Raw genomic sequence first — 115,343 nt, forward strand, 5'->3', positions numbered from 1 at the left:
TACAAATCCCGGATTCTGAGTTGTGAAATACTGCTCTCCGTTAATATCCATCCAATCTTTCTCCAGATCAGATTTAAACTGCCCATTATGCTTTAGGCGTACATAGCTGATATACGTTTGTCCTTCCGGCAAAACCAACCGGAAATACCGTTGTACTGGTGCTGGCAATCCCTCCAGTTGCTGGTACGAAAATCGTTTATGAGAAATTTGGCCTGAACTGGCGAACAGACCGCTTACTTCATCCCGGAATTGGTTTGCTGAGATTTTCCGGCTTAACAATAACCCGAGTCCTAGAGCGCCAAAAGCTGTGGGAATTAGAAATTTCAATTTCATGTGAAAGACGAAATTAAATCATTCAACACTTTTTACCATTCCATTTTTTCGCGGAGGTTTTTAACCTGGGTGCAGTGATGTTTTCCGTGCCAGGCGTATACATGGGCAGCCATTGCTAAAGGCGTTACGCCCGATTCCGGGTGATTGAACGTGCGTTTCCATTGCTCCGGCGTAAGGTTATCCAGCAAAAGTACCCAGCGCAGGTGCAAGGCATCCAGCAGATCCAGCGAAATCTCTACGTCGCCTTGTGCATCGGGCAGTTCGGCCCAGCGGGCTTCTTCGTAAGGTTTAATGGTCGGGTTTTCTTCGGTCAGCGCCAGTTTCATACGGATATAGGCATTCATGTGGCTGTCGGCCAGGTGGTGAATGACCTGGCGTAAACTCCAGCCGCCGGGCCGGTAAGGCATATCGAGTTGTTCATCCGAAAGCGTAACCACGGCAGCGCGTAATTCACCCGGCATTCCGGCAATCGCATCGATCGCCTCACGGAGACTGGCTTCGGTTAAAGGCTGGCTGCGGTCGTATTTGCCAATGGGGTAGCGCAGTTTTTCCTGTTCTTCAGGCGTTATATTTCCGGTGCTGTTCATCGTTTCAGGAACTTAGGTTAGCAGTTTATGACAGGAGGGAAGTTAGGGTTTTTGTACTTGAAAAGATACCGTTTTTCCGGGAAAATTTTAATTAAAAAAAGCCCTCCGCTTTTTTAGCAGAGGGCTTTCGTTCTGGGGTTTCTGTTAAGATTAATGTACGCCTTTATCTTTTTTGCAGCAATCGTCGAGCTTGTTATAAGCTTTTTCATTGGCAACCGCTTCATCTGCATCGTAGCCGAGTTGGTTTACGGCAGTGCGCAGCGTTTCTACATTGGTTTTGTCGGCGCGGTATTGTACTGTTAACATCTGCGAAGCAACATCAAGCTCAGCTTTCTGCACGCCTTTTTCGTAGGCCATGCCCTTTTCGATGGTTGCTTTACACATGTTGCATACCGCGGATGTTTTGATCTTGATCGATTCCGTTTTCTTACCTTGTGCCTGCGCGTTCAATCCAAAAATCAGGAGGGTAAAAGCGGTAAAAAGTACTTTAAACGTTTTCATTTCTTTTAATGGTTAATGATTAATGAATATTGATTAATTTTTTCAGTCATTCCGGGCTTGCAAGGAATCTGTTACAGCAAATTCTGATCTGATAATTCCTGCTGTTTTTTCCAGGATGACGCAATATGTGAATTTTTCTATATTATCAAACAATCGAACATTCCTAGCCCGAACATACGAATATCGTGCCTTATTTCAGTTTGTAACGCAGGCCGGCATAAATTACCCGGCCTGAAATCGGCCCCCAGACCATGCTGGCATCAAATCCATGGCTGAAAGGCTGGTCGGCGTTCATGATCGGGTCTTTTTGTTTGAAATTCAGCAGGTTTTCACCGCCCACATAAATATCCCAATGCTTGAAGCTGCGCGTTACCTGGCTGTTTAACACCGAAAAAGGGTCGGCAGTTCGGTTTGTTTCCACGTTTCCGGCATGATCGGCAATGGTGGGTAAACTGCGGTTGCCAAACCATTGCACCGTAGCGTCAAAACGCCATTTATCGAAAGCGGTCGCGTAGCCGGCGTTCACAAAGAACCGGTTTTTCGGGTTCATCGGCCGGTCCATGAGTTTGCCTTCATAGCTGCTTTTAACATCGAAATATTTGTAAGCCGCTTTTACATCCAGCCCTTTGGCCAGTTCATACTGCACTTCTGCCTGGAAACTGTTAGAAAAAGAGCGGCCCTCTAGGTTCGTGAAAATTACGGCTTCCGGTACGCTGTACATATCGGCAACTACCTGGTTTTGGAACGTGGTGTAGTAATAATCGGCAATGAAAGTACCCGGTTTGCCGCCCAGCGTAAAGTATCTCGTGAAACTTCCGCCTGTATTCCAGGCTTCTTCGGGTTGCAGTTTTTCCTGGAAAATAAAGCGCCGGGAGCTCACCAGCGCGCCGCTGTTCTCCGCGATCGGGTTGGCTACTCTAAAGCCTTTGCCGCCGGAAATCCGGAAAATGTTGTTCGGGTTCAGGTCGTATTTTACGTGCAAACGGGGCGTGAAAACCGTGCCGTACAGGTTGTGAAAATCAGTGCGGGCGCCGGCTACTACCGTTAAATTATGCGCGTTATTGTACGTGTATTCGCCGAAAATTCCCGGAATATATTCCTTGCGCGTCATTAGCGTATCTTCAAAATTCTCGCGCAGGTTTTCGTGGCCAAAGCTTGCGCCTAACTTATAGGTATGCGCCGTAGTGCCAATAGCCGATTGGAAAATGAAGCGGGCCAGCGCCGATTGCTGTTCGCCGTCGTAATTCCGGAAGCCGTATTCAGAATCGAATTTATGGTTGCTGCCCGAAAGGATCAGGCCCAGGCTTTCATAGGGTTTGTTTTTGGAAGTAAGCGAAAGTTTGGTATATCCGGAAACGCGGTCAGTCAGGCTTTCGGTGCCGTAATTACCGGAAGCTGCCCCGCTGCCTTCTTTATAGGAAGTTTGCCCGCCAATGCGGTTTTCTCTTAACGCATTCAAGCCAACTTCACTTACAAACCGGCCGGAAGTGTATTTCCACTTGTTGTATACGTTGTATTGCGTGCCAAGCGGCTGGTCCATAAAACCATCGTCGTTTCGATCTACGCGGTTGTGCAATTGCGCGGTGTGCAGCATTAAAACGGTACTTAATTTCTCCGAAAAACTGTGGCCTACGTTCAGGTTCGCATCCCATTTGCCCAGGTCGTTGCCGTAAAGGTTCACAAACACGCGGTCGGCTTTTTCGGGGTCTTTCAGTTTCACGTTCACCTGCCCGGAAATAGATTCGTAGCCGTTCAGAACTGAGCCGGTACCTTTAATAATATCGATGTTATCAATATAGGTTCCGGAAAGATAATTGAGGCGGAAAGGGGTGGCCAGACCTTGCAGCGCGGGCACGTTATCGGTGGTTAAAAGCGTGTACGCACCATCCAGGCCCAGCATCTGTATCTGCTTCGCGCCGGAAACGGCATCGGTGGTACTTACTTCTACAGAAGCATTGGTTTCGAAGCTTTCAGCCAGGTTGCAGCAGGCCGATTTTTCGAGGTCGCGGCTGGTGATGATCTCGGTTTTGATCGGCGTTTTAGCATCGAAACGGTCTTGTTTGGCGGTAATCTCCACTTCCTGCAAACTGCCGCTTTCTTCCAGGTAAACCCTGAGGAATAACTCTTTTGGTTTTACGGTTATGGTATCGGGTTTATAGCCGATAAAGCTGATAACCAGTTTGTTGGTTTGGGTGGAAAAGGGTAAGGTAAAAGTCCCTTTGCTATCGGATAAAGTACCGGACGTGGTGCCGGCCCATACCAGGCTCGCGCCCGGCAGAACCGTGTTTTTATCGCTTCTGTCAAAAACCTGACCGTTCAGGTTCTGGGTAAAAGCAACGGCGGGAAATAATAATATTAAAAGCAAGCCGAAAAGCGTTTTCCGACTTTTTAGAGCTAAAATCATAGCGTTTTGAAATTTAAAATTCAGAAATAAAATTTTGGCAGATCCGGTTTTCCGGAAAGGCATTTTTATTCAGAATTTTAAACTAAACGCGCAGAATATGCAGGGAATAAAGCAGGTTTTTGCCGTAAAGCGGCGGACTGGAATTGGCGTAGGTTAGTACTTCCTGCTGGGTAACTAAAACGGTAGGGAAAACCGGTAAAAAAGTGGCTTCCGGCGCGATCCAGACAAAGGCGAACTGGGTTAATTTTTGCTGGGCCGCCTGCTCTAACTTGTGCTGGTCTAATTTAAATTCGCAGCATTTCTTTTTGGCGACCGGTTTTTCGGAAGGTTTTTCGCAGTCAGTTTCGCCGTGCGAAGCGCAAGGGTCTTGTTTGTGTTCGTAGCTCAGCATTACCTTGCCGCTGATCAGGCAGATATGCTCGCTCATCGTCAGGCCCACGGAACCCAGAAGCACCGCGAGGCTAAGCCACAAACTAACCGATCTTTTAAGCAAGGTTTTCATTTCTACAAATATACGATTTTTCCGGCAGAATATTTTATGGCCGCTTTGTTAATTGGTTTACGTTACAAAGGTAGTTTCGGGTGAAAGAGATACGTTACAGATTTCGCAGTTTGTTTTACAGAATTTCCTTTATCCGGATTCTTCCTAGGTTCAGGCTTATTGTAAAACCGCCATTCGATATCTTTGGTACAAAATGGTAGTAACCGCCTAAAGTTAGTCCGGCAAAACGCAAAGGTAAAAACATAGCTTCTGCCTGAAGGATAATGCCGGGTTTGTGATGAGTTTTAACCTCATAACCGAGAACCTGATAAGTTCCGAAGAAACCAAAGTCTGCGGTTCGCTGGTGAACGGAAATTGGTTCTTCATATTTAGTATAACTTAAACCGGCAAAGGCCTGAAACTGCAAAAATTTATCAAATTGTTTACGTTTCCCTGCGGTTAAAAAATATGATCCAATAAAATGCTCCGGCACCATATTGATCCGGTGGTTATCTTCTTTCCATTTTTGCGAAGCGGGCTGTGTATCGGCGAAAGAGCTACTAAATAATCCGCCCCGGACCAATTTGTTTTTAGGTAATGCGGCTGTAAGATGTAACGAAGCATTTGCTCCTGTTGAAGCCATGTTGGTGCTATTTATAAAAGAGCCTCCAACACCTAAACTCAAATACAACTGCTGCAGTTTTCGCTCCTGCTTCATTACCGTTTCAGTTTGGGATTTCGCCGAAAAGCTTAGCAGCGAAAGTAAAAGCAGGGCAAGCGGACGCAGTATTCTCATAGCCTGACATTTTTATTACAGAAGCAGCTAATTTAATATTTGTTATTGAAAGCGCTACTATTTTTTTTGCTTTTGTTACAAATCGCTGCTTTCCCCACTTTTCCCCACCGCCGGATTTTTCCTCCACTTTACCCCACTTTTTAAGTCGTTTTTGATAGTGTTTTGTCATTTTATTTGCTAATATATTGAAAAACAAATAGTTGTAAATAAAACGCTATGCTTTTTAGCGATAAAACTAAAAGAGTTTGCTTCCGGATTTTAAAAACCTAACCTCTGTAAATGTGGATAACGTGGATAAGTGGGGTGGATAACCATAATTTATCCACAAAGTGGTAAAAAGTGGGGAAAAGTGATGCTTCGTTTTTAGCGATTGTGTACTTTTGTTTACCTCTTAAACTAAGGGGTGAAGTGTGTAGTTACTGTATGAATTTTTTATCCGGCGAATACGAGTGCAAGCTTGACCCTAAGGGCCGGTTGGTTTTACCTGCGAAGATAAAAGCTAACCTGCCGGAGGCGTCGGGTAACCAGGTGGTGCTGACCCGCGGGTTTGAGCCATGCCTGGTACTGTACCCGAAGCAGGAATGGAAAACCATTTACGACCGGGTAGCCGCTTTAAACGAATTCAACGAAGAGTACCGCCAATTTCAGCGGAATTTCTTTCGGGGCAATACCGAACTCGAGCTCGATAATACCGGTCGATTTGTTTTGCCACGTACCATGCAGCGCTACGCCGACATAGAAAAAGAAGTAATTATTGTGGGTTTAGGCAACCGCGTGGAGATCTGGAACCCGGAGAAATACGAGGACTTTTTAATTAAAGACCAGCAGCAGTTCTCCAACCTGGCCCAGAAATTCCTCGGCGACCAGCCGGCCCCGCAACAACCTGTTATATAAGTATGGCTTACCACAATCCTGTTATGCTCAGCGAGTCGGTGGAAGCCCTCGCTATTCACCCCGCCGGCATTTATGTAGACGTAACGTTTGGCGGCGGCGGGCATTCGGCCGAAATTCTGAAACACCTGGAAACCGGTAAACTCTACAGTTTCGACCAGGATTCGGATGCCGAAGCGCAAAGCGAAAAACTGGAAGGTCCGAATTTTCAGTTCGTGAAAGCCAACTTCCGCCACTTAAAGAAATTTTTGCGGCTTTACGGCGTGAAACAAGTGGACGGGATTCTGGCGGATCTCGGCGTTTCTTCGCACCAGTTCAACACCGCCGAAAGGGGTTTTTCTACCCGTTTCGAAGGCCCGCTGGATATGCGCATGGATACCGACGCGCCGCTTTCTGCTAAGGAAATTATTGCTACCTATTCCGAAGAGCAGCTGCACAAAATTTTTGGCATGTACGGCGAAGTGAAAAACGCCAAAACCTTAGCCCAGAATATTGTAGCCGCCCGCAACGGTCAGGAAATAAATACCATTGCCGAATTTAAAAAAGCCATTGCCGGCTGCACGCCCAAAGGCAAAGAAAATAAATACCTGGCCCAGGTTTTTCAGGCGCTCAGAATAGAAGCCAACGACGAAATGAAAGCCCTGGAAGAAATGCTGCTGCAGGCTGCCGAAGTATTAAAACCGGGCGGACGTTTGGTAGTGATCTCCTATCATTCGCTGGAAGACCGCCTGGTGAAGAACTTTATTCAGAAAGGCAAATTTCACGGCGACGTGGAGAAAGACTTTTTTGGCAACGAAATAAAACCGCTGGAAGCCGTGGTGCGCAAAGCCTTAACGCCCAGTGCCGAAGAGCTGCTGGAAAACAACCGTTCGCGCAGCGCCAAACTCCGGATTGCCACTAAAACCGGCGAGCTGAAATTTGACGAGAAAAGCAAAAAACGCTAGGGTTTCCGGGTGAAAAACTAAAAAAAAAGCAAGCGGGAAACCCCCGCTTTTTTAGGCGATAAGAATTTTAGAAGAAGAAGAGAGATGACTTTTTAAGCTGAAAACACTACCATTTTTCCTGTAAATAAAGGCGGAGAATTGTCCGTTTCCGGTGGGGGTAGGAGCTCCCGGAAAAAGAAACGCTCCGGCTTTGGTTCCTGAAATATCTGTTCAGGATGCTGCGCGGAAATAAAAAGCCCTTCCCGGTTTACCGGGAGGGGTTCAGGTAGAAAAGCTGGCAAAAACGCTATGGTTTTAGCCCTAAAAAGTAAACAAGTTTGAATAGATTTTAACCTGAAATGGCTGTAAACACCTTAAAACCGAAACAAAAAGCTGCCCCGCGCGCCAATACCATGCGCCCGCAGCCCAAGCCGAAGGTAGAGGAAACTCCACGGTCTAAGGGTACCAGTATTTTCCACCTGCTCGAGCGCTACACTAACATGGATGCCATCTTCCGCGATGGCCTTCCGGTAAAATATTTGCCGCAGGTTTTGTTTAGCATGGGCGTAGCGCTTTTTTACATCGGCAATACCCATTATGCCGAAAAAAGCATCCGGAAAATAGATAAATTAAAAATTGAGACCGAAGACCTTCGCGCCGATTACACCACCCTGAAATCGGATTATATGGAAGCCAGCAAGCAAAGCGAAGTGGCTCGTAACGTGTTGCCTTTGGGTCTGGAAGAAAGTAAAACGCCCCCTTACCAGGTAATTGTAAAAAAAGATGAATATTAAGAAATCCATTCTCACGCGGGTGCGGGTGGCCTTTTTGCTCATCGCCCTTTTTGCCTTTGCCATTGTTGTAAAGGTTGGCCGCATTCAGTTTGCCGACGGCAACAAATGGAAAGCCATAGAACGCGAACGCCGGTTCGTGTACCAGCCGGTTTACGCCACGCGCGGCAATATCTTTTCCGATAACGAAAGCATCCTGGCTACATCCTTACCTTTTTACCGCGTAGCCTTCGATCCAAGCATTGCCGATAAAAAGATATTCGACGAAAAAATAGATTCGCTGGCGTTGTTGCTCTCGCGGTTCTACCAGGATAAATCGGCGGAAGAATACAAGCGCAAGATCAAGAATGCCCGCCTGAAAGACCGCCGATACGTGCGTTTGAATAACCGCCAGATCAATTACCAGGAGAAAAAAATGATGGCCAAATGGCCCATTTTCCGCAACGGTAAAAATAAAGGCGGCGTGATCTTCGAGAAAGTAGACAAGCGTTTCCGGCCTTTTGGCATGCTCGCGCAGCGTACTATTGGCTTTATAAATGAAGATAAGAACGGGGCCGGCCTGGAATATACTTACAACAACAAGCTGGCCGGGAAAGATGGCGAAGCGCTGTTTGAACGCATGGCCGGCGGCAGCAAACAGGTTTACGACGGCACCGAAGTAAAACCGCTTCCGGGCTACGACATTAAAACCACCATCGATATCAACCTCCAGGACGTAGCTGAAAATGCCCTGGAAAAAGCCTTGGTTGCCCACGATGCCGAATACGGTTGCGTGATTTTGATGGAAGTAAAAACCGGGGAAATTAAAGCCATTGCCAACTTAGGCCGTATTGCCGAAGATGTGTACATGGAAAACTACAACTACGCCGTTGCGAATCAGGGGCTTACCGAGCCGGGTTCTACCTTTAAGCTGGCCTCCATGATGGCTTTACTCGAAGATTCCAACATGCAGTTAACTGATTCGGTAGAAACCGGTAAAGGAAAGCAGAAATTCGGGGGCGTGCTCATGACCGATTCCAAAGAAGGCGGTTACGGTACCATTACCGTGGAAGATGTTTTTGCGAAATCTTCGAACGTGGGTATCGCCAAGCTGATAGAAGAGCAATTTGGCAACCAGCCGCAGAAATACATAGATTATCTGCAAAAATTCGGTTTGAACAGCACGCTGGGTTTTCAGTTGGCCGGCGAAGCCAGACCATATATTAAAAAGCCTACGGACAGAAGCTGGAGCCGCACCACCCTTTCGCGGATGAGCATTGGTTACGAACTGAAAATTTCGCCGCTGCAGACTTTAACCTTATATAATGCCATTGCCAATAACGGGGTAAAAGTGCAGCCGATCATTGTAAAAGAAACGCGCAAAGCCGATAAAACCATAGAGCGCTACCAGGCAAAGGTGCTCAACGAAAAGATTTGTTCCGACGAAACCCTGAAAAAACTGCGTCAGATGATGGAATCGGTAGTGGAACATGGCACCGGTCGGCACGTGAAAAGTCCTGATTACAAGGTAGCCGGCAAAACCGGTACCGCCCGTAAGATTAAGAACGGAAAATATATTAAAACGTATTCTACGTCCTTTGCCGGCTATTTCCCCGCCGAAAACCCGAAATACAGCTGCATTGTGATCATTGATAGTCCGCAGCGCGCCGCCCAATACGGAGGAGATGTGGCCGCACCGGTTTTCCGCGAACTTGCTGATAAGGCTTACGCCCGCGACCTGACCAGCCACAAACCGATGAGTGCCCGCATTACGCCGGACACCAGGTCGTTGCCGGTGGTAAAAGCCGGTAGTCAGGATGAACTAAGCCTGATCTGCAACCGCCTGGGAATCAGTAATCACCCGGTAGGCAGCAACATGGAAGACGAATGGGTGAAAGCCGATTCGCAGAACCGCTCTTATAACTGGAAACCCAATAAAGTGATAACCAACCGCGTGCCCGACGTAACCGGCATGACCATTCGCGACGCACTTTATTTACTAGGAAACCAGGGACTGAAGATCCGCAAACTCGGAAATTCGGGCCGGGTGCAAAGCCAGTCGATACCGGCGGGTTCGCCTATTCAAAAAGGAAGTATCATTACCATAACTGTAAGCTAATGCCCAACCTGCAGGTTCTCTTAGAGGGAAATCCGGAAGTCATTCAGGTGCTCGGCAATGCCGGAACCGAAATTCAAAGCCTCACCATGGATTCGCGCCAGGCCGCTCCGGGTGTGGCTTTCTTCGCTTTGCGCGGCGTGCAAGCCGACGGCCATAATTTTATTCCGCAAGCCGTAGCTGCCGGCGCTTCAGCCATTATCTGCGAAACGCTTCCTGATAACGCTGAAAAACTGGCCGAAAACGCTACCATAATTCAGGTGAAAAGTGCGGCTGCGGCCCTGGGTTTTATGGCCTCTGCTTTCTATGGCGAACCATCCAAAAAACTGAAACTGGTTGGGGTAACCGGCACGAACGGTAAAACCACTTGCGTAACGCTTTTGCACAAACTTTTCCGCGAACTCGGTTATTCGGTTGGCCTGCTTTCAACGGTCCAGAACCAGATAAACGAAACCGTAATTCCGGCTACGCACACCACGCCCGATGCCATTACGCTGAATAAATTGCTGGCCGATATGGTAAAAGCCGGTTGCACGCATTGCTTCATGGAAGTAAGTTCGCACGCCTTAATTCAGCACCGCGTTACCGGCCTGGAATTCAAAGGCGCCGTTTTTACCAACATTACCCACGATCATTTAGATTACCATGGCACGTTCGACGAATACATCAAAGCCAAGAAATTATTCTTCGATCACCTGAATAAAAAAGCCTTCGCGCTGGTTAACGCCGATGATAAACGCGGCGCGGTAATGCTGCAAAACACCAAAGCCGAAACCCACGAATATTCCTTACGGAAAGCCACCGAATTCAAAGCGCGTCTGCTCGATAATTCCATTCAGGGTTTGCACCTGGAAATTGACGGCCACGAAATTCTGTTCCGTTTGATTGGCACGTTCAACGCCTATAATATTCTGGCGGTGTATGGCGCAGCCGTTTTACTAGGCGAAGATAAAATCGAAGTGCTGACCGTGCTTTCCAATTTAACTTCCGCCGCCGGCCGTTTCGATTACCTGATTTCCGATTCGCAGATCACCGGTATTGTAGATTACGCGCACACGCCCGATGCTTTGGAAAACGTGTTGAGTACCATTCAGCAAATAAGAAAACCGGAGCAGAAAATTATTACGGTAGTAGGTTGTGGCGGAAACCGCGACGCGGCCAAACGCCCGGTAATGGCCGAAATTGCCTGCAAATTCAGCGATAAAGTGTTGCTCACTTCCGATAATCCGCGCGACGAAGAGCCGCAGGAAATTCTGAACCAGATGCAGGCCGGCGTAAAACCAACCGAACTCAGAAAAACGCTATCGATTATTGACCGAAAAGAGGCTATAAAAACCGCCGTTGCTTTGGCCGATGCGAACGACATTATTCTGGTTGCCGGCAAAGGCCACGAAACCTACCAGGAAGTAAAAGGCCAGCGCTCGCCCTTCGATGACAAGCAGGTGCTGCGCGAGCTGTTTACCTTGCTTGGAAAATAAATTGTTAAATGGTTTAATTGTTGAATGGTTGTTTTTGAAGTTTTTACTAACAATTTAACCATGCAACAATGCAACAATTAAAATAAAAATGCTCTACTACCTATTCGACTATTTAGACAAAACTTACGACATTCCGGGTTTAGGGGTGTTTCAATATATTTCCTTCCGGGCAGGGGCAGCTGTGTTGGTGTCGTTGCTTATTGCCATGATCTTAGGTGGTAAATTAATAGAAATGCTCCGCCGCATGCAGGTAGGCGAAAGCATCCGCGACCTGGGTCTGGAAGGGCAGCTGGAAAAAAAGGGCACGCCAACCATGGGCGGTTTTATTATTCTGGCGGCCATCGTGATTCCAACGTTGTTGTTTGCCAAACTTCATAATACCTATATCATCCTGATGCTGGTTTCTACGATCTGGCTGGGTATTATTGGTTTCCTGGATGATTACATTAAAGTTTTCAGAAAAAATAAAGAAGGTCTGGCCGGTCGCTTTAAAATTATCGGGCAGGTTGGTTTGGGGTTGATTGTGGGTTGTACGCTGTTCTTTTCCGAAGACGTTACCGTACGGCAATACATTACCGCGAAAGGCGCCGCTGCGGCCGATGCCGTTTCTTCGGTTTCCTACCAGGATGTGCGCAAAATGGTAACCACTATTCCGTTTGCCAAAAACAACGAACTCGACTACCACAAATTCTTCAGCTTTGCCTCGCCGGTTCTGGGTTCTTTTGCCCGTTTTCTCTACATTCCCCTCGTAATTCTTATCATAACGGCGGTTTCGAACGGCGCGAATATTACCGATGGCATCGATGGATTAGCCGCCGGAACTTCCGCAATCATTGGTACCACGCTGGCAATTTTCGCCTGGGTTTCGGGTAACGCCATTTTTGCCGATTACCTCAATATCATGTTCATTCCGAATACCGGCGAGCTCGTTATTTTCTGTACCGCCTTTGTGGGGGCCTGCGTGGGCTTTTTGTGGTACAATTCTTATCCGGCGCAGGTTTTTATGGGCGATACCGGCAGTTTATCGATCGGCGGTATTATTGCGGTGCTGGCTTTAATTCTGCGGAAAGAACTTTTAATTCCGGTGCTTTGCGGCATTTTTCTCATCGAAAATTTATCGGTAATGCTGCAGGTGAGCTACTTTAAATACACGAAGAAAAAATACGGCGAAGGCAGAAGAATTTTCAAAATGAGCCCGCTGCACCATCATTACCAGAAACTGGGTTACCACGAAGCAAAGATCGTTTCCCGCTTCTGGACCGTGGGTATTATGCTGGCCGTTTTAACGCTGGTAACTTTAAAGCTTCAGTAAGAGAAATTGTTGATTGCTAATTGCTGATTGTTAATTGAAAAAATGATCGGCAAATTCAGGAATCAGATTTAAACCACGATTTTGGTTAAATGAAATCAATCAACAATTAACAATCAACAATTAGCAATTAAAATGAAAATAGCAGTTTTAGGTTCGGGGGAGAGTGGGGTAGGCGCGGCGCTGTTAGCGAAGGCGAAAGGCTACGACGTTTTTGTTTCGGATATGGGCCCGATCAAGCCGGAATACCGGGTGCAACTGAAGCAGGCCGGCATCTCCTTTGAAGAAGGCATGCATACGGAAAGCCTGATCCTGGACGCAACCGAAATTGTGAAAAGCCCGGGCATTCCGGAAAAAGCGCCTTTAATTAAAAAAGCGTACGAAAAGCAGATCCCGGTACTTTCCGAAATTGAATTTGCGGCGCGGTACTCCAAAGCGAAATTCGTTTGCATTACCGGTACCAACGGCAAAACTACCACCACGCTTTTAACTTACCATTTGCTGAAAAGCGCCGGTTTAAACGTAGGCCTGGCCGGAAACATCGGAACAAGTTTAGCCAAGCAGGTGATTGAAGATGCCTTCGATTATTACGTGCTGGAACTGAGCAGTTTTCAGCTCGATAATATGTACCGTTTCCGCGCGCACATTGCAGTATTGCTCAACATCACGCCCGACCACCTGGACCGTTACGAGTACAAAATGGAAAGCTACGCGGCCTCCAAACTGCGCATCACCCAGAACCAGCTCGAAGGCGATTATTTCATTTACAACCAGGAAGATCCGCTTATATTTCAGTTCTTCAAGCCCGCAGTTTTTGCCGGCCAAACCATACCGTTTTCGCTCGAGAAAAACGCGCACAGCAAAGCCTGGTTCGAAGGAAAAAATATCGTTTTGGGTTTTGCGGCCCAAAGCCCTACCGTTTCCACTGAAAACTCACCTTTAATCGGTAAGCATAACCAATACAATTCCCTGGCAGCTATTTCAGTGGCGAAGCTTTTAGGAATTTCGGTAAACCAGATCGAAACGGCGCTGGCTACTTTTAAAAATGCCGAACACCGCTTGCAAAAGATCGGCGAAAAAAACGGCGTGCTTTGGATCAACGATTCGAAAGCCACGAACGTGGAAGCCGTTTGGTTTGCGCTCGAAGGCATGAAACAACCCATTGTCTGGATCGCGGGCGGCGTAGATAAAGGTAACGATTACGAAACACTGAAGCCTTTTGCTCAGGAAAAAATCAAAGCGCTGATCTGTTTAGGTAAAGAAAACGAAAAACTGAAAACGTCTTTCGGCGGCATTGTTCCGGAAATTAAAGAAACCCAAAGCGTGGAAGAAGCCGTGGAAATGGCGCAGAATTTAGCCCAAACCGGCGATGTGGTTTTGCTTTCCCCGGCCTGCGCGAGCTTCGATCTTTTTAATAATTATGAACACCGCGGCCACCGCTTTATGGAAGCGGTACGGGAAATAGCCTTGAAAAATTAGTTTAGAATTAAGCGTTGGCGTGAAGAACTGAATTTTAAACGCATAACGAAATAAAAAACGGTAGCAAAACAGGAGGGAAAAGTATGAACGAATTGAAATTGTGGCTCCGCGACAACCTGAAAGGCGACCCGATCCTTTGGGGGATTGTGATCGCTTTTGGATTGATCAGTATACTGGTGGTTTATTCGGCTACCGGTACGCTGGCGTATAAAAAAATGGGCGGCAATACGGAATATTTTCTGTTCAAGCACACCGGTCTTATCTTCGTAGGGCTGGCATTTATGTGGTTTGCCCATAAGCTCAACTACAAGTATTATTCCCGCATTTCGTTGCTGGCGCTTATTTTATCGGTGCCCTTGCTGCTTTTTACCTGGAAATTCGGTTCTAACCTGAACGAAGCTTCCCGCTGGATCATGATCCCGGTAATTAACCAGACCTTTCAGCCTTCCGATTTAGCCAAGCTGGCGCTTATCTCGCACCTGGCTAGTATGTTAAGCAAACGGCAGATGAATATTACGGCCATTAAAGAAACCCTGATCCCGCTTTTACTATGGTGCGGCGGCATCTGCGGGCTTATTATGCTTTCCAACATTTCTACGGGCTTACTTTTATTTGCTACCTGTATGCTACTCATGTTCATCGGTCGCGTGCCTATGAAATACATTCTGATGCTGGTGGTGGTAGGCGCAATTTTTGGCAGCGTGGCTTTGGCCGTTGGTCAGCGGATGGATACGGCCATTAGCCGGATCGAGAAATTCATGGATAAGGACAAGCCGGTATTTCAGCTGGAGCAATCTTATATTGCCATTGCAACCGGCGGCGTGGTGGGCAAAGGTCCGGGCAATTCCGATCAGCGTAACTTTCTGCCGCACCCTTATTCCGACTTTATTTACGCCATTATTATTGAAGAATACGGTATTGTGGGCGGCGCGGTAATTCTGTTTTTATACCTGGCGCTGCTGTATCGTGGCATGATTGTGGTAGCCCGGAGTTCCGGCGCTTTCGGAGGCCTGCTTTCGGCGGGGCTCAGTTTCAGTCTCGTTATTCAGGCCATGGTAAACATGGGGGTTGCGGTTGGTTTAGGTCCGGTTACGGGTTTACCATTGCCGCTGCTGAGTATGGGGGGAACTTCCCTGATCTTTACCGGTATTTCCATGGGAATTATTCTCTCGGTAAGCCGCAACGAAATGGAAGGGAATCTGCCGAAAGAAAATTCGCTGCCAAAATCTAAACCTCAAGCAGAAAACGTATTGGTACATGCCTGATCCGATAAAAACTTACCGATTGATCATTAGTGGCGGTGGCACCGGCGGGCATATTTTTCCGGCCATAGCCATTGCCAACCGGTTCAAACACGTTTTTCCGAACGCCGAAATTCTTTTTGTAGGCGCTAACGGCCGCATGGAAATGACGCGCGTGCCCGAAGCGGGTTATAAAATTGCCGGCCTCAATATTGCCGGTCTGCAGCGCAGCCTTACGCTTAAAAACCTGAGTTTTCCTTTCAAGGTGATCAACAGTGTTTTAGCGGCCAAAAAAATAATTAAAGATTTTAAGCCCGATGCCGTGGTGGGCGTAGGTGGGTATGCGAGCGCGCCGGTTCTGTTTGCAGCCACTTCGCAGAAAATTCCGGCCCTGATCCAGGAGCAGAATTCGCACGCGGGTATTACGAATAAATTGCTGGCCAAACGGGTTCATAAGATCTGTGTGGCATACGAAGGCATGGAAAAGTATTTCCCTTCCGAAAAAATTGTTTTAGCCGGCAACCCGGTGCGGCAGGATATTATCGGTTGTGCCGCAAAGCGCGCCGAAGCAATCCAGTTTTTCAGCCTTGACCCGCATAAAAAAACGGTGCTGGTTATTGGCGGAAGTTTAGGCGCACGCACTTTGAACGAAAGTACGATCCAGAGCCTTAACAAACTGATCAACGCCGGCTACCAGCTCATCTGGCAAACCGGCAAAACGTATTACCACACTGCCGTTGGCCAAACCACGCATTTAACCGATAAAGGTATCCGCGTTTTCGAGTTCATTAAAAACATGGACCTGGCTTATGCTGCCTCCGATCTGGTGATTTCCCGAGCCGGTGCTTTGTCAATTTCGGAACTTTGCCTGGCCGGAAAACCAAGCATTTTAGTGCCGTCGCCGAACGTAGCCGAAGACCACCAGACAAAAAACGCTATGGCTTTGGTGCAAAAAAGTGCTGCCGTAATAGTGAAAGATGCCGAAGCCAGCCACATACTTTACGAAGTTGCTTTGGAACTGATGCAGGACAGTAAAAAACTCCAGGAACTCAGCGCAAATATTGAAAAACTGGGGAAGCCCAACGCCGCCGAAGAAATAGTAAACGAACTGGTCAGGCTGCTTTAAGTTCGTGTTTTCGAATGTTCGAGGTTCGAATTTTCGATTTTAATATTAAAGCTCAGCGGAAAAACTTCGGGAAAAACGCTATGGTTTGAGCTCGAAAAACTGCTTACGGAATGCACGTTTCGAAAATTCGAACCTCCAAAATTCGAACACTCGAAACAAAACGCTATAATTTTTAACCTGAAAAGTACCTGGTAAAGCTGCACATCGAACAATCGAAAATTCGAGCTATCGAAATACGAAAAGTAGAACAACCGGCCAACTGAAAAAAAACTATGGAACCAACAACCAACAACCAACAACCAGCAACCAATTATAAATACATCTATTTCCTGGGAATTGGCGGAATTGGTATGAGCGCTATTGCGCGCTGGTTCAAAGCGAACGGCAAGCCGGTTTGGGGTTACGATAAAACCGAAACCGTGCTCACGCAAAACCTGAAGAACGAAGGCATCGAGATCCATTTTGAAGATAACGTTGCACTGATCCCGAGGGAAGTACTGGAAAATAAAACGGAAACGCTGGTAGTGCTTACACCCGCCGTGCCGCAAGACCATACCGAACTCAATTTCTTCCGCCGCGAAGGCTACACCATAAAAAAACGCTCCGAAGTGTTGGGCATTATTACCGCCAGCGCTTACACCATTGCCGTTGCCGGCACCCACGGAAAAACCAGCACCAGCAGCATGGTGGCGCATTTGTTGCACGCAGCGGGCGTAGATTGTTCGGCGTTTTTAGGCGGCATTTCCGTGAACCTGAATTCGAACCTGGCCATTGGCAAAGCCGAAAAAGACGGAAAACCAATAGTGGTAGTGGAAGCCGACGAATATGATCGCTCTTTTTTAACCCTGCACCCGGATATTGCCATTGTAACTTCTTCCGACGCCGACCACCTCGATATTTACGGCGACAAAGACCAGCTTATTCATTCGTTCCAAGATTTTATCAGCCAGGTTAAACCCGGCGGAACGCTTATTCTAAATAAAAACACCGATCCGCGCCTGACCGAAAAAATGCAGCCGGGCGTAAACCTGATCACGTATGCTTTAACGCAAGGCGACCTGAAAGCTTCAGAAATTAAAGTAAGCGGCCGCACTTTTGGGTTCGATCTGGAAAGTGTGGATAAAAATATTCCGGATCTGGCCTTAAATGTGCCCGGTTTTCACAACGTAGAGAATATGTTAGCCGCTATACAGGCTTGTCTCATCCTGAATGTGCCGGAAAACGCTATCCAAAACGGGGTAAAAACCTACAAGGGCGTAAAACGGCGCTTCGAATACGTTTTTGAAAATGAAAGTAAAGTTTACATCGACGATTACGCCCATCATCCCACTGAAATTGAAGCCTTTGTCCGTTCGGTTAAAGCGCTTTATCCCGGCAAAAAACTGAAGCTTATTTTCCAGCCGCATTTGTTTACCCGCACCCGCGATTTTGCCAATGGTTTTGCTCAAACTCTGAGCCAGGCCGACGAAGTGGTGCTGCTGGAAATATATCCGGCCCGCGAAAAACCCATTCCAGGAATTACTTCAAAAATTCTGCTCGAAAAAATCAATTCTTCGCAAAAAACATTGCTGACCAAAGAAGAAGTCTTGCTAAATTTGCAGTCCGATAAAAGCTGGGATGTACTGGCCACCGTGGGTGCCGGCGATATCGACACCTTGGTGCAGCCGATTAAAAATATTTTAGAAAAACTTTAAAAAAAACCTTGGCAATGCCATTGAACCGTAAAATAAAATCGCTAATTTTTGCCTTCTGTTGCGTGGCGGTTTTTGGAGCCTTGGTAGTTTTTGCCGGCGAACGCCAACAACAGAAAAACTGCGAAAAAGTGAATATTGCTATTGAAAATGAGTACAATAATTACTTTATTAGCGAAAAGGAAGTTTCCGAACTTTTAACCAAAGACGGAGCTGAAAAAATTGCCGGCCTGAACCGCAGCGAGATAAATCTGAAAAATCTTGAAATGCGGATCAAAGCCCATAAATTTGTAAAAGATGCCCAGGTATCGCGCGATCTGAAAGGAAATTTAAAAGTTAGCATTAAGCAGAACAGGCCTATAGCAAGACTCATACACGAAAACTCCGACAACGATGTTTACATCGACGATGAAGGAAACATTCTGCCGTTATCGGAACGCTTTACCGCCCGCGTAATTCCTATTACCAAATCGGTGCAATCTCCCGCGCTTAACAACGCATTTTTTCAGGACTCCGTAGGCCAGGCTTACCTGTCCCTTTTGCAGTTTATAGACCACGATGCGTTCTGGAAAGCGCAGCTTGCCCAGATGCACATTGAGGCCGACGGGAAAGTAACTTTTCAGCCTCAGGTCGGCGACCAGAAAATTGAATTCGGCATGCCGGAAGACATTGAACGGAAGTTTAAAAAACTGATGATCGTTTATAAACAGGTGCTGCCGCAAATGGGCTGGGCCAGATATAAACGGGTTAATATAGAATTCAATGATCAGATCATTTGTGAATAAAATACAGCTATGCAAAACGATAAAATAGTAGTAGGCTTAGATATAGGAACAACCAAAATTTGTGCACTGGTTGGCCGCAAGAACGAATACGGGAAACTGGAGATTCTTGGGATGGGAAAAGCCGTTTCGGAAGGTGTAGTAAGAGGAATTGTTAGCAACATCGATAAAACCGTAGATGCCATTAAAAAAGCGATCCGCCAGGCGGAAGAGCAAAGCGGCATTAACATTGGCGTAGTGAACGTAGGCATTGCCGGGCAACACATAAAAAGTTTGCAGCACAACGGCAGCATTACCCGCGCCACGGTAGATAATGAAATTACCCTGGAAGACGTGAACCGTCTGACCAACGACATGTACCGGCTGGTAACTCCGCCGGGCTCGGAGATCATTCACGTAATGCCGCAGGATTATAAAGTGGATTACGAAGAAGGCATTATGGATCCTGTTGGCATGAGCGGCGTGCGCCTGGAAGGGAACTTCCACATCATTACTGCGCAGTCTAATGCCATCAACAACATCAATAAATGCGTAACCCGCGCCGGCCTCGAGATCGATAACCTGATCCTGGAGCCGCTGGCTTCTTCTATGTCGGTTTTGAGCGATGAAGAAAAAGAAGCTGGCGTGGCACTGGTAGATATTGGTGGTGGTACCACAGATTTAGCTATCTTTAAAGATAATATTATCCGTCACGCAGCGGTGCTTCCGTTTGGCGGCAACATCATTACTTCCGATATTAAGCAAGGCTGCATGGTGATGCAAAACCAGGCCGAAGCTTTAAAAGTGAAGTTTGGTAAAGCCATAGCCGAGGAAGCCTCTGAGAATGAGATAGTTTCCATTCCGGGCCTGCGCGACCGGACTCCGAAAGAAATTTCTTTGAAAAATCTTGCTTTTATTATAGAAGCTAGAATGGAAGAAATTATTGAACTAGTTTATTCAGAAATTGTTCGGTCTGGGTACGCCAATAACTTAGCGGCAGGAATCGTGATCACGGGTGGTGGCGCGCAATTGCAGAATCTGGTGCAGCTTACCGAGTACCTTACCGGTATGGATGCCCGCATCGGGTACCCGAACGAGCACCTGGGCAAAAGCAAGATCGATGCGGTGAAAAGCCCAACGTATGCAACATCTGTCGGGCTGGTTCTGGCAGGTTACCAATCGCTGGACGACCGCATGAACCGGTACCTGGAAAACCGCAACGATGAGGGCGTACGACGTGAAGAACCGCGCAGCAATGCGAAAGCCAGCAGCACTAACAGCGGCGGCGGCGGTGATTTCTTCAAAAAGATCATCGACCGAACCAAAGGTTTGCTGATCGACGATTTCGACGATAAACAACAGAATTACTAATTTACTTTTTTAAGCGGCAATCATTATGAGTTTTTCTCCTTCTTACAAATTTGACGTTCCTTCCCAGTCAAAGTCAATCATTAAAGTGATCGGCGTGGGCGGCGGTGGCAGCAATGCTGTGAATCACATGTTCGGGCAAGGCATTAAAGATGTGGAATTTGTAGTCTGCAATACCGATGCTCAGGCTTTAAAAAGCAGCTCGGTTCCAAACAAACTGCAGATCGGCATAGACCTTACCGAAGGTTTGGGAGCAGGCGCAAATCCGGAGAGAGGCAAACAAGCTGCTATTGAAAGCAAAGAACAGATCCGCGAATTACTGGGCACCGATACCAAAATGGTGTTCATTACGGCGGGTATGGGCGGTGGTACCGGAACCGGCGCTGCTCCGGTAATTGCCAAAGTTGCCAAAGATCTTGATATCCTGACCGTGGGCATCGTAACTGCGCCGTTCATGTTCGAAGGCCGCAAAAAACGCCAGGCTGCCGATAACGGGATCAAAGAACTTTCTGACAGCTGCGATACCGTACTTGTAATTCTGAACGATAAGCTGCGTGAAATTTTTGGCAACCTGCCTATCCGTTCGGCTTTTGCCAAAGCGGATAACGTATTAACCACGGCTGCAAAAAGTATTGCCGAAATTATTACGGTAACTTCCGAAGTAAACGTAGACTTTGAAGACGTGAAAACGGTAATGAAAGACTCAGGCGCCGCCGTGATGGGTTCTGCCATTACCGAAGGTGAAAATCGTGCTCTTCGTGCCGCCGAAGAAGCACTTTCATCGCCGTTACTCAACAATACCGATATTCACGGGGCGCAGAAAATTCTCCTTTCTATTATGTCTGGCGACCAGGCGGAACTGGAAATGGACGAACTGACCGAAATTACTGAATATATCCAGGAGCAGGCTGGGGAAGAAGCCGAAGTTATTTTCGGCCACGGCATCGATCCGGAACTGGGCCAGAGCATCCGCGTAACGGTAATTGCTACCGGTTTTGCCCGCGAAGGCAACAGCATTGTACAAATGCCGGCTATTAAAAAGATCATGGAAAAGGAAGCAGCAGCTCCGGCCCCGCAGAACGATATTTTTAATACCGATTACAACATGGCCGCCGAAGCGCCGGTAAAACCAGTTACGCCGCCACAACCAACTTATACGCCTCCGGCACCGCAATATCAGGCACCAGAACCGGTACGTGCGCCGCAACCACAGTATGTGCCACCTGTACAGCAGCACCAGCCTCAGCAAGTGCAGCCGCAACAGCCAATGCCACAGCAGCCACAAGGCCCGGTTTCGCAGCCAGATAACATTTTTGCAGAACCTGTTCCAAACCGCGTGATCTATGATTTAGGCGTAAGCCAGGATGTAGTGAATCACGATATGCCGAACCTGGGACATCCGCAGCCGCAGTATCAGCCACAAAATGCGCCGATAGCGCAAACCGTAGATATTTACGAAACGCAGGAGCGTATTCCAAGCCTCGATGAGCGCCGCCGCCGCCTGCGCCAGTTAAGCAGCGAGATCTCCAGCGATGCGATCAAGGAAAAACTGGAAGTGCCTGCTTATCAGCGCCGGAACGTAGTTTTAGAAAACGTGGTGCCTTCTGCCGAACGCAATATTTCCCGCTTCAGCCTGAACGATGACAACGAAATTTTAGGCGATAACCGCTTTCTGCACGATAATGTAGACTAAAACGGTATCGTTTTAAACATAAAAAGTAAAGCCTTCCGCATTTGTGCGGAAGGCTTTTTTTTGTTCATATTTCACCTGAAAATCAGGTAAAGGGTACGAATGCTTAACCCGATAATTACAAGACCAACCACGATCATGAGTTTTTGCGCCGGAATCCTTTTGCAGAGGTAGGCCGAAAAGGGAGCCGCAATTACGCCGCCGCCTATTAATCCTAAGATCACGTTCCAATCTGGTATGCCCATAAAAATGGTGAAAACACTGGAGCTGGATAAGGCTACGAAAAACTCGGCTAAATTCACAGAGCCTATAGCGAAGCGCGGGTGTTGTCCTTTTCCTAATAACGTGGAAGTAACCACCGGGCCCCAGCCACCACCGCCAATAGCGTCGATAAAACCACCGGCCAGACCCAGTATGGATACATTCCTGATCCCGCTTTCTGGTTTAATAATGCCAAACGCCTTTTTAATAATGAGCAATCCAACTACGATCAGGTACATGGCAACAAATGGTTTGATAATTTTCATATCGACCGTACTTAAAAGTAAAGATCCGGCAACAGCCCCAACTACGCCCGGTAAAACCAGCTTTTTGAAAAGGTCGCGGCGAATATTGCCGAATTTAATGTGCGAAAGACCTGAAACACCCGTAGTGAAAACTTCGGCTAAATGCACGCTGGCACTGGTTATAGCCGGCGATACTCCAAAACTCATTAAAAAGCTGGCTGCACTCACGCCATAAGCCATACCCAGAGCGCCATCAATTGTCTGGGCCAGAAATCCGATCAGCAGAAATTTGAGAAACTCTTTTTCCAGCAAATTCGCAAAGGCAATGTGAAAAGACCATTCGCCGTAGATCTTTCGAAAGTCGTGGAAAAGCAGGATCAGGAGCGTGAAAAAGAGCAGACATACCAGGGTTAAAACCAGCCATTTTATAAAAGGCGGCAAGCGGTAAAGGTCTGGTTTCGTTATCATCGGATTTTCAGGCGCCGCAAGTGGCTTCGTAAGTTCATTTAACGATTAATTCCGGAATATGGTAAGGCGTTTATATTCAAATGGTTGAACCTGGTTGGTTTTTATTTTTGACTTTATGTTGTGGAAGCGCGGCAAAACGCTATAGTTTCGGACTTAAAAAGTAAGGCTTGCAGCTGGTATGTAATTTTTGAAACTCGTTTGATAATTCAGTCCAAATTTTTCCCTTAAACCTCCGTAAATCCGTATGGGTGCTTTAAGTTTAACCTATTTTGACTTTTCCTGCTTCTAAGCCTGGATTTAATATGAGCAACAACAAGAATTTTGTTTCCGAGCCCCGCGTGATTTTAATTGGTGCGGGCATTATGAGTGCTACCCTGGGGGTGATGATGAAAGAACTGGTGCCAGACCTGACCATCGAGATCTTTGAGCGCCTGGACCGGGCTGCTGCCGAAAGCTCCGATGCCTGGAATAATGCCGGCACCGGCCATTCCGCTTTTTGCGAACTGAATTACACCCCTGAACTTCCTGACGGCACCATTGAAATAAGCAAAGCCGTTAAAATTGCCGAAGCATTTGAGATCTCCAAGCAATTCTGGGCTTACCTGATCAACAATAATAAACTCTCCCTGCCCGATGCCTTTATCCGGAGTGTGCCGCACATGAGTTTTGTGAAAGGCGAAAAAGACGTTCATTTTCTGCGCAAACGTTACGATGCCCTTACCCGCTGCCATTTGTTTAACGGCATGCAGTATTCCGAAGACCCGGTTATGCTGGCCAAATGGGTGCCGCTTATTATGGAGGGCCGCAGCAATGCCGAGCCGGTAGCCGCCACTTGCATGGAACTCGGCACCGACGTAAATTTTGGGGCCCTTACGCGTTGCATGTTCGATTACCTGATAAAGGCCGGGGGCGTGAATGTCCATTTCGGGCAGGAAGTGAGAAGATTGGATCAGGAAAGCGATGGCCGGTGGCGGGTGCGGTTAAAAGACATGGAAACCGGCGAGCGTAGAGAAGTGAAGAGTAATTTTGTGTTTATCGGCGCCGGCGGCGGAGCTTTAGGTTTGCTCAAAAAATCGGGTATTCCGGAAGGAAAAGGTTTTGGGGGTTTCCCGGTAAGCGGGCAGTGGCTGGTCTGCAATAACCCGGAAATAATCGAAAGGCATCATGCCAAAGTGTACGGCAAAGCTTCGGTAGGTGCCCCGCCCATGAGCGTACCCCACCTGGATACGCGCATTATTAACAATCAAAAAGCCTTGCTTTTCGGGCCCTATGCAGGGTTTTCTACTAAATTCCTGAAACAAGGCTCTTACTTCGATCTGCCAAAATCCATTCACTTAAGCAACTTGAAGCCCATGCTTTATGCCGGGGCCCGCAACCTGGAACTTACCAAATACCTGATCGACCAGGTGCGCCAGTCGCCGGAAGATCGGCTGGAGGCTTTGCAGGAATATTACCCGAATGCGCACCTGGAAGACTGGGATCTGGAAATTGCCGGTCAGCGGGTGCAGATCATTAAAAAAGATGTAGCTTTGGGCGGAATTCTGGAATTCGGAACGGAAGTGGTAAGTGCTGCAGATGGTACCATTGCGGCTTTGCTTGGAGCCTCGCCGGGCGCATCTACCGCCGTTTCCATCATGATCACCTTGCTTTCGCGCTGCTTTCCGGATCGTTTTCATTCTGAAGCAACCCAGACCCGGATCAGGCAAATGATCCCGTCATACGGCCGGTCGCTGGCAGAAAATGAACAGTTGCTGGAAGAAATAAGAACGTTTACCAGCAGCGTTTTAGGTTTGCAAAGCGTGGAATCGAAACTTTAAGGTTCGTTTGAAAACGCTATGCTTTCAGGCTGAAAAAGTGAAAAGCTTCCGGCAGAAACCGGAAGCTTTTTTTATTTGGTTAAAAGAAACTGTAAGCAGTTTGCTGCGCTAAAACGCTACCGTTTTCTGCCTTAAAACCCGAAGCCCGAATAAGGAATGATCTTTCGGAAGCCAAAGGAGGCGGTTAAAAATCAGTTTCGCAAAGACCTGAATCCCGGGAATTAGCTTCAGGAAAATTCCTGAAAAGCCTGTTTGGGAAGGTTAATGAATAGTTGGCACGCCTTTACCCAACCTGCGGAACCCGATCTTCGGATAGGGCCAACCGCCAGCATAAAATCGCCAGGATAAAAGTTAAAGGCGTGGCAATGAGCGTTTCCAGGGTAGTTTCGGCCGCTAAATTGCCCAACGTGTTCAGCGCGAAAACGGCTACAAACGCCCAAAGCAAAACGTTTATCAGTTTTATTGGCACGGGCGCTGCCAGCAACCTGCCTTTCAGCAGCACCAGACCGATCAGCAGCAAATTGATGGCAATGGAAACGCTTTCGAAAACGTACATTTCTTCAGCAGTTTGCAGCTTGCCGCCCCAGACGTATTCGAAAGGCACGAACCCCAGCAGTACGGCGGCATGGAATAAAATGATCAGGCTGTTGATTACCAGTACAATAATAAGTGCAAAATGAAACGGTATGTATCTTTTCAGGTAACGGTTCATGCTTGAGAATTAAGAAGGCCTGAATTTAGCTGGAATATAGGAAGAAGCAAGCAGAAGCGGTTTTCTTTTTAATATCAGATTGCAATCCTGGTAATTATTTGGGGCTGTTTAATGGCCGGCGGCGTTTCATTCAGGAATTTGAATGCTCTAAAAGCAAGAGGATGAAGCTCTGAGGATGTTTTTACTGCGTTTTGCCGGGGAATTGTGTAAATTCAAGGTTGTAAGGCTGATCTTGTATGAAATTTTTTATCTTCTTATTAATTCTTTTTCCGGCGTTTTTTCCAGCCATTGCCCAGCAACTGATTCCTTACAACAAAGCCGGGAACTGGGGCGTGGTAAATGCGCAGCGGGAAACTATAATTCCGCTACAATACCAGGAAATAGAGCTGCGTGGCGATTTTATTATGGCCCGGAAAAATACCGGCACCGATGTTTTTAATACCCAGGGCAAACAAATAGCGGTTATTCCGGGAAAGTACGTTTACCTCGCCACTGTAAAAGGTAAGCAAGCAGCTATTATGCCCATGCCCCAGGGCGTAGAAGTCCGGTATCTGGATGGGGAAGTGGTGGTGCCTATTGGAACCTACGAATACATCCGGGCGGTACCGGGCGGCTTCGAGATCATGAAAAACGGCAAATACGGTATGGTAGACCACAATCTGAACGAAGTGCTGCCGCCGGTTTACAAGGAAATCCAGAACTACGAAGGTTGGATCGTGCCGTTTAACGGTAATACCACCCAAACCATACTGAGTGCCAGAACCCTGAAAAAAGTGCCTTGTAAGTTTACGGTAAACCGGATGGATTTCTGGGAACGCGGCTACTTTGTGACCGATAAGCTGGGGCTGAAAGGTCTCACCGATACGCTTTGCAACGAAATTGTACCGAATAAATACAAGTACCTTTACGTAGGCGACCATATTATTCATGCCCAGAAGCTAAACGACCGGCACGACCTGTATAAGAAAAACGGCAAAAAGCTGCTGAAAGATGAAGTGCTGAAGTTTGAGAATACACCAGCGTATTACCTGGTCAGCACCAAAAAGAAAACCTACTTCTTCAGTAAAAGCCTGAAACTGCTGCGGGAAACCACTTTCGACCACGTAAAGCCTGGCGATGTTCAAGGCTTGTTCTACGCCAAAAAGGGCAATCAGACCGCCGTGATCGATTCTACGGCCAAAATCATTTACCCTTTCCGGAAAGAAGGTTACCAACAAGGTTATGAAAACTATGCCCTGGCCGGGCCGCTGCGCGGGTTTTATTCGAACCGGTTTATGCAGCAGGAACTGCCTTCCGATACCATGCGGCTCATTTTCCGGAACGGGCAGGAAGTAACAGTAAAAGTGCAGGGCCGTTTTTTAGGCATGCCGGAAAAGAACCGGATTGCCGTTATAAGGGGCGAGAAAATTGGCTTCGTGGATTTTAAGGGCCGCGAGGTAATTCCCTTCGTTTTCGATTACGATAAAAAATACGAGCTGATGCATTATGGCATGGTGCGCACCTATACTTTCGAAAATAACGCCCGGGCGCTGATGTTTCAAAATGGCAGTAATGTGTTCATCGATACCACCGGTGCCGTTCTTAAAGACCTGCAACCTGAATTAAGAAGCTACCACAAACCTTTCGCAAACGGGTATAAACTGGTTTACGCCGGCGAGCCATTTAACCAGGTGGGCATTGTAAATGCGCAAGAGGAGTTTGTGGTACCGCTCACCTCAGAGCCGATCCAGTTCATGGCCGACCAATTTCTGGTAATGAGCAAAAACCAAAAGAAAGCCCTTTTCGACCTGAACCTGAAGCAATTGACCGGATACAAATACGACATGATCCATAATCCGCGGCTGCCAGGCTTATTGCTCGTTTCGCGCGACGGGAAAACGGGTTACATTAATTTTCAGGGTGAGGAGTTTTTCGAATAAAAAGGATAGCGTTTTGGCATTCGAAACGCTATCCTTTCTGCCTTAAAAAGTCGGTGAGTTTTAAAGGTTAAGCCAGCTATCTTAAACGTTTCCCGCAACTTCGGCAGCGAAGCTTTTCCCATGCCGTGAAATTTCAGAACATCTTTTTCACTTAATGCTGAAAGCTGCTCTAAAGTGAAAATGTTGTTGTTTTCCAGCGCCCGCCGCGCCGGTGCCGATAAGGTAGCCAGAAAGCCGGCTTCCGGTTTGCTTTCCTTATCGCAAACAGGGCAGGTGGGACAATCGGAAGATTTGTAGAATTGATGTCCGTTAGGGTAGGTTTTTAATTGCGGCGCTTTCATCTTATTTATGCTAAATTCCGGGCGATCCGGAAACCAAGGTCGTCAATTTTAAAGGCAGTAGGATGACTGCGGCGGCGGTTGGTGGCCAGAATGCCGCGTGCCTCATCGGCCCAGCCGCCACCCCGAATGATGCGGTAGGAACCGTAAACCTGCTCGTCGTAAATATCGGAGCACCATTCCCAAACGTTGCCCAGCATGTCGTACAAGCCCCAGGCGTTGGGCGCCTTCAAACCAACATCGTGCGTGCTGCCGGCGGAATTTTCTTTGTACCAGGCAATTTCATTTAGTTCACCGTATCGGTGTGCAGTAGTTCCGGCTTTGCAGGCGTATTCCCATTCGGCTTCGGTGGGCAGGCGGTAACCGTTGGCTTGCGAATTAAACGTAATGTTTTCTAGGTTGGCGGGAATTTCGTAGCAGGATTCTAGTTTTTCCTGCGCGGAAAGGGCGTTGCAAAACTGCGCGGCTTCTACCCAGGAAACGTTTTCTACGGGTTTTTGCGGGCTTGGAAAGGTGCTGGGGTTTTGCTGTATCACGGCGGCATAAAGCGCCTGCGTTACCGGAAATTTCGCCAGCAGAAAGGGTTGGATGGCTACCGTCCAGGTTTGTTTTGTCCGGTCGTCACGCAGTTCGATCTGGCCGGCGGGGATGGGGGTTAGGTGGGTTTGGAATGTGAGGAGCAAGGTTTGGAAGCCTTTTATATGATTAGGTTTTTTGTAATTGGTTGATTGCGAAGCAAATGTAAAGTTGCGGTTATCTAAAGTTTATTTCCCTTGTCATCATATACGTTTCCATGATCATCAATCCATTTTGAGCTAAAATTTTCATATCTTCTAAAGCTTTTAGGATCAGCTCCTTCTAATACTTTAGTTTTATAATAGACATTCCTTTCATCTTTCCAGAACCAAAGGTAAATTTTCTTAAATTCTTTAGGATTTGCACCAACGATTATTTCCTGCTCACAATAAACATAATTTTTATCCTTTGAATAATTATCCATGAAGCTTGTTGAAAATAACTCGAAGCTTTCAGGGTCTACATTCTTACTTTTGAAGAAATTTCCATAGAAAATTATCTTATCATTAACAGCAAGAACATCTTTATTGATAATTCTAATTTTATCAAAAGTATTAAATTTCGTAGTTCTTAATTCTGACTTTCCCCAATCCGATCTATAGTATAGTGTATTTTTATCTCTTAGATATTCCTTATTTATTACAGTTAAATCTTGAGTTACAGGCTTGACCCCAATAAATTTGAAGCCTAAGTTAACATATAAGGAATCTTTATCTGTAGCAAACCACCTGTTTATAAAATTAAATGTAGTTCTATCAACATTTAATTTCTTTCCTTTATGATAATAAAAGAATTTATCTCTTGACCAAGTTCTCCCTAAAGTATCAATATCTAAATACTCAAAAGTAGCCGCATCTACATCAGGAATAGGTTTAAGAAATTCCAAATCGTAAGTATAGGCGTAGTTTTTATCTTTAGGAATATCTTTTTCGATATAGAAGGATTTATAATCAACTCGAGTCTGCCTTATGCCTTTGTAGTAAATATAAGATTTATCTTTTGCGATAGCCCCATCCAAAATTTTAAATGAAAATAGTTTTGCATTAGACCTTTTCATACCTAATTCAAACCAATTTCCCTGATTGGAGTAAATTATTCCTATCGGAGAAATGAAGTAAGAATCTGACTTCTCTCTATTAATTATAAATCCTGGAGCACAAGAAGTTAATACTAAGCCTAATAGCAAATAAATGATTTTTATCAACTTGTTTACAAGTTTAAAATAGTTACTTTAAATCGAATATCCGGTTTATTTTCAAAATAATCTACACTTTTCCACCCCAAAACGCTATCGTTTTCCTCCTAAAGATTTAGCTTTCCACCGGAATGCCTAGCAAATAACTGCTTTTGGCTTTGCCTGCTATAATGCCTTTTTCCCACTTGTAGTTTTCTGTTTCTAAGCCTTCCAATAAGATATCCAGGTCATTCATGGTATAAGTCCGGGCATTGGAAACCGCCCCGTCCCAGGCAAAGAAAAACGGGATAATGGGAATGAGGTAGGTAAAAATCAATTGCTGCCAGGTAAGCGGCCGGACAAACGGGGTGATAAAAAAAGTCATGATGAAATTCAGCGGAAGGGCGATCCACCACAACAGAATCGGGAAACTATTATCGCTTATTTCATAGATGCAGATGGGTTGTTTGCTGACTACGGCATTTTGCAAAATGCTCCGGCCCATGGCTGGCGTCATGTGGTGAAAACTGCAGATCATGGTCCGCACCCCAATTAGGTCGGTGGGTACGTTGGTCGCATCGATGGGGGTGGTTATGTATGAGATCTGATCACCGCTTTCCTGATTGACTTTTGCCGCCAATTCCTTGTTGGGATACAGGTCGGTTAAGGTTAACGTAAGATTTCTTAGTTCCTGGTCTGTTTTTAAGATCCTGGTTACTTCTATCATGGCGCCGCCGCTTCCGGAACAAAGATCGATGATGGCAGGCCGGGAAGAGGCTTGCAGCGCTTTCCGGATCAGCCCGGCCAGGTTTTGGTTGGTGCCTAAAATATGGTGCATCACTACCATCAGCCGGGTTAAGCAGATCCTTATCCAGTTTGGGAACCACGCGAAGTCTTCAAATTCAAACAGGTGAATCCTTTTCATTTTCATTGTTGGTTTTATCTTTTATGAACGCCGGATTTAGGCAAAACCTATTTCCCGGAAAAGAAGAACTGCCTTTTCCGGTTATAAAACGGTAGGGTTTTGGCCGCTAAAACTACTCAAAGCTAAACTCAAATTCCGACTTTTCCTGCCTGGCTTTTCTCATGGCTTCGTTTGCCCGCAATTCCACTCTCCGGATCTTTCCGCTGATCGTTTTCGGCAGTTCTTCCACAAATTCGATAAGCCGCGGCACTTTGTAAGGAGCTAAATTCTGCCGGCTGAAAGCGTAAATTTCCTGCGCCAGTTCTTTGCTCGGTTTGTTTCCCGGAGCCAGAATGATGAACGCCTTTACCTGAAAACCTTTGATGGCGTGCGGACTGCCGACCACTGCACTTTCCACCACGGCTTCGTGCTCAATTAAAACGCTCTCCACTTCAAACGGGCCCACGCGGTAATCCGAAGCTTTGATCACGTCGTCGTCGCGGCCGATGAACCAGATGTAGCCGTCGCCGTCTTTGTAAGCTTTGTCGCCGGTATAGTAGAGGTTGTGCTTGAAAACGTCTTTCTTCTTTTCCGGGTCGCCGAAATATTCCTTGAAAATACCGTTGGGCCGGCCGGTATCAGTACGCACACAAATGTGGCCTTCTTCGTGCAGCGGCAGTTCGCGGCCTTCGTCGTCGGCAATAATAATGTCGTAGAGGAACGTGGGTTTACCCATGCTCCCGAATTTCAGTTCGTCGCCCACCAGGTTGGCCACCATGCAGGTGCTTTCTGTCTGGCCGTAGCCGTCGCGGATCATGATGCCGGTGCCTTCGTGCCAGGTTTCAATAATTTCGGGGTTCAGCGGTTCGCCGGCGGCCACGCATTCCCGGAAACTGAAATTAAAAGCCTTCAGGTCTTCCTGAATAAGCATCCGCAAAGCGGTTGGTGGCGCGCAGAAGGTGGTAATTTTATGCTTTTCGAGTTGCTCTAATTGTGCCTGGGCGTTAAACCGTCCGGCCGGATGATAGGCAAAAACCGTTGCGCCTACGTTCCAGGGGGCAAACACGCAGCTCCACGAAAACTTGGCCCAGCCCGGCTGCGAAATGTTGTAATGTACATCGCCCTGTTTCAGCCCGATCCAGGAAGCGGTGGAAAGGTGCCCAAACGGATAACTCAAGTGCGTGTGCGTAACTACTTTGGGCATTCCGGTAGTACCGGATGTGAAAAACAAAAACAGCGGGTCGTCCGCTTTAGTTTGTACGGCTTCGGCAGTTTTTGACTGGTTTTCGATAGCGTTTAATGGTTGCCAGCCGGCTTTTTCACCGTCTACAATTATTTTAAGCTTCACTTTCTGATCGAGCAGTTTTTCAGCTTCGTCAATTTTATCCGCATTTTCCAGGTCGGAAATTACTACGTTGGGTAACAGTTTTTCGAAACGGTATTTAATGTCCTGTACGCCCATGATCGTAGCCACCGGCACCATAACTAAACCGCCTTTCATAGCCGCGAAATACGCAAACCAGTTGGCCGGTAAAAGTGCTAACTGCAGAAACATACAATCACCTTGATGCAAGCCATGCGCCCGGAAAAGATTCAGCAGCTGGTTTCCTTTTTCGGCTATTTCGGCAAACGTGTAGCGTTCCTCTTTTTCGCCGTCGGTCCAAAGCAACGCTTCTTGCTGTGGGTGCTGTTTTAAGTTAATGGCTTCGAAAACTTCGGTAACCCAGTTGAAATATTCGGGTTTTTCTAAAGGCAAATCGCGCAGTTTATTGAATTCGTGGTTGGAGATCAAACTTCTTACTTGCTGAAAATAGGGCGTTAAACTCATATCGATAGCGGGTTTAAGATCAGAAGAAATGACTTTTTAGCCCGAAAAGCATAGCGTTTTCAGGGGCTGGAAAGTCTGAATAAGGTACGAAAGGATTTGTTAAAAGGCGAGGGGAATGCGTGAAAATAACCATCCTCGGCCCCTCCTTGAAAAGGAGGGGAGTTTTTGAACATGATTTTCTTAATTTAAAAGTTTAACAGGATTTATGAATCTCAAATTGAAAACAAAAACGCTATCTTTTTAAGCAGAAAAAGTAAAAGGAAGTAGAAGGCAAAGCTCCCCTCCTTACAAAGGAGGGGTTGGGGGTGGTTGTATTCACGTCAACCTAATCAAATTTCCTCCCCTTATTTAGCTTTTTAGGTCTGGTGAAACCCATTAAGCAACTACCAACCTTTCTTGCTTTTCTTTTAATCTATCCTGTTTATCTTTTTGATACAAATACTTACGCGCCGCCTGCGCCATGGTGGCAATGCTGGCGCCAAGCATAATTATATCTTTAATAACCAATCTTCCGGCGCCACTTAAATACGGAAAACCGTGATGCACGTCGCCCAGGGGTTGTACCCAGGTTTCAGGGGTGGTAATGAGAAACGAAAGCGTAACCAGGCTCATGCCGAAGCACAGAAAACTGCCGAAGGCGGAAACGCCGGGCCAGAGCGGATAGGCGGCAATGAGCAACCCGATCAGCACGATCACCGCGCCGAGGCCGTAGGAAAATTCGTAGGTGTGGTTTTGTTCGTGCCAGGCTACGTTTTCGGGTTTCAGTTCGCCTTCTTTGTTCATGTGTTTTTTGTATTCGGGCGCGTCGTATTTTAAAAAGAAACTCATGAATGGACTGTTGGCTACGAACGGGATAATGCCGTGCGCTTCGTAAGGAAATGCTTTTAAACCACCGATCCAGACGAGCACGACGATGAGGCCGAGACGGGATAAATGCAGGCCGGTTTCCTGCAGGTTGGCCGCGAACTGAAATAACTTTTGCATGATTCAGAAATTTGTTTCCGCAAATTTCCGGGTTTATCGGGTTCCGAACCATGCACCCAAGCCCTTAAGGGATGGACAAAAAGCCGCGCCGCATGTCCCACTCGGCTTGGCGGAAATGGGCAGGAGAGAGGCCGATGTGTTTTTTGAAGAAGCGACTGAAGTAATATTCGTCTTTAAACCCCAGGCTCGCCGCCACGGCTTTTACCTGCGTATCGGTGTGCAGCAGTTCCCATTTCGCCTTCAGAATGATCTTTTCCGCAATGAGCAACGACAGGGTTTTATGGAAATGCTTCCGACTCAGGTTACCTAGAGTTTTTAAAGGAGTATGCAGCGCTTCGGCGTAGAAAGAAGGCTGGTGGTGCTGGGTGAAATGTTCGTTTATTAGCGTTTCGAGCTGTGTTAAAACGGCCGGGATCGGAATGGTTGGGTTGCAGGTTGGCGTTTGGGCGGTTTTGAGGCGGGTGAGTTTGACCAGGAAAATTTTAAGATAAGAGAAAACCAGTTCGCCGGTTGCCAGTTCTCCAGTTGCAATTTCTTCCTGCATGTTTTTCAGCAGTTGCGCTAATTCAGATGCCGTTTCCGAATTAACTGCTATGGGTTGGGCATTGTAAACCTGGTTGAAAAGTACGCCGTTGCAGCCTACTTCGTGCTGATAGGTTTCGATGCAAAAGAAGTTTGGATGAAAAAGCAGAAGCTGGGCGTTGGTTACGGTTTCCGGGTGTAGGGCAAAAGCCTGATAAATGTTGAAACAGTAAACCTGACTGGCTTCGTAAGTAGTTTTTGAAAAATCGGTTTCCAGCACGCCGCTCCCTTCTTTGATCCACAGCACGCTGAAATAATTGGTGTGGTTCTGCCAGACTTTTTCCCGCGCTTCCACTTCCGAAATAAGCAACGGCGCTACTTCCTGGTTGGCTTTGTAAACGTGTAAGGGCAGTTTTCCGGTGAGCATGATTGCGGGTTTTAAGCTGTTGGTAAAACGCCAACAAAGGCAAAAACATTAATAGTAATTCAGATTTATTGGTCATCCTGAGCTTGTCGATGGCACTAACGCGTACCAAACTCGAACGAAAGGCATTTTTTGCTTCGCTCAAATGCCATAGAAGTAACAGTTTGTTTCCTCGGCGTTGCTCGGAATGACCTAGTTTTTTACTTCACCCCGGTCGAAACCGAAACACTGCCGTAAAAAAAGAGAAACAACCTGGAAACGACAGCAAGCTGGTCTGTGTGTCATAGACAAGGGAAACGTTAGCTGTTAGTTTGACTTTTTTAACGAAAAACCATAGCGTTTCGCGCGCAAAACGGTAGGCTTAGAAGCTTAAAAACTGCCCGGCCTGCGCTTCCAAAAGTTCTAAGTAAAACGGGGTGGTTACGCGGCCTTCGTTGAAATGCTGATGGATCTGCGGAATGCGCACTTTATTGGCCAGCACGTGCATGCCGAGGTAATTGAAAATATCGGTCAGGTGGCTCATGGCCAGCAAACCGCCCTGCGTGCCGTTGCTGATGGCCACCATCGCGGCTTTTTTATTGCGGAAGGTATTCGGGTAAGCCAGGCCATCGATGAAGGCTTTTAGTACGCCGGGGAAAGAACCGTTGTATTCGGGAAGCACAAAAATGAATTTATCAGAATGCGAAATGAGCGACGAAACCGCATTGAAAGCTTCGTTTTTGCCGGTATGTTCGTAAAGCGCGGTGCTGATAAAATCAATAGGCAATTCCTGCAGGTCGAGCAATTGCGTGGGCTGCTGGAACTTTTGTAGCAGCATTTCGGCGTATTGCTCCGCCAGCTTTCGGGAAATTGCGTCCGGCCGGTTCGTGCCTACAATTATTGTGATCATAGCGGGTAGGGGCAGAAAATTTTAAGAGGCTGCCTGCGTTCAAAATTAATGCTTTCCTTCGAATTAATTGTCTGCAACTTTTTTCCATGCAACATCACGAATATAAACGGTATGCTTTCGGGCCCGAAAACTAAATGCTGTTAAATCAGTGCAACCATTGCTTGCCGAATATGAATTCTGTTAACTTTGTTTGCATAAACTCAAAAAATACATTCAGAATTCTCCCGGCTAATGAAGTTTACATGGTTCTTCGGTGTTTGTTTAATGATCATTTTCCGGGCTGAAGCGCAGCAGGATTCAACCGCAATCCGCGATGTTTTTAAAAGCAAGCGGCATTTGGAAATTAGCCTGAATCATGGTTTTATGCGACCTTCCATCCATCCGGTTTCCGGGCCGCATGAGGCTTATCCTTTAACCGGGCGGGTTTTCGATCTGGGTTTAGGATACACGTTCAATGCTTCGGAGAATTTGGGGTTTACGGCAACCGGAAAGCTTGGCGCATATCCCATGCTTGTGGGTATACCGCCAACAGATTATTCTTACGGACAGGATACCAAACAGTATTTTCACTGGGTGAGCTATACGGGTTTTGCAGAACTATCCGGAACGGCCACTTACCGCCATTTTCTGAGTTCGCGACTTGCCTGGGCTTCCGGCGGAGGAGTGGGGGTAAAGTTTTTAGTTTCCACTTCATCGGGCGCAGGGATGAGCTCTTCTTTGTCTGACAGCCATTCCTATTATAGATTAGAAAACAGCGGCAAAGCAAAACCATTTCTGTTGTTGCAAACCGGGTTCCAGTACAAACTTAAAAATTCCGATCTGCTGGGCCTGCGCCTGTCATACCATCACTCGTTAAGGCCTGTTCAGGAAGGTTCTTATTATATTGCTTCCAATTCTCCGGCGTTTTCCCAGGGTACCATTCGTGTGCAAGGGCATCAGCTTACGGTTGGCCTGGGTTATACTTTTACGGGTTACGAAAAGCTGCAGCGCCGCATGCAGGCTGAAACCCCGCAAAATAAAAGGGCCTTTAAAAGAACGTTGAAGCGGGAATATTATGAGCAACGCATGCCTAAAAGCTCGGCTTTGCGGGTTTACGGCGCTATTTTCGCCGATCAGAATACTTCCACAGACAAAGCAGGAGTAATTGGTAGTGCCAGGCCGGGAAGTTTAGGCGCCGGGCTGGAGTTTCACAGGGCATTTCATCCGCATTTTTTCTGGGAAGCCGGCTTTAACATGCACGAATACTGGGAAGGCAATTCCTACCGATATCCGGGGCTGATTTTTTCAGGTTCATCGTCTAATGCATTTGAAGCCAGGCAAGTGAGCGGCGGGGCAGGGTATATCTTACGCAATAAAAACCTGGTGCCGTTATTTTATTTTTCAGGAGGAGCTGCTTTGGCCTATTCGCCCGATTATAAAGGATTGTCCGGCCATTCCTACGGCAGATTTGAAACAAAAACTCCGCCCGGTTATCTTGAAATGTATACTGAAAATTATATGTTACGGAAAGTTTTCCCATTGCTTTATACCGGCGTACGGAAAGATTTCCGCATCAGAGGTAAGCTCTTCTTTTCGCCCGCTTTTAAATATTACCAGGGCCTGACCAAAGTGTATGATCAGCGTGTGCAATATACCACCAGCCAGTTCTTTCCTGAATACAGGCAATCGTCGGTTTTCATGCGGGGAAGTTATTTCGAATATTCGCTGGGACTGAAACTGGACTTATAAAGGAAGACCACCGCACAGGAGTTTTCACTTTTTCAGGCCGAAACTATAGCGTTTTGGGAATGATTGAATTATTGAATGAGAGAATGCCCGAATGATGGAATGGGAGGGTAGTGAAGATTTTTCTGATTCAGTTGAATAAAAAAACGCTATGGTTTTGAGCTCCAAAACCATAGCGTTTTTTTATTTCAGAGATTCAGTCTCTTATAACCAGTTGCTCCACGGAATACGGCTTAGAATAAGAATAAGACCCAGCGTGAAGAAAATCAATATTTTTTTGTAGCGGGCGTTGCTATCAGTCAGGCGTTTGGCTTTGGAGTACCCGATGGTAATGAGTACAGCGGCAATGATCATGGTAAGCGGGTGTTCCAGCATCAGCAGACGAGCTGCGCCATCTTTCATGTTTCCGCCGGAAAAATTGCTCAGCCCGTATGGCGAAACAAAGTAAAGCACCAAACCAATTACTACCTGAATATGCGTGGCGATCAGACCGATCAAAGCAATTTTGCGGTTTCCTTCGGTAAAAGGCTTGTTGCCCATAAACCCGATGAGGTTGTAAACAATGGCAAAGATCAGGGCGGCCAGCAGTAAATAAGCTAAACCCGAGTGTGCGTGCATTAATCCGGTGTACATAGTTTTTAGTTTGTTTTTTTTAGTGGCAGCCGTTTTCTGGCTCATTCATTTACAGGCTAAATTAAGCATTTATTGTATAGCCCGCAGCATATCATCATTGCAAAATTCAGTTTGCTGAATGTTCTTCGGGAATGGGCTGCTATCGCTTTGAGATTTCAGGCCACAATCTCTGGCGTTTTGGCACAAAAAAACCTGTGAGATCCTATTGGCCTCACAGGTTTAAAAAAGCCCTCCCCTGAATCAGGGGAGGTTTGGGAAGGGTTAAACGTTTTGCGACGTTAGTTTAGCGCCTAAATATTCACGGTTCAGGATCGCAATGTTTTCCAGGGAAATGCCTACCGGGCATTCGGCGGCGCAGGCACCAATGTTGGAGCAAGCCCCGAAACCTTCGATATCCATCTGTGCAACCATGTTTTCGGCACGGGTTTTCGCTTCTACTTTACCTTGCGGCAGCATGGCAAACTGGCTTACTTTCGCGCTTACAAACAACATAGCCGAAGCGTTTTTACAAGCTGCCACGCAGGCGCCGCAACCAATACAAGTTGCCGCATCAAACGCTTTATCAGCAATCGATTTTGGAATCGGAATAGCATTCGCATCGGGCACACCACCGGTATTTACCGAAACGTAACCACCAGCCTGCTGAATCCGGTCGAAAGCCGAACGGTCTACGCTCAGATCTTTGTGGATCGGGAATGCGTTCGCTCTCCACGGCTCAATCACAATGGTATCGCCATCGTTGAATTTGCGCATGTGCAGCTGGCAAGTGGTAGTGCCTTGCTCCGGACCGTGTGCCCGGCCGTTGATATAAAGCGAACACATACCGCAGATCCCTTCGCGGCAATCGTGGTCGAAAGCGATCGGATCTACGCCTTTGTGGGCCAGGTTTTCGTTCACTACGTCCAGCATTTCCAGGAAAGACATTTCCGGGGAAATATTTTCGGCTTTGTAAGTTTCCAGGGCGCCGGCTGCCTTGTTATTTTTTTGCCGCCAAACCTTTAAAGTAAGGTTCATGGGCTTGAGGTTCGGATTATTACCTGCCATATCTTTATTTTAATTAGAAATTAGAAATTAAAAATTAGAAATTATCTGAATGGTAGGTTTTGACTTTTCTGGCCTGGAACCCTACCGTTTTTAATTCCTGATTCTTAACTTCTAATTCATACTAAATTTCTAATTTTTAATTTCTGATTTTTAATTAGCGCTTATTTGTAGCTACGCTGGGTCAGTTTCACGTTCTCGAATTTCAGGTCTTCCTTGTGCAGGTTAGACGGGGCATTCGGACCGGTGTATTCCCAGGCGGCTACGTAGGCGTAATTCGCATCGTCGCGGAGCGCTTCGTTTTCCGGGGTCTGGTATTCTTCCCGGAAGTGACCGCCGCAGCTTTCGTTACGGTTCAGGGCATCGTCAACCATTAATTCGCCTAACTCCAGGAAGTCAGCCACGCGGCCGGCTTTCTCTAAAGTCTGGTTGAATTCTTCGTTCACGCCCATCACTTTCACGTTTTTCCAGAAATCTTCGCGCAGCTCCCGGATCTTGCCTTTGGCATATTTCAGACCTTCGGCGTTACGGGCCATGCCGCAGTAATCCCACATCAGCAAACCGAGTTCCTTGTGGTATTCGTCTACCGTTTTGGTACCGTTAATAGAAAGCAGACGGTTGATCATGCCCCGCACGTTATTTTCTGCTTCTTCAAAAGCCGGATGCGACGTTTCTACGCGGGCAGCCGGCATTTGCGCCAGGTAATCGCCAATGGTATAAGGAATTACGAAATAACCGTCAGCTAAACCTTGCATCAATGCCGAAGCACCTAAGCGGTTCGCGCCGTGGTCAGAGAAGTTACATTCGCCGGTGGCGTAAAGGCCTGGAATTGTAGTTTGCAGGTTATAATCTACCCAAAGGCCACCCATGGTGTAGTGTACGGCCGGGTAAATACGCATTGGCGTTTCGTATGGATTTTCGCCGGTAATTTTGGCGTACATATCGAAGAGGTTACCGTATTTGGCCGCTACTTTCGCTTGCGTGTCGCGTTTAATAGCATCAGCAAAATCAAGGAATACCGCTAAACCAGTTGTTCCTACCCCACGACCTTCGTCGCAGGCTAATTTGGCGTTACGTGAAGCCACGTCGCGGGGTACTAAGTTACCGAAAGCCGGATATTTTCTTTCCAGGAAGTAATCACGGTCTTCTTCTTTAATATCAGAAACCCGGATCTCGTTGCGACGCAGGCGCTCGGCCATTTCCTTCGTTTTAGGAACCCAAACACGGCCATCGTTCCGAAGCGATTCCGACATCAAAGTCAGTTTAGACTGATAGTCGCCGGAAACCGGAATACAGGTAGGGTGGATCTGGGTGAAGCAAGGGTTTGCGAAGAAAGCACCTTTTTTGTGCGCTCTCCAGGCCGCCGTAGCGTTACAGCCCATCGCGTTGGTGCTCAGGAAGAATACGTTGCCGTAACCACCCGTTGCCAGAATTACCGCGTGCGCCGAATGTTTCTCAATGGCGCCGGTTACCATGTTTCTGGTAATAATACCACGAGCTTTGCCGTCTACCATTACCAGGTCCAGCATTTCGGTGCGCGGGTACATTTTAACTTTACCGTAAGCGATCTGGCGGTTAAGCGCGGAATAAGCACCTAAAAGCAGCTGCTGTCCGGTTTGGCCCCGGGCGTAGAACGTACGGGAAACCTGAGCGCCACCAAAAGAACGGTTGGCTAAAAGTCCGCCGTATTCGCGGGCAAAAGGAACGCCTTGCGCCACGCATTGGTCAATAATATCTACCGAAACCTGGGCTAAGCGGTAAACGTTGGCTTCACGGGCGCGGTAGTCACCGCCTTTAATGGTATCGTAGAATAAACGGAAAACAGAGTCACCGTCGTTCTGGTAGTTTTTGGCGGCGTTAATACCACCCTGGGCCGCAATTGAGTGCGCCCGGCGCGGGCTGTCCTGGTAGCAGAAAGCCTGCACATTGTAGCCAAGCTCGGCCAGAGAAGCAGCAGCAGAAGCACCGGCCAGACCGGTTCCTACTACAATTACATCGTATTTCCGTTTGTTAGCCGGGTTCACCAGCTTTACATTAAATTTATGCTTTTCCCATTTTTCGGCTAAAGCGCCTTCAGGAATTTTGGAATCTAATATCATATCAAAAAGGCGAATGAATTACTTGAAAAGGAAGAAATAAAGCGGCATGGAAGCAAAACCAAGGCAAACCAATACGGAAAATACATAGCCGAGCGTTTTAATAGCCGGGGTGTATTTCTTGTGGTTCAAGCCCAGGGTCTGGAACGCGCTCTGGAAACCGTGTACCAGGTGATAAGCCAGCGCGATCATGGAAATAACATACAGTGCTACATACCACCAGATCTTAAACGATTCGGCCACGCGGATGTAGAGGTTATCGATCATCATGCCGTCTACCATTACCTTGTCCAGGCCGCCGGTTTTGGTTGGCAGAAAGAAATTGTATAAGTGAATGATTAGGAAAACCAAAATCACGGTTCCGAGTAAACCCATATTACGGGAAGACCAATTGCTGTTATCCTGCGGGCGGTTCATGGCGTAACCTACGCTGCGGGCAGCTTTGTTGCGGCGGGTAAGCGCCACGGCATCCCAGATATGGAACACGAAACCGGCTAAAAGCACAAATTCTAATACTCTGATAACCGGGTTATGACCCATGAAATGAGAGTAAACATTGAAGGCAGCGCCGCCGTCGTCTTTGAATAACTGGAAGTTACCGATCAGGTGAATTACCAGAAAGGAGCAAAGAAAAAGGCCGGTAATCGACATGACGATCTTGCGGCCAATGGTACTGGAAAACGTTTTAGCAAACCAACTCATTTGTAGATTTTAAATTTTTGGAACAGGTAGCGTAAAGATTGAATAATTGCCAAAGGTAAGGGCAGTTGTGGTATAAAGCAATTTCAGATACATATTTTGAATAAATCTAAATAGCAAAGCAACACTGCCTTTTGGAGGCTGGTATAACTACCAGCCGGAAAGTGATCGGCAGGAGAAGGCAGTTTTTTTACAGGAAGCTTTAATTTCTCCTAATACATTTGTTATTTGCTATATATTATTGACTTTTATGAAAAAAAATAATACCGTTTGGTATAGCGTTCTAACCTGCTTACTGGCTTTTATTTTATTTCCGGGCTGGCAACCCGAAGCATTGGCTACCCACATCCGCGCCGGTGAAATAACGGCTAAAAGCGACACGGCCGCCAATCCTAATCCGCTGCGGTATCATTTTAAGTTGGTTACTTACGTGGTTACATCCTCCAATATTCCCGATCTGGAGGCAACCTTTTTCTTTGGCGATGGTACGAAGTTCGATGCTCAGAAAGCTTCTGAAATTCAGTTACCTAATAATATTACACGCCGGGTTTTCTACGCTTCACATACTTATCCGGCGCCCGGCGTTTACAGTGTTGGTTACAGCGAGCAGAACCGCAATTCCAGCATTATTAACATGAACAGCCCGGGCACTACCAGTTTTCACGTCCGCACCATTATCAGTATCAATCCGCAGATCGGCATAAACCGTTCCCCGCAGTTCAGCGTGCCGCCCATAGATGTGGCGGCGCAAAACCAGATCTTTATCCATTTCCCGGGAGCATACGACCTTGATCAGGATAGCTTGTCTTATAAAATGCGGATCCCACAGCAGAACGTAGGCATACCCAGTGCGCCAGTTTCGGCCAACGTTTCGGGTTACCGGTCGCCGGAATCTTTTGGCGGCACCACCGTGGCCGATCCTTTAAAAGGTACGTCTGCCGGTTTGCCCACTACTTTTACCCTGAATGAAGTTACCGGCGAAATAAGGTGGAATACACCTAATGTAACCGGCGAGTACAACATTGCCTTTGTGGTGGAAGAATGGAAGGTTATTCCGGGACGCTCGCCGGTAAAACTGGGCGAAGTGTGGCGCGATATGCAGATAAAAGTGGAGGCGACTCTGAATAAAAGGCCTTTGCTAACCATTCCGAAAGATACCTGCGTAGTAGCAAAAACCTTATTGCAGGCCGTGGTAACCGGTTCCGATGGCAATACGCCGCAGGACCCTATAACCTTTAACGCCTATGGCGGCATTTTTCCGCCGGCCACGTTTACGCAAAACAGCCCGAATACGGCCCTTTTCCGCTGGACACCGCAATGTACCGACATCAGCAATCAGCCCTACCAGGTTGTTTTTAAAGTAACCGATACCCCGCCCTCCAATACCAACGAGCCGCGCCTGATCGATATGCAAGCCTGGAATGTTACGGTGGTAGGGCCAAAACCAACGGGATTAACGGCTACACCGTTGCCGGGTAAACAAATGCGCCTCAACTGGAACCCGTATTTGCAGAATGGCTGCGGCAACGCGCAAAAAATAAGGATCTACCGCCGCGAAAACCGCGCTAATTTCGTTCCTTCGGCCTGCGAAACCGGCGTGCCGGCCTCCACGGGTTATGTGTTTATAAACGAAGTGGATGCCAGCGTTACTACCTATACCGACACCAATCAGGGGCAGGGTTTAAATGCGGGCGCTACATATTGCTACCTGATCTATGCCACTTTCCCGGGGCCTAAAAACGGCGAAAGCCTAGCCTCTGACGAGGTTTGCGCCGAAATTCCGCTGGTTTCTTCGGTACTGACCAATGTTTCTGTAACGCAAACCAGCAAAACCGCCGGGCAGATCCTGGTGCGCTGGACCCGGCCGGTGGGCGGCATCAACAACTATCCGGGGCCGCATGAATACCGTTTATACCGGGCTACCGGCTTGAAAGGCTCAGGTGGTTTTCAGCAGGTGCACAGCACAACCAATCCGAACGATACCCTTTTCACTGACCAGAACCTGAATACCCAGGATAGTGTGTACCGCTACAAAGTAGAATTTTATTTTACCAGTAATGGTACATTGCAATTGCTCGATTCCAGCCCCATTGCTTCGAGCGTGCGCTTAGATGCCATTTCCAGCGGGCAAACCATGCAGCTTACCTGGCGCTATAATGTGCCCTGGAACAATGAAGGCAAGCTGCATATTATTTACCGCGAAATAAACGGCTCTTTTGTGGCCATAGACAGCGTACAGGCCGGCCGGGAAATGGGTGTTTACATCGATAACGGCACGTTCAATAATGAACCGCTGAAATTCGGGCAGCAATATTGCTATTTTATAGAAACGGTAGGCACTTATATGAGAAGCAAACTGCCGCCGGTGGTACGCAATAATTCCGAAGTTTTCTGCCAGATCGTGCGCGATACCACGGCTCCATGCGCGCCGGTGCTTAGTTTAACGCTGCTGAACTGCGATTCGCTGGAACGTACCCCGTTCAAGGCGCCTTTCCGGAATAAACTGAAATGGCAACCTGCTACCGGAAACGGCTGCGGCAACGATGTAAAAGAATTTAACGTGTATTACCGCCCGACCGATGATGCTGCTTTTGCGCTAGTGGGCACTACCCCGGCAACTTCTTTCATGCACGAAAACCTGCCCACGCCGGCGGGCTGCTACGTGGTTACCGCGGTAGATTCTTCGGGCAATGAAAGCCGTTTTAGTAATATCGCGTGCCAGGATGTTTGCTATTTCCTGGAGCTGCCTAACATTATTACACCAAACGGCGACTTGCTGAACGATACTTTCAGGCCCCGGAATTCGGCCTTTATAAGAAGCGTGAAATTTACGGTGTATAACCGCTGGGGCGTAAAAGTATATGACCAAACCACCGGGCCGAATATTGACTGGGGCGGCACTTCAGATAACGGGACCCGGCTTTCGGATGGGGTGTATTATTATCTGGCCGATATAGAATTTGCCGGCCGTAACCCGCAGGATTCGCGCCGCACGTTTAAAGGCTGGGTGGAGATCTTAAGCAACAAATCGAGAGAATAATTAAGCCTGGTTGATTTCTGCCTAAAACGCTAGGGTTTTTTGCCCGAAAACTAAAAAGTCCGGTTTTGCGAAAGCAGGCCGGACTTTTTTATGCTTAAAGCCTAGCGTTTTTGGGAATAGATTGGTTAGGAATTGCCTGAAAAAAATTACGAACTTGCGGAAAACCGGCTTTTGTAAAAATGAGCCTTTGTAAAAATTTAAGCAATTTAATGGAAGCAAAGCAACCTTTGTTGTTTTTCCTGCGACCTGTGGTAAAGGCTTTTCAAACTTTTGCTGAAACGCGATGAAAAAAATCTACCTCTTTCTGCTTCTGAGTTTTTTATGCTTTTCCCATAGCGTTTTCGCGCAGACACCCACCTGGCAATGGGCACAGGCCGGTGCAGGCAATAATAGTGGTATGGAATCAAGGGGCACAGGTATAGATGCCGGCGGCAATATTTATGCGGCTATTTTGGGACTTACCACGGGTGGGGTTTCTTTCGGACCCATTAACCTGCCATCAGAATCCATGTATTTAGTGAAATACAACAAACATGGCCAGGTGAAATGGGCGAAAGCGATTGCTAATTGCAGGCCGAATGCGCTAAGCACAGACGCCGCCGGCAACAGTTATATTACCGGAGATTTTCTGGATTCGACTACAATTGGATCTACCACGCTGATCTGCAATGGGGTAAAAGATATTTTTGTAGCGAAGTTCGACAGTTCCGGCAATGCGTTATGGGCTAGAAGAGCCGGTGGCCCGGGCTTTCCGAGTTTGCCGTTTTACTATTCAGATGAAGATGTAGGAAAGGCAATTGCCGTAGATACTACCGGAAACTGTTACATAGGTGGCCATTTCTTTATCTCCAATTTTCAAACCAGCGCTCACAACTATGTTACCTTCGATACCATTACCTATTCTCTGCCCGCATCCTATAATAATTCCAGAAGATTTGGTTTCCTGGCTAAATACAATGCTGCCGGGCAAATTCAGTGGATGCGCCTGACAGAATGGTATAGGGGTTTTTTGGATGTGGCCGTTAGCAGGCAAGGTAATTTATTTGTATTAGGGGGAATTTACGATACCTTAACATTTAATAATTTGCCACCGCTAATCATTCGCGGTTCTGTTGATGGATATTATGCCCGGTTCGACCCGAACGGCAACCCCGTTTGGGCCAAAAGCTTCGGAAGCATCGATAGTGAAAATATGTGTGGTATTGCTGTAAATGACCAGGAGCAATGCTATATAACCGGTTATTTTGATGGTTCAACTATGCAAATTGGCAATTTCACGCTTACCGGCTCGCTGCAACGAGCAACAGCCTATCTAGCTAAAATAGATAATAGCGGCAACGTAGTCTGGGCTTCGCAAAACACCGGTTCAGGCTCTATGGGCGATACTGATATAGCCCTGGATTCTGCCGGAAATGCCTACGTAAGCGCCTGGTATAACGGAACAGTAAATATTGGACAGCAAGCGTTTAGAGCTAACACCCCTAGCGGTTCGACCTTAGTAAGTAAATGGAACAATTCAGGTATGCCTCTTTGGGCCGTTTCAACGCAAGGGCTTAGTTACGTTAGCAAAATTGCAATAGATAAAAATACAGGCGATGGCTACCTAAGCGGTGATTTCAATAAGGGTATCGGTTTTGGCTCGCATTATGTAAATGCTCCAGCCGGCGGGTTTTTCCTGGCAAAATTCAGCAGTAACCCAACCGGTATTTCTGAAGCTTTCAGCCACGAATTTTCCCTTTACCCGAACCCGGCGCAAAATATGCTGTTCCTAAACCTTCCGGAAGCAAAGGGAATTGTTCAAATCGAGTTAACAGATATGCAGGGCAAAACCGTGCTTTCCCGAAATCTTCAAGCCGGCAATGAAATGAAACTGGAGCTTTCTGAACTGGCCAAAGGCATGTATATGTTGCAGGCACAAACCGCTAAAAAGGTTTACCGAAAGAAAGTGCTGGTTGAGTAGGGGTTTTACCCAACCTAAACAGCAGGTCGCTGATAAAAAAATGGTAGGGTTTAAAGCCTGAAAACTAAAAAGTCCGGTTTTGCGAAAGCAGGCCGGACTTTTTTATGCTTAAAACATAGCGTTTGTTTTTTTGTTAAAGGAAGAATGCTAAACGGCATTGTTTCACCGGTAATATTTTAACCTTAAACGTTTTATACTATGAAAAAAGGAATGCTACTTACCCTTATTTTTTGTTTCATGGCGCTACAGTTTGCACGGGCCCAAAGCGAAAAGGATATTCCGGCCGCTGTAAAAAATGCCTTCACGGCCAAATACCCCAACATGAAAGTTACCGACTGGGACTGGGAAGAAGATAAAGATGCCTACGAAGCCGAGTTTATGATGAATAACCGGGAAAATGAAGCTTATTTTTCAGCTGACGGTACCTGGATGAAAACCAAAACCGATATGAAACGCGAGCAATTACCAACCGCCGTGAGCAAAGCCCTGACTTCCGGCGAATACAGCACCTGGAATATGAGCGATTTTGCCGAAATGGATACGCCGGAAGGCAAACGTTACAAAGTAAGAGCCCGCAAAGGTGTAGATTTTGTGTATCTGAAATACGATGCCAACGGAATGCTACTGGAAAAAAAAGATAAAAAAGACAAAGGTGGCATGAAGAAGTAATGCTGCTTCCGGAAAGTTTGTAAAAATAAAAAGCCGCCCGGCAGAAACAGGGCGGCTTTTTTATTCCGGTGCATAATATTTTTAGTGCAGCACTACAAAACGTTTCAGCAGCACGCTTTTTTCCTGTTCTATCTGCAGGAAGTACGTACCGTTCGGGTACTGGCTTACGTCAATGGCGTTAGCGGCTTCGGAAGCGGTCTGGTTGAAAACTTCGCGGCCGGCAAGATCGAGCACTTTTACGGTCTGCGGTTTTTCCGGGAAATCCAGATTCAAGCTGGCTGAAGCCGGACTAGGGAATACTTTAACCGCTGCCGCTTTATCTTCCTTGATGCCGGTGTTGGTTGCTGCCGGGGTTAAAACTTTGCTGGCCGTGTAAATATTATCGCCGCTGGTGGTATTGTTGCCGTTTGCCGCGTTGCCGGCCATGTAGAATGTAACCGGACCAACATTGGTAGCCGGCGCCAGCCAGGTAAAGGTCCAGGTATTGGTGGCGGAAGCGTTGCGGTGCGAAAGGTAGGTTTTAGCACCTTGCGTTTGCAAAGCGGTGTTAGTAGAACTTACCAGCATTATGGTGCCGGCCTGTTGATTGTTTGAGCGTAAAGCAACCAGTTCGAAGCCAAAGCGGGTTTTATTGGCATCGGTAACGCTGATCTGCATGGTGTAGGTAGCCCCGGGCGTATAATTGGCCGGCGGGTTTACCAGCGCAACCGAGCCGCCACCGGCGTTTACGGTGCCGGTATGGCAACCACTCATGGCGCAGGTCATTTCGCCGGGGGCACCGGCGTGGCCGGCCGGCGGACTGGAAGACGAAGATTTGCCGGTTAAATTAAAACCCAGCACCAATGCGGCCGCAGCCGAAGCAAGTATAAATTTTCTATTCATTGTATGGTAATTGCGGAATATAGAATACCAATAATATTTATTCTTCCTGGTTGAGGAAAGATATTTTTGGTAAACGTTCGTTTATTTCCGTGAAAGAAAATATATGCCCTAAGTTATTGATTTACATCGAATAGCTGTCCAATACTTTCCAGGAAATTTTGCCGCCTTCAACCGCATATTTTAAGATCAGGTTTCCGCCGTTGTGGCCGTCTTCAAAATAAGCCAGCGCGTAACGGTCGTTCAGAATCCGGATGTCGCGGATGGTCATGGTGCCGCCTACGGTGCCTTTAACCGGAATGAATTGCTGCTGCTTTTTCATCAGGTCGTTTTTCAGGTCGGCTTCCGGGTTACGTAAACCTTTTTTCTGCAAACGGTTCAGGTCAGCTTCGCTTAAACTTCCCAATTCATCCATAAACTGGGCGGAAGGCGGGGGCATGAGTTCAATGGTATCGGCCGATTGGGATGCATTCGGTGCGCCGGAAAGCTGCTTTTGCAGGGAATCTACCAGTTTATCCTGTTTATAGATCTTGGTATCGCGGTCCAGGATGCGCTGGTTTTGCAGGGCCAGTTCGCTTTTGGTGGTATCGAGCTGCCAGTAAAAGAAAATAGCCAGGAACGCAAAAGCAGCAATGAGGAGAATAAAAAGCAGGTTTTTCATACGTTGGGTAAGAGTTTTTTCGGGTAAAAATGATACCGTTTTTGGAAGGCCGAATTTAGGAAGAGTTTAATTAAACTGTTAGGCATGGCCAAAAAAAACTGCAATCCCTTAGGGTTTGATCAAAAGCCTTAACCTGCTGATCTCATAAGCTCTTGTTATTTATTCCAATTTATAAGAATATATTTGTGAAGTTCGATTTTACAAATTATACTACTATTGGAAGGCATTGCTATAATAAATATGGAAACAAGAACAGTGATACTGGCAATTGTCTTAACTACAATTTTTACCAACCTTTTCCGATCTGTAAGTGCACAATCTGCTCCCGCGGTAAAATGGCAGAAAGTTTATGGTGGGCTTTATCAGGATGAATTACAATGTGTAGAACCAACCTTGGATGGAGGTTTTCTTTTAGGTGGACATTCTGAATCTGATATTAGTGGCAATAAATCTGAAAATTCCCGGGGAGGTTTAGATTTCTGGATCGTTAAAGTAGATTCGCTTGGAAATGTTCTTTGGGACAAAACCTATGGAGGAAACAGGGACGATTTGCTGTATGTATTGAAACCTACTTTAGATGGCGGTTATATTGGAGGCGGCTGGTCTGGTTCAGACCTTTCGGGTGATAGAACTGGTTCGGAAAGAGGCGGCTACGACATGTGGGTAATAAAACTGGATGGAAATGGCAATAAAGTTTGGGATAAAGTTTTTGGCGGAGCAAGTACCGATGTACTGGAAAAGCTTTTACCAACAGCTGATGGGGGTTTTTTATTAGGTGGCAGTTCAAGGTCTTCCGTTAATGGAGATAAAAGTCAGCCTTCAAAAGGCTTAAACGATTTCTGGCTGATTAAAATAGATGCAACCGGCAACAAGCTTTGGGATAAGGTTATTGGCGGCGATAACCAGGATCATCTCTTTTCCATGAGCCAAACCTCCGATGGTGGATATATATTGGGAGGCAATTCGAATTCTGGAATAAGTGGCGATAAAAATCAAAAGAATCAGGGAGAAAATGATGTTTGGATAGTGAAGACAGATGCCAGCGGAAACGTAATCTGGGATAAAACATTTGGCGGTAAATTAGACGAGCATCTTTTTGCGGTGCAGGAAACGCCGGAAGGTGATTTTATTTTAGGTTGTAATTCAAGGTCTCCGGCATCCGGCGATAAAACCGAAGAAAGTCGGGGTAACCAAGATTTTTGGGTGATTAAAACCGATGCTTTTGGCAATAAAATATGGGATAGGACTTTTGGCGGACCAGAAGGTGAAAGCCTTTTAAGTCTAATTGTCACTTCTGATGGGAATTACCTGCTTGGCGGCGGATCTGCATCAGGAATTAGTAGTGATAAATCGGCTCCAGCCATGGGTTTTTATGATTATTGGGTAATAAAGGTTGATAAAGCTGGAAATAAGATATGGGATAAAACCTTGGGTGGCTCCGGAGGGGAAACAATTAACGGGTTATTACAAACTGCCAATGGTAGCTATATTTTGGCAGGAAGCTCTTATACCGATTTAAGCCCAGATAAAACCGTTGCTTCAAAAGGAGGTTTTGATTTCTGGTTGATAAAATTAGCTCCCGATGGATTAACTGAAAAAGATTTTATTATTCAGCTTTTTCCAAATCCTAGTGGTGGCAATTTTAATTTAAAAGTAACAGGAATTGAAAGTGTAGAAGCCAGGTTAACCATATTTGATTTTCTGGGACGTGAGCAATATAGAAAATCGCTGCAAGTAAAAAATAAACGAATATCCGAAAAAATTCAAATATCAACAGGCAAAGGAATTTATTTGTTGCAATTAAAAGATGGGAATCGGGTTCAGACTCGGAAGCTTGTAGTTGAATAAAATTACTCAGTTCCTGAATTAAGTGTAAACTGTACCATACAAAAAAGTCCCGAATTGCTCCGGGACTTTTCTGTATCAAAACGCTATGGTTTTAGCGCTAAAAACTAGATCGTGGTGTTCATATCGAACGCTTCTAAATAATCAGCAACCTTGCGAACGAACATACCACCCAAAGAACCATCTACCACGCGGTGGTCGTAAGAGTGGCTCAGGAACATGAACTGACGAATTCCGATCAGGTCACCTTGCTCAGTTTCGATTACGGCTGGTTTCTTCTTGATCGCGCCTACGGCCATAATGGCAACCTGCGGCTGCATGATGATCGGCGTGCCCATTACGTTACCGAAAGAACCTACATTCGAAACGGTATAGGTTGGGTCAGCAAGATCGGCTGGGGTAAGTTTGTTTAAACGCGCGCGGTTGGCCAGGTCGTTCACCCGTTTGGTAATACCGTTCAGGTTCATCTGGTCGGCGTTATGAATTACCGGCACAATTAAGTTTCCGCTCGGCAAGGCTACAGCCACACCAATGTTTATGTTCTTTTTCTTGATAATGCGGTCGCCGTCTACGCTTACGTTGATCATCGGAAAATCTTTGATCGCTTTCACAATCGCTTCGATGATGATCGGGGTGAAGGTCAGGTTTTCGCCTTCGCGTTTTTTATAGCTGTCCTTCACTTTGTTGCGCCAGTTCACGATGTTGGTCATGTCGGCTTCCACGAAAGAAGTAACGTGCGGAGAAATGCGTTTGCTGTCTACCATGCGCTGCGCGATCATTTTGCGCATGCGGTCCATTTCGATAATCTCTACGTCGCCGGAGTAAGAAGCAGCAGGGGCTGCAGCAGCTTGCGTGGCTGGTGCAGCAGCAACCGGAGCAGCAGCCTGTACCGGAGCGGCCTGCGGTGCAGGAGCGTGGGTAGCCGTGCCGTTAACCTGCGGCGCATTGCCACGGTTAGAAACGTAATCCAGGATGTCTTTTTTGCTTACGCGGCCTTCTTTGCCGGTGCCCGGAATGTATTCCAGTTCCTGCATCGAAATGCCTTCTTCGCGGGCAATGTTCAATACCAAAGGCGAATAGAAACGGCCTTCGGCTGGTTTGTCTAATTTAACGGTAGCCGTTCCGCCGGAAACTGAAGCCATGGCCGGAGCAGCGGCAGGAGCAGCGGCAGGAGCAGATGCCGTTTGGGTTGGTGCCGGAGTTGCAGCCGCAGCCGGAGCAGCCGAAGCTTGTCCGTTGTCGCCGCCGGTGCTGATGATGGCAATTGGTTTACCAACGGCAACCACTTCGCCTTCCTGCGCCAGAATTTCTTTTAATACACCTGCCTGAATGGCCGGCACTTCGGTATCTACTTTATCGGTTGCAACCTCCAGTACCGATTCGTCCTGCTCGATGGTGTCGCCAACCTGCTTTAACCATTTCAGAACCGTACCTTCCATGATACTCTCGCCCATTTTGGGCATCAGCATTTCTACAAGTGCCATATGTTTTTGTTATTCGTTTGTCGTTATTCGTTGTTCGAATGTGTTCAAAAGCTGCCGCAAAGGTAATGATTTTAGCTAATTAACCGCAGGTTCGCAGGTTCGAATTTTCGATTTTTAGCTTGTACAGTATTCGATTATTCTGGCTTTGGTTTTTAGGTTGAAGAGGATAGCGTTTTGGTTTGGTTGAAACCGGGAATTGAACTTAAAGTTTTTCAGGCTAAAAGCATAGCGTTTTGGATGGGGAAATTCTAATTGCTGCATTAAAGTGCGGTCCTGAATTGATGCTTTGAAATTTCTTCTCTAAGTTCCATTTTGAGCGTTAGCATATGGCTCTACACATTATTTGTTGGTGAACTTGCAGCATTTAAACTTCTACAACCGGAATCGCTATGGTTTTACTTCTTATGGATATAACCATAGCGTTTTTTCTTTACCTTTAACAAATGATACTGCTGCTATGAAAAAGATCCTTCTACTGCTTTGTTGTTTAAACTTCCTGACTCTTGTAAAAGCTCAGCAACTGGTGCAGGAGCGGCTGTATAAAATAGGAAATAGTAATAAAGGTCTTGTTGCTAGCAGTCTCACCCGTGAAGGGAATGTAGTTATCACGGGCAGTTATACTTTTAATCCCGGCTACCAAAGCATATTCACTTTAGTTAAACCGAATACCGATACTCTGTGGATGCGTCTAGGGCCACTAATTGCATTAGGTGGGATAGGCATAAAACAAACCATAAATAGTGGCTATGTCGTTTATACTACTAAAGTTAATACTTCGCCAACTACATCCGGAACAGCATTATTAAAGTATGATGGCAACGGTATGCTTAAACAGGTAATACCTTATGCCATTAATACCTTTGATAGTGGCCATTTAATCCTATTAGCTCCTGATAGTGGCTATTACCTTGGCGGAAATAATATTATTGCCGGTAAGAACAACCGTTTTACCTTAGGGCGCACTGATAGCCTGGGAAATTTGAAATGGCGCAAAGGCTATGCCTGGAGCAATGGAGATTTTTTAGCTGATATGCAGCATACGCTGAATGGCAACATTATTATGTACGGCATTACGGGCGCGTCGCAGCGGCTGAAGCTGCTGCTGGTCAATCAGCAGGGGGATTCCGTGCTGGGGAGGATACTTTCCATAATAGGTTCAAATCGAGTCGAACGAGTTAGCTCTGCAATTAGTAGCGTTACGCCTTTATTGGATGGTGGTTTTTTACTGGCTGCTGAGATCGATACAACTGTAACAGGAGGGCCATCGAAATTAGGGATGGTGGTAAAAGTAAATGCGAGCCTGCAGCCGGTGTGGCATTACATTAACCGCTCCGTGACTGACAACGTTTTTTTCACCCGCTCCCGCGAGCTTACCGACGGCAGCATGGTAGTGTTGGGATTCGAGCGGAAAGGGACTGGCAGCATGCCCGGCGATAAGTTTTTCCTTTACCGCTTCAACCCTACTGGTTCTTTGCTGAACATATATACCTTTACCAGTACTATAGCTACCCAGGTTCAAACCACTACCTTAGAAGCCTTGCCTGACAGCAGTTTTATTATTGGGGGAAATGGAGTGGTTACACCTGCTCCTAACCTGAGTGCCGGCTTCTATGTAGCGAAAGTGAAGATTGCGGGTTTAGCGCCAGCCTTGCCTTTGCCTGGTCCTATAAAAGTAACAGGAACCAAAGAAGATGCATTTTTAGCCGGAACTACTTTAGGCCAAAGCTATCCAAACCCTACAGCTGCCGAAGCCATTATTTCTTATTCATTGCCAAAGAATTACACCAAAGCGCGAATTATGATCCGGGAAATTGCTACAGGTCGAGAGATCAAGGATTTTGAATTGAAAAGAAATACCAGCAGCTTAACAGTTGATTTAAGCGGCCTGAGCAATGGTTTGTATCTATACAGCCTGGTGGTGGATGATAAACCAGTGGCTACGAAGAAACTGGCCGTGATAAAGTAACTTCAGACTTTTTTGAGCTAAAAGGATAGCGTTTTCTAAGCTTTGTAGCGTAGGGTTTAAACCCTACGCTACAAAGTTTTCAAAAATCGAAAATTCGAACATTCTAAAATTTGAACCTACCAACCTATGGTAAACTCTGGCGCACCAGATTCAGCAAGGTCATGGCAGTGAATTCGATGTTCAGTTCGCGGTCTTTGTTGAAGAAAAGTTTTTTGCTGATGGTTTTAGTGGCGTCGGCGTAGGCAATGCAGAGCGTGCCTACAGGTTTTTCTTCGGTGCCGCCGCCCGGGCCGGCAATGCCGCTGGTGGCAATGCCCACGTCGGTGCCCATAATTTTACGCACGTTTTCGGCCATTTCGCGCACCACGGCTTCGCTTACGGCGCCGTATTGTTCAATGGTTTCGGGTTTAACCTGCAGCTGTTTGATCTTTACGTCGTTGTCGTAGGCAATAATGCTGCCCATGTAATACATCGAGCTGCCCGGAATGCTGGTTAATTTATGCGCCACGTGGCCCCCGGTGCAGCTTTCGGCCGTAGAAATGGTCAGGCTGCGGGCATTGAGCAACATGCCTATGGTTTCCTCTAAGGTTACTTCGCCGTAGGCATAAATGAATTTGGAGATGAGGGTAGAAACCGCGCTTAATTCTTTTAAAAGCTGATCTTCCAGTTCGTCGGGATCAGTGCCGTGGCCAGTTAACCGTAAACGTACGCCCGCCAGGTGCGGTAAATAAGCCAGTTTAATGTGCGGCGGCAAAGCGTCTTCCCAGTCGGAAAGTTGTTCGGCCAGGAAAGATTCGCCGATGCCGATGGTCTGGATCACCTTGTGAATGATAACCGGAAATTCGAACGCGGCTTGAATTCTGGGAATAACCATTTCGGTCATCATGTGCATCATTTCGTAAGGCACGCCAGGCATGGAAACAATGATCTTCCCGTTATGCTCGAACCACATGCCCGGCGCCGTTCCGATCGGGTTGCGGATGGGGGTGCAGTTTTCCGGTAGAAAAGCCTGCTGACGGTTGGCTTCGGTTAGTTCGCGGCCGCGCTTCTGAAACAGATCGGTTACATCTTCTAAAGATTGCGGATCTAATTTTAAGCCGCAGCCAAAGTATTCGGCCAGCGTTTTTTTGGTTATATCGTCGCGGGTAGGGCCCAGGCCGCCGGTAATCAAAATCAGGTCGGCGCGGGTTTGGGCATCGATTACAGCCTGGGTAATGGCTGCGGCCTCGTCGGCGATGGACGAAATTTGCTTCACGCGCACCCCGATCTTGCCCAGTTCCGTACCCAACCAGGCCGAATTGGTATCTACGATCTGTCCGTACAGGATCTCGTCGCCAATGGTAATAATTTCAGCTAATACCGGTTTCATAATCTGGCAGGGTTTATGCAAAGCTTTGCGTAATATTGTGCATCAAAGTTAATGACCTGAATACGTATGAAAAAGTTAAGTTTCTATAGTTTTGCAATTTTTTTCACTTTTCTTACTTCCTGTGCTTCCGCGCAGTTCAAATTACCAAAAGTAAACCTGCCCAAACCCCCAGCTTCCACGGGCATAAACACCTCGGGTAAACCTTCCGATACCGAAGTAGCCAACGGCCTGAAAGAAGCCCTGATCCAGGGAACGACCAAAGGCACCGCGCAGGCTTCGCAAACCAATGGTTATTACGGTAATTCGCTCATTCGTATTCCTTTTCCAGCGGAAATTAAAAAAGTAGAAACCACGCTCCGCAACGTGGGCATGGGCCAGGAAGTAGATAAGTTTGTGTTAAGCCTGAACCGCGCCGCCGAAGATGCTGCCATCAGTGCCAAACCGATCTTTATTTCTGCCATTAAAAGCCTCACCATTAAAGACGTATGGAATATTTTGACCGGCGAAAAAGATGCCGCTACCCAATATTTAAAGCGCACCACTTCCGCGCAGCTCACTACTTCGTTCAAGCCAATCATACAGAAAAGCCTCGACAAGGTGAATGCCACCAAATATTACGGCACCATTATTACGAGCTACAATAAAATTCCGCTGGTACAGAAAGTAAACCCCGACCTAAACGCCTACGCTACCGACAAAGCCATTACCGGTTTGTTTACCCTCGTTGCCCAGGAAGAAGCCAACATCCGCGAAAACCCTATAGCCCGTACTACCGATCTTTTGAAACGCGTTTTTGGCTACAAAGGCTGATTTTAATTAGAAATTAGAAATTTCCGGAAGTAAACCGGTGAGACTTTAAAGTCCTCACCGGTTTTTTTTTTGTGCCCGAAAACGGTAGGGTTTTGGCCTGAAAAACTGCTGCCCATAATTCAGGAACGAGCAATTTCGTTATTCATTTCTTCAATAAGTTCTTCTTCAAAAATCCCCACATGCACTCCTTCAATAATACTATCATTTACTGATTCCCAACCCCAAAATGCTATGGTTTCAGGCTGAAAAAGTGCCTGTGCCGAATTGTATTAAATCTTAGCAGGGTTATTTGCAGTAAAAGCTCCGGAAATTGATTTTTAAGTTATATCTGTTTTACACCCGGGCATGGAAGAAATATTTGAGTGGCGGCGCATTTTATTCAACGATCTGCCGGCGGTATTTTTACTGGAAGTAGCTTTCCGGACGGTGATCATGTTCATTTTTCTGGTGGTTACCTTGCGGGCTTCGGGAAAAAGAGGCGTAAAGCAGCTTTCTATTTACGAAGTCGTGATCATTGTAGCATTGGGTTCGGCGGCCGGCGACCCCATGTTTTACGAAGACGTGGGAATTGTGCCCGCGTTGCTGGTTTTCCTGATCGTGATCGGGCTGTACCGGCTGCTCACCTGGCTTGCCGGTCGCAATGAGTGGTTCGAAAGCAAAGTAGAAGGCGACCCGGTTTATTTGATCGAAGACGGAGAATTTGCCATCGATAAATTCAACCGCGAATCTTTAAGCCAAGATGAATTTTTCAGTGAGCTGCGGGTGGAACACGTGGAGCATCTGGGGCAGGTAAAGATAGCATTGCTGGAAACCAGCGGCGAAATGAGCATTTATTTTTACGAAGACCAGGACGTAAAGCCTGGTTTGCCCATTCTTCCGGCGCCATTCAGCCAAAAGCTTCGCCAGATTCCGGAAGCCGGCATCTATGCCTGCGCTTTTTGCGGCAACGTAGAAAAAATTCCGGCCGGCATAAACTCCTGCGACCGCTGCAACCGTGACCTCTGGGTAAAAGCCATCCAGACCCGCCGGATAGGCTGAGTTTAACCCCACCCCAGCCCTCCCCTAAAAACAGGGAGGGAGCTTTTTTCTCCTGTAGTACCGTCAGCTAAAGCAGAAGGAAATGATTTGAACACGATTTTTAGGATTGAAATGATGGACAGGATTTTTAACATCTGATTTCAAGCTTTCTGATTTCACTATATCGCCAGCGCAGCGTCTCCAGAAGATCACGTTATCCAGGAAACTAAACTAAAAAGAAGTTAGCTACAAAGGGAAACAGATACCAGTTTCTGTGAGAGCGGCCTCCAAGACTTCCGGTGCCACAGGCAGCCCGCTAGGGCAGGAAGGGTTGCAGCCGCGAACGCAGAAACGAAGCCACCCGGCTTGAGGGAAAAAGCTTGCTTGAAAGCAAAAGGGAATTAGTTAAAAAAAGAAGCAAGCTATGAAAACGCTATGGCTTTAACCTTAAAAACGCTCTACATCAAAACATAACTATTAAAAATATATAAAATACTATTTAAAAGCAGATAAAACCAATTTACGTCAGATTAGTATGTAAGATGTGCCACAGATAAATTCCTGAAAGCTATGAAAAAAATTTACGAAACCCCGTTCCGGCATTATCCCCTCGAAGATGCGCAAAGCCTCGAACCTTTATTGGCTGCCATCGGCGATGCCCGGTTCGTACTTTTAGGAGAAGCTTCGCATGGCACTTCGGAATATTATACCTGGCGTACGGCAATTTCCAAGCGCCTGATCCAGGAAAAAGGATTCAATTTTATTGCTGTAGAAGGTGATTGGCCCGATTCTTACCTGGTAAACCGCTACATAAAAGGTTATCCCGAGGGCAGTAATTCGGTTCAGAAACTTTTGCAGCATTTCAACCGCTGGCCTACCTGGATGTGGGGAAACTGGGAAGTTGCTGCCCTGGTAGAGTGGCTGAAAGAGCACAACGAAACGCAGCAGCTAGGCAAAAAAGCCGGTTTTTACGGCCTCGACGTGTATAGTTTATGGGAAAGCCTGGACGAAATTCTGACGTACCTGGAAAAGCGCGATCCCGATCTGATCGAATCAGCCCGCAAAGCCTTTAAATGTTTCGAGCCTTTTAATAATGATCCGGAAGAATATGCGCGCTCGGTTGCGTTTGTACCCGAAGATTGCGAATACGAAGTATTGGAGTTACTCAACCGCATCCGGGCCAAAGCGAGCGCATTTGAGCAGGATGCCGAAGCCCATTTCAATACCGAGCAAAATGCGCTGGTAACCGTGAACGCCGAAAAATATTACCGGGCCATGGTACGCGGCGGCTCCAGTTCCTGGAACGTGCGCGACGAACACATGATGGAAACCCTGAACCGGCTCATGGATTTTCACGGACCGGATTGTAAAGCTATCATCTGGGAACATAACACCCACATCGGCGATGCCCGCTTTACCGACATGGCCCGAAGCAGCATGGTAAATGTTGGGCAATTGGTGCGTGAGCAACACAGCCGGGAAAATTGTTTTTTAGTTGGTTTCGGTTCGTATAAAGGAAGCGTGATTGCCGGTAAAAACTGGGGAGCGCCTATGCAGAAAATGGACGTACCGGAAGCGGAAACAGGCAGCTGGGAGCATTATTTACACCAGATTAGCGAGATGGATAAACTGATTCTCTCGAGTGACATCCGCCATATTCCGGAGTTGCAGGATCCCATTGGACACCGTGCTATTGGCGTGGTATATAATCCAAAAACCGAACGTTTCGGTAATTATGTGCCTTCCGTAATTCCGGAACGCTACGATGCTTTCATGTTCCTGGACGAAACCGAAGCCGTACACCCGATCCTGACCCAGGTTGCCGGCAACACCCCGCCCGATATGTACCCGTGGACCTTTTAATGATAGAATGAGAGAATTATTGATTGAGAGAACGAGAGAATGAAAAGATTTAGTGAATCGAAGAAATCCCGAAAAGTAAATCAGGGAATAGCTTCTAAGTTTTTAAGGTTAAAATGATAGCGTTTTGCCATTGGAATTTGAACTTGAGGGAATTTCTAATACCTGGATTTTCTCATTCCTACATTCAATCATTCAATCATTCAATCATTCAATCATTCAATAACGCTCTCATTTAATCATTTCAAATGTCTGAATTTTAGGATGAGGTCGGTTTTGAGTTGATGCAGCGTGGCTTCCAGGCCAACCGGGTAAGTGTGCGGATTGAGGAAACGACGAATGCTGGGGTCTAAAGCCTGAAGCTGCTGCTGCGTGCGCTGCTGAATTTCCGGGAGGGCAGGCAAGCAGTAAACAAGTTGGCCATTTTTGAAAATTGGTTGGAGCAGATCTTCGGAAGGCGTTCCGGCAGCGATTGGTTTTTGTTTGGTAATGTCGAGCGGGTGCACAATTTTCAGGTTTTCCGGCAGGTTTTCGGCCTCGTTGTAGATCATGTCAGCCACAAATTTTCCGTGTCCATCCAGAAATCTTCTTACCTGCTGCACCCCCGGCGTAGAGGTTTTTACGAGTTGCTCCGAAAGTTTGAGTTTGTATTGCCATTGGCCCTTTTCGTCTTGCAAAGCTCCCAGTTTATACACACCGCCCAGCGCCGGCTGGTCGAAAGCAGTCACGAGTTGCGTGCCAATTCCCCAGGAATTTATTTTAGCGCCCTGCTGCTTTAAACTGGCGATCAGGTTTTCGTCGAGGTCGTTGCTGGCTACAATATTTACCTTCGGGAAACCGGCTTCGTCGAGTAGTTTCCGGGCTTCAATACTCAGGTACGCCAGGTCGCCGGAATCGAGGCGGATGCCGAACAATTCTGAACCGCTTTCGCGCATCTTCCGGGCTACTTTTATCGCATTTTTCACGCCTTCCAGGGTATCGAAAGTATCTACCAGGAAAACTGAATCGTGCGGGAAGGCTTCGGCATATTTTTCAAAGGCTTCTTCTTCGTTGGCAAAAGCCATTATCCAGCTGTGTGCGTGCGTGCCTTTCACCGGAATATCAAAAAGTTCGCCGGCCATTACGTTGGAAGTAGCTTTTACGCCGCCAATAAATGCTGCCCGGGTAGCGCTCAGCGAACCATCTACGCCCTGCGCCCGGCGCATGCCAAATTCCATTACCAGGTCACCTTGCGCAGCTTCGGTAATGCGGGCAGCTTTGGTGGCAATCAGGGTCTGGAAATTAAGGAAATTCAGCAAAGGAGTTTCAATGAGCTGCGCCTGCAACAAGGGGCCGGAAACGCGGATCAAAGGCTCATTCGGGAAAACCACGGTGCCTTCCGGAATGGCTTCCACGTTGCAGGTGAATCGTAAATTACGGAGGTAATCTATAAAATCGAGATCGAATAATTCGTCGCCTTTGGCATTGCGCAAACTGGTTAAATACTCGATGTCGTTATCCGAAAATTTCAGGTTCCGCAGAAAATGCACCGCGTATTCGAGGCCGGCGCAAACGGCATAACCGCCTTCAAACGGGTTTTTGCGGAAGTATAAATGAAAGACCGCCTGTTGTTCGGCGCGGCCGGATTTCCAGTAACCATAGGCCATGGTTAGCTGGTAAAGATCGGTAAGTAAACTAAGCGAAGTGCCGTAAAGGTTGCGGGTAAAATCCATGCGGAAAAGGTTGCTGCTGCTGCTTTAACGGCAAAGCTTCCGGAAGCGTTATAAACGGGCCGTTTCAGCCTTTTTCGGTTGAAAACCCTACCGTTTTTAGGGTCATTGGCACGCTTGAAAACTGTTATTTCCGGGGGTAAAAATACAGTTTTACGGCAGCGTTGGTAAAACCTTTTTCGCTTAAAGTAAAAAAGCCGGAGTTGTTATTGGCAAAGGCAACGGCTTCGCCCTGCGGCTCAATTTTATAGGGCACGGTTACGGGTGGCTGCTGCAGAAATTCCGCGAGCGACTCGCCGTTTTTTTGTTTGTAGTAATACAGTCCTGAATAAGTTTTCAGGATCGCTTCGGTGCCGCTTGGCGAAAGGGCTGCACTTACTACGCCGGTAAAGCTGATGGTGCCAACCAGTTCTGCAGTATCAATAGCAGTGTAATTGAATGGCGGCGTAATTTTATAAATGCGCGAAGGATCGTCTTGCTTGGTAATGATCAGGATGGCGTTGGTAATCGGGTCAATGAGCAACGCTTCGGCATCGTGCGAGCCATCCGGATAGCGGAAACGGATCTGCTTGAACGTAGAAACGGTATCGGTGCCGGGCGAAGGCTCGGGAAACTGGTATATGGTGTAAGAAGTTTGTTTTTTATTGTTGTCGCCAATGTCGGCCAGGAAAAGCTGGTTACCCGAAAGTGCGAGGTCTTCCCAATCGCGGTTTTTTATGCCTTTTAAATACACTTTTTTCGTAACGCTACCATCGTGCCTGATCAAATGCAATTCGGTTGGATTGCCGCTGTCTTCGTGCGCCCATAAATATCCCGGCGCCGTTTTGCTGTCGGCAATGCCAGACGTTTCTTCGATCATGGGGGTTAGCGCGGTGCTCTGCGGATCTGAGCTGAAAGGCGGAGCGTTTTCAGCTGGCACCGCATCGTCGTTTTTATTGCAGGCCGTGAAAAGTAGGATCAGGAAATAAAACGGGATTTTGAAAAGGCGTTTCATTGGGCAGGCAGGGTTTAGAGCGCGTAAGAAAAGTTTAAAAAGTTCTTACGAGGTTATATTAAACCTGTTATGGAATTGCCGGATAATTGGGTGAAATCTTTTGTTATTTTGGTGGGTTTATAGTTTTTGGAGTGAAAAGAATAGCATTTTGGAATTTTTGAAGAGGAAAGCTGCTCGTTAAAATGCTATGCTTTTATATTAAAAAAGTGCTTTAATTGTTTTGCAATTGTTATGCGGAGAGTTAGCGAAGAACTCTCAGCAAAAGGAGTTTCTTTTAATTTTTTTATCGTCTATTGTAGTGCCGTCTAACATCGTTATCACGCGCTATGTTGCCAAGCCCAAGTGTAAGCGTAAAATAGTAGTTGTAGGCTACTTCTGGTGAGTTAGGTAAAGTTGTTTTATTATTATTAATGTTCCAACGAACCCTTTCTAAAGGCAATAAATAACCAAATCTGAAATTTATTAAATAAAACATCTGGTGAGAAATTCCAATTCCTAAATCAAGATGTGCTTTTGAATTTGTAACTTCTTTGTACCTGAGGTTTGACTGTAAATAGTTTCCAAATGAAGTCGTGTCGGTAGCTTTTTCCCGGTACAAATAATTAAGCCCAACGCCTTTAAATCCAGTATAAGGATAAACTGAAAACCATGGGCTTTTTGTAAGGGAATAACCAAAATTAAACGAAGTCGAGCGATATTCTACTTCTGTCACAAAACTACTTTGGTCGTTTTTCTTTGTTGTTTGATTGTATGAAAAGGTGGTAATGCCCCTGTTCATATATAATTGTAATCCAATACCAACATTAGCAGTTGCATGATTTGCTTTAGGAAAACCATACTTGCTTAATTGTTGATCCAGTCCTTTAGTGTTAATAACAGGAAACTCGATTGGCATAATTAAAAAACCACCAAAAACGTTGTTCTTTGTTGAATCTTCCTGAGCAAATGCCTGCACTAAAAGCCCGAATAAGAGAATAAATAGTAAACCTGTATTTTTCATCTTCCTTGTTTTCAGGTGAAGCTAATCAGATGTTTACTCAAATATAACAAAGTTATTATTGTTGAAAACAGGAGAATCCGATCTGGCAGAACCTTAAAACGCTATGCTTTCCGCCTCAAAAACTACTGCTTCGCAACCGGATGGTAATCGGTAATATGCAAACGCTCGTCGGCGAAGCTGTATTCGTGGGAAATGTTGGAACCGATGATTACGATGCGGTCCTTTTTGTTGAGGTGGAGGTGTTCGAGGTACCAGTCAATGCCTTCCTGGTCCAGGTTGGTGGTTGGTTCGTCTAAAAGCAGGAGGGGAGCCTGGGTGTAAAGCGCCATTCCGAGTTTTAAACGCTGTTTCATGCCACTCGAAAAATCCTTCACGTACTTATCGCGGGATTTCTGCAAACGCATGCGCTCAATTAATTCCGGCACGGTAATGCTTTTCAGCTGCTTAAACTTGATGTGAAATTCCAGCACTTCGGTAAGCGTAAATTCTTCTACAGTTTCCAGATAAGGCGCCGCGTAAGACAAATACCGGTAAATTTCTTCTACCGGAACGGTATGGTTTTGAAGGGAAAAGGTAAGCTGGCCTTCGCTGGGCAGCAGAAAGCCGGAAATTGTATTAAGTAACGTAGATTTTCCGGAACCATTATGACCAAGAATTGCGTAGGTGTTGCCTGCGGTAAATTCGTAAGTCAGGTTCCGGAAGATCCATTCAAAATTGTAACGCTTTCCGAGACCGGTAAGCTTAACTTGCATCGCGGCCCTGTCCTTTAATTACGCCCCGTTCGGAGGTCCGGAAGAAGTTCAGGATCTCGTCGCGCTCCACGGTAGAAGGAATTTCCATTTCGATCTTTTCCAGCGCAGCCGAGTAATTCAAACCGTTCAGGAATAAGATGCGGTACACCTGCTGAATATCGTTGATCTGCTCGTTGGTGTAGCCGCGGCGGCGCAAACCAATAGAGTTGATACCGGCGTAAGAAAGCGGTTCGCGGGCAGCTTTAATGAAAGGCGGCACATCTTTACGCACCAGACTTCCACCCGAAACCATGGAATGCGCACCAATTTTTACGAACTGGTGGATGGCTGTGGCCCCGCCAATAAATACATGGTCCTGCACTTCAATGTGGCCGGCCAGCTGCACAGAGTTAGCAATAATTACATTGTTGCCAATAATGCAGTCGTGGGCAATGTGCACGTAAGCCATAACCAGACAATTATTGCCAACGGCGGTCGTATTTTTATCCAGAGCGGTTCCGCGGTTCATCGTTACGCACTCCCGGATAATGGTATTGTCGCCGATGGTAGCCGTAGAAGGTTCGCCCTGGTATTTTAAATCCTGCGGCGGCGCCGAAATTACCGCTCCCGGAAATATTTTGCAGTTCTTCCCGATCCGGGCACCTTCCATAATGGTTACGTTCGGGCCGATCCAGGTGCCTTCACCAATTTCAACGTCTTTGTAAATAGTGGTGAAAGGCTCTACCACCACGTTATGGGCAATTTTGGCCTCCGGATGAATATATGCTAACGGTTGAGTCATTAGACTTCTTTTTAATTAATAATTAAGAATTAATAATTAAGAATTAATAATTATTGGATTATCATTTACAGTGAATTCTATTCAGACTGTAATAAGAGACCAACCGTTGCGGAGAATCAGAAAATAAAAACGGTAGGTTTTTCAGTTGAAAAACTCCCGAAATCAATTTTTAATTCTTAATTATTAATTATTAATTAAAACTAAACGTTCTCTTTTCTTACAATACTGGCGCTCATTTCGGCTTCCATTACCACTTTGCCGCCCACAAAAGCCTGCCCCATCATTTTGGCAATGCCGCGTTTTACCGGGGCTAATAATTCGCATTTAAAAATAATAGTATCGCCGGGCGTTACTTTTCTGCGGAAGCGGCACTTTTCAATTCCCAGGAAGTAGGTCCAGTAATTTTCCGGATCCGGAACGGTGCTTAAAACCAGAATGCCGCCGGTTTGCGCCATGGCTTCTATCTGCAACACGCCCGGCATAACCGGGTTACCCGGAAAGTGGCCCTGGAAGAAAGGCTCGTTCATGGTCACGTTCTTAATGCCCGTTACCGTAGTTTGATCCAGGTGAATGATCTTATCGATGAGCAGGAAAGGGTAGCGGTGCGGCAGCGTCTGGGCAATTTTATTAATGTCCATTACCGGCTCGCGTTTTGGATCATAAACCGGCACGTTTTTAATGGCCGCTTCGTTCATGGCTTTCTTGATCTTCTTCGCAAAAGCAACGTTGGCAGCATGACCCGGGCGAGCAGCCAGAATTTGTCCTTTCAGCGGACGGCCAACCAAAGCCAGATCACCAATTAAATCTAAGAGTTTATGGCGGGCCGGTTCGTTTTTAAAGCGCAGCTCGGTGTTATTCAGAATGCCTTCTTTTTTAACGGCTACTTTGGGCTTGTTCAGCAGTTCAGCTAAATGCGTCAGTTCATCTTCCTGCACCACGCGGTCTACTACCACAATGGCATTATCCAGGTCACCGCCTTTTATCAGGTTTTGTTTGAAAAGCATTTCTAGCTCGTGTAAAAAGCAGAAGGTGCGGCAAGGCGCGATCTGTTCTTCAAACTGGCTGATATCGGTAATAGACGCGTGCTGCGAACCCAGAACCGGCGAATTGTAGTCTACCATTACCGTAACGCGGTAATCGTCTAAGGGCAATGCGGCCAGTTCTACTTCGCGGCCGGCATCTTTAAAACTGATGCCTTGCGGAATTTCGAAAAAGTTGCGGAGCGCATTTTGTTCTTCCAGCCCAACCGAAGCCAGGGCATTTACGAATTCAATGGAGCTGCCATCCATGATCGGCGGTTCCGGCCCATCGAGCTGGATCAGCACGTTATCGATCTGCAAACCAACCAGGGCCGCCAGGGTGTGTTCTACCGTATTAATACGGGCGCCGTTCTGTTCTATGGTCGTGCCGCGCGAAAGGTCTACTACGTTGTCTACGTCGGCATCTACAATGGGCTGCCCTTCCATATCTATGCGCTGGAATTTGTAGCCGTGGTTGATCGGTGCCGGCACAAACGTCATATTGGCCACAACGCCGGTGTGCAGGCCAATGCCCGAAACCGTAACCGGCGACTTGATGGTGTGCTGTTTTTCGTTCATCAAATAATTTCTTAATAAAGAAAGGGCAAAACTAGCGCTTTTCTTTTAGTTCGTCTATTTCTTTTTGGAGTTCCGGCAGGCGGCGGAAAACGGTAAGCGCCCGCAGGTTCTGCTTGTAATCGAAAGCCGGGGAACCCTGAATGATGGTGCCTTCTTCTTTAATGGATTTGGAAACACCGCTTTGTGCTCCGATTATGGTTTTATCGGCAATGGTAATGTGGCCTACAATGCCTACCTGGCCGGCCACGGTGCAGAAATTACCTACTTTGGAAGAACCGGAAATGCCGGATTGGGCCGCTACAACGGTATGTTTGCCAATTTCCACGTTATGCGCGATCTGTACCAGGTTGTCTATTTTAGTGCCTTCGCGGATAATGGTGGATCCCATGGTAGCGCAATCGATGGTAGCGTTGGCGCCGATGCTCACATTGTCTTCCAGAATTACGTTGCCGATCTGCGGAATTACTTTGTAGGTGCCGTCTTTCTGCGGGGCAAAACCAAAGCCATCGGAACCGATCACGGCACCCGCATGAATGGTGCAGTTGCTGCCAATTATCGTATCGGCATAAATTTTAGCGCCGGCGTAAATGACCACGTTGTTGCCGATCTTCACATTATCGCCGATGAAAACGTGCGGGAAAATGCGGGCGTTATCGCCGATCTTGCAGTTCTGGCCGATGTAAGAAAAAGCGGCGCGGTAAAAGTTTTCGCCAATGATGGAATTGGCGCCCATAAAAGCTGGTTCTTCCACGCCGGTTTTAAATGCGATCAGCGCTTTCTGGTATTCTTCGAGCAGTTTGGAGAAACTGGTATAAGGGTCGTCCACGCGGATGAGCGAAGCATCGGAATGTTGCTTTAATTGCAGGTTTTTGCCCACGATTACGGCCGCCGCACTGGTAGTATATAAATAAGGTTCGTATTTCGGGTTCGATAGAAAGGCCAGGGCTTTTTCGCCGGCTTCTTCTATTTTGGCTAACGTGCTGATCTTCCGGTCGGGGTTGCCCTCCACGGTTCCGCCCAGCATGTCGGCTATCTGTTGAACAGTAAATTCCATGATGCAAAAATAGGGAATAATTTAAACCGTTATTTTTTTCGGCGCGCAAAGATGGAATAAATTTCTGAGGGAGCAGAAAGGAGGGAAGATTATAAGACAGGTTTGCAGTTTTAGGGGTGAAAAGGGTAGCGTTTTGACCGTGTAGAGACGTAATATATTACGTCTCTACAGTTATTACCCCGCAATTTCCTTCGGATAGCACACAAAATACTTTTCTACTTTATTGCTCAGCGCCCGGATATTCGGCAGGTCGGAAGCTTCGGCTAATTCTACTACTTTGCCGTATTTGGTGAGCACGTTTATGGCTTCGTTGGTAGTATTATAAGCGTTATTGCTGATCTTGCCCGAGATCATGATGTAAGGCAGTTCTTCTTCCGTGATCCCGAATTTTTCCATCACCAGTTCGGCAATGCCCAGGCGGAAATCTTCTTCGAGCGGTTCGGTGGTAATGATGATCTTGAAGAGTTTCCGGTCGATGATGCTGGAAGAAAGGAATGTCAGGATCTTGTCTTCGTGAAAAACCCATTGCTTGATCGCAGCCCAGACATCCATATCATCCAGGGCTACGAAATTGCGCATGATAATAGGGTCTTCCTGGAAATCGGAAAAGCGGATGTTATTGGCCAGGAAAAGTTTGAGCGACGGACTGGCGGCTACGTCAATTCCCTGCAGCATGAGTTCGCGGGCGCGTTCCACGGCTTTTAATACCATGTTTTCGGCACTTAAAACCGTTTTATGCAAGTAAACCTGCCAGTACATTAACCGACGGCTTACCAGGAAATTCTCGATGGAATAAATGGCTTTTTCTTCTACCACCAGTTTTTCTTCCACCACATCCAGCATTTTCAGCAGACGGCTCGCGCCAATTTTGCCTTCCATCACGCCGGTATAAAAGCTGTCGCGGTTCAGGTAATCCAAACGGTCTACGTCTAACTGGCTCGAAACTAATTGGTGGAAAAACGGCCTTTCGTAATCGCCTTTGAAGATTTTGATCGCCAGATCCAGTCTTCCGTGAAATTCCTGGTTCAGCAATTCCATGATGTAGGAAGAAATATCTTCGTGGTGCACTTCTTTGAAAATAGCCGTTTCCAGGGCGTGCGAAAGCGGTCCGTGGCCAATGTCGTGAAGCAAAATGGCAATCAGCGAAGCTTCGTATTCAGCATCCCAGATAAAAGTGCCTTTACTGCGCAAGGTATCTAAAGCGGTGCTCATTAAATGCATGGCGCCCAGCGCGTGGTGAAAACGCGTGTGCAAAGCGCCGGGATAAACAAAATCGGTTAAACCTAATTGCCGGATGCGGCGCAAACGCTGAAAATACGGGTGTTCGATGATTTCGAAAACCAAACCCGATGGAATGGTGATGAAACCGTAAACGGGATCGTTGAAGATTTTTTTCTTGCTCAAAATGCAGAACTGTTTTGAAAGTGCAAAGATGCGGAAATGGTACGGATTTGAGGCTAAAAAGTGTTTAGGAAGTTGTTTTTCAAACTGCCCAGCCAGAAATTTAACCACCCCCGGCCCCTCCTTGAAAAGGAGGGGAGCTTGGAAACCGTCAGCTAAAGCAGACGGCAATGAATTTTCTTGCTTTTGACTTTTTCGGCTTAAAACTCTATCGTTTTTTATTGGCAGAATTCGTGAAAATCTGCAAGGTAAAGGGCACCCACAAGGGGTGCCCCTACGGTTCGGCAAAATTCTATTAAAAAAAAATCCTGTAAATCCCTAAAATCCTGAAAATCGTGTTCAAGACAAAATTCATTGCCGTCTGCTTTAGCTGACGGAAACTGCAGCGAAGAAAAAAACTCCCTCCCCTGTTTTTAGGGGAGGGCCGGGGTGGGGTATCTAAATATTCGTATTTTTGAATTCTTAATTCTTAGGCAATAAAAAGCAACCTTTCCCGTAAATAAACGTGCTTAAGGCTGCGCCGGTATTATCCGGATTACTGCTGAAAAACGGTAGCAAAAACGCACCAAAAACCCGATAGAAATTTAATATGCAACGATATAGTATCCTGTGGGCCGACGATGAAATTGATCTGCTCAAACCCCATATCATGTTCCTGCAAGACCGTGGCTACGATGTAACGCCCGTACCGAGCGGGGCCGATGCCATCGAGAAATTCAATGAAAATACGTATGACGTGGTTTTCCTGGATGAAAATATGCCGGGAATAAGTGGCCTGGAAACGCTTAACGAACTGAAAGCCAGTAAGCCAACCATTCCCGTGATCATGATCACGAAGAGCGAGGAAGAGCATATTATGGAAGAGGCGATCGGTTCTAAAATAGCCGATTACCTTATCAAGCCCATCAATCCAAACCAGATATTGCTTTCCATTAAGAAAATACTGGACAATAAACGCCTCGTTTCCGAACGCACCAACAGTAGTTACCAGCGCGATTTCCGGCAGCTGGGCATGGCTTTCGGCGAGCGGCTGAGCCCGCAGGAGTGGGCAGATGTGTACAAGAAATTGGTTTACTGGGAACTGGAAATTGACGAAACCGAAAATAAAAGCATGGCCGATGTGATCACCATGCAGAAAGACGAAGCCAACTCCAATTTCTCGAAATTCATTATTGATAATTACGAAGAATGGCATAATAACCCGGATGATGACACGCCGCTCATGAGCCACCAGCTTTTCAAGCAGCGCGTTTTCCCGCTCATGAAAGAAAGCAGCGTGCCGGTTTATTTCGTTTTGATCGATAATTTACGTTACGACCAGTGGAAAATCCTGGAACCGATCATTGCCGACTATTTCACGGTAGATAACGAGGAAATGTATTATTCCATTCTGCCAACCACTACGGCTTACGCGCGGAATGCCATTTTTGCGGGCATGATGCCGGGCGAGATTCAGAAGAAATACCCGAACAAATGGGTTTGGGACGACGACGACGAGGGCAAAAACCTGAACGAAGCCGATTTTATGGAGATCAACCTCCAGAACAATAAGATCAGCGAGAAATTCAGTTACAATAAAATTACCAACCTGACCGCCGGGAAAGAACTGCTTGCTAAATTCAGCAATTTGCAGAATAACAAACTGAACGTGATCGTGTACAATTTTGTGGATATGCTCAGCCATGCCCGCACCGATATGGCGATGATCCGCGAGCTGGCCGCCGACGAATCGGCGTACCGTTCGTTAACGCGTTCGTGGTTTTTGCATTCTCCTTTGTTCGAAACGCTGAAAATGATCGCGGAGAAAAAAGGCAAACTCGTAATTACCACCGACCACGGCACCATTCGGGTTAAGCGTCCGTTCAAAATTGTAGGCGACCGGAGCACGAATACCAACCTGCGTTACAAGCATGGTAAGAACCTGGGTTTCACGGAGAAAGATGTGTACGTGGTGCGTAAGCCCGAGCATTTAGGGTTGCCGAAAGAGAACATTTCTACGGCTTACGTGTTTGCGCAGGAAGATTATTTCTTTGCATATCCGAACAATTATAACTATTATGTGAACTACTACAAAGATACTTTCCAGCACGGCGGTATTTCTTTGGAAGAGATCATTATTCCGTTTGTAACGTTAAGCGCGCGCTAAATGGCCTTTCTTGCCGATACGAGTAAAACGCTGCACGTGGCTTCGCTGGATAATTTACCACAAGCTGCGGCTGCTTTTCATACTTTTTTAACCCAAAACCCTACCGTTTCGGTGGTGCTTTTTGAAGGCGAAATGGGGGCGGGCAAAACCACGTTCATCAAAGCCATTTGCCGCGAACTGGGCGTAACCGAAGCGGTGAGCAGCCCCACGTTTTCGCTGGTGAACGAATACGAAGGCCGCGACGGAAAGCGTATTTATCATTTCGATTTTTACCGCCTGAAGGAGGAACGCGAAGCGCTGGACATTGGCGTTTACGAATACCTCGATTCGGGGAATCTGTGTTTGATAGAATGGCCTTCTAAAATCGAAAACCTATTGCCCGAGCACGTACTTTTGGTGAACATTGAAGCCGATGCCGACGGAGAACGCACGATCATTTTGAAACTTACCTGATTATGACCAGTAAAACGCCCCCGGGTTTTGCCGCCATTGCGGCTAACCCGGTTCTCAGCCCCAAAGAATCGATGCTGGCCGTGGAAACGAAACGGAAGCGCCTTTTTATTGGCATTCCCAAGGAATCTTCGTTGCAGGAAAACCGCATTGGCTTAACGCCCGCTGCCGTAAAACAACTCACCGACCAGGGCCACGAAATCATCATCGAATCCGGTGCCGGCGAACCCAGCAAATATTCCGACCACGATTTTTCGGAAGCCGGTGCGCAGGTGGTTTATTCTACCCGCGAAGTGTACGAAGCCGACATTATCCTGAAAATTGCGCCGCCTACTTACGACGAAATGGATTACCTGAAATCCGGGCAAACCTTAATTTCGGCGCTGCAATTCGGAAGCTTAACCGCAGATTACGTGCTGGCGCTTTGCCGGAAAAAAGTAAGTGCTATTTCGTTTGAACTCATTAAAGATAAATCGGATACCAAACCGGTGGTGCGCGCCATGAGTGAAATTGCGGGCAGCACCGTCATGCTTATTGCCGCCGAATATTTAAGCAGCAGCAACGAAGGCAAAGGTGTGATTCTGGGTGGAATTACGGGCGTACCGCCGAGCAAAGTGGTGATAATCGGGGCCGGAACGGTGGCTGAATATGCTACCCGCGCGGCTTTGGGTTTGGGTGCAGAAGTAAAAGTTTTCGACGACCAGATCTATAAACTGCGCCGCCTGAAATACAATATCGGTTCGCAGCTTTTTACGAGCACGCTCGATAATACCGTGCTGCACGAAAAAATAAGAGGGGCCGATGTGGTGATCGGGGCCTTGAGTCCGGAAGATAACCGCGCCAATTACATGGTTCCCGAGAACGTGGTGGCGCAAATGCAACCCGGTTCGGTGATTATAGACGTAAGCATCGACCAAGGCGGTTGTTTCGAAACATCGGAAATGACTTCGCACAGCCGGCCGGTTTACCGCAAATACGACATCATTCATTACTGCGTGCCAAACATTGCTTCCCGCGTACCGCGTACGGCCACGAATGCGCTGAGCAATATTTTTACGCCAATTTTACTTGAAATTTCGCAGTACGGCGGCATCAACGAAGTGCTGTTTACGAATGAACATTACCGTAGCGGCGTGTACATTTACCGCGGCAGTTTAACCAATGCGACCATCGCCAAGAAATTCGGAATGCGGTATAAGGAACTGGGGCTGATGATCGCGGTGCGGAATTAAAAACGCTATGTTTATAAAGCGAAAAAGTGCTGCGATGAGAATTGCAGCACTTTTTTTAATCAAAAGCATACCGTTTTCCAGCGGTTATCCCCCCCATCTAAATGCAATTTCTCAGGTACGAATTAACCTGCCGGATTAATTCCAGATCTCATTCATCGCAGTCAGAATGATGGGCTCGCTATCGGTGATGACGATGGTATGTTCGTGCTGGGCCATGAATCCGCCTTTGTTGCCTACCAAAGTCCAGCCATCTTTCAGGGTATTGGTATAGGTGGAAGTGGTGGAAATAAAGGTTTCGATGGCTACCACGGAATTTTTCTTGAAGCGGCGCTGGTCGTATTTATTTTTGTAATTCAGTAACTCATCCGGCTGCTCGTGCAGGCTGCGGCCGATGCCGTGTCCGCCCAGATTTTTGATTACTTTGTAGCCCATTTTCTTTGCTTCACTTTCCATTAAATGCCCGATATCGGCGATGCGTACGCCGCCTTTGATGTTGTCGATGGCCTTTTTCAGAATGAATTTCGAGGCATTTACAAGATCCTGGTGCTTATGAATATCCTCGCCCAGCACAAAAGAATTGCCGTTATCGGCCCAGAAACCGTTTAGTTCGGCTGATACGTCGATGTTCACCAGGTCACCTTCTTTTAGGATGCGTTTGTCAGATGGAATGCCGTGGCAGAATTCGTTATTCACGCTGATGCAGGTATAACCCGGGAAACCATACGTAAGAAAAGGCGCCGATTTAGCCCCAAAGTCTGCTAATATTTTCGCGCCATACTCATCCAGTGCCTTTGTAGTAATGCCGGGCTGCGCATACTTGGTCATCGCCTTTAAGGTTTGCGCAACCGCTTCGCTGGCTTTTTGCATGCCGGTTAATTCGGATTCGGTTGATATGGACATGGCTTTTTAATTGTGAATGTTATTGCTGATTCTTGTTTTGACTAAATGCTAACGTTTTGGGTATTGCCGAAGGTGGGGATTTTAGCACTAAAATTTAGTATAAGAATTGAAGTTGAACTTTGAACTATCGTTCAATCGATGCTGTTAAGACCCGCTTTTGGCAATGCCTTGTTAGTGGTTATTTTTATTGAATTTCGAAATGATTTAGCCATTCTTTTGTCGTACTAAAATTTCCCTGATTGTCCTTGTTCATAAAAATTGCGTTTTCTTTTTTGTTTATAAGTAAAGTATCTGGAATAAAATTATTGTCGTAAGGTTTTTTTGTGAAAACAATAGTGTCTCCTTGAAGTTTATATTTTCCATGAAACACTTCTTGAAACCCGAATATGCCCGAAACCTCATTCTCACAAGTCCCGTTTTCTCTAAACACCAATTTGTAATGGAATTGGTCGTCCTTGAGTGCTGCTGTCAATATTCTCTTTGATTTTAAAATGTCAGACTGAGTAATGTTTGTCAGAATAATTGATAATAAAACAAGTCCGTGAAATATGACTTTAATTTTATTCTGTTTAAAACCGTGTTTTGCTGTTGATATAATAGTGTTACCAAAAGAGATAATGTAAAGAATGATGATGGGAATTATAATAATTCCGTACGATAAAAGGTAAATAAACATTCCTCCGAAGTAGTCGGTCGACATCCAGCCGAGTATTCCTATTGTCGAAACAATTGCAATTAAATTATAAGCTCTTTGTCTATTCATTAAATTATCGCTACAGTGTTTGTTTGAAGTCTCGTTCTAAAATAACCTCTAACTCTCTGATAAACAACATGGCTACAGTTATTAGTATTTAAAACGAGAGTATTAAATTTTAGTAATTGACTCAATATACCCAACAACGCTTCAGCCCACAGCACTTTTTCCCTTCAAAATCATACCGTTTTGCTTAGAATGAAAGCAATTCAACTCAAACTTCACTTCTAATTCAGCAAAATCCCATACATGCCAATACCCTGACCACCTCGGTGCTTGATCCTTCTTTCCCAGGTGGGAAGTCCTAGCCTGAGGTAATGTTGCGGGGCATAATGAGCAAACGGACAGCGGTTGAAACTGCAATTCGTGAGGATGCCAATGGCGGCAACCATTTGTTCGCAGTAGTTCATGTAAAGCGTAGAAACTTCCGGGTTGGGCTCAACGGGTTGAATGGTTCTTTCGGCGAGGCGCAGTAAATTGGGCAGGCAGGTTTTATCCCGAAGCGTTTTTATTCCTTCCTGCGCAGCGTACCGCACGGCTAGGTTCTGGTGCGCCATCATCAGCGTCAGGCCAATGGCATCTTTTTCGGCAATGAACTTTTTTATGGCTTCTTTGGGGTTGGTACGGATCAGTTTTTCCTGTTCGGCAATTTCGGTTGGGGATAAATTGCGGGTGCCGAACCAGGAAGCTAAATAGTTTTGGTCGGGAAGCAAAGGTTCGGGTAAGTGCGCGGTATCAGCGCGCAGGTTTTCCTTGAATTTATCGGCCATGGTGTTAAGGCGGCTGAAAATATGGCTGTCCGATACAAAACCTATTAACGACCAGTAAGTTGTTGCTGGTTTCCCGGAGGTTTTGCGTTTGAAAGTGGCATTCCAGGTATAGGTCATGTGCGGCACCTGGAAACCGATCTGCATGGCATTATATTGATCATTCCGGGCTTCGGGTTGGGGTGGTAAAACGAAATTCACCAAGCGGTGCGCCAGAAGCCTGGTGCGTAAAGCCTGTAAAGGTTCCGGGCTGGTTTTTAAGGCTTTTACTTCTTCTTTTAGCAGTTTCTGCACATGTTGCCAATCTTCTTTGGCAATGGCTGCGCAGTAGTTGCAGTTTGCCAGGCAGGTTTTGGGGGCATTGAAAAAACGGATCTGGATCTTCGTTTCGTCGAAGCAGATCGTTTGTAAGGTGTCGCAATGGTATGGGTTTATTTCCTGGGCATTGGCTATGAAGGGAGGAAAACAGCATGCGCAGAGAAAAAGAATTAAGTGCTGGAGTTGCTTCATGCGATTAAATTATTTTCCGGGCTTCAAAAGCCATTGCCCTTGTAACGGCCCTCGGTTAAGAAATAGGTAGGGAAGTTAAGGAAAAAAACTGTGATGCATTTACCGCACTTTTACCACCCCAATCCCTACCGTTTTTAAACCAATTTACTTCGCGGTAGTGTACGTTTTGGCATCTTTGGTAGCGCCCCAGTATTGCAACAGTTTTCCCTGCGCTTCGGAATTGCCGGGCCAGGTAATTTTTTCCCAGAACATTACGGAGCAATCTGCTTCCAGCGAAACATGTTGGTCCGGCGAATTTATAATGATTTCGAGAGCGGCTTTTTCACAGTTATAAGCCGTGTGGTCGGGGGTTTCTACGCTGCTGAAAATGATGGCAGCCAGTACCAGGCCCGCTATGTAGAATTTTTTGCGGCGGAATTTCAGGTTTAGCAGGATGTGCCAGCAGCTTAGTCCGAAAAAATAGATCAGCACCAGAAAAACCGGCAAAAACGTATGGCTTACCACAATGTAAGGCCGGTAATTGCGATACCCGCCCATTGGAAGCAAAGCCACGTAGATCGCGCAGAAGAGCAGCGCTACGCCCAGCATTTTCAGGATTCGCTGGCCGGTAACCGGATCCCGGCGGAGCAAGAATGCGTTCAAGATAAGGGTTAAGAAAATGAGGGAATACGCCGGACCAAATTCATTGCTGCGGCCATAAAATAACACCTGGTTAAGGCCGGTTGGCAGCAACTTATAACGCTGCAGCAAGGATACACTGTAATCGTTTTCGATGTTGAAAGTGCCCAGGTAAAATGAGTAGACACTCACCAGCGATATAAAAATGAAATAAAATAACACCGGTTTCGGAATGGCCTGTATTGCTTTTAAAGCCCTGCTGATTACGCCTGGGGCTTCATCTTTCCGGAAATGCTGCCACCACAGAAAAAGCAGAACCGAAGGACAGATAATCAGGGTCAGCGGGGCATTCAGCGGGCCGTTCAATGGCACAATGAGCGTTAAGGCAAGCAGCAGCAAATGTTGCCAGAAATTAAATTGCAGCGGTTTGTGCTGGTAAAACGCGCGGTAAAACGGTAGGAAAAACAGCATTAAAACTGCCAACGAAAACGCGTAGAAAAAATTATAGGTTATGGAACCGCTGATAATATTCAGGCGGTGAAAAGCACCGTGTGTCTGAAAAAGCGGGACAATGAGCGCGGCGGCCAGAATAAATTTAGACTTCCACCATTTCCCGCTGCCGGTAATGTAGGTGGCAAGTAACCAGATGAGCAACAGATGTGTGCCCCAACGCGCCAGCGCCGAAGCCAGGTACGAACTGGAAAGGGGATCGGTGAAAAGCTGCAGAAAAAATGGAACTGTTTTAAAATACGTAGCCATGGTCCAGTGCGCAAAAAAACGGTTCGGAGCAGCATATTTTTCGCCGGAAGTAAATACGCTGAACCCGAACGGATCTTCCATGACCCGCGCATACCATTTCACCGGCAAAATTAAAGGGGCCATGTCGCCGTCGTGAGGCAGGTAGTAGAGCTGATAGAACGAGTAGCCCGCATCCAGGATCAGGAATAAAACCAGCAGGTACGTGATCTTTTTATTCATATTGCAGACAAGTAATTTTGAAAACCGGAAAGCAGTTTTGCAGGCTAAAAGCCTACCATTTTTATAAAATAAACCTCACAGACTTATAAAAGCTGTGAGGTTTAAACAGTTGGTTACAGCACTTTTTGAACTTAAAAAGGTACCGTTTTTACTTTACTTCGCCGGCCAGCAATAATACTTTCCAGGCTTCGGTTACTTTATTTTCTTCCAGCAGTTTTTTGCCTAAATGTTCCAGTTCATTCCGAAGTTCAGGTTTGTCGCTTTCGAATTTTTGCCATACTTCCGAAACAAGCGGATCGGTTTTGAAAGCCTGCGCATCTTCCAGGGTTGGAACCTGTTCTTTTTCGGTGTTGCCGAGGCGGCCTAAGTTGTTGCCGGTTAGCAAATTGCTGCACCGAATGTGTTCCGGAAGCTGGTCTACGCCAATGCCTTTGTTGCGTACCGGCTTCGGAAGTTCGAACAAACAATCGCCGTTGGCCCGCAGATACCAGTCCCCGCCTAAACGCGCCACCGCGTCAAGCTTGAACGGGTCGATGGTTTTGCCGTCGGCAGTTAATACGTTTTCGTTCACGTGCATCAGTACCACTTCGCAGATAATTAAATTCGCGGCGCCGCCTTTATCGCCCATGGAAATCACTTCGCGCACTTTGCACTCAAAAGCAGCCGGCGCTTCGGCTACGCGCGGCGGTTTTACCATTACCGATGGGGCAGGAGTAAGGCCTGATTTCGTGAATTCGTTTACGCCTTTGTCGTATTCCGTACTGGCCAGTGAAAGTTGTTCCACAATGCTGTAATTGCCAATATTGATCACCACTTCGCGGGTTGCCAGCGCATTTTCCAACGTGTGTTTGGTGGTATTATCGCGCACCCGGCGGGCTGGCGAAAAGATCAGGATGGGCGGATTGGAACCGAAGGCGTTGAAAAAACTGAAAGGGCTCAGGTTCACATTGCCTTCTGCATCAACAGTACTCGCAAACGCAATCGGCCGCGGCGCAATGGCCCCCAGCATGTAACTATGGAATTCGCCCGTAGGAATTTCCTGCGGGTTTATGGTTTTGAACATAATGATAGAATGATTGAATTATAGAATGAGAGAATTATTGAATGTATGAATGTGAGAATGGAGGAGTATTTTAAATTCAATAACTCATTCATACATTCAATAATTTCTCTCATTCAATCATTAATTAAAGCGCAGGCAGAACTTTCGCGGTACAATCGCCGAAGCCTACGCGGATGCCGTTTTTCTCGGCGTAGCCGCGCATGGTTATGGTATCGCCGTCGTTTATGAATTTGCGTTCCGAGCCATCGGGTAAAGTAAGCGGTTTGGTGCCTTTCCAGGTGAGTTCCAGCATGGAGCCGTAAGACGTTTCGTCTTTGCCGGAAATAGTGCCTGAAGCATACATATCGCCCACCTGCAGGTTGCAGCCGTTGCTGGTCTGGTGCGCCAGTTGCTGGTTCATGTTCCAGTACATGAATTTGTAATTCGAACGGCAAATGGAAACGTCTTTTCCGCCTTCCGGCTTCAGTAAAACTTCCAGATTAATGTCCAGATTCTTGTTGCCGCTAAATTGCAGATATGGTAAAACGGCCGGTTCCTGCTCCGGACCTGCCACGCGGAAAGGCTCCAACGCATCCAGCGTGACCACCCACGGCGAAATGGTAGAAGCAAAGTTTTTCGCCAGGAAAGGGCCAAGCGGCACGTATTCCCAACGCTGCATATCGCGGGCGCTCCAGTCGTTGAACAGCACCATCCCGAAAATATAATCTTCGGCTTCGTCTGGCGTAACGGTGCTGCCTAACTGCGTTTCGCGGCCGGTAATGAAGGCTACTTCCAGTTCAAAATCCAGCTCTTTGGTCGGGCCGAAAGTAGGAGCGTTGTCGCCAACCTTGGTCTGCCCGTTCGGGCGGATCACATCGGTGCCGGAAATGGTGATAGACGAAGCGCGGCCGTGGTAACCAACCGGCAAATGTTTCCAGTTTGGCAGCAAGGCATTGGCCGGATCGCGGAACATGATGCCTACGTTGGTAGCGTGCTCGATGGAAGAATAAAAATCGGTGTAATTCGGAACGCGTACCGGCATGAGCATTTCCACTTCGCTGCGTTTGATCAGGCATTCGCGCACGGCTTCTTCGTTATCGCGGAATTCGCCGTTATCGTTACGGAGCAGTTCCGAAACACGTTCGCGGGTCTGGCGCCAAACGGGTTTACCCAAAGAGATAAAAGCGTTGAGCGTATCGCGGAAAAGCACGGTATGGTCGGTAATATTCACGTCTTCGAAATAACCGAACTGGCTCAGCGCGTACAGATCCAGCACGTAATCGCCAATGGCCACGCCCACGCGCGGATCTTTAAAACCCGCTTTAAAAATGCCGAAAGGCAGGTTCTGGATAGGAAAGTCGCAGTCCGGGGGAATGGTGATCCAGGAATGCAGGTTCGGATCGTTGGCTTTTATCATAGTATTTCAGAATTCTAAATTAGCAATTGGCAAATATAAAGAATATGCCCGGAATGCCCGAATTTGCTTGCAGGCTTTGAGAAAACGGTAGGGAAATTGGCGGAAAAAGTCAGGGAAAGAAAAAAAAAACGGTACGGTGTCGAGGCGAAAAAGTCAATTTTAATAGCTTACAAGTTGTAGGTGAAAACACCAACAACGGCAGCATCGCAAAGTAGCGTAAGGTTTAAACCCTACGCTACTTTGGGATTATTCAAAACGCTATCATTTCTGGATCAAAAACCGGCTGGTTTCATTGAAATTTTCGCCGGTTGCTTTCACAATGTAAAAACCTCTGGCGAGCTCGCTTACATCAAAACTGGCTTCTAATACCTGCGCGCGCTGAACCGATTTTACTTTCCGGCCCAGAGCATCATACATGGTGATTTCAAAATTCTTTACCGGATTTTTCAGGCGAAAATTCACATTGCTGGTGCCCGGATTGGGGTAAATCGTAAAATTATTGTGCGCTTTTCTGGTTGGGTTCGAAAGCACAAAAAGCCCGTATTTCATGTCCGAAGCAATGAGGTTTCCCGAAGGCAGAAAGGGATAAACCCCCCAGTTGCCATCCCAGGCGCCATTTTCGTAGCTGTTGCCGTTATCCGGAAACGTATCGAAATACCCTACGCGCCGGATATTGTTTTCATCGGAAATATCGAAAAGCTGCAGGCCGTCTTTGTAATATGCCACTACCGCCAGGTCGTTGCCCACAATAAAACAGTTATGCGGTGTAGCGCCCCGGTTCGATTCAAAAGAAGTGCGGTAAAGCGGTGCGGCCGGATTACTGAAATCGAAAAGCTTTACGGGCTGGCCGTCGGGTAATTCATCGGTTACGATCAGTTTTTTAGAATCTTCGGAAAGCCAGGCAGAATGGTTGTAACCCGCGCCGGGATAATTTCTTAAGGAACTGATAAACTTTATATTAGCGGCATTTTTTACGTCGAAAACCGCCAGTCCTTCCCAGGCCGCCGAAAGGTAGGCCGTATCGTTTTTCACAAATAAAGCATGTGAGCGCCAGAAAGTAGAATCTTTTAGAGTGCCCATAAATTCCGGATTTACCGGATCTGCGAGCGAGAATACATCCATCGCCCGAAGTTCATTGCCCCGGGTATTCGAAACGAGATATAGCTTGCCGTTTTCGATGAAAAGGGTGTGAGAACTGCTGGTATGGCGGTCGCTGTCGTAGACTTTTACCACTTTTTCAGGCAGGTATTGCAAATCGAAGATCTGGAGGCTGTGGTCTTTGGTTCCACCGTCGGCTACGCCGTAGGCATAATGCCCGTAGGTTTTAAAATCGCGCTGGCCTTCGCCGCGGCCTTGCTGCCGGGAAATTAATTTAGGCTGAAACGGATCGGTAACGTCTATAAAATACGTGGCAAAACGGCTCCCGATGATGGCGTATTCTCTGCCATTGGCAGCGTAGCCCCAGATATCGTTGTAAGTGAGGGAATGATCCGCATCGCGCCAGGTAGAAAGCAAATGCATGTTTTCGGATTGCTGCTGCGCAAACAAAACGCTATGCCAAAGCAGGAAAAAAGTAAAGAGTACTGTTCTTTTCATGCGTTCTCCGAATAAGTGTTCTGCAATAAAAAAGCCGGAGTCTAATTTAATAAACTCCGGCTTAAAAATCAAGTGTTCAGCGAATTAAGCAACTGGCAAAGGCATTACATTCAGCGCTTCTACGGCTTTAATTTCCGGCACCGCTTTTAAAATGGCCTGTTCCACGCCGGCTTTCAAGGTCATGGGCGACATGGGACAAGTGCCGCAAGCGCCCACCATTTCCAGTTTCAGCACCATTGCCGGCGTTACTTCCAGCACTTTCACGTCGCCGCCATCGGCCTGCAAATACGGGCGGATCTGGTCTAAAGCCGACTCGATGCGGGCTAAAAATTCCGGATCAATATTCATTTCTTCCATGCTTAAAATTAAGTTCTGGTAATTTCTACAACCTTCGTCTGGGCCAGTTCCGCGTTACGAACCGAAATCTGACGGGCCACTTCCCGGGCAATTTCTTTAAAAATGGCCGCGCTCGGCGAATCCGTTTTCAATACTTCCGGCAAACCGTTATCGCCACCCTCACGGATGCTTTGCACCAACGGGATCTGCCCGATAAAAGGAACCCCGTTTTTGGCCGCTAAGTTCTCTCCGCCGCCTTTTCCGAAGATAAAATATTTATTTTCGGGAAGTTCTTCCGGAGTAAAGTACGCCATATTTTCGATAACACCCAAAACCGGCACGTTTATCTGCGGCTGCTGGAACATGCTTAAACCCTTCTGGGCATCGGCTAAGGCTACTTTTTGCGGCGTAGTTACAATAATGGCACCCGTTACCGGTACGGTTTGCACCAGCGTTAAGTGAATATCGGAAGTTCCCGGTGGCAGGTCGATGAGTAAATAATCGAGTTCGCCCCAGTCACATTCGGTAATGAATTGCTTTAAAGCCGACGAAGCCATCGGGCCGCGCCACACGATCGCGTGCTCAGCAGGCGTAAGGAAACCAATGGAGATCAGCTTTACGCTGTGACTCTTAATGGTTTCGATCATGTTCTTGCCATCGGCAGTCTGGAAAACGCGCGGTTTGGCATCTTCCACGTTGAACATCACCGGCATGCTTGGTCCGGAAATATCCGCGTCGATCAAACCAACTTTAGCGCCAGTCTGCGCCAGCGCAATCGCTAAATTGGCCGTAACCGTAGATTTTCCCACGCCGCCTTTACCGGAAGCAATCGCAATGATATTTTTAACGCCTTTCAGCACTGCCGAAGCATCCATGCGGCCGGAAGTCACGCGCGAGGTCATGTTCACGGTAACTTCGGCTTCTTTATCTACCATGGTATGGATGGCACGCTCGCAGGCAGTACGAATCAAGTCTTTCAGCGGACAAGCCGGGGTGGTGAGAATTACGGTAAAGCTTACTTTTCTACCATCAATCGCCACATCTTCAATCATATTTAACGTTACCAGATCTTTGCCCAGATCAGGTTCTTCTACGTAGCTCAATGCCCGTAAAACGTCTTCTTTGGTAATTGCCATAATTATAATGCAAGTTTTTTGCTTTACAAAGATACTGTATTTTGCCCGGAATAGAAAGTGATAAACCGCAGGCTTTGCTATGATATTACCCCACCCCTGCCCATCCCTGATTCAGGGCAGGGAGGTTTCTTTGTTGCTGTAATCCTTCAGCTAAAGCAAACGGCAATGAAGTCTGAACACGATTTTCAGGATTTAATGGATGGACAGAATTTTTTGTCTGAATTGGGATTAATAGGATTTAGGGATTTAAGGATTCTTTTCTGAATCAGAATTTGCAGGATTTTCAGAAATACACTCCTAAGTTCCATTCACGCCTATCGCCAGCGCAGCGTAATCTAAAAATCAAGTTTTGCGAGAAACTAAACTAAAAAGAAGCCAGCTACGAAGGGAACTAATACCAGTTTCTGTGAGAGCGGCCTCCAAGACTTCCGGTGCTGAGGTACGAGGCAGCCCGCCAGGGCAGGAAGGGTTGCAGCCGCGAACGCAGAAACGAAGCCGCCTGGCTTGAGGGAGAAAGCTTAATTGAAAGTTGAAAGGAATTAATTAAGAACTGAAGCAAGCTATAAAAACGGTATGCTTTTTTGCTCAAAAACTCAATAGCAAGCAAAACTACCAATTTGATGAGATCTCTCCTGCTGTCCAGATGACGGCTAAAAAGAGCTCCACTTTTCCAAGGCAAAACCATACCGTTTTTTCTATTCCTTTCCTTCCGGTGGAAACCTTATCTTTGTAACCCTAATTCTTCAAGCCATGGCCTTAATCAGTAAAGAAACCGTCGATCAGATCATGCATGCGGCCGATATTGCCGAAGTGGTGGGCGATTATGTAACGCTGAAACGCAAAGGTCAGAATCTATGGGCGCCGTGTCCGTTTCACAACGAGAAATCGCCTTCGTTTTCGGTGGCGCCGGCTAAAGGTATTTACAAATGTTTTGGTTGCGGCAAGGCCGGTAACTCTGTGAACTTTATCATGGATGTGGAAGGCATCAGTTACGTAGAGGCGCTGAAATACCTTGCTAAAAAGTACGGAATTGAGGTTGCTGAAGAAGCGCCCAGTCCGGAAAAACTACAGCACCAGCACGAGCGCGACAGCCAGTTTATCTTATCGGATTTCGCCAAAGATTTTTACCAGCACAATCTGCATAACCACGAACAGGGGCAAAGCATCGGCTTGCCGTATCTGAAAGAACGGGGGCTGAGTTTAAACACCATCAAGAAATTTGAGCTGGGGTATTCTCTGGAAGCCTGGGACGGATTGACCAAAGCGGCGCAGGAAAAAGGGTTTCAGGAGAAATTCCTGGAAAAAACCGGCCTTACCATTTTCAAGGAAGACGGCAAAAAATACGACCGGTTCCGCGCCCGCGTAATGTTCCCGATCCACAACATTTCCGGCAGGACCATTGGGTTTGGCGCCAGAACGCTGAAAACCAACGACAAAAGCACCCCCAAATATTTAAACTCGCCGGAATCGGAAATCTACCATAAAAGCGACGTTTTGTACGGCATGTTCCAGGCGAAGCAAGCGATTAGAATGGCCGACGTTTGCTACATGACCGAAGGCTACCTGGACGTGATTTCCCTGCACCAGGGCGGGATCGAAAATGTGGTGGCCAGTTCCGGGACTTCGCTCACCGAAAACCAGGTGAAGCTGATCTCGCGCTACACCAAAAATATTACGGTGCTTTACGACGGCGATGCGGCCGGAATTAAAGCTTCGTTGCGCGGCACCGACATCATTCTGGAAGCGGGTTTAAACGTGGATGTTGTGATCTTTCCTCCAGGAGAAGACCCCGATTCTTACATTCGGAAAGTGGGTGACAACGCTTTCCGGGAATATATCAAGAACGAAGCGAAAGATTTTATTTCCTTCAAAACCGAGCTTTTCGTGCGCGAAGCCAAAGATAACCCGGTGAAAAAGGCCGAAGCGATCCGCGAGATCGTGCAAAGCATCGCCAAAATTCCGGATTCTATTAAGCGGTCGGTTTTTTTGCAGCGCTGCAGCAATTTGTTCGGCATCGATGAACAGGTGTTGATTTCGGAGTACAACAAAATTGCGCTGCAGGAAAATAAAAAGCAGCAAAACCAGCAGCAGCCTTCTTCCAAGCCTTATTCCGGCAGCAAAAGCAATTTTCCGCCGCTCGACGAGTTTGATCTGGCCGCCATGGAAGCCGAGGCCGAGGCAGCGGCTTACGAAGAAGCGGAAACGGAAGTAGATTCGGAAATAAAGCTTTTGCAGCGATATGAACGTGAAATTCTGCGATTGCTTTTAAATTATTCCGATCAGTCGCTGGCCGAAGGGCAAAACCTGGCGCAATATTTATTTGAGCAACTCGAAGACATCGAATTCAAAACGCCCACTTACGCGAAACTCATGGCGCTGATCACCGAAAAAATGCAAAATGGCGTAACGAACCTGGCCGATTATTTTATCCGGGAAGAAACTGATCCGGTGCTTAAAACCGAAGCTATCGACCTGCTTACCCAGAAATACGAACTCAGCGAGGCTTGGGAAACGCACCAGATCTTTGTGCCGAAAGAAATTGACTTGCTGCAATACGCCGCCGATACTTCGGTTTTAAGGTTGAAATGGCGCAACGTGCAAGGCATGATCAAAGAAAACCAGGACGAACTCCAAAAAGTAACTGATACCGCCGAAATGATGAAACTCCTGCAGGTGGCCAAAGCGCTTAAAACCTTCGAAATGGAAATTGCCGGGGCCTTGGGAATTGTGGTGGCGCGGTAGGTTGGTTGTTTGTTGCTGGTTGTTAGATTTTCGTAGTTGAATTTTCGTAGTTGAATTTATTTTCCCGTAGCGTAGGGTTTAAATCCTACGCTACGGGAAGCTTTCTTTGACTTTTCCAGCCCAAATCCTACCATTTTTCAGATGAATTGAGTAAGTTATGTGCTTATTCCGGCTTTAAACACAGAAATTATGAAAACATCCAGGAAAATTCTACTGGTAATTTTAATTGCGTTATTTATTTATGCATCCTTTGGTTTAGAATTTTCGGATCTGAGCTGGGAAAATAATAGCAAAACCTATAAAGTGCTTTTAAGTTGTATCGCGATTTTTATTGGAATGGGATTTGACCATTGGTATGAGAAAAGAAAGCAGCAACAATAGTAATCCCGACTTTTTCAGCCCAAAACCCTACCTTTTTTAAATATTTAGTTTCTTTGTAAAGAAATTTAACTCCTGCCGATCAATCTCCCTCCCCTGAATTAGGGCAGGGCCGGGGTGGGGTAACCAATTTATCTTGAAAATACTGCAGCTTTGTCCCAGAATTCCGTACCCGCCCCACGATGGAGGCGCCATTGCTATGTACGACGTTACCAGCAATCTGCACGCGGAAGGGCACGAAGTAACAGTGCTGGCCATCAACACGCCCAAGCATTTTCAGCCGGCTAAAGTGCTGGAAGATAAAGCGCGCGTGATTGCCATTCCCGTGAACACCGATCTTTCCAAACGCAAAGCTTTTCTGAATCTGTTCAAGGCGGTTCCTTACAACATCGAGCGGTTTATTTCCCAGGATGTTGAGCGTGCGTTAACCGAGCTTTTGCAAAAGAAAACTTTCGATATCATTCAGGTGGAAGGCTTGTTTATGGCGTATTACGTAGACCTGCTGAAGCAACTGTGCCAGGCGCCGGTAATCATGCGGTCGCACAACGTGGAGTACCTGATCTGGGAAAGGCTTGCTGCGAACGAACAAAATCCGCTGAAGAAAATTTACCTCAAGTACCTGGCTACCGGGATCAGAAACTTCGAAAAAACTTACCTCAATAAGTTCGACGCCATTGCCGCAATTACCGAGGAAGACAAAACACGGATGCGCGAACTGGGCTGCACCGTTCCCATCGAATTTATTCCGGCAGGCGTGGAAATTACGCGCTTTAAAAATGATCCGGAAATAAAAGCCAAACCGCAGAGTTTGTTCATAATCAGTTCGTTAAATTGGTTGCCGAACCTGGAAGGCATCGACTGGTTTCTGGAAAACGTCTGGAAAACGGTAGCCAAAACGCTGCCAAAACTCGAGCTGCACCTGGCCGGAAAATCTCCGCCCAAGCATTTGCTGGAACTGAATCTGCCCAACGTTTTTGTGCATGGTTTTGTACCTTCCGCTTCGGAATTCATGCAGCAGTACGACCTCATGCTGGTGCCCTTATTAAGCGGTGGCGGTATGCGCATTAAAATTATTGAAGGCATGGCGTTGGGAAAATGCATACTCACTACGCCGGTGGGTGCCGAAGGTATTTTCTGCGAAAACGGGAAAGATATTCTGATCTCGGAAAAACCGGAAGCCTGGGTAAAATACATTACTGATTATTACGAAGGGAATTTACCGGTAAAAACGGTAGGGGAAAACGCCCAAAAACTGGCCACGCAGGTGTACGACAACAAACGCATCATCCGGAAATTCCTGAAACTTTACGAAGAGCACCGGCCATGATCCTGATCGAACTAGTTTTCTGGGTTTCGGTTTTGCTGGTGCTGCATTCCTATGCGTTTTTTCCGCTGCTTTTAAAGTGGCTGGCGGCCGGTAAAAAACCGAATCAGCTGGTTTATTCCAACCCGGAAGAATTTCCGGAAGTGGCCATTTTGCTGGCTGCTTACAACGAGGCCGCGGTTATAGAAGAAAAGATCCGAAGCACGTTCCGTACCACGTATCCGCGCCATAAAATTTCGCTTTACATCGGCTCCGATAATTCCACCGATGAAACCAATGCCATTGTGGATAGTCTGAAAATGGAGTTCCCGGAAATAAAATTTTTTCCGTTTGCGGCCCGTACCGGTAAGATCGGCATCATCAACAAACTCGCGCAAAAAGCCCTGGCACCCGTGCTCATCTTTACCGACGCCAACGTTTTTTTCGATAAGCACACTATTTTTCAGCTCGTAAAGCATTTTAAAAATCCGGAAATTGGCCTGGTGGGCGGCAATATTCTGAACGAAGAGGTGAAAAGCGAAGGCATTTCAGTACAGGAAAAAGCCTATCTGCAGCGCGAAAACCTGATTAAATACCAGGAAGGTGTACTATGGGGCACCATGATCGGGGCTTTTGGCGGTTGTTTTGCCATGCGTCGCCGCAACTTCGTGCCTACGCCCGGAAACTTTATTGTAGATGATTTTTACCTGTCAATGAAAGTGCTGGAGCAGGGGCAGAAAGCGATAAACGAACTGGAGGCGGTAAGCTACGAAGACGTTTCGAACCAACTGAGCGAAGAATTCCGCCGGAAAGTGCGCATTTCTACCGGCAATTTTCAGAACCTGCACACCTTCCGGCATTTGCTCTGGCCGCCGTTTTCCGGACTGGCTTTTTCCTTCCTTTCGCACAAAGTGATCCGCTGGTACACGCCATTTTTGCTGCTCCTGATTTTTTTCAGCAATTTTGCACTGCTTTCCGAAGGCTGGCTTTATAAACTGACCTTGGCGGGGCAAATATTACTTCCGGCAACTATCCTGCTGGATTGGTTGTTGAAAAAAATGAATATCCACGTCCGGTTGTTCCGGTTTATTACGCACTTCTACAGCATGAATCTGGCCCTTTTGCTGGGTTGGAACCGCTACCGAAAAGGCGTAAAAACCAGCGTCTGGACCCCAACAAAACGTAATCAATAAAAACATGCTCAATACCATAGAAGAAGCCATTGAAGATATTAAAGCCGGGAAGGTAGTTATTGTAGTAGACGACGATGACCGCGAAAACGAAGGCGATTTTGTGTGTGCAGCCCGTTCGGTAACCCCGGAAATTATCAACTTTATGGCTACCCACGGTCGCGGTTTAATTTGCGCACCGCTGGTTGAAGAACGCTGTGAAGAACTCGGTCTGGAACTGATGGTTGGCCGCAATACCGCTTTGCATGCCACGCCTTTCACAGTTTCTATCGACCTGATCGGCCACGGTTGCACCACAGGAATCTCAGCTTCCGACCGCGCCAAAACCATTCAGGCCCTGGTAGATCCGAACACTGATCCGGAAAGCTTAGGAAAACCGGGTCATATTTTCCCGCTCAGAGCCAAAAAAGAAGGCGTTTTGCGCCGGGCCGGTCATACTGAAGCGGCCATTGACCTGGCGCGTCTGGCAGGTTTTGAACCGGCTGGCGTGCTGGTAGAAATTATGAACGAAGACGGTACCATGGCGCGCCTCCCGGACCTGGAAAAAGTAGCCGAACGCTTCAACCTGAAACTGATCTCGATCAAAGACCTGATCCAGTACCGTTTGCAGCAGGAAAGCCTGATAAACCTGGAAATTGCCGTGCAGATGCCAACCGAACACGGCAACTTCGATCTGTATGCTTTCACCCAGAAAAATAACGGCGTAAAGCACCTGGCCCTGGTAAAAGGCACCTGGGAAACCGATGAGCCGGTAATGGTGCGCGTGCATTCGAGCTGTGTAACCGGCGATATTTTTGGTTCCTGCCGTTGCGATTGCGGCCCGCAGCTGCATAAAGCCATGAAAATGATCGAAAAAGAAGGCAAAGGCGTTATTGTTTACATGAACCAGGAAGGCCGCGGAATTGGTCTTTTAAACAAACTGAAAGCCTACAAATTGCAGGAACAGGGCCGCGATACCGTGGAAGCAAACCTGGAACTGGGCTTTGGGATGGACGAACGCGATTACGGCGTGGGTGCGCAGATTCTGCGGGAGCTGAACGTAAGCAAAATGCGCCTGATCACCAATAACCCGAAAAAGCGTACCGGTCTGGTAGGTTACGGCCTGGAAATTGTAGAAACCCTGCCCATAGAAATTGCGGCCAACGAACACAATAAAGCCTATTTAACCACCAAACGCGATAAACTAGGGCACACCATTCTGAAAGATTAATTTAAGGTAACATTCAATAATTTTATACCTGAAAACTATAGCGTTTTCAGGTATTTTTTTTTTAACTTGAGGTACACCTAAGCAGCCGAACGTAAAATGAAACACCGCTACCAGACTTTTGCCTTGCTTTTAGTTACCGTTTTTTTGAGTGCTTTTAGTATGAAGGCAATGGCGCAAAGGCCTATTCCGTTTGAGATGAAGTGGAGAAATGGAGTTGTAATTTTAAATAATGGCGACACTATACAAGGCCAAACTAGTATTTCCTTTCCCAACGATGTTGTAAGAGTTTTGAAGACTGACGGCACTGTAGAAACTATTATGCCTGCTGAAGTGCAAATGTTGGAAGTTGTTGAGCCTTTTGGCAAAACTGGAGATATTTTGAAAAGTAGGAGAGTATATAAACAATTTAACTGGAACAGAGATAATGATTATAGTGCTTTCAAAGCACCGGCTTTGTTTATTGTAGTTGAATCCGGTAAATACGGGCTTTTAGCACGGGAAGAAAAACAAGCGCAGGAAAGAATAGGTGGAAATTTAATTTATATGGCTGGAGCCCATATAACAGAGCAGGCTATAATTGAAAAATTCTATATTCGAACACCTGACCAGCAAGTGAAATTATTGCGGGATCAGAAAGACGATTTTGTAGAATTATTTCCTGAAAGGAAGAAATTAATTTTGAATTACGCCCGAAATAATAATCTGAGCTTTAAAAAAGTTGATGACCTGGCAAAAATTGTAGCATATTGTAATTCGCTCTGATTTTAAAAATTATTCTGAAATGCTGATCTTTTTGAACGTTAAAGTTTAAAATCAACTTCTTGCGCAGAAAGTATTAGTGCAAACCAGTAAGGATTTATCGTTTTTTCGTTCTTAATAAGATTTTCAGAATTACTATGCAACGCAAATTTTCAAATTTCTATAAAACCCTTTTCATACTTTTTGCGGCGTTTTGCCTACCGTTTTTGGGTATTGCACAGCAAAATCAATTCGAACTTTCGTGGCGCACCGGCACCTTGGTTTTAACTTCCGGCGATACCATTCGGGGGCCGATCACGCTTACCTTGCCCAACGATATTGTGCGCATTACGCAAGCCGATGGCGGAGTGAGTACCTTTACGGCCGTAAATGTGAAAGGCTTTGCCGTGGAAGGTGAACAGGAAACAAGCCGGTTCTTCCAGCGCCGGAGAAACAGTCCGCTCGATTTTAAGCGCGAGTACCGGAGCCTGATGTGGAATCACGACAAAGATTACAGCAATTTTAAATCGCCGGCATTTTTTGTGGTGCTGCAATCCGGCCCCAAAACGCTGCTGATGCGCGAGACGCTGGAACGGCGGGTAGATAATTTTTCGCCTTATGCCAACTACCCGGGATCGCGGCAGGCAGTAGAAACACGGGTAGAGAAATTTTACCTGCTCACGGCCGATGATCGCATTATTCCGTTGCGTAGCCCGAAAAAGGATCTGCCGGCTGCTTACCCGAAAAAAGAAAAGCAAATTGCCGCCTTCGCCAAAAGCAACAAACTGGAATTTAACGATCCTATTGAACTAAGCCGCATTGTAGCGTACGCCAATAGTTTGCCTTAACCGTAAAAGATTTTCCTTTAAATTAGGTCTTCCGCTTCAGGCTGACGGGATGTTTCCGGAAGCTCTTCGCTGGCTTTCAGGGCCCGTTCAAAAAGGATCAGGTTTTCTTTCCGGCCGAATACGTAAAGCAGATCGCCGGCAAGTATGAAGGTATTATGATCTACCTCTTCTATTAAGGTTTCCTGCCGTTTTATGGCCAGAATAGTAATGCCGTAACGCGCCCGCAAATCCGATTCCTGGAGGGTGCGGCCAACGATTTGCTTGTTTTCCGGGAACGTTTTCAGGGCAGCCGTGGTCATGCCGGTAAGGTGGAGGGAAGAAACAGATGGCAAAAACTCTGTTGTTTGCAATGAACGCATCATGCTGTAGTTACCCGACCGGATGCGGTCTATAAAATTCATGATCTCGTCGCGCGGCACCAGGTATTTATCGAGTACACGGGTAAAAATTTCGATGGAGGTTTCCAGTTCTTCGGGAATTACCTCGTCGGCGCCCATCCGGTAATTCTCTGCCATTTCTGTTACAAAGGAAGTGCGCGCAATAATATGCACGGTGCTGCTCAGACTCCGGATATTGGCTACGGTTTGTTTGGTGGCTTTGGCGTCGGAAATGGCCACTACTGCGATCCGCGCCTGCTGAATGCCTAAATGGTTCAGAATAATAGGATGCACTGCGTCGCCGTAGAAAATGGGTTCGCCTTTGCTGCGTTCGCGCCGCACGGTTTCAGAATTCAGTTCCAGAATATTGTACGGAATTCCCACTTGCCGGGCCACGCGCGCAATATGCCTGCCGGTAAGCCCGTAGCCGATGATCACAATATGGTCGTTATATTCATCGGCCATGCGGGTTTGTTTTTCGGCCCGCACCCAGCCTTTGGGCAAATGGCGGAGCACCCAGGTGGCAAAAGGGTTGGCCTGCGAAATTACAAAGGGCGTAAAAGCCATGGTAAGGACCGAAACGGAAAGAAAATACTGGTAGCTCAGGTTATTCATCAGGCCGTTTTCAAGCCCCACTTTCGATAAAATAAAGGCAAATTCGCCTACCTGGAAAAGTGCAAAACCAACCAGAATGGCGGTACGGGTAGGGAAACCCAGCACAAAAGAAGCAATGCCGCCCATAAAACTATTTACCACAAACGTGAGCAAGGTAAAGAACAGCACCCAGCCAATATGTTCGGTAAGGAATTGAACATCGAGCAGCATGCCGATGGAAACAAAGAAAAAGCTGCTGAAGACTTCGCGGAACGGTATGATGTTGCTGGTAGCCTGGTGGCTGTATTCCGATTCGGAAATGATGAGGCCGGCCAGGAAAGCCCCCAGCGAAAGCGAAAGGCCCATGCTGGAAGTAAGACCGGCTACGGCCAGGCAAATTACAATGGTGCTGAGCAGGAAAAGCTCTTTGCTGCGGGTTTTGGTGATCTGGAAAAGCAGTTTCGGTACTACGTACCGGGCGGAAACATAAACAATTGCCACGATCAGCAAGCCTTTTAGTACCAGAAAGATGACCGAGAAAAGGATGTTTTCTGATTTGCCGGCCATGAGCGGTGTAACCAGCATCATGGGTACCACAATAATATCCTGGAAAATAAGAATGGCCAGGATCATCCGGCCATGCGGACTGTTTATTTCACGCCGGTCCTGCAGAATTTTGAGTACGATGGCCGTGCTGCTGAGCGAAAATAAAAAGCCCAGAAACAAAGATTCGGAAGTGGAAAAACCGAGAACATGCCCGATCAGGTTCACGGCCAGAATGGTAGCAAAAACCTGGATCGCACCCCCGATCAGCACATATTTCTTTATGGCCATTAATTCTTTCAGCGAGAACTCGAGGCCAATAATGAAGAGCAGCAGAATAACGCCGATCTCCGAAAGCATTTCTACTTCGTGCGAAGCTTTTACCAGGTTCAGGCCCGACGGACCGGCAATTAAACCGGTTATGAGCAGGCCCAGGATGGTCGGCAAGCGCAATTTCTGAAAGATCAGAATTACGAACACCGCCAAACCCAGCATGATGATGATATCGGCAAGTAAAGGGATTTCCATTAAACAGGCTAAACGGTTGGAGCCGTACCGGGTTTGGAGAACACAGGGCTTTCACCAGTTTTTCACCATAAAACCATACCGTTTTTGCAGCGTACCTGCCTGCCGGTTACTACAGAAAAAGCCGGGAAAGTTTTGCAAAAAGGAAATAAACTGAACGCGGGTTTTAAATCTGAAATTGAGGTTTAAAGGTCGCGGCTTTTGAGAAGGAGGTAGGCAAAAACGGTAAGCAAAACGATATAAAAAACAGCCGGAAAAATAGCTTGTTGCGGCGGCAATGCAGTAGTAGTAATGCCCACCGCCGAATCGATGATAGATTGCGTGGGGTTGGGAGCAAGGCTGTTCAGCACTTTGCCCGGAAAATACTGGTTTATAGAATCATCAATTTTAAACCGGATAATCCATTCCACAAAGAAATACAGCAGGAACGCAATAATAGCCAGGCCGTTCTTCTTCACCAGAAACGCTACGAACATGGCCAGCACCATATACCCTAAGGTCTGCACAAAGTAGTACACCAGGTACATCATATTGCCGGTTATCTGCTGCGCGGAAGCATTCTCCGTAGCCGAAAGCCCGAAACCCAAGCCCAGCGAAGCAACCACCAGTGTTGCAAAAAACGCTATGGAAAGCAGCACCAAAAGTTTGGAAGCAATCACATCGGTCCGGAAATAGCCATCTATGATCTGCTGCCTTAACGTCCGGAAACCGTATTCGTCGGTTATGAGAATGATGACCAGGATGCCGAGTAACAAATTAAAGTAACTGGCAATGTAAGTGAGGCGCTGCCAGATATCGGGAAAATTGTAGAGTGTTGGTCCGGCGGTTTGCCCGTTTATGGTAATGCTGGCTGCAGAGCGCACGATGAGGAAAAGCAAACCCGTAAAGATTCCCAGAATTACCCAAAAGGTACGGTACGGCAATATTTTCCGGTATTCGGTGCGGAGGAGCGTAAGCATAGTTTTTCGGCTGTTAGGTTAAGAGCCGGAAGTTCGGAAAAAAATGCTTAGCGGCAATACCTTTTCAGGTAACCATCGGCTTTTTCCAGTCCCAGTTCTTTCGCTTTCCGCCAGTCGGCGCAGGCGCCCGGTGCATCTACCACAATACGTTTCAGAACGCCGCGGTTAAAATAGGCTTCGGCCAGGGTATTGTCGAGTTCCAGCGCCCGGTTATAATCGTTGAGCGCCGGCCGGTATTCTTTATTCTTGAATTTGATGTTTGCCCGGTTCAGGTAAGGCGCCGCATAACCCGGATCTGCCTCGATGGCTTTGTTGTAATCGGCCAGGGCTCCACGCGTATTGCGCATGCGCAGTTTGCACAAACCGCGGTTGTTGTAAGCAGCTTCGTAGTTGGGCTTCAGTTCAATGGCTTTGTTGTAATCGGGCAGGGCTTTTTTATATTCCTTGTTTTTGGTGTGTATATCGGCGCGGGTTTTATAGGTTTCGGCATCGGCCGCATTATACATTTCCGCGGAATTCAGATCGGAAAGGGCGCCTTCCAGGTCGTTCAGTTCAAATTTGAGCATGCCGCGTTTACGGTACAGATCGCCGTCGTCGCGTTTCAGTTTTATGGCCCGGTCGAATTGCGCCATCGCGCCTTCCGGATCGTTGGCTTCCAGTTTGGCTTCGCCTTTTTCTTCGTGCACTTTAGAACGGACCCGGGCGCAGCCGGCCAACTGGAGGGAAATGAGAACTAATAAAAGTAATTTTTTCATGCGTAAGGAATAGCTCCTTTGGTTTGGGCTATTTACCTTAAAACGCGGGATTTGGTTGTTTTATTTGGAAGGAGGAATTGTTGAATTAAAGAATGAGTGAATGAGAGAATTATGAGATGCACAAAAATGCTAGGGTTTTCAGCCTGAAAAGCCATTCAATTACTCAAAAATACTCTCATTCAAGCATTCACTTATTCTCTTATTCAATCTATTTATTAACGATCTCCAGGAACTGGCTTTCGAGACTTTTCTTGCGCACTACCAACTGACTGGCTATGATGTTGTTTTCGAAAAGAGAACGGTTCACATCGGCGCTGGAAAAACCTTGTTTCAGGGTAAGTTTCAGCCATTCGCGTTCCGGAATAATGTTTTCTACAAACGGTAGGGTTTTGAGCAAGGAAAGTGCATTTTCAGTCTGCGCCACGGAAACCAAAACCTGATCCTGCTGCGCCAGAATTTCGGAAACCGGACCGGCGGCTTTTAGAATTCCTTTCTGCAAAACGGCAACGTGCGTGCACACTTTTTCCACTTCGTCGAGTAAATGGCTGGCAATGATGATCGTTTTTCCTTCCGAAGCAATTTTCCGGATCAGTTCGCGCACATCGGCAATTCCCTGCGGGTCGAGGCCGTTTGTCGGTTCATCCAGCACCAACACTTCCGGATTTCCGAGCAAGGAAGCCGCCAACGCCAAACGCTGTTTCATACCCAGCGAAAAACTTTTGAACGGCGAATTCCGGCGCTGTAGCAAACCGGTTACGTCCAGCACTTTTTCAATTTCGGCGTGGTCGGCTTTTTTAATATCGGCCACGATCTGCAGGTTTTTATACGCCGACAGATACGGGTAGAAATTAGGCGTTTCCAGAATGGCCCCAATGCGGCGTTTGCTGGCACCGGAATACGGCTGACTAAACCACTGAAAACTGCCGGATGAAGCATTCAACACATCGAGCACGATGCCGAGCGTGGTGGTTTTACCGCTGCCGTTGGGACCCAGCAAGCCGTAAATGCTGCCTTGCGGCACTGAAAAACTGACGTTCTGCAGTGCCGCTACCGAACCGTAATTTTTCGATAAACCCTGAATTTCTAAAACGTTTGCCAAGTGAGTTTGTGTTTTTTGCTAAAGATAGTTTTTCTGTTCAAAACGCTACCGTTTTTGGGTGGAAAAGTGAGTAATAAAAGGAGAAGTTTATTTTGTCATCCCGAGCGAAGCCGAGGGAACTAACACATACCGAACCCACACGAAAACTAATCTCAGATTAAAGCGATAGGAATTTATCGCTCAGTTGCTCAAAATTCCATAGAAGTACCCAGTAGTTTCTTCGACAAGCTCAGAATGACGCAATAATTTCTTTAACTTAATGGTTTTGATGATTATTTTCCTTCTCTAATTCATCATATGGGATACATCTTGATTCTGTCCATATATATTTACCGCCGCCTTCTGCACATGCGTACATTAGGATTACCTTTGGGATTAAATAATAAGCACCTATACCTAAAGTCAATAGAATAAAAAGGGCAACAAGTAGTTTCTTTTTCATTTCACTTTCTTGTCCAAAACGCTATCGTTTTCCACCTAAAAGCTGCCGCAATTCCACCGCATTTTCCACCCGAACCACCGGATAACGATTGTGCGTGTTTTCGTAATGTTCGGAGCGCTGGTAAATGAAATCGAGTTGGGCGTAGGCGTCGTTTTTGAGTTCCGGTTTTTCGGCGATCGCTTTTTCCAGCTCAGCTTTCAGTTGCGGGTCGCGTTGCAATAATTCGGCGGCGGTATCTTCAAAAATGTAGGGCGAAAAATATTCCTTGCGGCCTAAAATGCTGTCGAAGAAATTCCAGGCGAAAAACGAATCGGAAGCTTGTGGTTCAAGCGTTTCCAGAATGTAGCGGATATTCTGCTGATCGGTGAAAACCACATAATCGCCTTCGTAAAACGGCCAGTTTTGGTCTGCAGTGCGCACCTGCACGTTGTAGTTCAGGTAATGCCCTTCAAACGGACGTTTCAGGTTTTCGTAGCCGGTTATGTAATAGGTTTTTACCGCCAGAACCCTATCGTTTTTCAGTTGCTGGATTTGTATGCCGTTGCGTTTCAGGCGATCAATTACTTCGGGCCAGGCCTGCGGAATGATGTAAGCTTCAGGTTTGGAAACCGTTACGTTCGGCTCGTAAGTGTTGAAATACTGGATCTTGTGTTCGAAAGGCTGGTTGCGGTCGTAATACAAACGGTCTGACCCGGAAACTTCGCTTTTTTTGTGGCCGGCTTTAAAACCCAGAAACGGGATCTGCTCCGACTTTTGCTCGTTCAGTTTCCAGGTTAGCGGGAATTGCTTTTGTTTTAGCGTTTCTGCCCAGGCTTGCGCGCGCAGTTTGCCGATTTTTTCGGCGTCGCGGTTCACCATTTTAATGTAGATCTCCAGCAGTTTGTAGGTGCTTTCCAAGCGTTGCTTGAACGGCTTGAGCATGTGCGTTTCCGGCATAAACCCGATGGTGTTGAACAGTGCCGCATAACCCGTGCTGTACCTTGGGCTTTCCAGAAAATCAACGATGCCGCTTTCCGGCGTTTCATCTTTTGAGTTCACGTACGGGATCATCGGGAAGCCGGATTTTTGCATTTCGGCGTATAATTCGGGCAGCATTTCGGTGTGCATGTAATTGCCCAAAACCGGTTGCAGTTTGTCTTTCTGGGTGGCAATTAAGGTCATCACGTACTGGTAATCGGCACCGTTGCTGGTGTGCGTTTCCACAAAAATATCGGGCTGCCATTCCTGAAAAATCTCCTGAAAAGCCTTCGCGTTGCCCGATTCGGTTTTGATGTAATCGCGGTTCAGATCCAGGTTTCTGGCGTTGCCCCGGAAGCCGTAACTTTCCGGCCCCAGCTGGTTGGCGCGCGTGCCGGAATTGCGGTTCAGCATGCCATCAATATTATAAACCGGCGTTACAATAATGACTAAATTCTGCAAATGTTGCTTCCATTCGGGCTTTTGCAGCAGGTCGCGCACAAGCATCATGCTCGCATCAATGCCTTCGGGTTCGCCGGGGTGAATGCCGTTCTGAATAAATAAAATGCGCTTGTTCTGCTTCCGGATCTTCTCCGGTTCAAACACTTTTTCCGGCGACAAAATAACCAAATGCAGCGGTTTGCCCACGTCGGTTTTGCCGTATTCGCGCAGCTTTATTTCGGAGAATTCCTTGTCGAGTTTTTTATAATAGTCAATGCATTCGGCATAGGTTGCGGTCTGGTTGCCGTTGCCTTTTTCATACGGGGTTTTCAGGTCAGTTTTTTTAGTAGCTTCGGCCATAAACGGTAGGGAAATGCAGGTGAAAAGTAAAAGCAGTTGCCATTTCATGGCCGGAATTTACGAAAAAACGGTAGGGTTTTGGGTGGAAAAAGTCAGGAAAGAAAAAACCTTCCAGGTCTCTGAAACCTGGAAGGTTTGGATCGTCAGTTTTAAGGTTACCGCAACGGTTCCCCAGGAAAATATTTCGCATCTAAACTGATCCTGCCGGGGCCAATGAAATACAAACAGAAAAACAAAATGCCCAGTTCTACGGCGTGCGAATACCCTTTAAAACCATCGCCGGCCACGCCGTGTTTCATCGCGGCCACGATCATGGTGATGGTAAGCAGGAAATTAACCGGCCGGGAAAATAAACCTAATATCATAAGCGCGCCGCCCACCAATTCGGCAAAAGCCGCCATAAAACCCCAGAAAGCCGGCATAAAATCAATGCCAAACGTTTGCATCGAACCGCCCAAAGCCGTCCATTTTTCCAGGCCGCCGGTCATTTTGGGCAAGCCGTGCAGCATGAACATCACGCCAATGCCAATTCTTAAGATCAGTAACCCGAAATCGCGGGCAGGGTAGGAGTTGCGGAGGAGTTTCATAAATAACTGTAAATAAACAGGTTAAAAGCGGAAGCCTACTTTGTAGCCAATCTGCGGCGAAACGTTCCAGGATTTATGCCTGGCCGTAAAAGGCTCACGGTCCGGATAGCCGCCCGGGCCATAATAACGCAGATCGCGGTAGGTTTTGTGTTCAGCAATTACCCGTTTATGCCGGATACCAAGCCCGCAGTAAAAATCCATTACTAACGCGTTGTTGTTAGGTAACCGGAAAATGGTAAGCGGATAACCCATCAGCACTTTAAATCCATTCACGTGCATTCGCATCGACATTTCCGATTCGAAGTTTTCTTCGCTGTAGTAATCCATGTTGGAAACCTGCAGGAACTGATCATTGAAAAACCAATAGCGGTAAAATATATTGCCGGAAAGGTACGCGCCCGGAATTCCGGGAAAATTACATTTGAGACCCAGCTGCGCCAAAATTCCCGTGAAATATGGTATCCGGAAACCATAATCGTAGTAATGACCAAGACTTATACTTCCCATCGAAAGATCGAACTCCTGGTTATGTTTGGTCGGGTGTTTATAACCAACCGTTCCTTCTACCGCTATGCCAGTTTCGGTGTGTTTTTCGTAGCTAAGCTGAAGCTCCCGCTGCGTTAACTGCCCGATATTTACCCACACGAAATGGCGCTTTGGCTTTAACGCAAAAGTAGTGTCAGCATCGGCGTTCCCCGACTTTTCAGGCCCAAAAGCATAGCATTTTTCAATGCTGCCAAGCAGTAAAACCACAAGTAAAAGTTTCTTCATAGTCAGCCGGTTAAGGTACTGACAAATTAAGAAATCATTTTGTTATGGCAAATATTAAAAAAGCATAATGCTTGTAACGCGCGTAGAATCCGGAATATCATCGGCCACGATGCGGTCTAAAAATTTGGGCGGGAAATTGCTGATATCGAGCGTGAACGTCATCTTGTTTTTATCCGAAACCGCTACAAAATCCGTTTCCCCCAAACCAATAAACGAAAGCGGGTACGCATTCTTTACTTCGGCAAACGTAGAGCCTACCCGGATCCCTTTTTCGGTTTTAAATTTGGGGCTCAGCACGCGGATCCGGAAAATGCTGCACGTGTTTTTGCAGTTTTCTTCGGCCAGCAGCAAAAGCTGGTTTCCGGTTTTCGGGTTGCGCAGTTCGTAAGCTGTGTAAGGCTCGCCTTCCAGTTCCCGTTGCACCGCTTTCAGGTTTTCGGCCGGTATCATTTTTTTTAGCGAATCGGTAGGCATATTCACTCTTATTTTTCCGGCGCGGCCGGGTGCCAGCGAATATTGTTCGGCTTCCACCACTTTCGGGTCTGGTTTTGGCACGGCCACTGTATCGGTTTCCGGGTGAGAAACGGCGTTGACGTCCTGGGTTTTAGTATCGGAAGAACAGGCGGTGAAAAAAAGAACGGGCAAAGAAAAAGTAAGAATTTTTACGAGTCGCATTACTGGGGTTTAACTGTTAGAATAGGAAGGTAGAAAATATTTTGGATTTTGGCGAATATCTTGCGTTTACGGGCTGGCTCCATTGCCAATACCAGGATTTCGGGCTACTTTTACACCTCAATTTAATAGCGTTTTACCATGGCAAAACCACTTATTTTAGTATCGAACGACGATGGCATTACGGCGCCCGGCATCCGGACGTTGGTAAAAGTGATGAAAAAAATTGGTGATGTAGTAGTGGTAGCCCCAAACAGTCCGCAATCGGGTAAAGGCCATGCCATTACCATCGGCGAATCGCTGCGGCTCGATAAATCGCTTGCTTTTAAAGACGTGGAAGCCTGGGAATGTTCCGGCACACCGGCCGACTGCGTAAAGCTGGCTAAATTTCATGTGCTCAAAGACCGCAAGCCAGATATTGTGGTAAGCGGCATCAACCACGGTTCCAATTCCAGCATCAGCGTGCTTTATTCCGGCACCATGTCGGCCGCCATCGAAGCTGCCATCGAAGGTTTGCCGGCCATCGGTTTCTCGCTATGCGAATTCGGGCACGACGCAGATTTCAGCCATACCGAAGAATTTATTGAGCAAATTGTGCGCGAAGCTTTGAAGAAAGGCATTTTACCGGGCGTGGCGCTTAACGTAAATTTCCCTAAAAAAACGAAAGCGGGCGTAAAAGGAATCAAGATCTGCCGCCAGGCGCGCGCCAAATGGCAGGAAGAATTCGACGAACGCCTCGACCCGCACAACCGCAAATATTACTGGATGACGGGCTCATTCGTAAATTCCGATAAAGGCGACGATACCGACGAATGGGCACTGGCCAACAATTACGTTTCGGTGGTTCCCTGCCAGTTCGATATGACCGCCAGCCACGCCATTGCCCTTATGAACAACGATTGGGACCTAGAGCCGGAAGTGAAACTGAACCCGAAAGTAAAAGATAATTGATCTTCCAAAACGCTATGCTTTCCGGGTAACCGGCACATTTTTATGAATTTTTCTTCCGAATATTTTTTACGCCGGCTTTTTTTGGCGGCCTTGCTTTTCTTCTTTTTCGGCAGCTTTCTTCCGGTGCAGGCGCAGCAGAAATACTGGGTGGTGCTGAAAGATAAAAAAGGCGTTTCCTTCGATCCGTACCAGTATTTCGATGCCAAAGCCTTAGAACGCCGCCAGCGCCAGAATCTGCCGATTTACGACGAAACCGACAAGCCGATCAACGCCACGTACCGGCAGCAAATAACTGCGCTTTCCGATTCGGTTTCCGGCGAAAGCCGCTGGCTGAATGCCATTGCCTGTTTTGCGCAACCAACGCAGCTCGAAAAGCTCCGGAAGTTAGCTTTCGTCCGCGAGATCATCCCTTTCCAGGTGCAGCCGGTAGTTTTAGCCGAAGTTCCGGATAAGTATAAAGTAACCCTGAAGGCAGATGAACTGAAAATCCTGCAAGATCAGACGGCCAGTTTAGGTGCTTCGGTTTTCAGGGAAAAAAATCTGAACGGTAAGGGAATTCGCATTGCTATTTTAGACGCCGGCTTTAAAGGCGTAGATAATACTGCCGCTTTCGAACATTTATACAAAGGCAAACAGGTAATCAAAACCTGGGATTTTGTAAAACGCCGCGAATACGTTTACGACTTTGCCACTCACGGAACCTTGGTTCTAAGCTGCGTGGCCGGCCGACTGAATGGCCATGATATTGGCCTGGCAACCGGCGCCGAATTTTTGCTGGCCCGCACCGAACGCATGTATTCCGAACGTTTCTCGGAAGAAGAAAACTGGCTGGCTGCCATGGAATGGGCCGATAAAAACGGCGCCGACATCATCAATTCTTCGCTCGGTTATACCAACGACCGTTATTTTAGAGAACAGATGAACGGCCGTTACGCTTTTGTAGCCCGCGCCGCCAATTTAGCCGCCCGCAAAGGCATTCTGGTAGTAAACGCCAACGGCAACGACGGCACTGCTGACTGGAAAATTCTGGGCACGCCTGCCGATGCAGACAGCGTTCTGGCCGTAGGCGGCATCGATCCCAAAGGTTTATTCCACGTAAATTTCAGCTCCTACGGACCAACGGCCGACAAACGCATGAAACCCAATGTAAGCGCCTTTGGTATTGTGGTAGGAGCAGGACCGAAGGGTTTTGAACAAACGCAGGGCACTTCTTTTTCGAGCCCGCTGGTAGCCGGTTTTGCAGCCTGCGCCTGGCAGGCCAACCGCGCGTTAACCAACATGCAGCTCTTTAAAGAAATTGAAAAATCGGGCAACCTGTATCCGTATTTCGATTATGCCCACGGGTTTGGCATGCCGCAGGCTCAGTTTTTACTGAACGGAAGAGCTACGGAAATAAAACCAACCATTAAGTTTGAAACCGGCAAAGACCAGGTTATGATCGTGGTAAAAACCGAATTCATGCCCGATACTACCGGTCCATTTGTGGCCGATACAACCGGATCTGGTAAAAAAGGTACTTATCTGGTGAAAGAGAAACACCCTTCCGCCAATTATGTATATTACCACATTGCCAATCCCAAAGGTTCTTTAGACCGCTACTATGTAATTGAAGTAGAAGACGATCCGGAAGTGGCCGCCATTAAATTCGAAGCGTTGCGGACGGGCTCCGTTATCCGGGTTTTTTATAAAGGTTATACCGGTTTCTACGCGCACTAATTTTCAGATTCACCTTGTTTTTATGAAAAAATATCTCCTGTCTTTCGGGTTACTTGCTGCTTGTTTTACCAATGCTGCGGCCCAGAATGTTTTGCTCGCCCAAGACGTTACCAAAGATACTGTTGAAGTAAAATTCGGTCCGAATAAAAAATATTTCGGGCATATGTATGTGGGCTACGGTTTGGTGGCCGGACCGGCCGAAAACAAAGGCAGCGCTGTAAAATACGGCGATTCGCACGAATGGCTTTTCGGTTACCGTTTCAAGTATAAAGTGGGCAATGTGTACGCGCTCGGCTTCGACTTAACCGTAAACCCGGTAACGTATTATATCAAACAGAAAGCAAGTAAAACGCTGCCTACGCCTTTTCTTTTCGACGAAGAAAAATTCAAGTTCACCAACTTCGGCTTAAGCGTTTACCAGCGCTTTAACTGGGATAAACGCGGCAATTACGTGGGTAATTTTGTGGATATGGGCGCTTACGGAAACTGGATGCCGGTGAAAGTCCACATTTACGAAGACGATAACCTGTTCGGTTTAAGCGGCCCGCTGAGCGGCGTGAAAGAAATTAAAGTGCGCGAAACCGGCCTGAAATATGTGGAAGATTTCAATTATGGCGTTTTGGCGCGCGTGGGTTTTAACCGCTACGTTTTCTACGGTTCTTACCGTTTATCCGACCTGTTTGGTGGTTATGCTGTGCTGGATGAAACCGGCAGGAATATGTACGACTTTGCTGAATTGCCGCGCGTAACGGTTGGTTTCCAGTTGGGTTTGCACAAGTAATTTCAATATTTGTAATGCGAAGTAAGCCGGCCGAACTGCAAGCCTAAAAGTGCGCCTCCGAAAGGTTCTTTCGTATTCAGGTTCCCGAACGCGTAAACGCCGATGCCAAAATAACGCGTTGGTGTCCAGAAGATCTGGCTTTCCAGCGGAATACCTACCGTACCGAATTCGGAAGGCGGTCCTACGTATCCTACACCGGCCGAACCCGAGATCATCGCGTTCCGGGTTTTGTAGCTGCGGCCATAAAGCAGGCCGGCATCCCAGGCTTGCGTACCGCCGCCATCGAAATCGTAATTGCGTACGAAACGCGCACTTATTATATGCGGCCGGAACTGGTGCGATAAACCAAAGCCCACCGAACCGCCCTGCGAACTGAGGCCGCCGCCGCCAAACGCCCACCACAAATTCCGGGCTTTGTTGGTTTCTACTGCCTGGCCGTGCGCCGTTGCAAAAAACAGGGAAAACAAAAGGAAAAACGGTAGGGTTTTCAGCTTAAAAAGTAAGGCTTCCGGTTTCATAACAGAACATTAAGTTTCGGTAATATAGCCTTACGGAAAACAACCAATATCAGATAATTTCCGGCCGGAAAATCCGGATTGTTTCCAGGCAAGCTACTTGGAGGTGGTACTGTTTTTAACAAATCAGTTTAGCGGAACCGCAAAGCAAACCGCTGGGATAAGCGTATTAAAAAACCGGCCGGAAAATTTTTCCGGCCGGTTTTTTAATTGAAATGCTTTATTTTTTTACTGCAGGATCTTTACCGAATTTAATTTATACGGCGTAGCTAACCAGCGTTCTTCCGGCTTGATCTCTTTTACTTCGCCACTGAACTGAATTTTCATGCCGTCTTTTTTCAAAGATTGCGGCAGGTTGCAGGCCGAAAAACGACGGTTCTGGTCCGGTATAGCAATTAAATAAATTACGCCCTCCGGTTCCGCGGCATTAGGCAAGGCCATGATCTGTCCGGGCTGGTTCTGATGTTTTTCTACCGTAGCGCGGTCGTCGAAACCGCAAGGCATGGCAAGAATTTCGTTGTTGGTAGCATCAGATACGGTTTCTTTTAAAGAGGCTTCGGCATCGGTGGCATTGGCCGTTAAATCGAAACAACCGGTAAGCGAAAAAGCGGAAAGGGAAAGTATGGCGAACGTACTTAAGACAGAGTTTTTCATAGCTTTATAAGTTTGGTGTAACAAGTGTGCGAATATGGGTTTCTATACGCCGTTGTTTTTTTCGGGTGGCTTAACAATAAAAACGTATTGGATTAATGCAATTAAGTTGTTTTTATTCTTATAATTTCCTCCGCAATAAGCGGTTAAATGCAAACTGGTTGGTAAGGGTTTACCGATCTTGCCTTGATCTAGTAACTTTTTATTCTGCTGCTGGCAGGAAAAGTATGGCTGAAAAACTATAAAGCAGAATCTTAAAATAAGTACCTTTACTGCCTGTTTTTTTACTTTTATGAAACAAGCGATCTTTAAAGCCGCCTGCCTGGCAGCACTTTTTTTCAGCCCTTTTGTAACATCGGCCCAGACTATTTCTGATAGTCTTCTGATCCGGAAGATCTACCACGAAGCCCTCAGTAACCGCACCGGCTACGAACAGCTCCGCTACCTCAGCAACGAGATCGGCGGGCGTTTAAGCGGCTCGCCGGAAGCCGAAAAAGCCGTGAATTATACCAAAGCTGAAATGGATAAAATGGGCCTGGACCGGGTTTATCTGCAGGAAGTAATGGTGCCGCACTGGGTTCGGGGCGAAAAGGAAGTTGGTAAAATGGTAGGGAAAAAGGGCAAAAAAGTCGAAGTGCCGGTTTGTGCGCTGGGTGGCTCTATTGGTACCGGCAAAAAAGGCATTACCGCCGAGATCATTGAAGTGAAAAGCCTGGAAGAAGTAGCAAAGCTGGGCAAAGACAAGGTTTCCGGGAAGATCATTTTCTTTAACCGCCCCATGGAGCCTTCGCACGTTAACGCTTTCCACGCCTACGGCGGCGCGGTAGACCAACGGGGAAGAGGTGCCTTTGAAGCGGCTAAATATGGTGCCGTGGCTGTAATTGTCCGTTCCATGAACCTGGCTTTAGACGATTTTCCGCATACCGGCGCCATGCGCTACGAAGATGGAATCACCAAAATTCCGGCTGCTTCTATCAGTACAAACGGCGCAGAATTACTAAGCCACCGCTTAAAAGACGAACCCGGCCTGCAATTCTATTTAAAGCAAAACCCGCAAACCCTGCCCGATGCGAGATCTTACAACGTGATCGGCGAAATTAAAGGCTCCGAAAATCCCGATGAAATAATTGTAGTAGGCGGCCATTTAGACAGCTGGGACTTAGGCGATGGTTCTCACGATGACGGGGCCGGCTGCGTGCAGGCCATCGAAGTGTTGCGGATCATGAAAGCGTTGAACATCAAGCCGAAACGTACCATTAGAGCCGTGATGTTCATGAACGAGGAGAACGGCGTGCGCGGCGGTTTAAAATATGCCGAAGAAGCTAAAAATAAAAATGAAAATCACGTGGCTGCCATCGAATCGGATGCGGGTGGTTTTACGCCGCGCGGTTTTGGCATTTCCGGCCTGCCTAAACACGTAAAAGCAATTCAGCAGTGGAAACTCTTACTGGAGCCTTACGGTTTGCACGACATTGGCCCGGGTTACGGTGGCGTAGACATTAATCCGCTGGGGAAAAACAGCAAAGAAACCGCTTTAATTGGCCTGGAACCTGATTCGCAACGCTATTTCGAAGTACATCACGCCGCCTCCGATACTTTTGATAAAATAAACCAGCGCGAACTGGCTTTGGGAGCCGCTTCCATGGCTGCCTTAACGTACCTGCTTTCCGAATACGGTTTGTAATCCAGACTTACCAAATAAAAAATCCCGCACCGAAACCTCATATTTTCGTGCGGGATTTTTTATTTGGTCTGTCATCCTTGGCTATATCGCTCAGGGTAACACACTTTTAAGTTTGAAACGCTATGCTTTTCCGCTTAAAAACTATCAGCTTGTTTAATACCAAGCAGATTATTTGCGTTTCCAGATCGGGCCGTTTTTACTGTTGAATTTCTCGATCTTACCGGCTTTCTCCAGTTCCTGCAATTTAGCTTCGGCGGTAGCTTTGGAGTAATTACCGAGCACGGCAAATTCTTTCAGCATCAGCGTCGGGAATAAGCGGAACAGGTTTTCGCCATCGGTATTAATTGGGTTTTTAATGCTGTTCGGTACCAGTTTCTGCACCACGCTTTCGTAGCTGCCGTATGGTTTGGAACCATATACCAACGTACGGTTATTATCCTGATCGTAGAAGAAAATGGTCGGGAAACCGCGCACGCCTAACTGACGGGCCAGCGCCAGATCTTCTTCAAACAGTTGCTTGGCTTTGGAGCTGTAATCGCTTAACAGCTGGATCGGGTCGAGGCCCACCTGCGAGGCGGCGCGTTCCAGATGTTCCCATTTGGTGATGTTCTTCTTTTCCAGGAACAGCATTTCGCGCATGCGGCGCAGGAAATTCACGGCTTTATCTTTGTCCTGCAACTGCGCCGCTTTAAAAGCAATGGAAGGCGGATACGACGAACTCAACGGATCTTCCAGCCACACGTCGCCGTCTATCGGAACCTGGTAGTGCGCGCTGGCTTCGTCCCAATGGTGCGCTACGTCTTTCGGATTGGCAACATCGCGGCCGCCATAAGAATCCCAGCCTTTTAAAAGGCCGCCCATGTGGTATTCAATTTCCAGGAATTCGCCGTACTCGAGTTTCAGTTTGCGCAATTCCGGCTCAATGCCCCAGCACGAAGAACAGATCGGGTCGGTAAAATAAACGAGGCGCACCGGTTTCTGGGTTTTTACGGCTCCCGTTACCGTGTTCTCTGCCGCAGCAGCGCCGGGTATTTCGCATAAGCCGGCAACCGGATCGCAGGCCATTGGATTATTACTTTGGTTTTCTATGTCGATATTCTTGGTTTGTGCGTTCATACAAGTAGTAAGTAAAAGGTTTAAAAAAATGAGCGTAATGGTTTTATGCATATCTTGCCTCTTTGCTTCGAAGTAAATTGTAGCATTGTTTAAAAATGCCTCATTATGAGGTTTTTAGTTGCTGAATTTTATTTGATACAAAGGTCGGGCAAATAAGAACGCTTGTCAATTAGTCAGAAAAACATGACCACCCTGAACGATTTTTCGGAGCCGGAAAGCTGCCCGGCCACCAACCTGCTGAAACTGCTGGCTGGCAAATGGAAACCGCAGATCTACCGGCTGGCGCTGGAAGGACCGCTTCGCTTCAATACTTTGCTGCGTCAGTTGCCCGGTTCCAACAAGCAAAGTGTTGCGGTAGCTTTAAAAGAACTGGAAGAAGCCGGCTTGTTGCAGAAAACAATCATAAAAGAAAAGCCGCTGCACATTGAATACAACCTCACCGAAAAAGGCTTCATGCTGGTACCGGTTTTTAAGCAACTCGAAAATTTTTCTGCGGAATAGAATTCTCCGCCTTAAACATAAAAAAAGCAGCCTGAATTCATTTCAGGCTGCTTTTTTATTTTTATTATTTCAGGAATTACTCAAATCCCAAACTCAAAAACGGTAGGGTTTTGGGCTTGAAAAATCAATTAAATGAAGGGAATTATTTTTACGTAGGGAAGCGAAAAGTCCCCCTTTGGAGGGGGTAGGGGAGGATATCACACATTCAAAAAAACAGAAATACGTAAAATCCTCCCCCAACCCCCTCCAAAGGGGGACGAAAATTACCATAAATCATTAAACCCTATTCACTATCATGGTCCCAATCAATATGGTCGAGTTGGGCCAGACCATCGCGGAGTACGCCGTTTAATTGCGCTTTATTTTCGGCTTCCAGGTTTTTTTCGAACAACTCCAGAATAGCCTCGCGGTCTTTGTTTACGAAAACGTCGGTATATAAATTGTCGAAAGCGGCTACGCCCTCGTGCATGATCTTGTCTATTTCCTCGATCGATTTGGCTTCCAGTGCTTTTAAAAGCAGATCTACTACCTGCTTGCTTTCCGGATTTTCGGATAAACGCACAAAAACCTGGATCAGGGCCACGCCAATGCCCAGGCGCAGGCGTTCAAAGGCAAAGGCCAGTTCTTCATCGAAATCCTGGCTGGTGCGCAGGCGGTGTTTGTCTTCGGCGGCAATAAAGTTTTCGTACAGGTTTTTCTGCATAATCTTTTTGGTTAACGCGTGATCCGGACCAAAAGCGTTTTCCAGTAAATATTCGAAGCTGGCTGCTGACATTGCTATAATTTGAAAATTTGGAGATTTGAAAATTTGGAAATGAATTTCCCGCCGAAGCAATTTACGAAAGTAGGGATTTTTATGCTGCTTCAGCGTTTTTTAACGTAAAACCATACCGTTTTTATGGTTTTTCCGGCAGGCCAATGTAAAGGCCATCAGCCCGTTTTTCTACCGGAAACGTTTGCGCATCGCGCGTCCGGTTTTTGCATTCAGCGCCCGAAATTAAATGGTAGCGGTAACTGTGCCACGGGCAAACTACTTCGTTCAGGTAATTGGTCGTGCCCTTGCTCAAACTTTCACCTAAATGCGGACAAGCGTCGGCCACGGCATAAAAGCCGGTCTGCGTATGCGCCAGGCAAATTTTCAGACCGTTCAATTGCAATTGTTTCGCCTTCGTTAACGGAACAGCCTCTTTCGCCGCTTCCTCCGAATCGTAGATCTTGATCCATTCCATTTTATAGTGATTAAAGAGTTGGGGCTAATTCGCGTTAGTTTAGTTATATAGTTATAAGTTCTGATTTGGCATTGTGCGTAGAACGTAATTAATTAAATTAATCAGCAATCAACAATTTAATGAATTAAGCCATTAAAAGCGAACTATCGCCGTAGCTCAGAAAGCGGTAATTATTGGCAAGCGCGTGGGCATAGATCTTTTTCCAGTTTTCGCCCACCAGCGCCGAAACCAGCAATAAAAGCGTGCTGCCCGGCTGGTGGAAATTGGTGATCAAACCTGAGCAGATCTTGAATTCGTAGCCCGGCGCAATGATTATTTGGGTGGAAGCCGGCAAAAAATCGGTATCGTTTTGCGCTAAAAAAGTCAGGATGGCTTGCAGGGCTTCCGTAACCGGAAAATCGGATTTGGCTTCATAAGGCTGCCATTGGTTTACTTCCAGCTTCGAAATTTTCAGATCCGGGTTTTCCCGCAGCTTAACGCCCAGCCAGTACAAACTTTCAAGAGTTCGCATGGAAGTGGTGCCCACCGGAATAACCGGATTCGGGAAATGGCCCAGTAGCTGCTCAATCAAGGTTTTCGAAACAATGATCTGTTCGGCGTGCATGTCGTGGTCAGCCATTTTTTCGGCTTTTACCGGTTTAAAGGTACCGGCGCCTACGTGCAAAGTCAGGTAAGCGGTTTTAATGCCCTTTGCCTTGAGCTTTTCAAAAATCTTGGGTGTGAAGTGCAGGCCGGCCGTGGGAGCGGCTACGGCGCCTTCCTGGCGCGCATACACGGTCTGGTAGCGGCTTTGGTCGGCTTCGGTCGCATCGCGTTTGAAATAAGGGGGAAGCGGCAAATTTCCGGCGCCGGCCAACACTTCAGCAAACGTTAATTCTGCAGGTTCCCAGGAAAATTGTACGAGGTAGCTTCCGGTTTCCTGGGCAGTTTTTTCGGCTTTGAGAATAGCGTTTTTCCCCTGGTACTGGAACGGCAATTCCAAAACGGGCTCTTTCCATTTCTTCGCATTGCCTACCATACAGCGCCATACGCAACTACCGGTTTGCTGCATGGCCTGTTGAATTTCGGAGGTAGGTGAAACCGGTTCGAGGCAGAAAACTTCCACTACGCTGCCGGTTGCCCTAGTAAAGAATAAGCGCGCCTGCACCACTTTAGTATCGTTGAAAAGTAGCAAACTGTTGGCTGGCAACAAATCCGCAACCTCCTGAAAGATGTGATCGGTGATGTTTCCGGCTTTAAAAGAAAGCAGTTTCGATTGGTCGCGCTGCGCCAGCGGGAACTTGGCAATGCGTTCATCGGGGAGTTCGTACACAAAATCGGCAATCTGCAGGTCTTTGGGGTGTTGCGGCATTTTCTGGATTCTGAAAGCGTCAAAATTACGGCCTATTCGGCAATTAATCAGTTTTTCCGCCCGAAACCATAGCGTTTTCTGTCTAAAAACTTTAAAATATACTATTTGCTATGTAAAAGTTTGCGGCTTTAAGTACAATTAGCTTCTTCTTAAATTTATAAACGTAAGGCGCAACGGGGCGTTAAAGGACTATAAATCGCAAAACGAAGCAATTTCGGTGCAATTTTTAAAAAAGCATTTTAGCAATATTAAATAAATAGTTTATGAAAAAGATTTTCCAAATTTCGCAGGTGTGGGTAGTGGTCGTGATGTCGGTTTTCCTGTTTTCTTGTGAAAAATCTGAAATGGACAGCCTGGTACCAGGCGCGCAGGCTGAAACTAAAAAAGGTGGTGTTCCGGCGCACAGCATTGTTGCAACCTCCACCACGCAAACTGCCGATACCGCTTATATTATTGCTTTTTACAGCAATACGCCTAATTTAAATACCGAAACAGATGTTCAGAATTTAGCTACCAGCATTGCCGGTGCCATTCAGTTCGACGTTACGTTTTTTGAAGATACCAAGGGCTTTGCCGCCCCGCTGACGCCTAACCAGGCCAATGCCTTCCGCAACGATTCGCGGGTAGAGTTTGTAGAAATCGACGGTCCGATATATCCTGCGGGCTCAAATTAGAGTATAAAGAATTTTCATTGTGTAGTAGTTGATTGAGGACCACTTCCGGCTTAGCTGGGAAGTGGTTTTCTTTTTTATTACAGATTAAGCGGATTTCCCCAAACTTAATTACTGATTGAAGTTCCCAAGCAAAATAAAAGTCAAGCAAGATAAAAGTCCCCCTTTGGAGGGGGTAGGGGGAGGACAGGAGAATTATCCGAATTTATAATTTGATCAGATAATGTACAAATCCTCCCCCAACCCCCTCCAAAGGGGGACAAAAAAACTTGCCGAGAGTCAGTTCCTACATTGATTCACTCCGGAAACAGGCGTTAAGCCGGATCTACATCTACTACCACGCGCAAATTTTTGAATTCTTTCTGCTGTTTGATCTGGAAAACGGCTTCCGCAATTTGCTTTTTGGTTTCCCTGCCCGAAGCGTGGCTGCGAGGTAGCTTGATGTGGATTTCATTCAGGAAATAATTCCGGATCTTGAAAATGTACGGCGTTTCCGGCCCTAAAACCATTGGGCCGGCCAGGCGATTCTTCAATTCCGCCGCCAGATGCAAAGCCCCTTCGTCACAGCTTTTTTCGTCCAGGTGCTTTACCGTAATTTTGATCAGGCGCACAAAAGGTGGAAAACCATGTAATTGCCGTTCGGTAATTTCTTGTTCATACAGCGCCTGGTAATCGTTTTCCATTACTTTCTGAAAGATCGGCTGCGCCACGTTTCCGGTCTGGATAATAACTTTGCCTTTTTTGCCTTTTCTGCCGGCGCGCCCGCTAACCTGCACGAACATGCTGTACGCCCGCTCATGCGCCCGAAAATCCGGATAATTGATGATGCTGTCAGCATTGATGATTCCCACCAGACTTACGTTTTCAAAGTCGAGGCCTTTGGTAACCATCTGCGTGCCGACCAAAACATTCGTTCGATTCGCTTCAAAATCGGAGATGATCTGCTGAAAAGCGTTCTTGTTTTTGGTGGTGTCCAGGTCCATGCGTTGCACGTTGGCTTCCGGAAGCAAGATTTTTAGTTCGTCTTCGATTTTTTCGGTGCCAAAGCCTACCGTTTTCAGGTCGGTAGAGCCGCAGGCCATGCAGGAAAACGGCATCCGTTCGTGAAAACCGCAGTAATGGCAACGCAACTCATTGCTGAATTTATGGTAGGAAAGGCTAACGGCGCAACTTTTGCATTTCGGGATCCAGGCGCAATCGGAGCAATTAATGTATGGCGCGTAGCCCCGGCGGTTCTGAAACAAGATAACCTGCTCGTTCCGCTTCAGCCGTTCCTGAATTTCTTCCAGCAATTTGGCCGAAAAATGGCTGTGCATGTTCTTGCGTTGCTGTTCGGCTTTGGTATCTACCAGCTCGGTTTCCGGTAAAACAGCTACCCCGAAACGCTTGTTCATCGTAACCAAACCCCAGCGGCCGTTCTTCGCATTGTAAAAACTTTCCACCGAAGGCGTAGCAGAACCCAGCAAGGTTTTCGCACCGTGGAAATTGGCCAGCATCAACGCCACTTCGCGGGCATTGTAGCGCGGCGACGGGTCGTATTGCTTGTAGCTCGATTCGTGTTCTTCGTCTACAATTATGAGCGAAAGGTCGTGGAAAGGCAGGAAAATAGCCGAACGCACGCCTACCACTACCTGAAACCGCCCGCTCAAAACCCCGTTCCAGACTTCCACGCGCTCATTATCCGAAAACTTGGAATGATACACGCCGAGCCGGTCGCCGAAAACTTTCATTAATCGCGTTACGATCTGGGCTGTTAAGGCAATTTCCGGCAGCAGATACAAAACCTGTCCGCCACCTTCCAGCGCATTTTTTATGAGGTCGATGTATACTTCCGTTTTGCCGCTCCCTGTAATGCCGTGAAGTAAAACGGTATCCTTTTCAGCAAAAAAACTCAAAACCTGGTTGCGCGCATTTTCCTGGTATTCTGATAATGGATACGAAATCTGCTTCACCGAATCATCGATCGGGAACCGGGAAATGATTTGCTCGAACTGCTCCAGTACGCCTTTTTTTAGCAAAGAATTGATCGCCGAAAGCGACAGCCGCGGGTTAGACGTAAGCAGGTTTTTATCGAGGCCTTTGAAGTTCAGATTTGGGTCCTGATGCACCGGCGCTTTTTGTAAGTAATACATCAGCACATCCACCTGTTTCGGTTTGGAAGCCAGTTCGTCGAAGAGTTTTTCCAGCGTTTCCGGCTCGTTTACGAGTTCCTGGTTCAGGCGCACATTTTTTACCACTTTCGGACTGTACTTCTCCGCAATTTCCTCGAAAATGATGATAATTTCCTTCAGCAGCAGCGACTTGATGTACCGGTGAAAATGGCTCGTCTGCAATAAATTCCCGACTTCAGTAAAAGTAAGCGTTGGATTTTGGGAAAGGGCATATAAAATAGTCTCTTCCTGCTGCGAAAGCGGCCATTCGTTCGTTTCGTCGCGGTAAGCCGGGTGTAGCTGAATGCGCGATTCCGAACTTAATTTCAGGGCCGCAGGCAGGGCCGCATTAATCACCTCGCCCAGCGTACACATGTAATACTCGGCCATCCAGCTGAAAATACGCAGTTGCGGCGGCGTTACCACCGGCGTTTCGTCGATCACTTCCATCACGTATTTGGCCTGGTAACCAACCGGTGGTTTTTCGTGCACAGCCGCTACAATGCAGCTCAGTACTTTTTTCGCCCCGAACTGCACAATTACCCGGCCACCCACAAAAACCAGGTCGTTCATTTCGTACGGCACGCGGTAGGTGTAGAGCTTGGGCAATGGCAAGGGCAGAATCACATCCACGAACAGCGTGAGCCGGTCGGCGGGTAATTCTTCTGGGGAAAAAAGCAACGGAGAATCCAAGGAAAAAACGCTAGGGTTTTGCGGTTAAAAGTCAAATCGCGATGCAAAGGTCGGAAAAGGAGGGGAGAATTCCTTGTGTGGTTTTTGAGGGATGGATTAAGGTTTGAAGATACACTATAGTTTAATCTTTGTTCGATCTAACTATATTAAAGATATTTGAAATTTTGATATATTTCTTATATTTAGCTAAACAGATATTAATTCTAAATAATCATTTCCCTAATACCAATAGCATGAGAATTATATTTACACTTATTATCTTTATTGGCATAAACACAATTTGTTTCTCTCAAGTGAAATATGATTTTGAGAGTGGTTCTGCTAGGATGGAAAATGTTGTACAGGTTAGCAATATTCAGAGAGATGAATTGTATAATAAATCAAGGATTTGGCTGGCTCAAAATTTAAAATCTTCTGATAATCAAGTATTTTTAGAGGATACAAATAAAGAAAATCTTATTGCGACCGGAAATCTACTTTTAGATAGAAAAGGCCTTTTATCGGATAGAGTTTTAAATTTTAAGCTATCCTTAGCTTTTAAAGATGGTAGATATAAATATGTAATTGATAAAATTGTCTTTTCTGAAAAATTTACAAATATTGATGGTAAAGTAAGCTACTATACTTATGATTTAGATCAGCATTATGCTAAAATGCATTCTAAAAATAAGGACAAAAAAGGTAATAAATTTGAAGAGATAGATGCTGAATTAATTACCCTAATGACGAACCTTGAAAAGACGCTGAATAATACTATGCCTGCTAAGTCTCAGGATTGGTAATTATTATATTATTAATGCAACTCTCCGAATCCACTACCCTTGAACCCATCGCCGACCACCACGCCGATCCAACTTTCTAACTGATCGACAACAACCGCCTGCTAAAAAACTCTACCCCTGACTTTTAAGCCACACCTTCGCTTTATTCAGGTCATTGAAAACTTTCGCCCGGAAAGAATACAGGTTCTCTTTCATATTGTTAGCGGCATCTTCAGCAAACGTTTCCGGAGCTACTACCAAGGCATAATACTCTAAACCCATCTGAGCGGCTAAAGGAGCCCAATCTTCCAGCATCCATTTCATAGAATGTTCCCAGGAACCCAGCACCTGGCGGGCATCGATCAGGATGTGGTTGGCATTGGTATTGGCTAAAGCCTGGGTATAAGCCGCTACGCCGGTTCTTAAATTATCTTCCGTTGGGTAACCGTACCAGGTTGCTTCCACCCACCGGTTCAACGGATCCGTTTCGATTGTGAGAAAAACCTTGTTAAAAACATTTTTCAGTTCGATCATGGTGCAGATGTTTTTGAAAAGATTGGTATATTATAGAATTTGAAATAAATTGAACGCAAAGTCCGGGTTTAAGTTGGAATCACCGGTATTGCCATTCCAATCTCCCGTAGATTGTATAATTTTCGCTCATAAAACCTTCCAGAAAGTTCTCTTAAGCCTATGCAGATCTCCGAAACCATTATGCTTGAACCGCTTGCCGACCACCACGTTGCACCGGTGTTCAGGTTAATCGAACAAAACCGGACGAACCTCAAAACCTGGTTGCAGTGGGTAGATAATATCCACACCGAAGCAGATTTTGAGCAGTTTTTGCAAGGCGTAAAACAGCGCATTGCCGCTAAAATGGCCCTTCCTTTCTTCATCCGCCACGAAGGGGAAATTGCCGGCAACATCGGTTTATATCATTTCGACCATCTGAATAAAACTGCTGCCATCGGTTATTGGCTCGGCGAAGCATTTCAGGGCAAAGGCATTATCACGCAGGCTTGCCGCGAACTCATCCGCTATGGTTTCACGGAGCTGGCGTTAAACCGGATCGAGCTTAAATGTGGCATTGGCAACCATAAGAGCCAGGCCATTCCCGAGCGTTTAGGTTTTACCCGGGAAGGCATTTTGCG

The 115,343-nt window shown here is 46.8% G+C and carries 101 protein-coding genes (2 of these 101 cut by a window edge); 42 read left to right on the top strand and 59 right to left on the bottom strand.

Annotation, left to right across the window (positions count from 1 at the left end):
* From I5M27_RS04315 to I5M27_RS04345, 7 genes are all read right to left on the bottom strand, one after another.
* Positions 1-333, bottom strand: partial view of a DUF6544 family protein gene (locus I5M27_RS04315; RefSeq protein WP_317193550.1) — the 5' portion only. Its footprint begins 489 nt before the window's first position; only the first 333 of its 822 coding nucleotides appear in the window; its start codon is at positions 331-333; the stop codon falls past the left edge of the window.
* A gap of 32 nt (positions 334-365) precedes the next feature.
* The gene (locus I5M27_RS04320; protein WP_200504909.1) at positions 366-920 is read right to left on the bottom strand and encodes a YfiT family bacillithiol transferase; all 555 of its coding nucleotides are present in this window, start codon (positions 918-920) and stop codon (positions 366-368) included.
* Between the two features lie 150 nt (positions 921-1,070).
* Positions 1,071-1,421: a heavy-metal-associated domain-containing protein gene (locus tag I5M27_RS04325; RefSeq protein WP_200504910.1), complete on the bottom strand. Its 351-nt coding sequence runs from the start codon at positions 1,419-1,421 to the stop codon at positions 1,071-1,073.
* Between the two features lie 190 nt (positions 1,422-1,611).
* A complete protein-coding gene (locus I5M27_RS04330; RefSeq protein ID WP_234462396.1) occupies positions 1,612-3,786 on the bottom strand; it encodes a TonB-dependent receptor in 2,175 nt (724 codons plus the stop codon).
* A gap of 121 nt (positions 3,787-3,907) precedes the next feature.
* Positions 3,908-4,327 (bottom strand): HYC_CC_PP family protein, encoded by a 420-nt coding sequence (locus I5M27_RS04335; RefSeq protein ID WP_200504912.1) that lies wholly within the window; start codon positions 4,325-4,327, stop codon positions 3,908-3,910.
* A 115-nt stretch (positions 4,328-4,442) separates the two neighbouring features.
* Positions 4,443-5,102, bottom strand: coding sequence for a hypothetical protein (locus I5M27_RS04340; protein WP_200504913.1), 660 nt, complete (start codon positions 5,100-5,102; stop codon positions 4,443-4,445).
* A complete protein-coding gene (locus I5M27_RS04345) occupies positions 5,032-5,271 on the bottom strand; it encodes a hypothetical protein (protein ID WP_200504914.1) in 240 nt (79 codons plus the stop codon). Before I5M27_RS04345 ends, I5M27_RS04340 begins: the two co-directional genes overlap by 71 nt.
* 254 nt (positions 5,272-5,525) lie before the next feature.
* Here I5M27_RS04345 and mraZ point away from each other — a divergent pair, with 254 nt between their 5' ends.
* From mraZ to ftsZ, 13 genes are all read left to right on the top strand, one after another.
* Complete coding sequence (gene mraZ, locus I5M27_RS04350; protein ID WP_200504915.1) at positions 5,526-5,996, top strand: division/cell wall cluster transcriptional repressor MraZ; 471 nt, start codon at positions 5,526-5,528, stop codon at positions 5,994-5,996.
* Between the two features lie 2 nt (positions 5,997-5,998).
* A complete protein-coding gene (gene rsmH, locus I5M27_RS04355) occupies positions 5,999-6,937 on the top strand; it encodes a 16S rRNA (cytosine(1402)-N(4))-methyltransferase RsmH (protein ID WP_200504916.1) in 939 nt (312 codons plus the stop codon).
* Positions 6,938-7,275: 338 nt separating this feature from the next.
* On the top strand, positions 7,276-7,710 hold the full coding sequence (locus tag I5M27_RS04360; protein ID WP_200504917.1) for an FtsL-like putative cell division protein: 435 nt from the start codon (positions 7,276-7,278) through the stop codon (positions 7,708-7,710).
* The gene (locus I5M27_RS04365; protein WP_200504918.1) at positions 7,700-9,805 is read left to right on the top strand and encodes a penicillin-binding protein; all 2,106 of its coding nucleotides are present in this window, start codon (positions 7,700-7,702) and stop codon (positions 9,803-9,805) included. Before I5M27_RS04360 ends, I5M27_RS04365 begins: the two co-directional genes overlap by 11 nt.
* The gene (locus I5M27_RS04370; protein WP_200504919.1) at positions 9,805-11,280 is read left to right on the top strand and encodes a UDP-N-acetylmuramoyl-L-alanyl-D-glutamate--2,6-diaminopimelate ligase; all 1,476 of its coding nucleotides are present in this window, start codon (positions 9,805-9,807) and stop codon (positions 11,278-11,280) included. Before I5M27_RS04365 ends, I5M27_RS04370 begins: the two co-directional genes overlap by 1 nt.
* 88 nt (positions 11,281-11,368) lie before the next feature.
* Positions 11,369-12,592: a phospho-N-acetylmuramoyl-pentapeptide-transferase gene (gene mraY / locus I5M27_RS04375; RefSeq protein ID WP_200504920.1), complete on the top strand. Its 1,224-nt coding sequence runs from the start codon at positions 11,369-11,371 to the stop codon at positions 12,590-12,592.
* Between the two features lie 132 nt (positions 12,593-12,724).
* Positions 12,725-14,068 (top strand): UDP-N-acetylmuramoyl-L-alanine--D-glutamate ligase, encoded by a 1,344-nt coding sequence (gene murD, locus I5M27_RS04380; protein WP_200504921.1) that lies wholly within the window; start codon positions 12,725-12,727, stop codon positions 14,066-14,068.
* Positions 14,069-14,151: 83 nt separating this feature from the next.
* Positions 14,152-15,333 (top strand): FtsW/RodA/SpoVE family cell cycle protein, encoded by a 1,182-nt coding sequence (locus tag I5M27_RS04385; protein ID WP_200504922.1) that lies wholly within the window; start codon positions 14,152-14,154, stop codon positions 15,331-15,333.
* A complete protein-coding gene (gene murG / locus I5M27_RS04390; protein ID WP_200504923.1) occupies positions 15,326-16,435 on the top strand; it encodes an undecaprenyldiphospho-muramoylpentapeptide beta-N-acetylglucosaminyltransferase in 1,110 nt (369 codons plus the stop codon). Before I5M27_RS04385 ends, murG begins: the two co-directional genes overlap by 8 nt.
* A 272-nt stretch (positions 16,436-16,707) precedes the next feature.
* Entirely contained in the window at positions 16,708-18,129 is a 1,422-nt protein-coding gene (gene murC / locus I5M27_RS04395) for a UDP-N-acetylmuramate--L-alanine ligase (protein ID WP_200504924.1), read from the top strand.
* A gap of 14 nt (positions 18,130-18,143) precedes the next feature.
* A complete protein-coding gene (locus I5M27_RS04400; RefSeq protein ID WP_200504925.1) occupies positions 18,144-18,911 on the top strand; it encodes a cell division protein FtsQ/DivIB in 768 nt (255 codons plus the stop codon).
* 9 nt (positions 18,912-18,920) lie between these two features.
* Complete coding sequence (gene ftsA / locus I5M27_RS04405; protein ID WP_200504926.1) at positions 18,921-20,258, top strand: cell division protein FtsA; 1,338 nt, start codon at positions 18,921-18,923, stop codon at positions 20,256-20,258.
* 25 nt (positions 20,259-20,283) lie between these two features.
* The gene (gene ftsZ, locus I5M27_RS04410; protein ID WP_200504927.1) at positions 20,284-21,948 is read left to right on the top strand and encodes a cell division protein FtsZ; all 1,665 of its coding nucleotides are present in this window, start codon (positions 20,284-20,286) and stop codon (positions 21,946-21,948) included.
* Between the two features lie 71 nt (positions 21,949-22,019).
* Here ftsZ and I5M27_RS04415 read toward each other — a convergent pair whose 3' ends face one another.
* Complete coding sequence (locus I5M27_RS04415; protein WP_200504928.1) at positions 22,020-22,919, bottom strand: sulfite exporter TauE/SafE family protein; 900 nt, start codon at positions 22,917-22,919, stop codon at positions 22,020-22,022.
* A 302-nt stretch (positions 22,920-23,221) separates the two neighbouring features.
* Here I5M27_RS04415 and I5M27_RS04420 point away from each other — a divergent pair, with 302 nt between their 5' ends.
* Complete coding sequence (locus I5M27_RS04420; protein ID WP_200504929.1) at positions 23,222-24,736, top strand: malate:quinone oxidoreductase; 1,515 nt, start codon at positions 23,222-23,224, stop codon at positions 24,734-24,736.
* Between the two features lie 283 nt (positions 24,737-25,019).
* On the opposite strand, the gene I5M27_RS04425 is transcribed toward I5M27_RS04420, so the two are convergent.
* Positions 25,020-25,448, bottom strand: a complete 429-nt coding sequence (locus I5M27_RS04425; protein ID WP_200504930.1) for a hypothetical protein — start codon at positions 25,446-25,448, stop codon at positions 25,020-25,022.
* Between the two features lie 236 nt (positions 25,449-25,684).
* Between I5M27_RS04425 and I5M27_RS04430 the strand changes: the two genes are divergently transcribed.
* Complete coding sequence (locus I5M27_RS04430; RefSeq protein WP_200504931.1) at positions 25,685-27,367, top strand: WG repeat-containing protein; 1,683 nt, start codon at positions 25,685-25,687, stop codon at positions 27,365-27,367.
* On the opposite strand, the gene I5M27_RS04435 is transcribed toward I5M27_RS04430, so the two are convergent.
* The 8 genes from I5M27_RS04435 to I5M27_RS04470 form a co-directional block, all read right to left on the bottom strand.
* On the bottom strand, positions 27,343-27,708 hold the full coding sequence (locus I5M27_RS04435; RefSeq protein WP_200504932.1) for an RNA polymerase alpha subunit C-terminal domain-containing protein: 366 nt from the start codon (positions 27,706-27,708) through the stop codon (positions 27,343-27,345). The two genes, I5M27_RS04430 and I5M27_RS04435, sit on opposite strands and share 25 nt — an antisense overlap.
* A gap of 5 nt (positions 27,709-27,713) precedes the next feature.
* Positions 27,714-28,388 carry a formylglycine-generating enzyme family protein gene (locus tag I5M27_RS04440; RefSeq protein ID WP_234462397.1) on the bottom strand — a complete coding sequence of 225 codons (675 nt, stop codon included), beginning with the start codon at positions 28,386-28,388 and terminating at the stop codon, positions 27,714-27,716.
* A gap of 74 nt (positions 28,389-28,462) precedes the next feature.
* Positions 28,463-29,485, bottom strand: a complete 1,023-nt coding sequence (locus I5M27_RS04445; RefSeq protein ID WP_200504933.1) for a DKNYY domain-containing protein — start codon at positions 29,483-29,485, stop codon at positions 28,463-28,465.
* A gap of 106 nt (positions 29,486-29,591) precedes the next feature.
* Entirely contained in the window at positions 29,592-30,380 is a 789-nt protein-coding gene (locus I5M27_RS04450; protein ID WP_200504934.1) for a hypothetical protein, read from the bottom strand.
* Positions 30,381-30,492: 112 nt separating this feature from the next.
* Complete coding sequence (locus I5M27_RS04455; protein WP_200504935.1) at positions 30,493-32,187, bottom strand: acyl-CoA synthetase; 1,695 nt, start codon at positions 32,185-32,187, stop codon at positions 30,493-30,495.
* Between the two features lie 375 nt (positions 32,188-32,562).
* Positions 32,563-33,171 (bottom strand): DUF417 family protein, encoded by a 609-nt coding sequence (locus I5M27_RS04460; protein ID WP_200504936.1) that lies wholly within the window; start codon positions 33,169-33,171, stop codon positions 32,563-32,565.
* A 64-nt stretch (positions 33,172-33,235) separates the two neighbouring features.
* A complete protein-coding gene (locus I5M27_RS04465; RefSeq protein WP_200504937.1) occupies positions 33,236-34,120 on the bottom strand; it encodes an AraC family transcriptional regulator in 885 nt (294 codons plus the stop codon).
* A gap of 358 nt (positions 34,121-34,478) precedes the next feature.
* Complete coding sequence (locus I5M27_RS04470) at positions 34,479-35,006, bottom strand: NADPH-dependent FMN reductase (protein WP_200504938.1); 528 nt, start codon at positions 35,004-35,006, stop codon at positions 34,479-34,481.
* Between the two features lie 231 nt (positions 35,007-35,237).
* Here I5M27_RS04470 and I5M27_RS04475 point away from each other — a divergent pair, with 231 nt between their 5' ends.
* Entirely contained in the window at positions 35,238-36,734 is a 1,497-nt protein-coding gene (locus I5M27_RS04475; RefSeq protein ID WP_200504939.1) for a hypothetical protein, read from the top strand.
* Positions 36,735-36,935: 201 nt separating this feature from the next.
* Here the strand turns inward: I5M27_RS04475 and I5M27_RS04480 are convergent, their stop codons facing one another.
* The 4 genes from I5M27_RS04480 to I5M27_RS04495 form a co-directional block, all read right to left on the bottom strand.
* Positions 36,936-37,364, bottom strand: a complete 429-nt coding sequence (locus I5M27_RS04480; protein WP_200504940.1) for a hypothetical protein — start codon at positions 37,362-37,364, stop codon at positions 36,936-36,938.
* A 261-nt stretch (positions 37,365-37,625) separates the two neighbouring features.
* On the bottom strand, positions 37,626-38,378 hold the full coding sequence (locus I5M27_RS04485; RefSeq protein WP_200505418.1) for a succinate dehydrogenase/fumarate reductase iron-sulfur subunit: 753 nt from the start codon (positions 38,376-38,378) through the stop codon (positions 37,626-37,628).
* A gap of 191 nt (positions 38,379-38,569) precedes the next feature.
* Positions 38,570-40,504 carry a fumarate reductase/succinate dehydrogenase flavoprotein subunit gene (locus tag I5M27_RS04490; RefSeq protein ID WP_200504941.1) on the bottom strand — a complete coding sequence of 645 codons (1,935 nt, stop codon included), beginning with the start codon at positions 40,502-40,504 and terminating at the stop codon, positions 38,570-38,572.
* Between the two features lie 18 nt (positions 40,505-40,522).
* Positions 40,523-41,203 carry a succinate dehydrogenase cytochrome b subunit gene (locus tag I5M27_RS04495; protein WP_200504942.1) on the bottom strand — a complete coding sequence of 227 codons (681 nt, stop codon included), beginning with the start codon at positions 41,201-41,203 and terminating at the stop codon, positions 40,523-40,525.
* A gap of 247 nt (positions 41,204-41,450) precedes the next feature.
* Here I5M27_RS04495 and I5M27_RS04500 point away from each other — a divergent pair, with 247 nt between their 5' ends.
* The 3 genes from I5M27_RS04500 (at position 41,451) to I5M27_RS04510 (ending at position 46,869) form a co-directional block, all read left to right on the top strand.
* Entirely contained in the window at positions 41,451-44,240 is a 2,790-nt protein-coding gene (locus tag I5M27_RS04500) for a T9SS type B sorting domain-containing protein (protein ID WP_200504943.1), read from the top strand.
* Positions 44,241-44,523: 283 nt separating this feature from the next.
* Entirely contained in the window at positions 44,524-46,200 is a 1,677-nt protein-coding gene (locus I5M27_RS04505) for a T9SS type A sorting domain-containing protein (RefSeq protein WP_200504944.1), read from the top strand.
* A 198-nt stretch (positions 46,201-46,398) separates the two neighbouring features.
* Positions 46,399-46,869 (top strand): PepSY-like domain-containing protein, encoded by a 471-nt coding sequence (locus I5M27_RS04510; protein ID WP_200504945.1) that lies wholly within the window; start codon positions 46,399-46,401, stop codon positions 46,867-46,869.
* 81 nt (positions 46,870-46,950) lie between these two features.
* Here I5M27_RS04510 and I5M27_RS04515 read toward each other — a convergent pair whose 3' ends face one another.
* Together I5M27_RS04515 and I5M27_RS04520 are read right to left on the bottom strand one after the other, a co-directional pair.
* Complete coding sequence (locus tag I5M27_RS04515) at positions 46,951-47,751, bottom strand: choice-of-anchor V domain-containing protein (protein ID WP_200504949.1); 801 nt, start codon at positions 47,749-47,751, stop codon at positions 46,951-46,953.
* A 121-nt stretch (positions 47,752-47,872) separates the two neighbouring features.
* Entirely contained in the window at positions 47,873-48,409 is a 537-nt protein-coding gene (locus I5M27_RS04520; RefSeq protein ID WP_200504951.1) for a hypothetical protein, read from the bottom strand.
* 240 nt (positions 48,410-48,649) lie between these two features.
* On the opposite strand from I5M27_RS04520, the gene I5M27_RS04525 reads away from it, so the two are divergent.
* The gene (locus I5M27_RS04525; protein WP_200504952.1) at positions 48,650-50,257 is read left to right on the top strand and encodes a T9SS type A sorting domain-containing protein; all 1,608 of its coding nucleotides are present in this window, start codon (positions 48,650-48,652) and stop codon (positions 50,255-50,257) included.
* A gap of 104 nt (positions 50,258-50,361) precedes the next feature.
* On the opposite strand, the gene I5M27_RS04530 is transcribed toward I5M27_RS04525, so the two are convergent.
* Positions 50,362-51,738, bottom strand: coding sequence for a dihydrolipoamide acetyltransferase family protein (locus I5M27_RS04530; RefSeq protein WP_200504954.1), 1,377 nt, complete (start codon positions 51,736-51,738; stop codon positions 50,362-50,364).
* 457 nt (positions 51,739-52,195) lie between these two features.
* Here I5M27_RS04530 and I5M27_RS04535 point away from each other — a divergent pair, with 457 nt between their 5' ends.
* Positions 52,196-53,704 (top strand): T9SS type A sorting domain-containing protein, encoded by a 1,509-nt coding sequence (locus I5M27_RS04535; protein WP_200504956.1) that lies wholly within the window; start codon positions 52,196-52,198, stop codon positions 53,702-53,704.
* Positions 53,705-53,828: 124 nt separating this feature from the next.
* Here the strand turns inward: I5M27_RS04535 and I5M27_RS04540 are convergent, their stop codons facing one another.
* On the bottom strand, positions 53,829-55,073 hold the full coding sequence (locus I5M27_RS04540) for a competence/damage-inducible protein A (RefSeq protein ID WP_200504961.1): 1,245 nt from the start codon (positions 55,071-55,073) through the stop codon (positions 53,829-53,831).
* Positions 55,074-55,139: 66 nt separating this feature from the next.
* Here I5M27_RS04540 and I5M27_RS04545 point away from each other — a divergent pair, with 66 nt between their 5' ends.
* The 3 genes from I5M27_RS04545 to I5M27_RS04555 all read left to right on the top strand — a co-directional run bounded on the left by I5M27_RS04545 (position 55,140) and on the right by I5M27_RS04555 (position 58,763).
* Entirely contained in the window at positions 55,140-55,883 is a 744-nt protein-coding gene (locus I5M27_RS04545) for a DUF4197 domain-containing protein (protein WP_200504963.1), read from the top strand.
* Between the two features lie 345 nt (positions 55,884-56,228).
* The gene (locus I5M27_RS04550) at positions 56,229-56,921 is read left to right on the top strand and encodes a DUF421 domain-containing protein (protein ID WP_200504964.1); all 693 of its coding nucleotides are present in this window, start codon (positions 56,229-56,231) and stop codon (positions 56,919-56,921) included.
* 549 nt (positions 56,922-57,470) lie between these two features.
* Positions 57,471-58,763 (top strand): erythromycin esterase family protein, encoded by a 1,293-nt coding sequence (locus I5M27_RS04555; RefSeq protein ID WP_200504965.1) that lies wholly within the window; start codon positions 57,471-57,473, stop codon positions 58,761-58,763.
* 236 nt (positions 58,764-58,999) lie between these two features.
* On the opposite strand, the gene I5M27_RS04560 is transcribed toward I5M27_RS04555, so the two are convergent.
* The 8 genes from I5M27_RS04560 to I5M27_RS04595 form a co-directional block, all read right to left on the bottom strand.
* A complete protein-coding gene (locus tag I5M27_RS04560; protein ID WP_200504967.1) occupies positions 59,000-60,472 on the bottom strand; it encodes a nicotinate phosphoribosyltransferase in 1,473 nt (490 codons plus the stop codon).
* 124 nt (positions 60,473-60,596) lie between these two features.
* Positions 60,597-61,463 (bottom strand): hypothetical protein, encoded by an 867-nt coding sequence (locus I5M27_RS04565; protein WP_200504969.1) that lies wholly within the window; start codon positions 61,461-61,463, stop codon positions 60,597-60,599.
* Between the two features lie 283 nt (positions 61,464-61,746).
* Positions 61,747-62,463 carry an outer membrane beta-barrel protein gene (locus I5M27_RS04570; RefSeq protein ID WP_200504970.1) on the bottom strand — a complete coding sequence of 239 codons (717 nt, stop codon included), beginning with the start codon at positions 62,461-62,463 and terminating at the stop codon, positions 61,747-61,749.
* A gap of 122 nt (positions 62,464-62,585) precedes the next feature.
* Positions 62,586-63,215, bottom strand: coding sequence for an ABC transporter ATP-binding protein (locus tag I5M27_RS04575; RefSeq protein WP_200504972.1), 630 nt, complete (start codon positions 63,213-63,215; stop codon positions 62,586-62,588).
* Entirely contained in the window at positions 63,205-63,996 is a 792-nt protein-coding gene (lpxA, locus tag I5M27_RS04580) for an acyl-ACP--UDP-N-acetylglucosamine O-acyltransferase (protein ID WP_200504974.1), read from the bottom strand. Before lpxA ends, I5M27_RS04575 begins: the two co-directional genes overlap by 11 nt.
* Before the next feature lie 200 nt (positions 63,997-64,196).
* A complete protein-coding gene (locus I5M27_RS04585; protein ID WP_200504975.1) occupies positions 64,197-65,594 on the bottom strand; it encodes a bifunctional UDP-3-O-[3-hydroxymyristoyl] N-acetylglucosamine deacetylase/3-hydroxyacyl-ACP dehydratase in 1,398 nt (465 codons plus the stop codon).
* A gap of 31 nt (positions 65,595-65,625) precedes the next feature.
* Positions 65,626-66,648: a UDP-3-O-(3-hydroxymyristoyl)glucosamine N-acyltransferase gene (lpxD, locus tag I5M27_RS04590; protein WP_200504976.1), complete on the bottom strand. Its 1,023-nt coding sequence runs from the start codon at positions 66,646-66,648 to the stop codon at positions 65,626-65,628.
* A gap of 174 nt (positions 66,649-66,822) precedes the next feature.
* Entirely contained in the window at positions 66,823-68,052 is a 1,230-nt protein-coding gene (locus tag I5M27_RS04595) for an HD domain-containing protein (protein ID WP_200504977.1), read from the bottom strand.
* 586 nt (positions 68,053-68,638) lie between these two features.
* Here I5M27_RS04595 and porX point away from each other — a divergent pair.
* The 3 genes from porX to I5M27_RS04610 are packed head-to-tail and all read left to right on the top strand — an operon-like array spanning position 68,639 to position 71,877.
* Positions 68,639-70,195: a T9SS response regulator signal transducer PorX gene (gene porX / locus I5M27_RS04600; protein WP_200504979.1), complete on the top strand. Its 1,557-nt coding sequence runs from the start codon at positions 68,639-68,641 to the stop codon at positions 70,193-70,195.
* On the top strand, positions 70,196-70,648 hold the full coding sequence (tsaE, locus tag I5M27_RS04605; RefSeq protein WP_200504984.1) for a tRNA (adenosine(37)-N6)-threonylcarbamoyltransferase complex ATPase subunit type 1 TsaE: 453 nt from the start codon (positions 70,196-70,198) through the stop codon (positions 70,646-70,648).
* 2 nt (positions 70,649-70,650) lie between these two features.
* A complete protein-coding gene (locus I5M27_RS04610) occupies positions 70,651-71,877 on the top strand; it encodes an alanine dehydrogenase (protein ID WP_200504985.1) in 1,227 nt (408 codons plus the stop codon).
* A gap of 135 nt (positions 71,878-72,012) precedes the next feature.
* Here the strand turns inward: I5M27_RS04610 and map are convergent, their stop codons facing one another.
* The 9 genes from map to I5M27_RS04655 all read right to left on the bottom strand — a co-directional run bounded on the left by map (position 72,013) and on the right by I5M27_RS04655 (position 81,931).
* Complete coding sequence (gene map, locus I5M27_RS04615; protein ID WP_200504987.1) at positions 72,013-72,777, bottom strand: type I methionyl aminopeptidase; 765 nt, start codon at positions 72,775-72,777, stop codon at positions 72,013-72,015.
* A 184-nt stretch (positions 72,778-72,961) separates the two neighbouring features.
* Positions 72,962-73,540 (bottom strand): hypothetical protein, encoded by a 579-nt coding sequence (locus tag I5M27_RS04620; RefSeq protein WP_234462398.1) that lies wholly within the window; start codon positions 73,538-73,540, stop codon positions 72,962-72,964.
* Between the two features lie 218 nt (positions 73,541-73,758).
* On the bottom strand, positions 73,759-74,808 hold the full coding sequence (locus I5M27_RS04625; protein WP_200504989.1) for a hypothetical protein: 1,050 nt from the start codon (positions 74,806-74,808) through the stop codon (positions 73,759-73,761).
* A gap of 144 nt (positions 74,809-74,952) precedes the next feature.
* Complete coding sequence (locus I5M27_RS04630; RefSeq protein ID WP_200504990.1) at positions 74,953-76,404, bottom strand: hypothetical protein; 1,452 nt, start codon at positions 76,402-76,404, stop codon at positions 74,953-74,955.
* Positions 76,405-76,552: 148 nt separating this feature from the next.
* The gene (locus tag I5M27_RS04635; RefSeq protein WP_200504991.1) at positions 76,553-77,467 is read right to left on the bottom strand and encodes a flavin reductase family protein; all 915 of its coding nucleotides are present in this window, start codon (positions 77,465-77,467) and stop codon (positions 76,553-76,555) included.
* 124 nt (positions 77,468-77,591) lie between these two features.
* The gene (gene fahA / locus I5M27_RS04640) at positions 77,592-78,863 is read right to left on the bottom strand and encodes a fumarylacetoacetase (protein WP_200504992.1); all 1,272 of its coding nucleotides are present in this window, start codon (positions 78,861-78,863) and stop codon (positions 77,592-77,594) included.
* A gap of 261 nt (positions 78,864-79,124) precedes the next feature.
* Positions 79,125-80,459: a choice-of-anchor B family protein gene (locus tag I5M27_RS04645; protein WP_200504993.1), complete on the bottom strand. Its 1,335-nt coding sequence runs from the start codon at positions 80,457-80,459 to the stop codon at positions 79,125-79,127.
* Positions 80,460-80,543: 84 nt separating this feature from the next.
* A complete protein-coding gene (locus I5M27_RS04650) occupies positions 80,544-80,816 on the bottom strand; it encodes a NifU family protein (RefSeq protein WP_200504994.1) in 273 nt (90 codons plus the stop codon).
* Positions 80,817-80,824: 8 nt separating this feature from the next.
* Positions 80,825-81,931, bottom strand: coding sequence for an Mrp/NBP35 family ATP-binding protein (locus tag I5M27_RS04655; protein WP_200504995.1), 1,107 nt, complete (start codon positions 81,929-81,931; stop codon positions 80,825-80,827).
* A 750-nt stretch (positions 81,932-82,681) separates the two neighbouring features.
* On the opposite strand from I5M27_RS04655, the gene dnaG reads away from it, so the two are divergent.
* From dnaG to I5M27_RS04690, 7 genes are all read left to right on the top strand, one after another.
* The gene (gene dnaG, locus I5M27_RS04660; RefSeq protein ID WP_200504996.1) at positions 82,682-84,673 is read left to right on the top strand and encodes a DNA primase; all 1,992 of its coding nucleotides are present in this window, start codon (positions 82,682-82,684) and stop codon (positions 84,671-84,673) included.
* Positions 84,674-84,862: 189 nt separating this feature from the next.
* The gene (locus tag I5M27_RS04665) at positions 84,863-85,054 is read left to right on the top strand and encodes a hypothetical protein (RefSeq protein ID WP_200504997.1); all 192 of its coding nucleotides are present in this window, start codon (positions 84,863-84,865) and stop codon (positions 85,052-85,054) included.
* A gap of 133 nt (positions 85,055-85,187) precedes the next feature.
* The gene (locus tag I5M27_RS04670) at positions 85,188-86,378 is read left to right on the top strand and encodes a glycosyltransferase family 4 protein (RefSeq protein ID WP_200504999.1); all 1,191 of its coding nucleotides are present in this window, start codon (positions 85,188-85,190) and stop codon (positions 86,376-86,378) included.
* Positions 86,375-87,547, top strand: a complete 1,173-nt coding sequence (locus tag I5M27_RS04675; RefSeq protein WP_200505001.1) for a glycosyltransferase — start codon at positions 86,375-86,377, stop codon at positions 87,545-87,547. The genes I5M27_RS04670 and I5M27_RS04675 overlap by 4 nt, the downstream gene beginning before the upstream one ends.
* A 4-nt stretch (positions 87,548-87,551) precedes the next feature.
* Positions 87,552-88,754 (top strand): bifunctional 3,4-dihydroxy-2-butanone-4-phosphate synthase/GTP cyclohydrolase II, encoded by a 1,203-nt coding sequence (locus tag I5M27_RS04680; RefSeq protein WP_234462399.1) that lies wholly within the window; start codon positions 87,552-87,554, stop codon positions 88,752-88,754.
* A gap of 96 nt (positions 88,755-88,850) precedes the next feature.
* The gene (locus I5M27_RS04685) at positions 88,851-89,516 is read left to right on the top strand and encodes a hypothetical protein (RefSeq protein WP_200505002.1); all 666 of its coding nucleotides are present in this window, start codon (positions 88,851-88,853) and stop codon (positions 89,514-89,516) included.
* Positions 89,517-89,650: 134 nt separating this feature from the next.
* The gene (locus I5M27_RS04690) at positions 89,651-90,340 is read left to right on the top strand and encodes a hypothetical protein (RefSeq protein WP_200505004.1); all 690 of its coding nucleotides are present in this window, start codon (positions 89,651-89,653) and stop codon (positions 90,338-90,340) included.
* Between the two features lie 17 nt (positions 90,341-90,357).
* On the opposite strand, the gene I5M27_RS04695 is transcribed toward I5M27_RS04690, so the two are convergent.
* The 9 genes from I5M27_RS04695 to I5M27_RS04735 form a co-directional block, all read right to left on the bottom strand.
* Positions 90,358-92,382 carry a cation:proton antiporter domain-containing protein gene (locus I5M27_RS04695; protein WP_200505010.1) on the bottom strand — a complete coding sequence of 675 codons (2,025 nt, stop codon included), beginning with the start codon at positions 92,380-92,382 and terminating at the stop codon, positions 90,358-90,360.
* Positions 92,383-92,564: 182 nt separating this feature from the next.
* A complete protein-coding gene (locus I5M27_RS04700) occupies positions 92,565-93,338 on the bottom strand; it encodes an ABC transporter permease (RefSeq protein WP_200505012.1) in 774 nt (257 codons plus the stop codon).
* Between the two features lie 47 nt (positions 93,339-93,385).
* Positions 93,386-94,093, bottom strand: coding sequence for a tetratricopeptide repeat protein (locus I5M27_RS04705; protein WP_200505014.1), 708 nt, complete (start codon positions 94,091-94,093; stop codon positions 93,386-93,388).
* A gap of 208 nt (positions 94,094-94,301) precedes the next feature.
* The gene (locus I5M27_RS04710) at positions 94,302-95,192 is read right to left on the bottom strand and encodes an ABC transporter ATP-binding protein (RefSeq protein WP_200505016.1); all 891 of its coding nucleotides are present in this window, start codon (positions 95,190-95,192) and stop codon (positions 94,302-94,304) included.
* A 256-nt stretch (positions 95,193-95,448) separates the two neighbouring features.
* Entirely contained in the window at positions 95,449-95,634 is a 186-nt protein-coding gene (locus tag I5M27_RS04715; RefSeq protein WP_200505017.1) for a hypothetical protein, read from the bottom strand.
* Positions 95,635-95,655: 21 nt separating this feature from the next.
* A complete protein-coding gene (locus I5M27_RS04720; protein ID WP_200505019.1) occupies positions 95,656-97,440 on the bottom strand; it encodes a M14 family metallopeptidase in 1,785 nt (594 codons plus the stop codon).
* Between the two features lie 107 nt (positions 97,441-97,547).
* Positions 97,548-97,979 carry a DoxX family protein gene (locus tag I5M27_RS04725; RefSeq protein ID WP_200505021.1) on the bottom strand — a complete coding sequence of 144 codons (432 nt, stop codon included), beginning with the start codon at positions 97,977-97,979 and terminating at the stop codon, positions 97,548-97,550.
* A gap of 21 nt (positions 97,980-98,000) precedes the next feature.
* The gene (locus I5M27_RS04730) at positions 98,001-98,750 is read right to left on the bottom strand and encodes a hypothetical protein (RefSeq protein WP_200505022.1); all 750 of its coding nucleotides are present in this window, start codon (positions 98,748-98,750) and stop codon (positions 98,001-98,003) included.
* A gap of 54 nt (positions 98,751-98,804) precedes the next feature.
* Positions 98,805-99,425 carry a hypothetical protein gene (locus tag I5M27_RS04735; RefSeq protein ID WP_200505023.1) on the bottom strand — a complete coding sequence of 207 codons (621 nt, stop codon included), beginning with the start codon at positions 99,423-99,425 and terminating at the stop codon, positions 98,805-98,807.
* Positions 99,426-99,563: 138 nt separating this feature from the next.
* Between I5M27_RS04735 and surE the strand changes: the two genes are divergently transcribed.
* The 3 genes from surE to I5M27_RS04750 are packed head-to-tail and all read left to right on the top strand — an operon-like array spanning position 99,564 to position 102,870.
* Entirely contained in the window at positions 99,564-100,373 is an 810-nt protein-coding gene (gene surE / locus I5M27_RS04740; RefSeq protein ID WP_200505024.1) for a 5'/3'-nucleotidase SurE, read from the top strand.
* 42 nt (positions 100,374-100,415) lie between these two features.
* Positions 100,416-102,089, top strand: a complete 1,674-nt coding sequence (locus I5M27_RS04745; protein ID WP_200505025.1) for a S8 family serine peptidase — start codon at positions 100,416-100,418, stop codon at positions 102,087-102,089.
* Between the two features lie 22 nt (positions 102,090-102,111).
* Entirely contained in the window at positions 102,112-102,870 is a 759-nt protein-coding gene (locus I5M27_RS04750) for a hypothetical protein (protein ID WP_200505029.1), read from the top strand.
* A 2-nt stretch (positions 102,871-102,872) separates the two neighbouring features.
* Here the strand turns inward: I5M27_RS04750 and I5M27_RS04755 are convergent, their stop codons facing one another.
* Both I5M27_RS04755 and I5M27_RS04760 read right to left on the bottom strand, forming a co-directional pair.
* Positions 102,873-103,388: a hypothetical protein gene (locus tag I5M27_RS04755; RefSeq protein WP_200505031.1), complete on the bottom strand. Its 516-nt coding sequence runs from the start codon at positions 103,386-103,388 to the stop codon at positions 102,873-102,875.
* Positions 103,389-103,613: 225 nt separating this feature from the next.
* Positions 103,614-104,039: a hypothetical protein gene (locus tag I5M27_RS04760; protein ID WP_200505033.1), complete on the bottom strand. Its 426-nt coding sequence runs from the start codon at positions 104,037-104,039 to the stop codon at positions 103,614-103,616.
* A gap of 289 nt (positions 104,040-104,328) precedes the next feature.
* Between I5M27_RS04760 and I5M27_RS04765 the strand changes: the two genes are divergently transcribed.
* Complete coding sequence (locus I5M27_RS04765; RefSeq protein WP_200505039.1) at positions 104,329-105,720, top strand: M20/M25/M40 family metallo-hydrolase; 1,392 nt, start codon at positions 104,329-104,331, stop codon at positions 105,718-105,720.
* Positions 105,721-105,888: 168 nt separating this feature from the next.
* On the opposite strand, the gene I5M27_RS04770 is transcribed toward I5M27_RS04765, so the two are convergent.
* Positions 105,889-106,836, bottom strand: a complete 948-nt coding sequence (locus I5M27_RS04770) for a ClpXP adapter SpxH family protein (protein WP_200505040.1) — start codon at positions 106,834-106,836, stop codon at positions 105,889-105,891.
* A gap of 183 nt (positions 106,837-107,019) precedes the next feature.
* Between I5M27_RS04770 and I5M27_RS04775 the strand changes: the two genes are divergently transcribed.
* Complete coding sequence (locus I5M27_RS04775) at positions 107,020-107,337, top strand: winged helix-turn-helix transcriptional regulator (RefSeq protein ID WP_200505041.1); 318 nt, start codon at positions 107,020-107,022, stop codon at positions 107,335-107,337.
* Between the two features lie 283 nt (positions 107,338-107,620).
* Here I5M27_RS04775 and I5M27_RS04780 read toward each other — a convergent pair whose 3' ends face one another.
* The 3 genes from I5M27_RS04780 to I5M27_RS04790 all read right to left on the bottom strand — a co-directional run bounded on the left by I5M27_RS04780 (position 107,621) and on the right by I5M27_RS04790 (position 109,917).
* Positions 107,621-108,112 (bottom strand): hypothetical protein, encoded by a 492-nt coding sequence (locus I5M27_RS04780; protein ID WP_200505042.1) that lies wholly within the window; start codon positions 108,110-108,112, stop codon positions 107,621-107,623.
* A gap of 121 nt (positions 108,113-108,233) precedes the next feature.
* Positions 108,234-108,566 (bottom strand): Rieske (2Fe-2S) protein, encoded by a 333-nt coding sequence (locus I5M27_RS04785; protein WP_200505043.1) that lies wholly within the window; start codon positions 108,564-108,566, stop codon positions 108,234-108,236.
* Between the two features lie 124 nt (positions 108,567-108,690).
* Complete coding sequence (locus I5M27_RS04790; RefSeq protein WP_200505044.1) at positions 108,691-109,917, bottom strand: S-adenosylmethionine:tRNA ribosyltransferase-isomerase; 1,227 nt, start codon at positions 109,915-109,917, stop codon at positions 108,691-108,693.
* Between the two features lie 263 nt (positions 109,918-110,180).
* Between I5M27_RS04790 and I5M27_RS04795 the strand changes: the two genes are divergently transcribed.
* Positions 110,181-110,591 (top strand): hypothetical protein, encoded by a 411-nt coding sequence (locus I5M27_RS04795; protein ID WP_200505045.1) that lies wholly within the window; start codon positions 110,181-110,183, stop codon positions 110,589-110,591.
* A 311-nt stretch (positions 110,592-110,902) separates the two neighbouring features.
* On the opposite strand, the gene priA is transcribed toward I5M27_RS04795, so the two are convergent.
* Positions 110,903-113,431 carry a replication restart helicase PriA gene (gene priA / locus I5M27_RS04800; protein ID WP_262896439.1) on the bottom strand — a complete coding sequence of 843 codons (2,529 nt, stop codon included), beginning with the start codon at positions 113,429-113,431 and terminating at the stop codon, positions 110,903-110,905.
* 233 nt (positions 113,432-113,664) lie between these two features.
* On the opposite strand from priA, the gene I5M27_RS04805 reads away from it, so the two are divergent.
* Positions 113,665-114,213, top strand: coding sequence for a DUF4468 domain-containing protein (locus I5M27_RS04805; RefSeq protein WP_200505046.1), 549 nt, complete (start codon positions 113,665-113,667; stop codon positions 114,211-114,213).
* 111 nt (positions 114,214-114,324) lie between these two features.
* Here the strand turns inward: I5M27_RS04805 and I5M27_RS04810 are convergent, their stop codons facing one another.
* Positions 114,325-114,726, bottom strand: a complete 402-nt coding sequence (locus I5M27_RS04810) for an STAS/SEC14 domain-containing protein (protein ID WP_200505047.1) — start codon at positions 114,724-114,726, stop codon at positions 114,325-114,327.
* 159 nt (positions 114,727-114,885) lie between these two features.
* On the opposite strand from I5M27_RS04810, the gene I5M27_RS04815 reads away from it, so the two are divergent.
* Positions 114,886-115,343, top strand: partial view of a GNAT family N-acetyltransferase gene (locus tag I5M27_RS04815; protein WP_200505048.1) — the 5' portion only. It continues 88 nt past the right edge of the window; 458 of the gene's 546 nt are visible here — the first part of the coding sequence; it begins with the start codon at positions 114,886-114,888; the stop codon falls past the right edge of the window.

Source organism: Adhaeribacter terrigena (assembly GCF_016623615.1).
GTDB lineage: Bacteria > Bacteroidota > Bacteroidia > Cytophagales > Hymenobacteraceae > Adhaeribacter_A > Adhaeribacter_A terrigena.

Coding starts and splice junctions, on each gene's coding strand:
- I5M27_RS04320 (WP_200504909.1), bottom strand. CDS start 920: ATGAACAGCACCGGAAATATAACGCCTGAAGAACAGGAAAAACTGCGC.
- I5M27_RS04325 (WP_200504910.1), bottom strand. CDS start 1,421: ATGAAAACGTTTAAAGTACTTTTTACCGCTTTTACCCTCCTGATTTTT.
- I5M27_RS04335 (WP_200504912.1), bottom strand. CDS start 4,327: ATGAAAACCTTGCTTAAAAGATCGGTTAGTTTGTGGCTTAGCCTCGCG.
- I5M27_RS04340 (WP_200504913.1), bottom strand. CDS start 5,102: ATGAGAATACTGCGTCCGCTTGCCCTGCTTTTACTTTCGCTGCTAAGC.
- I5M27_RS04345 (WP_200504914.1), bottom strand. CDS start 5,271: ATGACAAAACACTATCAAAAACGACTTAAAAAGTGGGGTAAAGTGGAG.
- mraZ (WP_200504915.1), top strand. CDS start 5,526: ATGAATTTTTTATCCGGCGAATACGAGTGCAAGCTTGACCCTAAGGGC.
- rsmH (WP_200504916.1), top strand. CDS start 5,999: ATGGCTTACCACAATCCTGTTATGCTCAGCGAGTCGGTGGAAGCCCTC.
- I5M27_RS04360 (WP_200504917.1), top strand. CDS start 7,276: ATGGCTGTAAACACCTTAAAACCGAAACAAAAAGCTGCCCCGCGCGCC.
- I5M27_RS04365 (WP_200504918.1), top strand. CDS start 7,700: ATGAATATTAAGAAATCCATTCTCACGCGGGTGCGGGTGGCCTTTTTG.
- I5M27_RS04370 (WP_200504919.1), top strand. CDS start 9,805: ATGCCCAACCTGCAGGTTCTCTTAGAGGGAAATCCGGAAGTCATTCAG.
- mraY (WP_200504920.1), top strand. CDS start 11,369: ATGCTCTACTACCTATTCGACTATTTAGACAAAACTTACGACATTCCG.
- murD (WP_200504921.1), top strand. CDS start 12,725: ATGAAAATAGCAGTTTTAGGTTCGGGGGAGAGTGGGGTAGGCGCGGCG.
- I5M27_RS04385 (WP_200504922.1), top strand. CDS start 14,152: ATGAACGAATTGAAATTGTGGCTCCGCGACAACCTGAAAGGCGACCCG.
- murG (WP_200504923.1), top strand. CDS start 15,326: ATGCCTGATCCGATAAAAACTTACCGATTGATCATTAGTGGCGGTGGC.
- murC (WP_200504924.1), top strand. CDS start 16,708: ATGGAACCAACAACCAACAACCAACAACCAGCAACCAATTATAAATAC.
- I5M27_RS04400 (WP_200504925.1), top strand. CDS start 18,144: ATGCCATTGAACCGTAAAATAAAATCGCTAATTTTTGCCTTCTGTTGC.
- ftsA (WP_200504926.1), top strand. CDS start 18,921: ATGCAAAACGATAAAATAGTAGTAGGCTTAGATATAGGAACAACCAAA.
- ftsZ (WP_200504927.1), top strand. CDS start 20,284: ATGAGTTTTTCTCCTTCTTACAAATTTGACGTTCCTTCCCAGTCAAAG.
- I5M27_RS04415 (WP_200504928.1), bottom strand. CDS start 22,919: ATGATAACGAAACCAGACCTTTACCGCTTGCCGCCTTTTATAAAATGG.
- I5M27_RS04420 (WP_200504929.1), top strand. CDS start 23,222: ATGAGCAACAACAAGAATTTTGTTTCCGAGCCCCGCGTGATTTTAATT.
- I5M27_RS04425 (WP_200504930.1), bottom strand. CDS start 25,448: ATGAACCGTTACCTGAAAAGATACATACCGTTTCATTTTGCACTTATT.
- I5M27_RS04430 (WP_200504931.1), top strand. CDS start 25,685: ATGAAATTTTTTATCTTCTTATTAATTCTTTTTCCGGCGTTTTTTCCA.
- I5M27_RS04435 (WP_200504932.1), bottom strand. CDS start 27,708: ATGAAAGCGCCGCAATTAAAAACCTACCCTAACGGACATCAATTCTAC.
- I5M27_RS04450 (WP_200504934.1), bottom strand. CDS start 30,380: ATGAAAAGGATTCACCTGTTTGAATTTGAAGACTTCGCGTGGTTCCCA.
- I5M27_RS04455 (WP_200504935.1), bottom strand. CDS start 32,187: ATGAGTTTAACGCCCTATTTTCAGCAAGTAAGAAGTTTGATCTCCAAC.
- I5M27_RS04460 (WP_200504936.1), bottom strand. CDS start 33,171: ATGCAAAAGTTATTTCAGTTCGCGGCCAACCTGCAGGAAACCGGCCTG.
- I5M27_RS04465 (WP_200504937.1), bottom strand. CDS start 34,120: ATGCTCACCGGAAAACTGCCCTTACACGTTTACAAAGCCAACCAGGAA.
- I5M27_RS04470 (WP_200504938.1), bottom strand. CDS start 35,006: ATGATCACAATAATTGTAGGCACGAACCGGCCGGACGCAATTTCCCGA.
- I5M27_RS04475 (WP_200504939.1), top strand. CDS start 35,238: ATGAAGTTTACATGGTTCTTCGGTGTTTGTTTAATGATCATTTTCCGG.
- I5M27_RS04480 (WP_200504940.1), bottom strand. CDS start 37,364: ATGTACACCGGATTAATGCACGCACACTCGGGTTTAGCTTATTTACTG.
- I5M27_RS04485 (WP_200505418.1), bottom strand. CDS start 38,378: ATGAACCTTACTTTAAAGGTTTGGCGGCAAAAAAATAACAAGGCAGCC.
- I5M27_RS04490 (WP_200504941.1), bottom strand. CDS start 40,504: ATGATATTAGATTCCAAAATTCCTGAAGGCGCTTTAGCCGAAAAATGG.
- I5M27_RS04495 (WP_200504942.1), bottom strand. CDS start 41,203: ATGAGTTGGTTTGCTAAAACGTTTTCCAGTACCATTGGCCGCAAGATC.
- I5M27_RS04500 (WP_200504943.1), top strand. CDS start 41,451: ATGAAAAAAAATAATACCGTTTGGTATAGCGTTCTAACCTGCTTACTG.
- I5M27_RS04505 (WP_200504944.1), top strand. CDS start 44,524: ATGAAAAAAATCTACCTCTTTCTGCTTCTGAGTTTTTTATGCTTTTCC.
- I5M27_RS04510 (WP_200504945.1), top strand. CDS start 46,399: ATGAAAAAAGGAATGCTACTTACCCTTATTTTTTGTTTCATGGCGCTA.
- I5M27_RS04515 (WP_200504949.1), bottom strand. CDS start 47,751: ATGAATAGAAAATTTATACTTGCTTCGGCTGCGGCCGCATTGGTGCTG.
- I5M27_RS04520 (WP_200504951.1), bottom strand. CDS start 48,409: ATGAAAAACCTGCTTTTTATTCTCCTCATTGCTGCTTTTGCGTTCCTG.
- I5M27_RS04525 (WP_200504952.1), top strand. CDS start 48,650: ATGGAAACAAGAACAGTGATACTGGCAATTGTCTTAACTACAATTTTT.
- I5M27_RS04530 (WP_200504954.1), bottom strand. CDS start 51,738: ATGGCACTTGTAGAAATGCTGATGCCCAAAATGGGCGAGAGTATCATG.
- I5M27_RS04535 (WP_200504956.1), top strand. CDS start 52,196: ATGAAAAAGATCCTTCTACTGCTTTGTTGTTTAAACTTCCTGACTCTT.
- I5M27_RS04540 (WP_200504961.1), bottom strand. CDS start 55,073: ATGAAACCGGTATTAGCTGAAATTATTACCATTGGCGACGAGATCCTG.
- I5M27_RS04545 (WP_200504963.1), top strand. CDS start 55,140: ATGAAAAAGTTAAGTTTCTATAGTTTTGCAATTTTTTTCACTTTTCTT.
- I5M27_RS04550 (WP_200504964.1), top strand. CDS start 56,229: ATGGAAGAAATATTTGAGTGGCGGCGCATTTTATTCAACGATCTGCCG.
- I5M27_RS04555 (WP_200504965.1), top strand. CDS start 57,471: ATGAAAAAAATTTACGAAACCCCGTTCCGGCATTATCCCCTCGAAGAT.
- I5M27_RS04560 (WP_200504967.1), bottom strand. CDS start 60,472: ATGGATTTTACCCGCAACCTTTACGGCACTTCGCTTAGTTTACTTACC.
- I5M27_RS04565 (WP_200504969.1), bottom strand. CDS start 61,463: ATGAAACGCCTTTTCAAAATCCCGTTTTATTTCCTGATCCTACTTTTC.
- I5M27_RS04570 (WP_200504970.1), bottom strand. CDS start 62,463: ATGAAAAATACAGGTTTACTATTTATTCTCTTATTCGGGCTTTTAGTG.
- I5M27_RS04575 (WP_200504972.1), bottom strand. CDS start 63,215: ATGCAAGTTAAGCTTACCGGTCTCGGAAAGCGTTACAATTTTGAATGG.
- lpxA (WP_200504974.1), bottom strand. CDS start 63,996: ATGACTCAACCGTTAGCATATATTCATCCGGAGGCCAAAATTGCCCAT.
- I5M27_RS04585 (WP_200504975.1), bottom strand. CDS start 65,594: ATGAACGAAAAACAGCACACCATCAAGTCGCCGGTTACGGTTTCGGGC.
- lpxD (WP_200504976.1), bottom strand. CDS start 66,648: ATGGAATTTACTGTTCAACAGATAGCCGACATGCTGGGCGGAACCGTG.
- porX (WP_200504979.1), top strand. CDS start 68,639: ATGCAACGATATAGTATCCTGTGGGCCGACGATGAAATTGATCTGCTC.
- tsaE (WP_200504984.1), top strand. CDS start 70,196: ATGGCCTTTCTTGCCGATACGAGTAAAACGCTGCACGTGGCTTCGCTG.
- I5M27_RS04610 (WP_200504985.1), top strand. CDS start 70,651: ATGACCAGTAAAACGCCCCCGGGTTTTGCCGCCATTGCGGCTAACCCG.
- map (WP_200504987.1), bottom strand. CDS start 72,777: ATGTCCATATCAACCGAATCCGAATTAACCGGCATGCAAAAAGCCAGC.
- I5M27_RS04620 (WP_234462398.1), bottom strand. CDS start 73,540: ATGAATAGACAAAGAGCTTATAATTTAATTGCAATTGTTTCGACAATA.
- I5M27_RS04625 (WP_200504989.1), bottom strand. CDS start 74,808: ATGAAGCAACTCCAGCACTTAATTCTTTTTCTCTGCGCATGCTGTTTT.
- I5M27_RS04630 (WP_200504990.1), bottom strand. CDS start 76,404: ATGAATAAAAAGATCACGTACCTGCTGGTTTTATTCCTGATCCTGGAT.
- I5M27_RS04635 (WP_200504991.1), bottom strand. CDS start 77,467: ATGTTCAAAACCATAAACCCGCAGGAAATTCCTACGGGCGAATTCCAT.
- fahA (WP_200504992.1), bottom strand. CDS start 78,863: ATGATAAAAGCCAACGATCCGAACCTGCATTCCTGGATCACCATTCCC.
- I5M27_RS04645 (WP_200504993.1), bottom strand. CDS start 80,459: ATGAAAAGAACAGTACTCTTTACTTTTTTCCTGCTTTGGCATAGCGTT.
- I5M27_RS04650 (WP_200504994.1), bottom strand. CDS start 80,816: ATGGAAGAAATGAATATTGATCCGGAATTTTTAGCCCGCATCGAGTCG.
- I5M27_RS04655 (WP_200504995.1), bottom strand. CDS start 81,931: ATGGCAATTACCAAAGAAGACGTTTTACGGGCATTGAGCTACGTAGAA.
- dnaG (WP_200504996.1), top strand. CDS start 82,682: ATGGCCTTAATCAGTAAAGAAACCGTCGATCAGATCATGCATGCGGCC.
- I5M27_RS04665 (WP_200504997.1), top strand. CDS start 84,863: ATGAAAACATCCAGGAAAATTCTACTGGTAATTTTAATTGCGTTATTT.
- I5M27_RS04675 (WP_200505001.1), top strand. CDS start 86,375: ATGATCCTGATCGAACTAGTTTTCTGGGTTTCGGTTTTGCTGGTGCTG.
- I5M27_RS04680 (WP_234462399.1), top strand. CDS start 87,552: ATGCTCAATACCATAGAAGAAGCCATTGAAGATATTAAAGCCGGGAAG.
- I5M27_RS04685 (WP_200505002.1), top strand. CDS start 88,851: ATGAAACACCGCTACCAGACTTTTGCCTTGCTTTTAGTTACCGTTTTT.
- I5M27_RS04690 (WP_200505004.1), top strand. CDS start 89,651: ATGCAACGCAAATTTTCAAATTTCTATAAAACCCTTTTCATACTTTTT.
- I5M27_RS04695 (WP_200505010.1), bottom strand. CDS start 92,382: ATGGAAATCCCTTTACTTGCCGATATCATCATCATGCTGGGTTTGGCG.
- I5M27_RS04700 (WP_200505012.1), bottom strand. CDS start 93,338: ATGCTTACGCTCCTCCGCACCGAATACCGGAAAATATTGCCGTACCGT.
- I5M27_RS04705 (WP_200505014.1), bottom strand. CDS start 94,093: ATGAAAAAATTACTTTTATTAGTTCTCATTTCCCTCCAGTTGGCCGGC.
- I5M27_RS04715 (WP_200505017.1), bottom strand. CDS start 95,634: ATGAAAAAGAAACTACTTGTTGCCCTTTTTATTCTATTGACTTTAGGT.
- I5M27_RS04720 (WP_200505019.1), bottom strand. CDS start 97,440: ATGAAATGGCAACTGCTTTTACTTTTCACCTGCATTTCCCTACCGTTT.
- I5M27_RS04725 (WP_200505021.1), bottom strand. CDS start 97,979: ATGAAACTCCTCCGCAACTCCTACCCTGCCCGCGATTTCGGGTTACTG.
- I5M27_RS04730 (WP_200505022.1), bottom strand. CDS start 98,750: ATGAAGAAACTTTTACTTGTGGTTTTACTGCTTGGCAGCATTGAAAAA.
- I5M27_RS04735 (WP_200505023.1), bottom strand. CDS start 99,425: ATGCGACTCGTAAAAATTCTTACTTTTTCTTTGCCCGTTCTTTTTTTC.
- surE (WP_200505024.1), top strand. CDS start 99,564: ATGGCAAAACCACTTATTTTAGTATCGAACGACGATGGCATTACGGCG.
- I5M27_RS04745 (WP_200505025.1), top strand. CDS start 100,416: ATGAATTTTTCTTCCGAATATTTTTTACGCCGGCTTTTTTTGGCGGCC.
- I5M27_RS04750 (WP_200505029.1), top strand. CDS start 102,112: ATGAAAAAATATCTCCTGTCTTTCGGGTTACTTGCTGCTTGTTTTACC.
- I5M27_RS04755 (WP_200505031.1), bottom strand. CDS start 103,388: ATGAAACCGGAAGCCTTACTTTTTAAGCTGAAAACCCTACCGTTTTTC.
- I5M27_RS04760 (WP_200505033.1), bottom strand. CDS start 104,039: ATGAAAAACTCTGTCTTAAGTACGTTCGCCATACTTTCCCTTTCCGCT.
- I5M27_RS04765 (WP_200505039.1), top strand. CDS start 104,329: ATGAAACAAGCGATCTTTAAAGCCGCCTGCCTGGCAGCACTTTTTTTC.
- I5M27_RS04770 (WP_200505040.1), bottom strand. CDS start 106,836: ATGAACGCACAAACCAAGAATATCGACATAGAAAACCAAAGTAATAAT.
- I5M27_RS04775 (WP_200505041.1), top strand. CDS start 107,020: ATGACCACCCTGAACGATTTTTCGGAGCCGGAAAGCTGCCCGGCCACC.
- I5M27_RS04780 (WP_200505042.1), bottom strand. CDS start 108,112: ATGTCAGCAGCCAGCTTCGAATATTTACTGGAAAACGCTTTTGGTCCG.
- I5M27_RS04785 (WP_200505043.1), bottom strand. CDS start 108,566: ATGGAATGGATCAAGATCTACGATTCGGAGGAAGCGGCGAAAGAGGCT.
- I5M27_RS04790 (WP_200505044.1), bottom strand. CDS start 109,917: ATGCCGCAACACCCCAAAGACCTGCAGATTGCCGATTTTGTGTACGAA.
- I5M27_RS04795 (WP_200505045.1), top strand. CDS start 110,181: ATGAAAAAGATTTTCCAAATTTCGCAGGTGTGGGTAGTGGTCGTGATG.
- I5M27_RS04805 (WP_200505046.1), top strand. CDS start 113,665: ATGAGAATTATATTTACACTTATTATCTTTATTGGCATAAACACAATT.
- I5M27_RS04810 (WP_200505047.1), bottom strand. CDS start 114,726: ATGATCGAACTGAAAAATGTTTTTAACAAGGTTTTTCTCACAATCGAA.